Genomic DNA, 98,947 nt, shown 5'->3' on the forward strand with positions numbered 1-98,947 from the left:
ATGACGTACATAAAACCCTCCATTTGCAATGACTTGCAGGCCGAGTGAAAACACCCCTTGCAAATGGCGGTGGACGCGCGTAGAAATACGAATGGCGTTTGCTTCTTCGCAAGAGGGGCGACACCTTCCGGGCTTATCGAAGTTCGCGCTTCGGTAGGCCCTTTAACTTTTTGCTACTTACCCTTTCAACGAAATAAACTTTTCTCGGCCCTCCAAACGAATATTGAAAATATCAGCATGTGTCCGAAGCGCTGATTCAATCGCCTGCTTCGTGATCTTACGGACTCCGGCGTGTGCCAAGAATTGCTGAATGTCCGGTACACGGGCTTCGGTAGTCGCCTCGAGATAATAAGCAAGTACTTCCCAAAGGTTCAATTCTTGCCGTAGCTTCATCTCAGCCACATCACCCCAATCAGCATGATTCTTAAATATGGCATTGAGTGCTTCATCATGCCTTCGATAGTTCGTTAGTAGAGCGCCAATGTTCCTAAACTCCCTGCGGTATCGTTCCACCCGTCGCCGTGCGTCTAGATACTCCAAGTATGCAGTACGATTTGTGTCCAACTGTTTCCGCAATTTCGTTAGCTGTTCGGATCGGTGTTTGGCAACGGATGCAAGACCGTCAACAGCATCGTTAACACTTGGCACGTCTTGAAAAGTAGCACAAGGCGGATTGTGAGTCAAGCAACGTGTTGACTCGTTGTTCGACAATGACGACTTCGTAACGAGGGGGACGCGTCTAGACATCACGCACCCCCTTTTCCACAGCCTGTTTTGTGGGATTTGAGATTAGGACAGTACCGCCGTTCTTGCTCCCTTGCTTTTCTCTTTCCTTCCCTATAAAAGGGTATCCCGACCTCGACTTACGTAATGAGAAGCTTGCGGCCTCTCCTGTTGCCCACAGTGTTGATTTTGGTGGCTCTGCCTGCATTTGGGCAGCGCCGGAAATCCGCGCGCCCGCAGCCTCCCGCTCCCATCGCTTCCATTCAAGCCCAGGGACTCACGGTCACCGCCTTCCGGGACGGCTCCTATTCGCTTTCCGCCCGCGGAATTGCCAGTCCCGTGTTGCGTGCCCAGTCTGCAGCGCAGATTGATTTTCGTTGGCTGCCCTCGAGCGCCTATGCCCAGCATCAAGCGGTTGAGTCCGCATTCCAGGACGATCTCGGATCAGGGCGCGCGCTCACAGTTACCCATTCCGGCCTGCCGGACCAGCCCGATTTGGTCTGCATTTTTCATTTGTATCAGTCGCAAGCGTGGGGCGACCTGGAGGTTCGCCTGCGGAATAACGCAGGCAAGGCGATCACCGTGCAAGCCATCCGCAGCCTGGAGACTTCCGCCGAGCCGGTCATAAATCTGGGTGGCCCAGCATCCTCCGACCGCATACTGTCTGATAGCTACAGCGAAGACCGTCCCGCACTGAAGATCATGGATTTAAGTGAGCCCACAAACGGCATGCATCGTGCCGTAGGCAGCCAGCTCATCTATAACCGCCAGAGTGGGCAAAGTCTTTTTCTCGGGGCACTGACTTCGAACCGTTTGCTTACAATTCTTCATCTGAAGTTCCAGGCAGGTGAGGCGCGACTCGCTTCCTACGACGTCACCGCTACTGGCACCACGGAAATTTTGAAAGGCGAATCACTGAAGGAATCGCCGCCCGAAGATCAGATCGCTCTCAGCGTGCCCGTCAATTCCGGCGAGAGCCTTTCGGGAGAGCGCCTGATGTTCGCCATTGGTCCTGACTACCACGCCCAGCTCGAGGCCTATGGCCGGGCTATCCGCCAGCTCCATAAAGCCCGTGTTAGCGCTCCCACTCCTATGGGCTGGTGGAGTTGGACCGCCTATTATTTTGGCCTCAGCCAGGGCACCGCGCTCACGAATGCGGGCTGGCTGGCTGAACATCTCAAAGAACTCGGCTACGACTACTTCCACATGGATGAGGGCTATCAATACGCGCGCGGTGAATACGCCACGCCCGATGCCAGCCATTTCCCTCGCGGCGTAGGATATGTCGGCGACCAGGTACGCCGGCTCGGCCTGACCTTCGGGGTTTGGACGGCGCCTTTCGAAGTCTCTGAGCGGTCTTCGGTGTTTCAGAATCACAAAGACTGGCTGGTGCACAATGCTGCCGGTCAGCCCATTCATCTGGGGCACGTTAACAAGGATAAAGATCAGCTCTACGCACTCGATCCGACCAACCCAGCCGCCCAGGACTATCTGCGCCAGACCTACCGCACGTTGGTCCACGATTGGGGCGTCCGTTACATCAAACTCGATTTCATGGACGACTCTACCGTCGAAGGCTTTTATTCTCGACCGCACACCACTGCCCTCGAAGCCCAGCGCATTGGCCTGCAGGTGATTCGCGATACCGTCGGGGACGAAGTCCTGCTCGATAAAGACGGCAGCCCTATGCTCAACCCAGTTGGCCTGGTGGACACCGGCCGCACCTCGGTTGATACCGGCCACACTTTCGCTGCCAGCCGCGAAGCGCTTCCCGGCATCGCCGCGCGCTACTACATGAACCGGAACTTTTTCATTGACGACCCTGACGCGTTCACCGTTTCGCGCCAGACCATTCCCGAGCACGGATGGCACAACAGCGATCAGCCCCTGACGCTTGACGAAGCGAAAGTTTCTATTGCGCTCTCTGCGGTTTCTGGCGGCATGTATGAAATTGGTGACGATCTGCCTACGCTTGGCCTCGATGCCGATCGCCTGGCGCTGGTGCAGAATAAAGACTTGCTCGATATGGCGCGCCTCGGCCACGCAGCGGTGCCCCTCGATCTGATGACTTACGCCACCGAGGACCAGATGCCCAGTATCTTTCTTCTACGCGAAGACAAGCGACAAGCGATCCTCGCAGTGTTCAATTGGACCGAGCAGCCACGCTCCCATACGGTGTCACTTGCCGATTTGAAACTGCCTTCCAGCGGAAAATACCAGGCATCTGATGCTCTGAATCAGGATTCAGCCATTCCATTAACCAATGGCGCTCTTTCACTGGAAAATCAGCCACCACACTCGGTACGTGTGCTCAAACTTATTGACACATCAATTTCCGCGGCTGCCCCAACAATTACTGCCGACGTTCCCTCCAGCGCGAAAGCCGGCGAAGTGATTACGCTCTCCGCGCACGGCGATCCCGCAGCCGTTCCGGCCTTGCGCTATCGCTGGGATTTCGGCGATGGTACCCACGCGGATGGTCCGATTGCGCATCACGCGTATACCATAACCGGCAGCCGCACTGTGAAGCTCACGGTGGATGGAATAGATGGAGTGCCCGCCGAGAAGACTTTTACTGTGGAAGTCACCGGCGCCATTGACACGATTTTCAAGCCAGCCGAGAAGCGCCGCTGGCAGCCGTAGTCGCTCAGCTCGACCGCAGGGCTCCAGCTCTCTGGCGTGGAAGCGGGTGGAGCAGGGCTTTAGCCTGTATAGAAAGGCAAAACATTGCGGGGTTTTTACCCCTGAGGTCAACATGAAACGTGGCGCCATTTTCTTTGTGCTTTTTTCATCGTCCTTCGTGCTGTACGCACAAGACCAACAAACTTCTCAGCCTGGCATCACCTACAAGTCCGCGCCCGACGCCGAGCAGCGCAAAACTCTTCTGCTGCGCGATTTCCATCCCCAATCCATGATGCACGCACGAGTGCACAAGGTTGAGCGCGCTCGTTTTCCGGTGATTGATGTGCACAACCACATCAACGACGCGGAGGGCATTGACGAGCACGTCCCGCCCCAGAAAGTGATCGAGGCTATGGACGCTACTAACGTTCGCACCCTCGTTATCCTCACCGGCCGTTGGGGGGAGCAATTGCAACGCGTCATTGATGAAATGGTCAAACCTTATCCCGGCCGGTTCATGGTGTTTACGCAGGTTGATTGGAGCAAAATTAACGATCCTGACTTCAGTCAGGAGATGGTGCGGCAGCTTGACGACGCCGTTCGCCGCGGAGCACGTGGACTTAAAGTTTTAAAAGACTTCGGGCTGCAGGTGCGGGACAAATCATCCGGCAAACTGGTCGCGGTTGACGATCCCCGGCTCGATCCGGTGTGGGAAGAGTGTGGCCGCCTGGGCATCCCGGTCGCCATCCACGTAACCGACCCCGAAGCATTCTTCCATCCCACGGATGCTACCAACGAGCGTTATGAGGAACTAAGCGAGCACCCCGACTGGAGCTTCTACGATCATGATTTTCCCAGCAAAGAATCCATCCTCGCAGCGCGCGACCGTATGTTTGCCAAGCATCCGCACACGACGTTTATTGCTCTGCACGTCGCCAACTGGCCAGAGAATCTCGATTACGTTTCCGCGCTGCTCGACCGACTTCCCAACGTGATGACCGAATTCGGCGCGCGCCAGGCGGAACTCGGACGCCAGCCGCGCCGTGCCCGCGAATTTTTCGTCAAGTATCAGGACCGAATCATGTTCGGGACCGACTCCCCGCCCAACGTGGACACCTACCAGAATCATTTCCGCTGGCTGGAAACTGGCGATGAGTATTTCCACTACGCTGGTTATCCTGGCCAGGGCCGCTGGGAGATCTACGGAATGGAACTGCCGCCAGAGGTTTTAGAGAAGATTTACCATCTCAATGCCGAGCGCATTTTCGCACAGTTTAAGGGGACCTCGGCCGCCGCAATGGGAGCTCACAGATGATAAAGCGAATGATCTGTTCTGTTCTGTTGATCACGTTGCTGGGCGTGAACATCGCCTGCTCTCATTCGCCCAACCTACCCAAAGCTGACGCCGCACCCTCTCCCGTTTCTGTGCTGGTGAATCCCAATGGTCCGGTTGTCATTCGCACCACCGGCGCCGAGTTCGACATCCTGCCGACCGGCTACCTTCAGGCCTCTCTATTAAAAGAAGGAGGCCAAAAGCTTAGCCTTGATGACCCGCCCGCTAATACGTCTGCGGATTACGCTATCGTTGCCGGCAAGCCCACACGCTTTACTCTGGATTTTTCGCAGACCCGCATTGTTCCCGCGAGCGGCAAGCTGGGCCGCGGGAAGCGCGTAGAGATTCCCGCCAGCAGTGCTGTGTCTGGCCTCCAGAGCACCCTGGCCGTCGAGGTTTATGACGATTTTCCTACTCTTGCGCTTAGCACGGTGAATTACAAGAATTCAGGCAGCGCAGACGTCAGACTTGACGGCGCCGTTGCCCAGCAGCACCGATTCAACGCCGCGCTCGCCGATAGCAAGGCTGCGCCCTACGATATGTGGTCATTCCAAGGCTCAAGCTATGAGTGGGGCAAGGACGATGTGATTCATCTGCCCAAGAAATTTTCTCAGCCTAATCTCATGGGCGTGCAACTAAAGAACGGCACGGGTGGCGGTATTCCCGTGGTTGCTTTCTGGACCGCCAACGTCGGCGAAGCCATTGGTCATGTCGAAACTTTGCCCCTGGTTCTCTCGTTGCCGGTGAAGACAGCGGCCGACGGAGTCTCCACGCAAATGCAATTGCAACCCAACCTCACACTCAAGCCGGGAGACAGCTACTCCACCCCCCGCAGTTTCGTGGCGGTTTACTCCGGCGACTTTTATGAACCGTTGCACCTTTACTCCACCACTCTTTCGCGCGAGGGCTGGAACCTGCCTAAGCCTTCCAACGAGTCTTACAACATTTCCTGGTGTGGCTGGGGATACGAATTCAACGTCACGCCCGCACAAATGCTGGGCACCATTCCCAAGCTGAAAGAGTTCAACATCAAGTGGGCCACCCTCGACGACCGTTGGTTCAACAATTATGGCGACTGGGAGCCCCGCGCGGACACTTTTCCCGGCGACTCCATGAAGAAAATGGTGGATGGGTTTCACAAGCAAGGCATCTTCGCGCAAATCTGGTGGCTGCCGCTCGGGGTGGAAGACGGCCAAGGCAAATGGGAGTCGCACCGCTATGCGGTCTCTAACGTCGTGAAAGAGCATCCTGACTGGCTCATCCTCAACCAGGAAGGAAAGCACGCGCGCATGATCCGCAATCTGGCCACACTCTGCCCGGCAGTTCCCGAAGTGCAGGCCTACTACAAAAAATTGACGGAGAAATTCATCCGCGATTGGGACTTCGACGGGCACAAGCTCGACAACATCTATACCGTGCCCGCCTGCTACAACCCCAAGCATCACCACAAGTCGCCGCAGGATTCCATTAACGCCATGGCTGAGGTGTACAAGCAGATTTTCCAGACCACGCGCGCCTTGAAACCTGAGAGTGTCACCCAGAGCTGTCCCTGCGGGACCCCGCCCAGCCTGGCTTGGCTGCCATACATGGACCAGGCAGTCACCGCCGATCCGGTCGGCTCAGTGCAAGTACGCCGCCGCATCAAGATGTACAAAGCATTGCTCGGACCCGAAGCTGCGGTTTATGGCGACCACGTTGAGCTCACCAAGATTAACTTCAAAAAGAATAACGAAGCAGATATCGGGCGCGATTTCGCTTCCACGGTCGGCACCGGCGGAGTGGTCGGCACGAAGTTCACCTGGGCTGATGCCAATCCACGTTTCAAGACCGTCGCGCTCACCGCGGACAAAGAGAACTGGTGGAAGAAGTGGATTGATATCTACAACCAGAAAATGCTTTCGCGCGGCCAGTTTCGTAACCTCTATACCTATGGTTACGACGTCCCTGAAGGCTACGCGATTGAGAAGAACGGGAAGATGTATTACGCCTTCTTCACTCCCGACGGCGAAAAGAAATGGAAGGGAGAGATCGAACTTCGTGGCCTGACCCCAGGCAAGTACCACGTGTCTGATTACGTGAACAACAAAGATCTGGGCACGGTTGAGGTGACCGCGAACCACGCTCCCAAGCTGCCAGCCTCATTCGCTGAGCAATTGCTCCTCGAAGTCAGCAAACAATAGTGCAGACAGACTAACCACAGAGGAACACCACAAAGCACACGAAGGCACGCAAAGGTTTTTAACCACGGAGAGCACAGAGGACCACAGAGTTAATCGAGAAACCAAAGTGTCGACCTGAATTAGAGCGAATTCTCCCAGCCTTAAAACCCTTCGTGCGCCTTCGTGTCCTTTGTGGTGAAAGATTTTGCCTTTGCTCTGTGCTCCTCTGTGGTTCATACGGTCAAGCGCGATTACCCCTTCGTGTCCTTTGTGGTGAAAGCTTTTGACTTCCGAAGAATTCCTTCATCGCCTTCCCATCCCGGAAAGCCTCCGTCCCCCCCGGTTTGGTGGTTGAAAACGCCCCCGCCAGGTTTCCGTATCTCAAGCAGGTTTCAATATCCTCCCCTCGCACATACTGATAAATGAACCCGGCATCGAAGCTGTCCCCCGCTCCCACCGGATCAATGGCGTTCACCGCCACGCCGCGTCTCACAAATTCTTTGCCCGCCTGCCGCGCGATGGCTCCTCGCTTGCCTCGCTTCACTACGAGCGTCGGCACCAGGTCGGCTAATAGCTTCACCGCCTTTTCAACATCGTCCGTGCGCGTGATCTTGCACGCCTCGCGCTCATTCGGCAGGAAAACATCCACGTACTTCAGCACTTTGCTCACACCTTTCCAGTGGTCGTCCGGATCATCGTTGGTATCCAGGGACGTGCTTAACCCTGCGGCTTTCATCTCGCGGAATAGCTCTGCGACACGAGGCCGAAGTCCGCGTTGCAAAAACATCGAGCACAAATGGAAATGCCTGGCTGAGGCAAGATACTCCAGGTCCAAATCCTCAAATCGCAGCTCAAAGATCGTCCCCGGATATGTGAGGATGTTGCGCCACTTCGCGTGTGGCAGGATTACAGTGAGACCCGAGCTTGCGCCGCGCGACTTTCGCACTCGCGAAACGTCCACCCCGGCGGCGCGCAGACGCTCTAGCGCGATCTTTCCGAGGGCATCGTCGCCAATGCGCGAGCTGAAGCCTACCTTCGCGCCCAAGGCTGCCAGGTTGTGCGCGACAATGCCCGATGAACTCCCCAGCGTCAGCATCATGCCCTCGGCCAGCAGTTCGCGTTCGGGCACCAGTTGTTCCGGGAGACCGTAAAGAATTAAGTCGAGGTTCAATTCCCCGGCAATGCTCACGTCAATGCGCGGCATGTTCAGGTTTCTCGCGTTCTTCGCCCAGTACTACTGCTCGAGATAAATATCGCGGTTTATCGGGATCCAACCCCTTCTTCAATCCTGTCAAAAGGCCGAGCAAGTGTCCCGTGAACATGTAAGCTGCCAAGCGTGCATATTCCGGGATATCGATTGCCAACTCGACCAGCAGATCCGACGCCGCTCGCGCTCGCGCATCCGCAGCATTGGTCACCACCAGCGTCTTCGCGCCCAGCTGTTTGAGCTCCTCCAGGACCTCGACCTCGGCCTCGTACCCGGCTTCAGAAAGCAGAAACGTCACCAGCACTTCCGGAGTGATAATGGCCTTCGGTCCGTGACGGAATTCCAGTGTGTGAAACACCTGGGCGTAGGAGCACGACATTTCCTTCACCTTCAGCATGCTCTCAGACGCCAAACCATAAAACGGCCCCTGCCCCAGAAACACGTAGTCGGCAAAAGTATTTGCTGACAGGAACTCGCCGATCCTTCCCTTCAACGGCGCAAGCATCGCTGCCGTCAGGCTGGGAAGTTGGTGCAGCGCCTTGTTGAATGCGTGCTTGTTGGCGACGCTGGCTGCGAGCAATTGCAACGCGAGCAGCATGGAGCTGAATGATCGCGTCATGACTGTGCTTTTTTCGTCGGCATCGGGCAGACACAGGCAGCCGCTCGCCACCTTGGCCAAAGGCCGACCGGGCGCGCAGCTCACGGCAAGTGTGCGCAGGTTGCGCGTGTGCTCCAGGTATTCAGCCGCGCGCAAGGTCTCCGAAGTCTGCCCCGAGCGTGAAATCAAAACCGGAACAGTTGTCGGCCCGGTTGGCACCAGCTCAGGAAACAACAGCACTTCGGAAGCCGGTACGGCGCTCGCCCGCAAGCCAGCTACTGCTGTCCATGTGGCAGCCGCAGCCATCCCCAGGTAATAACTCGAGCCGCAGCCGATGAACAGCCACTCCGAGCCGTGCCCAAATTGTTCCCGGATTTTTGTGAGTTGCCCTTTTTCAATGTTCCGTAGGCAGTCGGTCCAGCACTGCGGTTGCGACAGTATCTCCGCCAGTGTGTATTTCCCCGCCTCCTGCTTGTCCTGGCCCATGGCCTCTCCAATTGCAAAGATTTAAGGGGTTCATGCTACCAAGAGAAGGGCAAGTACTCTAGGAGGACAATTCCACTGGGCGATCAACACTGCTGCCACGCAGGCCGGCGACAGCTCTCCGCTTTGAGGCCGCTGACGCCCACACCACCAGGCGATACCCCAGCAAGATGGTGAGTATTGATCCGTAAAACAGGGGATCGCGAATGTCTTTTTTAACCAGCCACAAATAATGAATCACGCCCAGGGTCGCGCTGACGTAAATCAATCGGTGTAGCATTTGCCAGCGGTGTCCACCCAGACGCCGGATCATGCCCGCGGTCGAAGTTGCCGCCAGTGGGATAAGCAGTACAAGAGCGGTAAAACCGACGGTGATGAAAGGCCGTTTGCCAATGTCTTTCACCATCTCGTGCCAATCAAAGAATTTGTCCAGCCAGATGTAGGTCGTAAAGTGCAGGGTCCCATAGAAGAAAGCGAACAACCCCAGCATTCGCCGAAACCGGATCAGCGAAGGGGCGCGCAAGAGTTTTCGGAGCGGGGTAATGCTGAGCGTGATCAGCAGAAATCTAAGTGTCCAATCCCCGGTCGCATGAGTGATTACTTCAATGGGGTTCGCGCCCAGCCCGACAGTGAAGCCTTTCCAAGCTAGGCGAGCCAGCGGCGCCAGGCACGCCACGAACACCACAACCTTGATGCCGCGAATCCTCTTCATGGGCTAGAAATTTTTCCTCAGGTCCATGCCATTGTAGAGGTGCGCCACCTGATCGCCATAGCCGTTGAACTTCAGCGTCGCACGTTTAGAAAAAAAGTCCTCGCCGATGCGGCGCTCTTTCGCCTGGCTCCAACGCGGGTGGTCAACCTCCGGATTCACGTTTGAATAGAATCCATATTCATTGGGCGCGGCTTTGGTCCAGGCGCTCACCGGTTGCTCGTCTGTGAAGCGGATCTTCACGATCGCCTTCGCGCTCTTAAAGCCGTACTTCCAGGGAACGATGATGCGCAGGGGCGCCCCATCCTGATTGGGCAGCACTTCGCCATACAAGCCGAAGCACAAGATGGCCAGCGGGTGCATGGCTTCGTCCATACGCAGCCCTTCGACATACGGCCAATCCAGTACTCCGCGGCGCTGACCCGGCATCTGCTTGGGATCGAGTAGTGTAGTGAACTCCACGTATTTTGCTTTCCCGAGCGGCTCAATCTTGTTGATCAATGTGCTTAGCGAAAATCCCACCCACGGCATCACCATGGACCAGCCTTCAACGCAGCGGTGCCGGTAAACGCGCTCCTCCGGCGCGCTCATCTTGATGATCGAATCTACGTCATATTCTTTCGGCTTCTTGACCAAGCCTTCCACTTTCACCGTCCACGGCCGCGTTTTGAAGTCTTTCGACAGACCGGAGGGCTCGTACTTGTCGGTCGAGAACTCATAGTAGTTGTTGTAGTTAGTGATCTTGTCGAGAGCAGTAAGCTTCTCGCCCGTGGTGCTCAGCGGGCTTTTCTGAATTCCATCAATCTTAGTATTTGCGAAGGCAACTTGTGTCGGAAAAGCCATCTCCCGGCCCACGCCTCCAATGGCCGCCGCTCCGGCCATCGCCGAGACTCCCATCAGGAACTTCCGACGGTTCAGGTAGACGTCTTTGGGCGTAATCTCGGATGAAGCAATCTTCTTCGCCTTCTTAATCAACAAGTTGGACCTCCGGGCGCGCTCTTCTTGTGAGTTCTTCGAATACAGCGGTCGAGCTTCCACACTGCAGCCTATCTTATGTGACGCGATAGGCCTGCAAAAGTTTCTAAGTTTAGGAGGACTTTCACGCACGTTCTTCTGGCAAGGGAGCGTGTGGGAGCCTTTGCCCCGTCGGTGTCTAAGTTTGCAAAAGGCTAAAGGGACGGCAAATCGAATCAATAAATCCCGAAGTTGGCTACAGAGCGTACCCCAGTAACTTATGGCTAAACTCGGCGGCGCAGCGGCAAGCAGACCGATGACGGGTGGGCAAGAAGCTTTTCGTGCCAAGAATGTTTCGTGCAAAGATGCGTCCGACGGCGATGCGCTAAGATGAACAGCCTCCATGGCGCCCACTTCCCCTCAGATACTCTTCCGCTTCGGAGCGTACGAAGCTGACGCCAATACCGGCGAGCTGCGCAAGTCCGGAGTGCGCTTGCGCCTGCAGGAGCAGCCCTTCCAGGTTCTGCTCATGCTGCTGGAGCGCCCGGGAGATCTGGTCACCCGCGAAGAAATCCGCCAGCGGCTGTAGCCACAGCCAGCGCGAGTATCGAAGAGATGTCCTTCCTCATGTTTTTTGCTCACCTCGGGGTACACACCTCAGATTGGCGCGAGGCGTGCCTACCGTTCAAGACTCTCAACGAAATGGTCGAAACAACAACTGGCCATGTGTCAATCGCTACGATGCACCTGGCAAAAGGCTTGGAATTTCGCGCCGTAGCTGTAATGGCCTGCGATGACGAGATCGTGCCATTGCAGAATCGGATCGAAGCCGTAGGAGAGGAAAGCGATCTGAAAGAGATTTATGAGACAGAACGCCACCTGCTTTACGTTGCATGTACACGGGCAAGAGACGATTTGCTTATCACAAGCGTTGAACCAGCCTCAGAGCTTCTCAATGATCTGCAGGTATGACTTGTCAATGTGCCATGCAACTGGCGAATCGGACTTTTGGGGGATGCTAACCGCCTCCTGCTTAATCGATCAATCACCTCTAAGCGGAGCCTGGACGCAACCAGATTTACCTTCGGCCCGTCCCCGCATGACGCCTCGCAACATTTTCGAATATTGCTGAAGGAAAGTGGTGCGCCAATAATACAAGTTCAAGATGTCCCAGATTAAGCAAAGTGACCAGTCTTTGAGCCGCACTTGCCTCCCGAGATTCTGAAAGGTGTTCGAAATCTCGCAGGAATCTTTCTCGCAATGCAGGAAAATCCCAATGCACGTGCGAATCAAAGCTCCAGCTGTCTCTCCCTGTATTAATAGTCACGCATTGGTAAGCGAGGGCAAAGAGCTCGTCAACACCAGACCTGATTGTACCCGTGATATAGTCAATCTCCTTCGCCGAAGGGTTCTCGCCATACCGTTTGAGAAAATCATAAACATCTCTCGCAATACGTACAGTGACGTGCAGATCCTCTCTCGTATTGGGTTCGTCAAAAAAACCTTCCGAACCTCCTAAGATCAGCTCTTCAATGCGGCTAACTGAATCCACTCTTTTCCCCTCCTGATTGCGATTGCCACATCATGGTACAACGGGCAGCACGGGCGCCGGTAAAGGGCGGATATTTCGTTTCGAAAAAAAACGTCCCACTCGACTGGGAGGTTGGATTAAGTAGGCAGGTATTCTCAGGCGGCTCTCTCCCTCAGCTCATCAATCATTCCGTGCAGGTGGGCCGCAGCGCGTTCAACATCAAAGTGCTTGTACTGCCCGGCTCTGCTCTCGGCAGAGAGCACGGCGCAGCGGTGGACCTTTTCAAAATCGCCGTAGGGAAATTCGTACGTTCTCTTGCTGTCCTCGGGTCGCGAGTCATCCGTGCCCAAATGCCACTTTGCGTACTCGCCAAACCCGTGCTGGCGGATGAACTCATTCTCCTGCTGGGTGGAGGGCTGATGTTCGCTCCAGGCGTCCCTGTCGTCTATAACAACTTTGCCCTCACGAACTAGTTCTTTGGCAAATTCGAACGCCCTTCTATTCAGTTTTACCGCCATGATGTTTGCACCGTGCTTTCGTTTGCTGTCGCAGTCATCATTGGAGACCAGCCTAACCTTATTCTCCACGTCATTGGACGCAAACTTGCGACACTGGCAGCCGCTGGTCGAGCCACCTCGCCGTTTCACCCAATCCCGCTTGACAAATACCTTCCATTTCCTTCACTCTCAGTTTGTGCTCCGATTTCGGAACACTAACGGCACTCTGCTGTCGCTCTTTGATAACCTAAGTCTCACGCCCGCAGGATTTTGCGAGTAACTGCCGCGGACCCAAAGATTTGCAGTGTCAACCTACTCCAAATCTTTGATTCCACAACGGGGCAGGGGGTGGGGGTACCCCAGTAACTTATTGCCAAACTCGGCGGCGCAGCGGCAAGCAGGTGGGTGGGCAAGAATCTGTTGTGCGAAGATGCGCCTGACGGCGATGCGCTAAGATGAACATCCTCCATGGCGCCCACTTCCCCTCAGATCTTCCGCTTCGGAGCGTACGAAGCCGACGCCAATACCGGCGAGCTGCGCAAGTCCGGAGTGCGCTTGCGCCTGCAGGAGCAGCCCTTCCAGGTTCTGCTCATGCTGCTGGAGCGCCCGGGAGATCTGGTCACCCGCGAAGAAATCCGCCAGCGGCTGTGGCCGGCCGATACTTTTGTTGACTTCGACCACAGCCTCAACACCATCGTCAACAAACTGCGCGAGACCCTGGGCGACTCCCCGTCTAATCCGCGTTTTGTCGAGACCCTCGCCCGCCGTGGCTACCGCTTTCTGGCCCCGGTGGAAAGAATCCCGGCAGGCGCTGTGCCCGCGACAATGCCTGCGGGAAAAGCCCACCCACGAGCGGTCTCCGACTCAGAGATGACGCAAGTCGAACCCCGACGCGTCGAAAAGACGACCGCCGCCCCAGCTGCCATTCCGCAAAATACCGCCGCGACTTCGCTTCTGACTCAGGCCGACGAAGTCCCGGCGGTGGCACGCCGCTACGTTCGCGTGCTGTTTTTTCTGATTCAGCTTATGTATCTGTGCTTTTATATTGCCGCGCTGGCCAGACTTGCCCAGATACAGGATTTACTTCAGCGCGCGCTCCAGCACCACGAGTGGATCATTGTGGTCCTGATCGCCTCCGCCGCCATCGGCATTCCCGTCCGCCTGTACCTGATCGCGGCGGTCGCCTTCGATGTGCGCGGCCTCACCGGAAAATTCAGGACCCTATTCCCGGTGCTGTTCCCATTGGACGAGCTCTGGGCGTTGTCGCCATTTCTGTTAACGCCGCAGATCGGGTTGGGATTGGCACTCGCCGCCAGCGCGGCGCTGATCTATGTACCGTTTTCAGAGAGAACGCTGCTGCTGATGGGAGAACGCCACGCGACTGAATCGAGAATGTGAATGCTAGGCTTCCACCTGCTCGGCAGCGGCCGCGGTGTCCACGTCTTGCGACCACGACGGCAGAAACACCATGCGATCGCTCACCAGGAAGTTTGCCAGCGAGCAGCAGGCAATGGTCGCAATATTGCCGACGATAACTGGCAGGCCCGCCAGGCCCACCAGCAAGCCCATGAGCGCCAGGTTTCCTCCAATAGAAATCGCGCCTGTGGTCAGGTTAAATCGCGCCAGGCGGTTGAAGATGCGCGAAAATCCGCTGGCGCTGCGGTCGCCCCAGGTGAAGTTCTGGTGCCAAATGAAATTGTGCAGCACCGCCGTCTCCACCGCCAGCGCGGTGGCTACAAGGTAATGAAGGCCAAAAGAGGTCAGCGTGGCCAGCACTCCCAACTGCACACCCACGCCCATGACACCCACCATGCTGAATTTCAACCAGCGTTTTAAACTGGGACGCCGGGGCGCGGGCAAACGCTCGCTCATGAAAGCCTCTCCTCTATATAGAGTTTTTTGGTGTGTAGGATGGATGAGACTACCAGCATCGTCCCCATCCCCGCAATGGCAATCACGCCCCCAATATCAAATAGCCGATACCTCTCGCCGAAAACCGTTACCACCGGACGATACAGCAGAGCCACGTTGCCGATGGCGAGCAGAATACGTACCTCAGTCGGCCCAAATTTCGCATACGACAGCCGAAAGCTCTGCAGCGTATAGCTTGCCAGGTACACCTCGACGGACAGCATGAGATACGCCACCAGCATTCCTATGGCGACCGCGGGATGCACATATCCGGAAAGCGCCAGGCCGCCCATCAGGAAGAGAGCTGAAAACGTATCAATCACGTGGTCCACATAAAAGCCGTAACGCGGCCGCTGCCGATTGCGCACCCGCGCGAGTGTGCCATCCAGGCTGTCCCCCAACCAATTTATTGCGAGCGCGCCCACCGCAAGCAGCAGCCCATAACGATGCCAACGCGCCCAGGCGTAAGAAAGCCCACCCAGCAGCATGCCGAGCAAGCCGAGAATTGTGAGGTGATCGGAATTGATCCAGTCTGGTGTACGCTCTGCCAGCCACACCAGTATTTTTCTCTCTCCGGAGGCGACAAAGCTCTCCTGAATGCGTGTCGCCGGCGCGAAAGACGGCTCTCGGCCCGCGGAAACTGAAGAAATGGGTAAGAGTTGTTGGGTCGTCATGTTGTGCTCCTCATGTGGACACTGTGAAGGAGAGATGTTGTACGCGCAATGCAGCGCGGATAAAGACCAGCACAAACGAATGTCAATACGTAAGCGTCTGCTGGGCAAGGAGTTCGCGCCGGATATAAGTGCAGAGTGTCTCGTTAAATCGATATCATTTAGTCTTTGGCTGGCGTTTCAGGCATCGAATACCGCTCGGAGGACGCATGGAGCACGAGAATCCGCTGCAGAATTTCCGCTCTTATCCTGGGATTAACGAAGCTTGGGAGCTGCAAAAAACTGGTTTGGTTGTAATGGACGAGGTGCTCTACAAACTGGAACTGTGGCACTCCATTTCCAACCCTGATGTGCCCTACTACGTGGCGGTGTACGTTAAAGAGAATGGCGTCTGGCACCAGATGCAGGATGCGCCCTTTGCAACCGGCCCGACCGGGGACGACGCGCTCGGCGCGGCTATGGCCTCTTTGTCCGAGCGAGCGGCTTAGGTCGGCTAGCGGCGCGCGGAGAGCATACCCAGTATCTCGCGTAAGCCCTGCCGGACACGTTTTAATTCGCTGGTCTGGCGGCGAGGAAATGGAAGCGGAGCCTGAACTTTACTGGTCGCCTTGGCCTCCACACGAATCTGCTGGCGTGCTCCCGAGATGGTGAATCCGTCTTCATAGAGCAGCTTGCGGATTCGCAACACGTTTTCTACGTCGCGACGGCGGTACATGCGCTGTCCGGTACCGCTCTTGCCAGGTTTGAGCTGAGGGAACTCGGTTTCCCAGAAGCGCAGAACATACGTGGGCAGCTTGCAAATGTCTGCCACCTCACCGATCCGGAAATAAAGTTTGTCGGGGATTATGGGGTCGAGGGACTTCACCTTGTCGCTCTTCTTCTTTATGGCAACGCTCATGCCGCTTCTCCGGGCCAGAGACCGCGCACTGCAGGAATTTGGTTACCGCGTTTCTAGCACGACTGGCGGCTGGGAACAACCCCGAATTTGTATTTTCTTTTACTTAGGCGTCCCGGATTGGATTTGCTCGCCTGGCGAGGGGCAGAAAGAAAGGCCTCCACTTTGTAGTGAAGGCCTTTGGAGGAACTCGTACGGCCCAGGCGAGGTTGGCCTCGCTCTGGATTAATGCTTCTTTTTCTTCTTGGCCTTTTTCTTCATTGGCATCGAGGCTTCCCTCCCTTGAGCTATTTTCCCTTGCTTCTTTACAGGGGCCTGGACCGCAACTGCTCTTCTCAGAGCAGCACAACTCCCGCGATATTGCGGTCGAATGGGTTGAGTGTCAATAGGAATTCTGATTCCGGGTGCATGCTCGATTCTTTTCGGCCGGAGCTTTAGCGTAAACTTCTGCAGCCATGAAGCGCAGCGATCCAGTCGAGCTCGAAGTTTTCAAAAATATTTTTCACTCCATCGCCGAGGAAATGGGCGCCGCGTTGCGCCGTACCGCTTTTTCGCCAAATATAAAAGAGCGGCGTGACTACTCCTGCGCAGTATTCGAAGCTGACGGGCAGGTGGTCGCAATGGGAGATCACATGCCCGTGCATTTGGGATCGATGCCGATGTCAGTACGAGCTGCGATTGATAGCCTGCAGCTCGGGCCAGGCGATGTGGCGATGCTCAATGATCCTTTTCGCGGCGGCACACATCTGCCTGACATCACCCTGGTCGCAGCGTTCTACTTCGACCCGAAGCGGCGGGTTCCCGGGCGCGTCGGCCAAAGCCCTGCAACGGCAAGCAAGCCGTCCTTCTACGTGGCTTCACGCGCGCATCACGCGGATATTGGAGGCGCTTATGCGGGCTCCATGGGACTCTGCCGCGAGATTTATCAGGAAGGATTGCGCATTCCGCCGGTGCGGTTGGTGCGCAGCGGGAATGTCGATCCGGACGTGCTTGCGATGGTGCTCAGCAACGTCCGCACGCCAGGCGAGCGCGAAGGTGACTTGTCGGCGCAGATTGCTGCATGCCATACCGGTCTCGAACGGCTCAAAGAAATCTGCGGGCGTTATGGACGGGATCGGGTGCGCGACGCAGCAAGTGGTCTGCTGGAGTATTCCGAACGCATGATGCGCGCTTTTCTCGCGGAAGTGCCCAGTGGGACCTACCGTGCAGAGGACTTTCTCGATGATGATGGGGTGAGCGGCAAGCCGGTGCGCATTGCCGCGACGATAAACGTTCACGGCGGCCGAGGACGCCACTGGGTAACAGTAGATTTCACCGGAACTGATCAGCAAGTGGAAGGCAGCATCAATGCAGTCGAGGCGATCACCTGGTCAGCGTGCTTTTATGTATTTCGTTGTCTGCTGTCCGAAGACGTGCCGGCGACCGCCGGTTTGATGCGGCCAATCAAGGTCGTTGCTCCACTCGGCAGCGTGGTGAATGCGAAACCGCCAGCCGCAGTCGCGGGCGGAAACGTAGAAACTTCTCAGCGCATCGTGGACGTGCTACTCCGAGCGCTGGCGCAGGCCATCCCCGGGCGCATACCAGCCGCCTCGTCAGGAACGATGAATAATCTCACTATCGGCGGCATAAACCCGCGCACGAGAACACCATTCGCGTACTACGAAACCATTGCTGGTGGGATGGGCGCGCGACCTACGAAGCCGGGGGTTTCCGGTGTGCACACCCACATGACCAATTCGCTTAACACGCCCGCGGAAGCGCTGGAGTACGCGTACCCGTTGCGCGTGACCCGCTACAGTTTGAGAAAGAACTCTGGAGGAAATGGCAAGCAGCGAGGCGGTGATGGCATTGTGCGCGAGATCGAGGTGCTGGGCCAGGCAGACGTAACCTTGCTCGCTGATCGCCGGAGGTTTTCGCCGTACGGTCTGGACGGAGGCGGCCCAGGAGCCGCTGGAGCGGGAGAAATTATTCGCAAGGATGGCGGGCGCGAGCCACTGCCCGGCAAGGCCAGTGCTCGACTGCAACCTGGTGACCGCGTTCGCATCGAATCGCCCGGCGGAGGAGGATTCGGTGCGGCCCGAAGAGTGGGTGATTGAGTGCGGTTATGAGGTATCGCCGAGGCGAATCAGTAAACGTCATTGCAGTCTCAAACGGCGGTCTCTAAGCAAGGCACACAAGCATTGACCAATTTTGCGATTGGTACTGCTTTCTCCACACCACCTTTCAGCAGGGCGTCCCGGTTAGCTTGCCGATGCTAGAATCAGGAGTTTCCTGCTGAGATTTCACGCCAGCAGGTAGAAGGTGAGCCGCCGGATGCCCGAAACCATGCTGGCCGTGGTGAAGCCCGAGCCCAAGCCGGGAGCGGAAATCCGCGATGTTGCAATTCCGAAGATCGGGCCCACGGACGTGCTGGTCAAAGTAAAGGTTGCGTCGGTATGCGGCACCGACCTTCACATCTACAACTGGGATCCCTGGGCACAACGTCGCATTCACCCTCCGCTCATTCCCGGGCACGAGTTTTGCGGAGTCGTAGCGGCCGTTGGCAACGAAGTCACTACGGTCAAGGAAGGTGATTTCGTCTCGGCGGAGATGCACGTGGCCTGCGGCAAGTGCTTGCAGTGCCGCACCGGCGATGCCCACATTTGTCAGTTCGTGAAGATCATCGGCGTGGATGCCGATGGCGCCTTCGCAGAGTATGTGCGCATTCCGGAGTCGAATATCTGGAAGCTCGATCCGGCGATTCCGCAGGAGTATGCATCAATACTCGACCCGCTCGGCAATGCCGTGCACGCCGTGCTCGCGGGAGAGATCGCAGCAAAGACGGTCGCCATCACGGGCTGCGGGCCGATCGGACTGTTTTCGATCGCTGTGGCGCGTGCGGTGGGTGCGACCACGATTTTCGCTATTGAGGTGAACGAGCATCGGCGCCAACTGGCGCGGGCCATGAAGGCCGACTCCGTGCTCGATCCGAACTCCGATGACGTCCGAACATCGGTGATGGACGCCACCGGCGGCCTCGGCGTTGACGTGGTGCTGGAGATGGCCGGCCATCCCGACGCCATCCGAACAGCGTTCAACATCGTGCGACGCGGCGGGCGCATCTCCCTCCTCGGCCTGACCTCTAAGCCCATCTCGCTGAACTTTTCCGAAGACATCATTTTTAAAGGCATCACGGTGCAGGGCATCAATGGCCGCCGCATGTACCAGACTTGGTATCAAATGCAGGCGCTGCTCAAGGCCGGCAAATTGGATTTGCATCCCGTGATCACCGACCGCATTTCCATGCGCGATTTCAGCAAAGGCATGGAGCGGCTGAAAACCGGCGAGGCATCAAAGATTTTGTTGTACCCGAACGGAGTGAAGTGACCGCTCCCCAGCGCTTACGCGCTGGGCTAACGAATATCGTCCCTGCGGGACTGACCCGGCTTCGAAGATTTTCTCCGTGCCTCTGTGGTGAAATATACGATATATGCCGACTCAAACTTCGACGCGTCCCCAACTCGCGTATCTCACCGATCAGCTCGATGAGCTGAAGCGCAAGGGCACCTACTTCCGCCTGCGCGTCCTCGAAGACGAGCAGGCGCCGGTGTGCACGTTTGATGGCAAGCGGGTGATCAACCTCGCTTCCAACAACTACCTGGGGCTGACTACCCATCCCAAGTTGCGGGAGGCGGCGCTCGCGGCGACGCGCAAGTACGGCGCAGGCTCCGGCGCGGTGCGCACGATTGCGGGAACGATGCGTATCCACATGGAGCTCGAGGAGAAGATCGCACGGTTCAAAAACGTGGAAGCTTGTGTGGTGTTCCAGTCCGGATTCGCGGCGAATGCTGGCACGGTCTCGGCGATTCTGGGAAAAGAAGACTTCATCATCTCCGATGAGCTGAATCATGCAAGCATCATCGACGGCGCACGGCTCTCACGCGCCACCATCAAGGTATTCCGCCATAAAGATGCGACGCATGCCGAGGAACTACTGAAGGAAGTTGCGCACAAACCCGGCCACAAGCTGCTGATTACTGACGGCGTGTTCTCCATGGACGGCGATATCGGGCCGCTGCCCGCGTTGTGTGAGCTGGCCGAGAAATACGGTGCCATCATGATGGTGGACGACGCTCATGCCTCCGGGGTTCTCGGCCGCAATGGGCGCGGGACTATCGATCACTTCAACGTGCATGGACGCGTGGATGTGCAGGTGGGGACGCTCTCGAAAGCGATCGGCGCCTTGGGCGGTTACGTTTGCGGATCGCGCGACCTCATTGAATTTCTGTACCATCGGGCGCGGCCGTTTTTGTTCTCGACCTCGCATCCGCCATCGGTCGCGGCCACGTGCATCGCGGCCTTTGATGTTCTGGAGCAGGAGCCGGAGCGCATCGAGAAACTTTGGGAGAACACTGGCTTCTGGAAAAAAGAGCTGGGTGGTTTGGGTTTCAACATCGGTGGCGTGAATACGCCTGCCAGTGAAACTCCGATCACCCCCATCATTATTGGCGACGGCAAGCTCACCATGGATTTCTCGCGCGAGCTGTTCAACGAAGGCGTGCTGGGGACGGGAATCGCGTTCCCTACCGTTCCTGAGGGCAAGTCACGAATTCGTACCATCATGACCGCAACTCACACCAGAGAGCAGTTAGCGCAAGCTCTGGATGTGTTGAAACGGGTGGGAAAAAAGATGGGAATTATCTCGTGATGCGCGGTCTTGGTCGAAAATAGACCTAGGTCTCTCGTCGAGCCTCTTTGTTAGGTCGGCTCTCCTCGGGATGACAGAATAAATCAATCTGCGCGATAAACAATCTTACCTTCCACGATCGTCGCCAGCACTTTCCCAGTAAATTGCCGCTGGTTGAATGGCGTGTTGCGAGCCAGCGAGCGCGACTTCGAAACATCGTAGCTCCAGCGTTTCTTCGGATCGAGAATAGTGACGTCGGCGGGAAAGCCGCGCTGCAGACTGCCACGGCGCAAGCCCAGCACTCGCGCCGGCCCGGCCGAGAACAGGTCCACTATTCGCGTGAGTGGCACACCTCGATCCCGGTGCAGGCGGGTGAGGGCCAAGCCGACTGCAGTTTCGAGGCCAATTACCCCGAAGGCGGCGCGCTCGAACTCCACCTCCTTTTCGTGCGCGGCGTGCGGCGCGTGGTCTGTTGCTATGGCGTCAACCGTGCCATCGGCGAGCGCGACCAGCAATGCTTCGCGATCTGCGGCAGAGCGCAGCGGGGGATTCATTTTGCAATTCGTGTCGTACTCGCCAACATCTTCATCAATCAACGTAAAGTGGTGCGGCGTGACTTCGCACGTCACCTGCGCCCGGTTGCGTTTGCCGCGGCGCACCGCCTTCAATGCTTCCGCGGTAGACAGGTGGGCAACGTGATAACGCCCCCCCGTCGCCTGCGCCAGCTGGACGTCACGTTCCACGATGCCAGCCTCGGCGTCGGCAGTCATTCCGCGCAGGCCCAAACGGAATGCCGTTGGCCCTTCATGCATTGAGCAACCCGCCGTCAGGCGAGTGTCTTCGGCATGCTGGATGACTACAGAGTGAATTTCCGCCGAGAGCCGCAGCGCCTCGCGCATGAGAGCGTCATCGAGAATCGGCCTGCCATCGTCGGTGAATGCGATGGCGCCCGCTTGCTGCAGCGCGCGGAAGTCCGTCAGGCGTTCGCCACGGCTGCCCAGGGTGGCGGCAGCTATGGGAAAAACGTTTACCACGGCGCCACGCTCCGGCTGCCTCATCCAAGTAGTGATTTCCGGCGAATCGTTCACCGGAACCGTGTTTGGCATGGCACAAACTGAGGTGAATCCACCGGCAGCCGCGGCTGCCGTACCGCTGGCGATGGTTTCCTTATACGCCTGGCCGGGTTCGCGCAGGTGCACGTGCAGGTCAATGAACCCCGGCGCGACGATCAGACCGCGAGCGTCAAACTTTTCCTCGGCAGAGCCGCGCAATTTCTTCGCTGGCGCGATTTCAGCCACGCGACCGTCGCGCAGCAGCAGATCCATTTCGGTGTCCACCCGTGCGGCGGGATCGACCACCCGACCACCGTAGATCAGCAGCGATGGCTCATTGCGGCGCGAGCTTTCGCGGGACGGTGCTGATTTAGGCTTTGGCATTCGATTGTTTGTCGCCTATTTTGCTTTTCCCATGGCCCGGGCCAGTACCGCCATGCGCACCGCTACCCCGTTGTGGACTTCCTCACGAATGAGCGATTGTGGGGAGTCTGCCACATCGCTGCTTATTTCCATCCCACGGATGATCGGCCCCGGATGCATCACTACCGCATCGCGTTTGGCCAGTCGCAAGCGTGCAGCATTCAACTGGTAGCGCGCAATATATTCGCCAACATCAAACGACATCTCCGCCAAACGTTCTTTCTGCACGCGCAGCAGCATGATCGCATCCGCGCCACGGATGGCTTCCTCCAGGTGCCGGGTGATGCGCAGCCCGCGCGCGAGCGTGACAGCCACTTCGGGCACAAACTCCGGTGGCCCGCACAGCGTGAGCTGCACTCCAAACTTGCTCAAGAGATGGATGTTCGAGCGCGCGACGCGGCTGTGGTAGATGTCTCCAATGATGGCTAGGCGCTTGCCGCGCAGGTCTTTCAGGTGGCGCATCAGGGTGTACGCATCGAGCAACGCCTGCGTAGGATGCTCGTGCATACCATCGCCGGCATTGATCACCGGAATATCAAGGTGAGCAGCAACCAAGTGAGGCGCGCCGGCGTTAGGGTGCCGAAAAACCAGCAGATCAAGCCCGACAGCGTGCAAGGTATAGCCGGTATCGAGAAGCGATTCGCCCTTTTCGATGCTGGAGCCGCTTGAGTGCACGACGATCGTCATTGCGCCCAAGGATTTGGCAGCGACTTCGAAGGAAGTTCGGGTGCGGGTGGAAGCCTCATAAAACACCAGCCCCACGCGCTTGCCGCGCAACAGCGGCCGAGGCTGGCCACGTTGCATGCGTCGTGCCAGGCGGAGTACTTGAAGAATTTCTTCCGCTTGCAGATGTTCGATTCCGAGCAGCGATCCCCGCGCAAAAGTACTCATGCGTGGCGCCGGCACCTCCGAGACCCGACGAGTGGCAGGCGCATCAGTCAGGCTCTTTTTCCACTAATAAGACTTTTTCGGCGTTGTCGATTTCGCGCAGCTTTACTTCGATGATTTCGTTGTCCGAAGTCTGGACCATTCGCCCCACGAAACTGGCCTCAACGGGGAGCTCGCGATGGCCGCGATCGATGAGCACGCAGAGTTGCACCCGGCGCGGGCGTCCATGCACGAAGAGCGCGTCCATAGCAGCGCGGGTGGTGCGGCCGGTGTAGAGAACGTCATCCACCAGTACCACGTCCAAGTCCGTAACTGAAAATTCAAGCTTGGTAGGCTGTACCATCGGTTTCACGTCAACCGTGGAGAGGTCATCGCGATAGAAAGTGATGTCCAGTTCGCCGACTGGTATGGATTTTCGCTCAATGCGATGAATCAGCTTACCTAGCCGCTGGGCCAGGGGCACCCCCCGCCGTTTAATCCCAATCAACGCTAGCCTGTCTACGCCATTATTCTTCTCCACAATTTCATGGGCGAGGCGGATGAGGGTGCGCTCGATCTCAGAGGACGACATCAGCTGCGCCTTCTCGCGTAGCTTAGGAGCACGGGGAATGGGGTTGGCAGTCATCGAACCGGCATCATACGCGGGCGAAGCAATGACGGGCAAGATGCGGTTCGGAGATCATTAATGTCCACATCTACCCGAGATCGCGGTCTCCCAGTAGTCCCGCGGTGAGCGCGCCTCCAATGGCAGATACCAACGGGAAGGCAACCAGCAGCACTATGAGTGCAATCGAGAGCCCGTGCGGCGTCAGGAACTGTTCGATTACATGTTGAGCATCTGGGGCGCTGCGAGCGACCTGCTTCAATTGCTCTTCAAGCGCGCTGCGCAGCTCGGCATTGCCGCGCAAGGCAACGTATTCCAGGATGCAAAGGACGCCAGAAATAGCAAAGCCGAACAGCCCGGTTAATGCCCCGAGTTTGGCGCCAATTCCAGGAGTGACTCGTCCAACGCGCCTTCGGCGATAGAGCGCCACGGTGAGCGGACCGCCGGTCAGCATCCACAGCACGGCGCTGAGTTGGGGAACTCGCGCGACCACCGCGATGACAATGCTACCCAGGGCTGCCAATACAGTTGCAAACAGCGCAACCCCGACGGCGCGCTGCCAAACAACGTCGGAAAGATGAGGAATCGCAACTGGCTGCGCCGGAAATGGAAACTCTCCGGGGTCCGCAGGGGTGGGAGAGGCTGGAGTTGGCTGCTGGCTTTCCGAGACACGAATCTGCGGAGCGCCGCAGTGACCGCAGAATGGGACGCCATCCTCAACCTTGGCTCCGCAGCGATGGCAGGAATGCTCCACTGAAAATGAAGCTAACAGTTGATCTGCGCACTGCGCAACCAGCTAGTCATCAGCGGATTGCCGCTGTCGCTAAATCGGCTGGCGCTCTCCCCGAGTCTGCACGTACACCAGCGCGAACTTGGTACCTTTTCCCTGGGGCTCGATAGCGACTAGATGTTGATTATCATCGGTCCCGACCTTCAACTCGGTTCCGTGTGCACCATCAGACTTGTCGCAGGTGAGTTCCTTGGATTTGGAGGAAGACTTGGGATCATGATCAGTTTTTACGGCACCCCCACCGCCTGGGCATTGGAGGACTTTGCCGTATCTTCTCAGTTCCTTGCTGTAGTACGCCGTGATCTTGTCCGGTGGATCATCGGATTCATACTCGATCGCCACTACTTTTACTCCGAACACAGAAGTGGAAATATCCACGTTGGCACGATTCTTGTCTTTTCCATCGTCTTCAATCCTGGGCTTCGCGCCAGGATAAACGGAGAGACCGGTCTGGCTGGGGTCCACCTCGGTATGCACGTGGAGGCCGCCGAGTGGAGTATTGATGTCAACTTTCTCTTCGCCCTTTTTGTCTTTCACACTCATATTGCAGGCGACAAGCAGGATGAGTAATCCCAGTGCCGAAGCGGCGAACAATGACGACGCAAATACCTTACCTAAGTTGCCCCTGGATGGCATGTTGGCCCTCCCCTGCAGCCCGCACCGGACGGTCAATCCCGGTACCACGCTGGGCAATTCCGGGAATGCTTACGGGCAGGCGACCAGAAATTGGTATTTCTCCGAATAGCGCTTTGACGGCGCTGAGCTCTGAAACCGTAGCATTGGAAAAGGTACACAGATAATTCTCGATTCTAGGGAAGTCTGCCGCGAGATAAGGGTTCCCCATGGCGAGAACGGCTGTTTTCGGCCCAGCATGAGTCAGTATTCGTGCCAGCAGACTCCCGGTGGAGTCTGGCAACTCTACCGAGTTCTTGACTGCTCCTGCTGCTGATATGGCTTTACCTGCTGTGGGCACAACATAGAGCGGCAGGACCACGGCATCGGCTTGGTCCACGGCGGTGATGATCTCATCGGTCATAGGTCCAGCTGTGCGCGAATCAACATAGAAGATGTGGGCTTCCGGTACGCGCGCGCGGAATTCACGCTCAAACAGCCGCCCCGACTCGCTGCGCATGTCATCCGAAAAGATCACGACCACTACCCGGTTAGTCACCTCTACTGTTGGTTGATACGGAAGTTTGGCGCCGGTGGTTCCCAGATTCGGCGCAACCGTCGCTTTCATCGGGAGTACTTGCCCGTTGTCCCTGACCAGGGTCACGGCCCGGTCAGCGATCTGTTGACCCAGGGCCAGGTTTTCAGGTTTTCCAATAACCGTGGTCAGATGGTTGATGTCCACCAGCCGAGCCTTGTCTAAGCCAACTGAGGCTTTGGCTTGGAGCAGTTTCAATACAGAGGCGTCAATTCGCGCTTCTGGAATTTCGCCACTGCGTACTGCCTTCAGGACGGCGTTGTAAGAGGCATCGAGATCAACCGGAATAAGTATCAGGTCGTTACCGGCCTTCAGAGCATCCACCGCGCCTCTCCCGATATCGTTAGCATAAAGCCGGGTGAGAGCGCCCATGTCCATGGCATCGGTGACCACGATGCCTTTGAATCCGAGTTGCTTCTGAAGCAAGTCCGATACCACGGCTGGAGAGGTGGTGGCTACGCGGTTGGGGTCTGGCTCAAGCGCCGGCGCGGATACGTGCGCCACCATAATGGAATCCACTCCCGAGGCAATTGCCCTGCGGAAAGGAGGCAGTTCCACCGACTGCAATCGGTTGAGATCTCCGCCTACGCGTGCAAGCCCGAGATGAGAGTCAGTATCCGTATCTCCGTGCCCGGGGAAGTGCTTGGCCGTGGTCATCATGCCGTCTTCTCGCGCGCCGTGAATGTACGCAGCTAGAAGGTCGCCGACCTGCTTGGGATCTTCGCCGAAAGACCGTGTATTGATGATCGGATTGGCCGGGTTGGAATTAACGTCGGCGTCGGGGAAAAAATTCCACTGCACTCCGACGGCACGTGCTTCATCGGCCGTGATTCGCCCGAAGGCTTCAGCATCTTCGGGCCGGCGGTCTGCTCCGAATGCCATAGCATGAGGGAATACGGTTGTGCCGTACAGGCGCATGGAGAGCCCACGTTCAAAATCTGCGGCGAAGATCAGCGGCAATTTGGAGTCCTGCTGTAGTTGGTTCAACAGGACGGCAGCTTCGTACGGCTCGTTTTTGTAAACAAAGCCGCCCTCAGCGGGGACGCTCACGGCAAATCCGCCGACGTGGTACTTGTTTATCTGTTCGCGAAGCTGAAGATAGTCGGGACTGGCAACGTTCATAAAGCGAACGCGTGCCCACACCATAAAGAGCTGCCCGACCTTTTCCTCGAGCGGCATTTTCTTCAAGGCTTTTTGCGCCCACTTTTCGCCATCGTGGTCGAGGCGGACCGGCCTTGGTTGCTGGTACTTTTCTTTTGCCGTCGCCGAAGACACGAATAGCGACAGAATCAGAATGTTCATGCCGAATATGCGGAACATATGCAGACGATAGCAGATAATGAAATGACCGGCGAAAGTGGATGCTGTGAAAAAAGACTCTAGGAGCAGCCAGCCGTGCGGATGAAGGTTGTCAACCTGGAACAAGGAATGCCAACCGTAGAGCAAGCTCGCGCTCGCCTCACTGACGAGATGCGCGCCGCACGCCGCGAGGGCATACGGCTTCTGAAGCTGATTCACGGCTACGGTTCAAGTGGCACAGGCGGGGCGTTGCGCGACGGTATTCTGGGATCTCTGGGACGGATGAAAATGCAGCGCGAAATCCAGGATTTCGTCGCTGGCGAAGACTGGCGCATTGCTAATGAAATCACCTGGGCCTTGATCAAAGTTCATCCTGAACTCAGGAACGATCCAGACTTGAGCCGTGGAAACAGGGGGATCAGTGTTGTCGTGCTGTGAGTTCTTGTTGCATTAGTTGGATTGCCTGCTCTTGCAGGGTTGGGTCGTCTCCAAAGCCTTCCAACCAGTGAACCTCGGGCTCTCGCCGGAACCAGGTCATCTGACGTTTGGCGTAGTTGCGGTGGGCCTGCTGCGTGGCCGTGATGGCTGCTTCCAAGTTAATTTCGCCGCGAATGAGCTGCACCGCCTGGCGGTATCCGGTGGAGGCGAGCGGCCAGGCAGTATCGCCATACCTTTCCAGAAGACGCTTGGTTTCTTCCATCAAACCAGCGTCAAACATCCTCTTCGCCCGCCCATTGAGCCGCTCATAAAGCGCAGTTCGCTCGGGATTGAGGCCAATCCGCAACACGGCAAAATTCTCTAACGGAGCGCGGCCTTCCTTCCAAAGCTCGGTCATCGGTACCCGCGAGGCGAGGCACACTTCGATGGCACGAATTAATTTTGGCGCGTCATTGGGATGGATGTTGGCTGCCGCCGCGGTGTCCAGACGGCTGAGGAGACGATGCAGGTATGCCGAACCTCGTTTCTGAGAGCGAGCTCGTAGCCGCCGTCGCAACTCTTCTGAGCGCCGAGGGCCAGGAAATAATCCTTGCAGCAACGCGCGCAAATAAAGTCCGGTGCCGCCCACGACAATCGGCAGCTTGTGTCTTGACTCGATCTCTGCGAGAACGCCGCGTGCCATGCGCGCGTATTCTCCGGCGGTGACTTGCTGGGTGGGAGACGCAACATCGAAGAGATGATGTGGGACCCGGATCCGTTCTTCCGGCGCGGGTTTAGCAGTGCCGATATCGAAATCGCGATAAAGAGCCACCGAATCGCAACTAACGATCTCGCCTCCGAAGCTCTCCGCCACTGCCAGGGAGAGGGCAGTCTTGCCGCTGCCGGTGGGGCCGAGAATGACTACGAGCAGCGGAAGCTTCTTCTCGACCGAGTTCGCGGTGATTGAAATTGCGCGCTGCGGGCACACTTCAGTGCGCGCCCCAGGGAATGTTGTGGCGATAACGAATGATTGCAACGATAAGAATCACTATGGTTAAGAGAACGAGTCCGATTGTTTCAGCGCCAAGAGCTCGGCGGCGTTCAGTCGGTAAACGGTCAGGCTGCTGCTCGCGTTTGGAAGAGGGAGGTTGGCGTTCGGTGGGCACAGGCCAATTTTAGATCGCCGAGGCTAGCGCAGATCGTTTTTGTCAGGGTTATAGAAAAAATGGAAACGCAGGGCGAGATACGGCCCGGCGAACTCGCCTGGCAACGGGGGGAAAGGGTTAGAGCCGGTTATACCGCCCAGCGCGGCGCGGTCAAGAGAGATGTCTCCGGAGGGAGCGATTAATTTCAGCCCCTGAATACGGCCATCTTTCATGATGGCAAACTCAATGGAGACTTTCCCCTTCTTCATCAGGGGTGCGCGGGCTACCTCGGGGATGAGGTTATACCAGTTGATGCGAACGTCGTGCAGCACCCGCGACAGGTAAGGGCCGAAGTCAACCCCCATAGTATCGCTGACCACATCAACGTTGCTCGAAATGTTACTGCGAGGATTTCCCAAGCCCAAGCCATAATCGCCGCCTGAGCCCCCAAATCCAGCCTGGCGGTTGGCGGCCGCCGCACGTGCCGCCTGCTCAATAGCGGAGCCCGCCGACATCGAGCCTGAGAACGGTTGGGGCGCCTTAGCAACTGGGGGCGGCTCCAGCCTGGCCGTCTGATTGTTATTCACAGGAGGTGGCTGCGGTTGCGCATTCTGCTGGGCGCTCTCACTGCCTTGCACTGCCGCAGGGCTGGGCGGAGGAGATGCTGGAGTGGGTGCTCCGCTGCGTCCAGGGGCGCCCGCGCGCCCGCTATCCAGAATTTTCTTCAGTTCCTTTCGATCGAGAGCGGGCTGCCGCGACTTCGCAATGCGATTTTTGTCAGAGATGATATCGGTATTCGGCTTCGCAATATTCTTCTCCGCGTCGGGAGGCATTTCCAAATAAGTGAGCTCGCGTTGTTTCATCAGGTCGCCGGGAGTGACCAATGCGAAGCTGCGTTGAGGAAACAGGCGCGGAGCATTCACGACTCCAATCACCAGCAGCAGGTGCACGATCAAGGAAATCCAAAAAGCTTCGCGCAGCCGCGAGCGCGACAAATCATCCTGGAGCTGAATCAGCAGGACGGGAGCGTCTACGGTTCTGCGCCGGGAGTCGCGGTCATAGGCGCTCCCATTATTCCCTGAGGTGGGAGCTGAGCGGACGGGATTTTTCGGCGGGATTTCCGTTATCGGCATAACTGCGCTGGGCTCAAGTCGGTTAGACGCCGGCAGCCTTCCTTCGACGCGTAAAGAATCGTAACCCCGCCTCTGAGGCTGAGTTTCTAGCTATTTTCGCATCATTTACCGCATTGTGCTAAAGCACAAGAGTATGTGGGCGCGGCTCGCATCCAGATAGCTAATGGCCTTTATCATCAAGAGTTTCGGCGGTTGGCTCAGGGACGCATGGCGTGCAGCGCGTCCAGCTTCGTCCGCTGGTTGTGCTCGCGAATGGTGGCGAGAACGTCGAGAGCGGCAGCCAGAGCACGACGGCCGTCTTCGAGCGGAATCACGGGCTTTGTCCGGCTGCGGACGGCGTGCAGGAAGGAGCGCAATTCTGCTTTCAATGGTTCCTCACCCGTAATTGGCGGCTTGGTAATCTGGATTTGCGACCCATAAATGGGTGATTGGCCCGAGGGGCCGGTCCCGGGGGTGTCTTGTTGTATTGCCCTCATCGCAGCCATCGCGTCGGGCTCCCCTGGAACGGTGAACACCACAACGTCCTGCCGGGTGTAATCAATGGAAATGTATTGCTTCGGCTGGAAGAAACGCAGTTTACGGACCCGCTCTGTGCTCACCCGGCTGGCCGTGAAGTTAGCCACGCAACCAGACTCGAATTCCATACGCACGTTGGCGATGTCCACCTTGCCGGAAATAACCGGGAGGCCGACGGCCCGTATTTCTTTTATGGGCGAATTCGCGAAAGAGAGCACAACATCAAGATCGTGAATCATGAGGTCCAGGACCACATCCACATCCAGGGACCGCGGGCTGAAGACGCTCAGGCGATGCACTTCGAAAAACATAGGCCGAGTCAGCAAGGGAATCGTGGCCCGAATCGCCGGATTGAAACGCTCAAGGTGTCCGACCTGGGCAATGCGTCTCGTGCGCTGAGCTACCTGAATGAGTTCGTCTGCTTCACCAAGAGTGGAAGCGAGAGGTTTTTCAATCAAGACGTCAACCCCGGCCTCCAGCAAAGCCGTGGCGACTTTGACGTGCTCGACCGTGGGCACAGCCACAGAAGCGGCCTGAAACCCGCCGCGCCGCAACAGTTCCTGCAAGGAGCTGACCGCCTCCGCTCCGGGATAGAGCTTGGCGAGAGCGGAGCCGCGTGCGGCGTCGGTATCAACAATTGCCGTTAGCCGGACGGGCGCGCCCGATTGCTGAAGCTCGTGGTACACGCGGGCGTGGTTGCGTCCGAAAGCTCCAGCCCCGATAACGGCGACGTTGATCGAATCAGTGCTCAAGTAAGGGAGAACCCAAAGGTATCATTTCTAGGGGCCAGAACTTACAACCAGGGGAGTGGGAGTCTCAAGCCGCGCGCGGCGAATAAGGTTCTTGGGTGCGATCTCGGCGACTGCATCCGCGTGCACGATGTATGTTCCCTGCGGGAGGCTGCTGTCAAATGGTATTTCCTGGCCCTTATTTTGCGCCAACGTAAAGTGTTGATAGCCAAGTGCGAACGCTTTTCCGATTTCATTCACGGCCAGAATAATCACGGTCAGGTCGTAGACATCCTTGCTGGCATTCGCCACTTTGACGGCGCCTGAAATTGTGTTTCCCCCCAGTGCGGGCATCCGGACCCACTCAAGCAGAAAAGGTGGAGCGACTTGAACAGAAAAATCACGCGTGTGCGATTGCGCTGGCGTGCCGGAATCGCTCACCCGCAACGTAAAACTGAATTCGCCTTGGCTGGTGGGCATTCCGGCGATGACACCGGTATCTGCCTCCAGTTCCAGGCCCGGTGGCAAAGTGCCTTTCGCTACCTTCCAAGTCAGGGGTGGCGTACCTCCTGCCGCAGAGAATTGGAAGTAGTAGGCCTGCTGAAGAACGGGCTCGGGCAAGGACTCGGAAGTGATTCGCAACGCCGCAGCAGGCTTGTCGAGTGGTTCGTCCTGGGGGACGGCCTGCCCCATCGCAAAGTTAGAGAGCAAAATTACACCGAAACAAAACAGCCCGATGCGACCACTGAGCCGCGGAATGAGGGTTTGCGCCATTGTTTCAAGAACGGCTGGATACCAACTACTTCCGAATCTTTTTCAGCAGGGCAATTTGTCCAGCGTGATAAAGCTCATGCTGCACGGTTCCATGCAGCATATGGTAGTAGTCGTGGTCCCGTCCCGGGGCAGCCGCCAATAGCTTGTAATCTGGCAATGCGGCCACTGCTTGTACCAATGCATCGTGGCGTTTCCTGAGCGTTTCGACCGTCTTTTTCCACTCCGCAGCACTGCTGTCTTTCACCGGAGGCCAGTCCTGTTCCCCTTCGAGTTCTTTAGGTTCCCCCAGAACTCTGTGGCGAAGGGCTTCTTCCCATGCACTAACGTGATTCACAATCTCCCAAATGCTGTGTGCGCCGGGAATCGGTCTTGCCGCAGCGGTCTTGGCATCCACATCGGCCAGAATTTCCATTACTGAGTCTCCGTGCCAGGCTTCGCCGTCAAAGGCGCGTTTGAGTTGGTCTGTTATTCGGGCGATTTCGTCGAGTTGAGGAAATGGCTGGGCAATCATTCGCTCTTCTCCTCCGGTTGTTCGTCCAAGGTGCTGGCGACGATGCTAATGCCGGCCTGGTCAGCGGCGGAAATAATCTGATCTCCCTCGAGCAGCAGGCATTTGCCGGCATTAATTCCGAGACAGGTCGCCCCGGCCTCTCGCATCACGTCAATAGTCTTGATGCCGACGACGGGGACGTCGAAGCGCATATCCTGATTCGGCTTGGCGACCTTCACAACGGTAAGGTCGCGGCGTAAAGTTGAGCCGCTGCCGTCAAGCGTGGCCATGATTCGGCCAGCGCGCTCAATCGCCGCATCGGTGCCTTCCATGGCCTCTACTGCCACGCATGCCGCTTCGGCAATGACCACCGTCTGGCCGATATCAAATTGCGATAGCTGGCGTGCTATCTCGCGGCCGTAATTGATGTCCTGGAGTTCTGCCGGCGTCGGGCTGCGGCGGCTGAGCACTCCGGGCCGGGCGAGAAGTGGCGCGAGGAACTGAGTGGAATCTTCGAGCGTGATGCCTTCGTCGGCGAGCACTTTGGCTACCGCTCCCAGAAGAGCATCCGTGTTCCGCGTCCGTAAGGAGAGCAAAAGCTTGGCGAGGCGCCAGTCGGGGCGAATGCTGGAAAAGATTTGACGGTGCTTGACCTGCCCCGCCATGATCGCGCGCTGTATCCCTTCACGTTTAAAAGTATCAATAAGCCGGGAGAGTTCGCCCAGGGACATCCAATGCACAGCCGAAGCGCCGTGGGATTCAATTTCCGGAAAGGTCTCTTCTTTGATCGCGGCGACGACTACTTCGGCACCGCGGGCACGGGCCGCGTCGAGCACCAGGAGGGGGAAACGTCCGTTACCCGCGATAAGGCCGATTTTTTCCATACCGTGGCCACTATTTAATAATCCCGCGCTCCGAGCTCTCGATAAAACGAATCAACATGCGAATGTCTTCGTTGGAGTCTTTTTCTGCCTTAAGTTTTTGCAGTGCTTGTGAGGTATTGAGCTTAGAGGCGAGCAGGAGTTTGAAGGCGTGGTGGATCTTGCGAATACGTTCGCGGCTGAAACCGCGGCGTTCCAAACCGACGGCATTCACCCCGTAGGCATGGGCGTCGCGCGCGGCGACCGTCTTGGAGAACGGAAGTACGTCTTTGGTCACAATCGTGCCGCCACCTATATAAGCATGCGGCCCAACCGAAGTGAACTGATGTACGGCAGAAAAAGCTCCAACCGTGGCCCACTCCGCAATGTTGACATGCCCGGCGAGCGTGGCAGCGTTTGCCATGATTACATGGTCGCCAACAAAGCAGTCATGCGCCACATGGGCATACGCCATGATCAGGATGTGATTGCCAATGCGCGTTACCCCACCACCCGCGGCCGTGCCCCGATGCAGAGTGACGAACTCGCGAATCACATTGTGATCCCCGATCTCGAGCCGGGTTCTTTCACCGGCATACTTCAGGTCTTGTGGAGGCAGTCCGATAGAAGCAAACGGAAAAATTCGATTATTGTCCCCAAGAGTGGTGGGGCCTTCAAGCACGACGTGCGACATCAACTCGCAGTCCTGGCCCATCTCTACGTCCGCTCCAATGACGCAGTAGGGGCCAATCCGGCAAGAGGCGGCGATTCTTGCCTCGGGATCAACAATGGCAGTGGAATGAATCTGCGGGCCAACAGATAACCGCGCAGGACGAGAGGTTTCTTCAGTAGTAGTCCGGAATCTAGACACGGCTCTTATTCATCCTGTTCCGACTCCTGCACGCCGTCGTTCGATGGAGAGTTACCCCCGCCAACAGCCTCGGCGCGCGACCGATCCATAAGCTGGCAGCTAATGGTCGCCTCCGCGGCCAGAGTGTCGGCCACGTAAGCTTTGCCCCCCATGCGCACGGCTGTCCGCCGCCACGCCAGCACTTCCACTTCGATCCGCAACTCGTCGCCGGGCACCACCGGACGTCGAAAGCGGGCACGCTCGATCCCAGTAAACACCATGAGCTTCTCCTGGCGATCGGCAACTTCGGTGAGCAGCAATGCTCCGCCAGCCTGGGCCATAGCTTCTACGATGAGCACGCCCGGCATAATGGGCAGTCCCGGAAAGTGCCCGGCAAAATACGGTTCGTTGGCACTCACGTTCTTAATGGCCACAATGCGCTGCTTGCGTGTGAGGTCCACGACACGATCAATCAGCAAAAAGGGATACCGATGCGGCAGAATGCGCTGGATCTCATTAATGTCCAGTGTGGTCTTCTGCTCGAAGCCCTTTGTTGCCGGGGCGACCGGATGGCCGGTTTGCATCATGCTCTCTCTGATGGAGGTCACGATTATACTTCACTGTCGGTTCAGGCCCGTAGCCGGCTGAGCCGCCGACCAACTGATACGAAGCAGTTTAGAGAGACCCATGCCACGAAAATCAGCCAGAATCAGCACCGCTCGTGATCCCCAAAATGGTCAGGCTATCGCTCGGCTAGAGCGAATGACAGAAGGTCGAGCCGCGATCATTGAGACTACTTGCCGGCTCGTTGAGCACGAATCGCCAAGCGACAATAAGCCCGCCGTTGATCATCTGGGCGAATATCTGGCCGGTGAATTCGAAGGGCTTGGAGCGCGAGTCATCGTCCACCGGCAGCACGAGTTTGGTAACCATATTCAAGCTGATTTTGCGGGCCGCAGCTCACGGCAGCCGCTGCTCCTGCTCGGACATTACGACACCGTCTGGCCGCTGGGCACTCTGGCCAAAATGCCGTGCCGCGTGGCTGATGGCCGCATCTGGGGCCCGGGCTCGCTCGATATGAAAGCCGGTATCGCTCTCATCATGCACTCCATTGCGGCGCTACGGGAGAGCGGCGGCCTGCCACGGCCAGTGTCTGTGTTGGTGACCACGGATGAAGAAGTGGGCAGCGAATCATCGCGTGCCATTATCGAGCGCCTGGCGCTCCAGTCTGCGGGGGTGCTGGTATTGGAGCCTGCCCAGGGATTGAAGGGCGCGGTCAAGACAGCGCGCAAAGGCGTGGGAGATTATCGGCTGAATGTCCGCGGCCGGGCCGCGCACGCGGGTGTGGATTTTGAAAAGGGACATAGCGCCATCGTCGAACTTGCCCGGCAAATAGCCGTGATCCACGCCTTAAATGGCCTGAAACCGGGTCTCACGCTGAATGTCGGGGTCGTCCAGGGAGGAACCCGCACCAACGTGATCGCGGCCGAAGCTTCTGCTGAAATTGATGTGCGCATTGCCCGCAAGGCGGATGCTGGCTTTGTTGATCGCAAATTGCGTTCCCTTCGTCCGGTGGATCGAGAATGCAACCTCGAAATCACCGGCGGGATCAATCGTCCGCCCATGGAGCGAACCAAGGGAGTGGCCTCCCTCTACCAGACCGCATCTGGCCTGGCCAAGCGGCTTGACTGGAAGTTACAAGAGGCTTCCACCGGCGGCGGCTCTGACGGGAACTTCACCGCAGGCTTGGGAGTGCCTACGCTGGATGGCCTGGGAGCGGTGGGCGAAGGCGCGCACGCTGTGAACGAGTCGGTGGTTATTGCCGAACTTCCCCGGCGCGCTGCTCTGCTGGCGATGTTAATTGAAGCTATTTAAGTGGACGCCGTCTTTGACTACGCCATGCCGCTGCCCTAGAATCCAGGCAGGACATCAGCTTCATTCGGTCGCGGTTGTAGCGTCCTGGTTTTGCCGCGGCGGAGGTAAACATGCCTGGTAAATTAGGTATCCCCGAACTCCTCATCATTGCGGCCATTGCGCTGATCATCTTTGGTCCCAGTAAGCTGGCCGACCTTGGCAAAGGCCTAGGCGAAGGTATCCGCAATTTCAAGTCTTCGATGAAAGATGGCGAGACGCCGCCTGCAGATAAGAAGTAACGCGGGCGACCCGTCCAGCCTCACCTCCAGACCTAAAGCAGGTCGTTCGCCAAGCAGGTCGTTGGCCGCGCTCAGGATGAAAGTTAAGAGCATCCCTGTTCCCGCATCATGCGATGGACCAGCGGCACCGGCAAACCAACCACATTGAAGTAGCAGCCCTCAATGCGTGAAATCCAGCGCGAGGCGACTCCCTGGATTGCGTAAGCTCCAGCTTTGTCCATGGGTTCGCCGCTGGCGACGTAATCGCGAATTTCTTCGGCACTCAGCGGATCCATGTGTACGAGGGTGGTCTCGGAGCGCACATCTTCAGCAACTTCGCCATTGCGCGAACCTACCAGGCACACGCCGGTGATGACCTTGTGGGTACGGCCGGAAAGAAGTCGCAACATGCGGGCGGCATCAGCCTCGTCGGCGGGTTTGCCGAGGATTGCGTGATCAACGATTACTACCGTATCTGCGCCCAGCACCCAAGCCGCAGGTCCTCGTTGGCGGCCAAACACCGCGCGTGCCTTTTCGCGCGCCAGGCGCTCGGCAAACTTGCGAGGTGCCTCTCCCGGCCGGGGCTCCTCCGGCAGGTTGGCGGCTTCCACCGCGAACTCTATGCCAGCAGCGCGGAGGAGTTCCCGCCGGCGTGGTGAGGCCGATGCCAGGATCAGGGCCATACGCCGATTGTAATGAATCGAACGAATAGCCTATTGCGGGGTGCATCCAATACGCTAAACCCTTCGTCTGAGATGAAAATGCCAATTACCGCAGAGAGCGTGAGCTACGGCGCCCAGATCGTCGGCAACTGTGCTGAGTTTCGCGTGTGGGCTCCGCGAGCACGGACGCTGACGCTTCGGCTCTTGAGCGCGGCTTCTGCCGACCTGCCCATGCGGCGGGCCGAGGACGGGGTGTTTTCGCTGACTGCGCCCGGTCAGGCGGGCGACCGCTACTTTTACGTCGTGGACGAAAATCGTCCGGTTCCCGATCCAGTTTCCCGGTTGTTACCTGAGGGAGTGCATGGTCCTACGGAGATCGTGGCGCCGGATGCTTTCCTCTGGAACGACCGTGACTGGCATGGGCTGGAGCTCCGCGATTACATCATCTACGAGCTGCACGTAGGGACCTTCACCCCGCAGGGGACATTTGCCGGAATCATCGAGCGCCTGGACTATCTGAAATCGGCGGGCGTCAGCGTCATCGAGTTGATGCCGGTGGCGGCATTTCCCGGACGGCGAAACTGGGGATACGACGGCGTCTCCCCGTATGCGGTGCAGGCCAGCTATGGCGGTCCGGAGGGCCTCAAGCGGTTGGTGAACGCCGCTCACGCGGCCGGGCTGGGCGTGGTGCTCGACGTGGTTTACAACCACTTCGGACCCGAAGGAAATTACTTGCCGCTACTCGGACCATACCTGACGGCCCGCCACCAAACCCCCTGGGGAGAAGCGGTCAATTACGACGGGCCGGATTGCGATCATGTACGGCGCTATGTAGTCGAAAACGCGCTCTACTGGATCCGTGAATATCACCTCGATGGTTTGCGTCTCGATGCCGTGCAGACGATCAAAGACGATTCACCAACCCACATCTTGACCGAAATCCAGGCCAACGTGCAGCGATTAGGGCAGGAGCTCGAACGCAAAGTCTGCGTGATTGGTGAAACTGATGAAAACGACATTCGTTACGTGCTGCCACAATCACGCTGCGGGCTGGGTCTGAATGCGGTTTGGAGCGACGACTTTCACCATTCTGTCCACGCGGCGCTTACGGGTGAGCGCCAGGGCTACTACCAGGACTTTGGGCGCAAAGAACAGATTGTCCGCGCGCTCAACCAGGGTTTTGTCTTCCAGGGTGAGATCTTTCAATTCTGGAAACGTCCTCGAGGTACTCCAGTTGACAGCGTCCCGCTGCTCGCCCATGTGATTTGTACGCAGAATCATGATCAGGTAGGAAATCGGGCCGTGGGCGAGCGGCTGGATGTGCTGGTTCCGCGCGGTGCATCCAAGCTGGCAGCCGCGCTGCTACTGCTAGCGCCGCACACGCCACTGCTGTTCATGGGACAGGAGTACGGCGAGATCGCGCCGTTCCAATATTTCACAGATTTTAGCGACCCCCAGCTGCAGAAGGCTGTGAGCGAAGGCCGTCGCAATGAGTTCAAGGAATTCGGCTGGTCCGCGGAGAAGGTCCCCGATCCGCAAGACCCGGCTACGTTCGAGAGCTCGAAGCTGCGGTGGCCTCTCAGTGGGCAGTTGTCAGTGAGCAGCGATCAGTCTCAGCCAGCAGCCGAGATGCTGGATTGGTATCGCAAGCTCATTCACTTGCGGCGCGAGTCCGTCATTCAGGGAGAGCGTACCTGCCGCGCCGAACTAATTGATGGCGCCATTGTGATGCAGGTTCCCGCGGAAAAACCGAAAATCATGCTCATTGCCGAATTTCCCGACAGCCGCCCCCATCCGGTTCCGGAGAACTGGCAACTTACATTGTCATCTGATGAGGATGCGTACCGCGTCCGAGTGTTCTGTAAGCATGCGGCACAGTAAGCCCTTGATCTCTGCCCCCTCCTGCTAGAATCGAATTGTCCCGCCCACAGCAATGGATCGCGCTTTCATCCGCAATTTCGCCATCATCGCGCATATTGATCACGGCAAATCTACGCTGGCTGACCGTCTGCTGGAGCTTACCGGATCGCTCTCGGCGCGAGAGATGCAGGCTCAGGTGCTTGATGCAATGGATCTGGAGCGCGAGCGTGGCATCACGATCAAGGCCCATGCTGTCCGCATGATGTACCAGGCCAACGACGGCAATACTTATCAACTAAACCTTATAGACACACCTGGCCACGTGGATTTTTCTTACGAAGTTTCGCGTTCACTGGCAGCCTGCGAAGGAGCGCTGCTGGTGGTGGACGCCGCCCAGGGCGTCGAGGCACAAACCTTGGCCAACGCATACCTGGCGATTAATCATCGGCTGGAGATCATTCCGGTCATCAACAAAATTGATCTGCCCAGCGCGGACGTCGCTCGCACCAAAGAGATGATCGAAGGCGCCGTCGGCCTGGATGCTTCCAACTCGCTGCAGATCAGCGCTAAAACCGGACAGGGTGTGCCCGAGGTGTTGGAAGCGGTGGTTCATCGTGTGCCGCCGCCCAAAGGAACGCCTGCAACAGCGCTGCAGGCGCTGCTGTTCGATTCCTGGTTCGATACTTATCGCGGGGTGGTGGTGCTGGCCCGCGTGTTCCAAGGCACGCTGCGCAAAGGGCAAAAAATCCGCTTGTTTTCGAATGGACGCGTGTTCCAGGTCGAAACTCTGGGCGTGCTGACGCCCAAACCGGTGGAGATAGAGAGCTTGGAAGCAGGCGAAGTGGGATTCATTGTTGCGAATATCAAGAACGTTGCGGACACCAAAATCGGCGACACCATCACCGACGACGATCATCCCGCGATTGAACCGCTGCCCGGCTTCCAAGAGATCAAGCCCATGGTGTTCGCCGGCCTATATACGGTGGACGCGCATGAGCACACGCAACTCCGGGAAGCTCTGGAGAAACTTCGGCTGAATGACTCGTCATTCTTCTTCGAACCGGAAAGTTCAGCCGCCCTGGGCTTCGGCTTCCGTTGCGGATTTCTCGGTCTGTTACACATGGATATTATCCAGGAGCGGCTGGAGCGCGAATTCAATCTCGACCTGATTACTACCGCTCCCAGCGTGCGCTATAAGGTGCACCTGACGGATGGCGCAATCATCGAGGTTGACAATCCGTCGCGGTGGCCAGGCCAGAGCGAGATCAAGACCGTGGAGGAACCTGTAATTCTTGCCACCATTCTTACCAACGAAGAATTTGTGGGCGGGATCCTGAAGCTGGTGGAAGAAAAACGCGGCAAGCAGAAAGGCTTCGAGTACGTGACCGCGACGCGGCTGATGCTGAGTTACGAATTACCGCTCAACGAAATCGTCCTCGACTTCTATGACCGGCTTAAGTCCGTATCTCGTGGGTACGCCTCACTCGACTATCACCTGGCGGGCTATTGGGAGTCGCCGATGGTGAAGCTGGACATCCTGGTCGCTGGCGATCCGGTGGATGCCCTCTCCACAATCGTGCACCGCGACTTCGCCTACGAACGGGGACGTGCCCTGGCTGCCAAAATGAAAGAGCTGATTCCACGGCAGATGTTTGAGGTGGCAATCCAGGCGGCGATCGGAGGCAAGATCATCGCCCGTGAATCCGTGGCCGCGATTCGCAAGAACGTGCTCGCCAAATGTTACGGTGGCGATATTACCCGTAAGCGCAAGCTGCTGGAAAAGCAAAAAGAAGGCAAGAAGCGGATGAAGCGGATCGGGCGAGTAGATATTCCCCAGGAAGCCTTTCTGGCTGTCCTAAAAGTCAACGAGAGTTAGTCGCGTTTTTCGCTCCTTTTGGCGCACTTATGAAGGCAGAAAAGAGACCGCCGAGCCAAGGGTCCTATACGGGAAAATGTGCAAAACTTTACCGTTGCACAAAAATACGGGCAGGCGAACGATCGGTCCGGCAACTCCTACAGTTCCGGCTAAGATATTGCTTCTATACAACTTAAAGCTGCAACAAGAGAGTTGCAGTCAGTGTAAGTGCATGAATTCAGGAACTCTGGTTGGGCCGTCGCCACCAATTCCACAAGCTTTTCCACAATTCTTTGGAAATCCTGATAACCAGATAGCCTTACCACAAAGGACCACCAAGGGACGCAAAGTCTTGACTAGGTTCGATTAGCACTTGTGATAGCGCCGATGTCTGGGGACGACGTTCGTCAAGACGCTACTGGCGAGCATTACTCCGTTGCCCGAGACTCAAACCGAGTGGACCGTTTAATAAAGGCCAAATCGACCTTACCGGTGGGGCCATTGCGTTGCTTGGCAATGATGAGTTCGGCTACGCCGTCGAGATCGGGATCGTCGGGCTTATAGACTTCTTCCCGAAAGATAAAAGCGACCAGATCCGCGTCCTGTTCGATCGAACCCGATTCGCGCAAATGAGAAAGCTGGGGACGATGGTCGGCGCCGTGACTCTCAGGAGCGCGGCTCAACTGTGAAAGCGCCACCACAGGGACGCGCATTTCTTTGGCCAGACCTTTCAATCCGCGGGAAATCGCAGAAACTTCCTGAGTACGATTTTCGAATCTTCGTCCGCCGCTTCCGCTTGCAGACATGAGCTGCAGATAGTCCACGACAATCAGGTCGAGCCTTCCTTGAGACTGTTGCAGGCGCCGCGCTTTAGCCCGCATTTCGGAAAGCGAGATACCGGGAGTGTCGTCGATGAATATTGGCGACTCGCTGAGCGCCCCCAGTGCCGACACCAGCTTGTTGTAGTCCTCGCGGCCCAGGAACCCGGTGCGCATCTTGTGCGAGTCCACACGTGCGTGCGAACACAAAAGTCGCAAGAGTAACGCTTCGCGAGACATTTCCAGCGAGAAAATGGCGACCACTTTGCTGTCCATCACCGCCGCATTCTCGGCGATGTTCATAGCGAACGCGGTTTTGCCCATGGAAGGCCGCGCCGCGATGATGATCAAATCTGAGGGCTGGAAGCCACTGGTCATATTGTCGAGATCCGAGTAGTGCGTTTCGAGGCCGGTGATGCGCTGCCCGCGCTCATACAGCGCATCCAAAGAACCGAAGGACTCTTTGACGATCTCCTTAATGTCGAGGAAGCCACGTCCAATACGGCTTTCCGATAGCTGGAAAATTGCGGACTCAGCCGCGTCCAGAATTTCTTCTGCCGGATCAGCTTGCTCTGCTGCACGAGCAATTGCGCTATTGGCGGCGTGAATCAGGCCCCGAAGAAGCGCCTTGTCGCGCACGATCCTGACGTATTGCTCAATGTTTGGGCGGCGTGGCAATCCATCGGTGAGCGAGGTGAGATAAGCGACACCTCCTACCGCTTCTACTTCGCGGCGGCGCGCCAGTTCTTCGCTCAGAGTGATGATGTCTATGGGCCGCGAGGATTCGGCCAGGTCCACCATGCGCGTATAAATGCGGCGATGCGCGTCGAGCGCAAAATCGTCGGCCCGCAACGATTCCGCCGCCTGGTTGTATGCGAAATTGTCGAGCAGTATGGCGCCTAGAATTGAGCGCTCCGCGTCCACGCTCGCTGGAAGACTGCTCTCGATACTGTATTCAGTGGTTGCCATCAGTGGGGATAGATTGTTTTTCTTGAAAGTGTGTCGAGAATGTAGCGCGCAAGTTCAGTTTCGTCATCTGTGAATCTCGTGTGAGTTTCGGAAATCGCGGATTGAAATCGAAAAAACGCATCTCGATTTTTCGCGCCCGTCTCCTCCGTAAAATTATCGGGCGAACAAAAAGCGAAGTCAAGAGTTAAAAGCTTTTAACCACAGAGGACACAGAGCTCACAGAGGAAGTCTGACTAAATAAGCGAAGCCTGGCCGAGAGGCGCGCGCTTCTTACGCCGACCCCACGCCGAAATTCTCTGTGACCCTCTGTGCCCTCTGTGGTTAAAAGTTCTCCGGGAACTCCGCCCCAGTTTTCCGCTGTCTTCCACAACAAATCAGAAAATCGCACAGCTTCTGCACAAAGCAGCCGCGCTTTGTTATTGCCTGTGAGTCGGGGCTCGGGCAAAGTGCCAGCAATGCAGACGTGAGATGTCCTAGAGTTTGCTGGCGCGTCGCAGATGGGTCAACGGTTCCCGGCAGTTCTCGAGGGTTGAAATTGCCGGAGGGTCCACTCGATGGACCCGGGCGTTGCGGCTCCTGAAAAGTCCTGTTTCACCAGGACTGAACCGTGGGTTCATCGGACCTGTGGGCTGGTACCCCGCAGACAGACTTTGTGCCTTGCGCTCGCGCGCACCGGTAGAAGGACGTGGCTCCTGATCGCTCACGCAATCAGGAGAAAGCCGGCAAATTTTAAGCAAGCAATCGGCGCGGTGACGGCCCCGCTGAAGCTGCGAAGGACATCCACCAAAACAATATGGCCCGGGTGGCTGGCCCGGGCCATATTTGTTTTTAAGCAATCGGATAATTAGAGAATCGGGTAAACAGGACCCAAAGTCGGCCAGTGGGGCATCAGTTCTGGCTTTTAGCTAGGTTAAAACTTAGTCCCGCACTCCATCCATGAACGCCCGCAACTTGCGGGAACGCGATGGATGCCGCAGCTTCCTCAGCGCTTTTGCCTCGATTTGCCGGATGCGCTCGCGAGTCACCGCAAACGACTGTCCGACTTCCTCCAGCGTGTGCTCGCTGCCGTCTTCCAGGCCGAAGCGCATTTTGATGACCTTCTCTTCGCGAGCCGTCAACGTGCGGAGTACCTGTGCGGTCTGCTCTTTGAGGTTGACGTTGATCACCGCATCAGAGGGTGAGACTACGGCGCGGTCTTCGATGAAGTCGCCCAGATGGGAATCTTCTTCTTCGCCAATCGGCGTCTCCAAGGAGATCGGTTCCTGTGCGATTTTCAAGACTTTGCGGACCTTGGCGACCGGAATATCCATCCGCTTGGCGATTTCTTCGGACGTCGGTTCGCGGCCAAGCTCCTGCACCAGCTGACGTGAGGTGCGGATCAGCTTGTTGATGGTCTCGATCATGTGCACCGGAATACGGATGGTGCGTGCCTGGTCCGCAATGGCGCGGGTAATGGCCTGCCGGATCCACCACGTTGCGTAGGTCGAGAATTTGTATCCGCGGCGGTATTCGAATTTGTCCACTGCCTTCATCAGGCCGATATTGCCTTCCTGAATGAGGTCAAGGAACTGCAGGCCGCGGTTGGTGTACTTCTTGGCGATTGAAACCACCAGCCGGAGGTTAGCTTCGATCAGCTCGCGCTTGGCTGCCTCGGCGTCTATGTCGCCCTGGATGATCTCGCGCTGTGTGCGCTTGAGCTCCTGGAAACTGGCACCCGCTTCGACTTCTAATTTTTCCAGGTCTGACCGGAGCTGCCGGGCCTGGCGGCGATATTCCTTTTTCTGCTCATCGCTGCGAGTGGCCTCGGCCTTTCTTTCCAGGTTCTGCACCTGGCGATCGAGCATGCGCAGCGATTCGACGGTCTTGTTGACCCGGTCTATGAGCCGCTTGCGTTCCTGGTTGGTGACGCCCAGGTTGCGCATGGCCAAAGACATGCGCACCATTTCGCGCGCCAGATTCCATCGGCAGCGCCGATAGTCGCGAGGGCGCTTCTTGTTGGAAATGTCCTGCAGCTTTTCCGCCAGCTGGTTGACTTTCTTGTAGTGCTTGGCCACTTCATCAATGCGGCCAATCATGTCCTTCAGCCGGTTCTGCAATACCTCGTCGGTAATTTCCTCTTCATCGAAGGTGACGATTTCCTTGATCGAGCGCACGCCACGGCGGAGGTCTTCGCCCAGGCCAAGAATTTCTCGGATAACGATGGGAGAGCGGGAAAGAGCCTTCAACACCCGGTTCTGTCCACGCTCAATGCGCTTGGCGATTTCAACCTCGCCCTCGCGAGTGAGCAGCGGAACCGTCCCCATCTCGCGCAAGTACATGCGGACGGGGTCGTTGGTTTTTTCGAGAGCGCCCGGGGTGAGGTCGAGTTCAACGTCCTCACCAGCCTCCAGGTCCTCCGGCTTTTCCAAACCGCCAGAAGGCAGTTTTGCAGGGCCCTCCAGGACGTCAATACCCTGGGTGCCGATGGTGGTCAGCAGGTCATCAAGGTCCTCAGGCGAATGGACATCGTGAGGAATGAGGTCGTTGACCTCACTGTAAGTGAGGTAACCCTTTTCTTTGCCTGCATCAATCAGCTTTTTAATATCGTCGAACTTGTCTTCAAGAGCCAAACGGCATACCCCTTCTCGGCGTCCTTAAGGACGGGTGGCGCTACTTCCAACAAAGGTGGGATTTTAGTGTCAAGGATTGCACGCCGGCCAAAACCCTCAAATTTTAGCACGACCGGCAGGAGCCAACAATCCCAAACCGCCTATCCCGTTATTTTCTCTGGGGGAAGTCAATAAACTTCAATTAGTTAGATGACTCACCCGCTGATCTGGTTTCTGGCCTCCGAAGCAAATTTCAGCAACCTCCGGCCATGTACTTACTGCCTGCGTTTACTGATCAGACGTACACACGTCAGTTTGGCCACCAGGCGGCGAGGAACCAGCAGCCAGGGCCCGATCCAAGGCTAGCTTCTCCCGGACCAAGCGGCCGAGTTCATTGCCATCCTGCCGGCGTTCAGCTTCTGCTATCTGCCCTTGAACCTGGCGTTGGCGCCGCTGCAGATGTCGCCGGCGCATCGCCTCGAGGGCTCCCTCCACCAGTTCCGGGGTCAACTCCTCCTCGTCGCTCATCAGGGTGGCGGCCAGGAGCCGGCGATCGGAATCAGAAAGCGGCAGCGACATAGGATCTGCTATCTCCATATCGGCAGCTAATAGCGCTTGCAGCAGCGATTCCGCTGCTAGCCCTTCGTGCAGCTGTTCGCTGCCACATGCGAAGCGTGCCTGACGCGCGGGATCGAATTCCTCTTCCGCGCCGTCGCGGGCGGAGACGTGCAGGTCAATGCCGGAGTGAACGCGTCCCGCCGAGGCCAAGGCCCGGATCAATATCCGCTCTGCTTCGGTGATCTGGTTTTGGGGTGGCGCCTTCAAGGAAGCTGCAGCCCGATTGCCGGCGGCGTGACGAAGCTCCTGGCGAAGCACGGCGGAATCGATTGCCAGTTTCTGGGCAATTTCCCGCGCAATTTCATCGCGCACGATTCGGCTTGGCACCCGCTGCACGTGAGGCAAGAGGAAATTCACCGCTTTCACCTTGGCTTCCGGGCTACGGGGCGGGTGCAACGTCTGCGCGCGCTCAATCAGATAATCAAAATACTTTTGGGAATGTCGCAGCGCCTCTTCATAGGCATTCTTTCCCTTCTGGCGGATGAACAGATCAGGATCGAAGCCGCGCTCCAGGCTCAACACTTTCACCTGGAATTCCTCAGCCACCAACAGCGCAAGCGTGCGCTCCGTCGCTGCGGCGCCGGCGGTGTCAGGGTCGAAGTTCACCACCGCATTTTTGCTGAAACGCGCCAGCAGCTTGGCCTGTAGCTCGGTGAACGCGGTGCCCGAGCTGGCAATCACATTGTGAAAGCCCGCGGCATAGACGGAAATGCAATCCATCTGGCCTTCCACCAGGATGGCATAGTCGAGCTTGCGGATAGCTTCCTTCGCATGATCCAGGTTGAACAGCACACGGGATTTCGAGTAGATCGCAGTTTCCGGCGAGTTGAGGTACTTGGGGCCGGCCTTTTCGTCCGCCGCGAGAGTCCGGCCGGTGAACGCAATCACCCGCCCTGCCTCATTGGCGATGGGAAACATGATCCGGTTGCGAAACTTCGAATAGAGCGCGGCTCGGTTGGGTTGTGCTTTGGGTGCCGCTTCGCGGCCGGCAGGCAGCGGTTCGCCCTCCTTCCAGGAGAACAGCCCCGACGCTTTCAGTATTTCTTCGTCAAACTGGCCTCGCAGCTTATCGCGGAGCAGGAAACCGGACTCGGGCGCGTAGCCGATGTGAAAGCTGTTGATGATCTCTTCGCTTAGGCCGCGCCCGGTGAGGTATTCACGAGCGTGGGCGGCCTCGGAACGTTGTAGCTGCTCCTGGAAGAATGCCGTTGCCAACTCGTGCACCTGCAACAGCGCAGTACGCATCTTGGCTTCCTGCGCCTCTGCCGGGCTGCTGTAAGAGACTTTGGGAAGCGGCACTCCGACTTTTTGCGCCACGGCGCGAACCGCTTCAGGGAAAGTAATGTTCTCGAGCCTTTGGACGAAGCTGAAGACGTCACCGGAAACGCCACATCCGAAACAGTGGTAAAACTGCCGCGTGGCGTGCACCGAGAAAGAGGGCGTTTTCTCCTGGTGAAATGGGCACAGCCCGGAATAATTCTGCGCTCCCGCCTTTCGTAGCTTCACGTACTCGCCAACAACGCGGACGATGTCCGCCTGTTGCTTGACGGTGTAGGCAAAGTCGCCGGGATTCGCCATGGGAGCAAATGTTCGCCGCTAAAAGGCTAATCCAAAAGCGAATAAAAGGCGAATCTGTGTGGATAACCTGTGGAGAACGCGCCTTTCCGTAGGACGGGGGCGCAAAAGCGGTCTCCCCAGATAAGGAGTGCTGTAAATGGAGCTTCTATAGCATTGCCTTCGCCTGATTTTCGTCTTACTATCCGGCCAGAGTGTCCCTTACAGCAAGCAATCCTGAAGTAAGGCAGCGGCTGGTCTCCGCGGTGCCGGTAGAAGACGACGCCTCCTTTGAACTGAAACTTCGTCCGCGCCGTCTGCAGGAATTCATCGGACAGCCCAAGGTGAAGGAAAACCTCGCGGTCGCCATTGAGGCAGCCCGTTCCCGGGGTGAGGCCCTCGATCATGTGCTGCTCTACGGTCCTCCCGGATTGGGAAAAACGACACTAGCAAGCATCATTGCGAACGAATTGGGCGCGCAATTCCAGCAGACATCCGGGCCGGCGCTGCAGATCAAAGGCGACCTGACCGCGGTCCTCACAAACCTGCGTGAAAAACAGGTGCTGTTTATTGACGAAGTTCACCGCCTGCAGCCCCAATTGGAAGAACTGCTCTACTCCGCGCTCGAAGATTACAAGCTGGACATCATCATCGGCCAAGGGCCGGCCGCGCGGACCCACACCATGGAGGTGAAGCCGTTCACCTTCGTGGGAGCGACGACGCGCGCCGGGTTGTTGTCATCGCCATTGCGCTCGCGTTTTGGAATTGTACTGCGGCTGGAATTTTATGCCGATCAGGAACTGATCGTGATCGTGAAACGCTCGGCAGAGATTTTGGGTGTAGAGATTGACCACGCCGGCGCCCTGGAAATAGCGAGCCGCGCCCGGGGCACGCCGCGCATTGCCAATCGCCTATTGCGGCGGGTGCGTGATTACGCCCAGGTTCGTGGAGCCGGCCGCATAGACTTGGCAACCGCACAAGCGGCGTTGCACATGCTGGAAGTGGACAAGCATGGCTTCGACGAAATTGACCGCAAGCTGCTGCTAACGATCATTGAGAAGTACCAGGGCGGTCCGGTCGGCGTGAATACTTTGGCCGCCGCACTGGCCGAGGAGCCCGACGCAATCGAGGAAATTTACGAACCGTTCCTAATTCAAATCGGGTTTCTGAATCGCACCCCGCGCGGACGTACTGCCACTCGCCTGGCCTACGATCACTTCGGCATTACCCCGAGCCGACGCCAAAGCTCGCTCTTCTAAACAATCTATAGAGTGAGTGCAAGTTTCCTGTTATTAAGCTGCTGTTGAGTCGAGCAGAGTAGAATCTCTGCTCCATGCCGACCACCGTCCGCTCATTTGGCAAAATCAATCTGGGTCTATGCATTGGAGTGCGGCGGAAGGACGGCTATCACGAGCTGCGCACGATCTACCAAACGGTCGGGCTGCACGACCGCGTCCGCGTGCAAGTTGAACGCGGCAGCGGAATCAGAATTCGCTGCGAAGTTGCAGGAGTTCCGCAAGACGATTCCAACACCTGCTATCAAGCGGCAGAACGTTTGCTGGCGGCCCTGGGAATCAAGCGACGAGTCACCATTGAGATCGAAAAGCGTTTGCCGGTACAGGGCGGACTGGGCGGCGCCTCTTCGAATGCGGTGGCTACAATGCAGGCGCTACAGCATGAACTGAAGCGCGAGCTGCCATTGCCCGAACGGATGCGAATCGCCGCCGAGATTGGCTCTGACCTGCCGCTGTTTTTGATTGGCGGTACCGTGCTCGGGGTCAGCCGAGGTGAAGAGGTGTATCCCCTCGATGATGGCCCGTCATTTCAGTGTGTAATCGCCACACCGCGCATCGGAATTTCGACTCCCAAAGCCTTTGCGGACTGGGACCGCACGCAGAGACAACGGAAATTGACCGCTGGGGAAGCCTCCGATAGAATCAATTGGTTCAGTTCTGCGGCTCTATTGTGGCTGAACGGCTATTTACCCCGGCGGTTAGGTTTGACCGGGAGATCGTCCTCCGGTGTCCCTGTGGATTTTGACGGGGGCCGAGCCGAGAATCCGCTTCTCGAACTCGTCCGTACCGGGATCGCAAACGACTTCGAACAAGTCGTGTTTCCGCAGCATCCCGAATTACGAGAACTGAAGCGGACCTTGCAGAGGGAAGGCGCGAACTACGCGTCGCTCTCCGGATCTGGCTCTGCTGTATATGGATTATTCGGCTCGCGGCCGGCGGCAGTGCGAGCAGCCAGAAGGTTGGCGGCAGAGGGCACATTAGCCGAGGCGACAAGGACGGTTACGCGCCGTGAATATTGGAAGCATTTGTAATTTCCTGACTTGTAATTTGTAATTGAGGCGGTAGGTTCGACGGCAGAGTTGGGCGGTCGACTAATGGTAGGTCAAGTGCCTTTGGAGCACTTTGTCTAGGTTCGAATCCTAGCCGCCCAGCCAGAAATGAATTGAATAAATGCCAGTGCCGCGTAAAAACTGGGACCTGCAGCGCAACTTGACTCCGGAGACGAGACAAGCCATGGCCACTATTCTGGCACCCGCAGCGGAGAAAAAACCGCAGCAAACGACAGATAGCAAAACTGAGCGCAAGCCCCAACGGGGTCGTGTGGACGACAAGTTTAAAGTCTTTTGCGGAACGGCGAATATCAGCTTGTGCGACGAAGTGTGCGCCTTCCTTGGACTCTCGCGAGGCGCGGCTTTGGTCACTCGTTTCAAAGACGGAGAAGCATATGTGCAGATTCAGGAGAACGTCCGTGGCGCGGACGTTTTTCTGATGCAGCCGACCTGCGATCCGGTGGATATGCATTTGATGGAACTGCTGCTGATGATTGACGCGCTCAAACGCGCTTCGGCGCGACGCATCACAGCCGTGATCCCATACTTCGGCTACGCCCGGCAGGACCGCAAGGACAAACCGCGGGTGCCAATCTCCGCCAAGCTAGTGGCTGATCTGTTGACCACCGCTGGAGCCGATCGCGCCTTAGTGGTGGACCTGCACGCTCCGCAGATCCAGGGATTTTTCAATATTCCGGTGGACCACCTGTTCGCTTCGCCGGTGCTGGTGGATTACTTCAAGAAGATGAATCTGCCCAACCTCACCGTGGTGTCTCCTGACGCCGGCGGTGTAGAGAGGGCCCGGTTCTTCGCGAAGAAGATGGACGTACCTTTGGCCATCGTGGATAAACGGCGAGTCGAAATGGATGTCACGGAAGTGATGCACGTGATCGGTGATGTGCAGGGCCGCAGCTGCTTGCTCATTGACGATTTGATTGACACAGCCGGGACATTGGTGAAAACGGCCCGGGCGCTAATCGAGAGTGGCGCGACGCGAGTCTATGCCTGTGCTTCGCACCCCGTGCTCTCCGGCCCGGCATTGGAGAACCTGGCTGATTCGCCCATCGAAGAGGTAGTGGTGACTAACACCATTCCGCTGAGCGAAGCTGCCCGTAACCAACCAAAGATCAAAGTGCGCTCAATCGCAGGATTGATTGCGCGAGCGATACAGTCGATTCACGAAGAAACTTCGGTCAGCAAATTATTCGTATAGGCAGGAACAAAAATTATGGCAGCAGCAAACGACATTCTGGAAGCAAAACCCCGCGAGTCCAGCGGCAAGAACGTGGCCCGTCGGCTGCGCAAAAGCGGCCAGGTGCCTGGCGTGGTCTATGGCGCGAAACGCGATCCCATGACCGTGAGCGTGGATCCCAAGCAGGTTTCGCGCATCCTTCATTCGGCCTCTGGGCACAACACGATTTTTGAACTGGCGCTGGACGGCGAGCGCACCAAGGCGATGATTGTTGATTGGCAGTATGAGCCCATCAAAGGCAGCCTGCTGCACGTTGACCTGAAGCGCATTGCCATGGATGAGAAGCTCCATGTGAATGTGCCGATCGTGCTTCGCGGCGAAGCCGCGGGCGTGAAGCAGCAGGGCGGCATTCTGGAACAAGTGCTGCGCGAAGTGGAAATTGAGTGTTTGCCTCAAGACATCCCCAGCTCCATCGAAGCCGATGTCACCGAGTTGGTTTTCGGCAAGGTTATTCGTGTGGCCGATCTTCCGCACAATGAAAAGCTGAAGTTTCTTACAGATCCCAACCAGCCGGTGGCGCACGTCATCACGGTGAAGGAGGAAGTGGCTCCGACTCCGGAAGCGGTGGCTGCAGAGGCTGCCGCGGCGCCTGCCGAACCTGAAGTTATCAAGAAGGGCAAGCAGGAGACTGAGGAAGACGTTGCCGCCGAAGGGGCGACGGAGAAGGCTGAAAAGAAGCCGGAAAAGGCCGAGAAGAAAGAAAAGAAATGACGCAAGCTGGTGGCTAGGGCGTGAAGCTGATCGTCGGGCTCGGCAATCCGGGCATCGAGTACCAGTTCACGCCGCACAACCTGGGTTTTTTGGCGGTGGACCGTATCGCCGAGCGCTACCAGGTGCAGGTGAACAATCGCCACTGTCGGGCGCTCACTGGCAAAGTTGTAATTGGACCGGAAACGGTGCTGTTGGCCAAGCCAGAAACTTACATGAACCTGAGTGGCTTGGCGGTCCGGGAGCTGATTGCCGAATATGAGCTTCAGAGCGAGCGCGACCTGATTGTGATTTGGGATGAACTGGATCTGCCGTTTGGCGCTATTCGCATCCGGCAGCGGGGCAGTTCAGCCGGCCACCAGGGGGTGGAGTCAATCATCGGGGCGTTGGGTACGCAGGAGTTCTTACGGCTGCGGCTGGGCGTTGCACCCGAGCGCAAGGTGCCCGACGGAGCGCGCTACGTGTTATCGCAGTTTCGTAAGTCACAGTTGGCAGCGGTGGACAAGTTATTGGATACCGCCGCGGACGCGGTGGAAGTGGTCCTGAAAGAAGGCGCGGCAGCGGCCATGAATCGCTTCAACCGCAAAGACGAGTCGGCCGAAGATTAGAGATTTGGAGAAAACGTCAATGGATCGCATTTACGAAGTGATGTTTATTATCCGGCCTGATATGGCGGAAGAAGAAGTTGACCGTCTGATTTCAAACCTGGAAAGCCAGGTCGCGGCATCGGGCGGGAAGATGAACCACGTGGAGCGTATGGGCAAGCGACGCCTGGCTTACATGGTCGGCCGCTTTCAGGATGGCAACTATATCTTGCTGACGGTTGAGGGCGGAGGGCCAGCGATTCACGAACTGGAACGGCGCCTGCGGGTGACTGAGCCGGTGATCAAATTCCTCACCGTGAGAGTGGACCAGGAACAGGCACGACTGGCCAAAATCAAAGCTAAACGTGCGGCTAAAGCTCCCCCGCCGGCGGAGACCGGCGGCGAGCCCGCCGAAGTCACTGCATAGAAGGCAGCGCGATGCGCACCACCGACAATTGTGAAGGAGAATTATGGCTGAAGAAATTAGAACACAGGGTGCGGCAGATGGCGCATCCACCTCTGCGCCTCCGGCTCCAGTGCCGACATCCAGTGGTCCCAGTGGACATGGCGGGCCACGCTCAGAACGGCGCCCCGGCGGCGGGGGAGGTCGCGAGGGCGGTCGAAAGTATTTTCGCCGGAAGAAGGTCTGCAAATTCTGCGTGGAGAAGATCCAGTCTATTGACTACAAAGACTATCGCCTTCTCTCCCAGTTTGTGGCAGAGAGCGGGAAAATTGTGCCGCGCCGCTTGACGGGAGTGTGCACGCCGCACCAGCGCCGGCTGTCGGTCGCCATCAAGCAGGCCCGCAACATCGCCCTGCTGCCGTTTGGCCGCACCTAGAGGAATTCGGTGCAAGCAGCTCGGTAAGTGGAGCTATAGATTCGAAATGGAGTCATTCAATATGGAAGTTATTCTCAAGGAAGATGTAGGGAAGCTGGGCTCACGTGGTGACGTGGTGAAGGTAGCCGAAGGCTACGGACGGAACTACCTCCTGCCCAGAAAATTAGCTATCGAGGCAAGCACCGCCAATAAGGCAGTGATCGAACAGATGAAGGCGGCCGCGCTGCGCCGGTCAGCGCGCGAGAAAGGAGAGGCGGAAGCTCTCTCCAAGCAGTTTGACGATCTCAGCGTAACCTTCCGCCGCCGCTCGGGTGAACACGAGCAGTTGTTCGGCTCCGTGACCTCGGCCGACATTGCTGCCGAGCTTGAAAAGCGGGGCTTCAACCTGGATCGCCGCAAAATCCAGCTTCATGAGCCGCTTAAAGCGATAGGGGAGTTTTCCATCCCGGTGAAGCTCCACAAAGAGGTTACGGCTCACTTAAAAGTTGTCGTGGAAAAGGAAGCGACTCCCGAGTAATTCCGCAAAATGGAGGCGGGCACTCTCGCCCGCGTCCATCCCCCCATTGGCCCTCGCCTATGGCGGTAAAGCCCTATAATTCTGCTCACGGAATGCCTACTGACCCGTCCAAGTCTATGCAAACCGGCACAAAAGCTTTAAAGCAAGCTGTGCCGGAAACAGGTCCAGAGGTAACTATGCCGGCCGATGCTCTGGCAGTTCCGTGGACGGTTGGCGAAGGTTCCTACCCCCGCAGTGGGCAGGAACAGGGCGGCGTATCCGAAAACCCCTCGGCTCGGGGGAGCATGGGACAGAGTTTCAGCCGCGTCGACGACACCGTCTTAGTCCGTGAGGCCCAGCGTGGCAACCACGCCGCCTTCGAAGAGTTGGTGCGCCACTACGACCATGCTGTGCTCCGGCTGGCGCTGCACCTGACCGGCTCCGAAGCCGACGCCCAGGATATTTACCAGGACGCGTTTTTGAAGGCCTACAGAAACGTGGGCAGCTTCCGGTTTGAGTGCTCTTTCTACACTTGGATTTACCGCATCGTCACGAACCTGTGTCTTGACCACCTGCGCAAGCGGCAGGTGCGCAAAGAAGATCCACCTGTGGCCACTGACGCCAGCGGCGAGCAGTACGATGTGCTGGACCAAGTGCCTGACGGACGTGCGGTCAGCAACCCGGAGCGTGATCTGATGAGGCGTGAAGTGGGCGGCCGAATCACGCAGGCACTGGAGAAGCTGACACCGCGCGAGCGCATGGTGTTTGAGTTGAAGCACTATCACGGAATGAAGTTGAGGACCGTGGGAGAGATCCTGAATACCACCGAGGAAACGGCAAAGAACACGCTGTTCCGCGCCACCCAGAAGCTGCGAGTGGTTTTGGCGGACATACGTTGAATAGGGCCCCGGGAAGGGGAGGCAAGCGATGAAGTGCGAATGGGTAAAGAACAATATTGTTTTGTACATCTACGATGAGCTTCTGGACGACGCGCGTTTCGAGCTGGAGCAGCATGTTCGCCGCTGCGCAGGTTGCGCTGCTGAGCTGGACGCCGCGGGAAGCTTTAAGCAAGGACTTTCAGTCCTGCCGGTGCAGGAACCGAGCCCCAATATGCTGGCCGCCTCCCGAATGCGTCTTCAGGAAGCGTTAGAGACGGTTGAGCGTCCCGGCTGGCTGCATCGCTGGACCTTTGATCTCTCCAGTTGGTTCACGCCTGGACGATTTTCACCAGCACTGGCCAGCGTTATTTTCATCGTGGGGTTTGCGGCAGGAATCGGCGCCACGTACAAGATGGTTTCTGGTGTCCGTCCCAACAACTCTGCCGTTACCACCAACCAGCAACAACCTGTGGAATCTTCAATCGCGGGCATTCGCGACATCACTCAAAGGCCGGGCAGCAACAAGATTGACATCAAGTATGACACGGTGACTACACAATCGGCGCAAGGGTCGCTGAATGATTCGCGGATCCAGCAGCTATTGCTCTACGCCGCGCGCAACAATTACAACTCCGGCGTGCGCTTGGATTCCGTGGACTTGCTGGCGCAAAATCCGCAGGATCCGCAATCCCGCGAGACCCTCATATATGCGCTCCGCTACGATACAAACCCGGGTTGCCGGCTGAAGGCGCTTGGAGCGTTGGGCCCATACGTAAAGGGCGATACGCGGGTGCGCAATGTGGTACTGGAAGCGCTGCTGAATGATGGCAATCTGGGAGTGCGGGCGCAAGCTATTCACTTCCTGGAGCCGGTGCGGGTTGATAGCAGCGTACGCGCCGCTCTCGTCCGGCTGGCGCGGCAAGATAAGAATCAGTACATCCGCCAGCAGTCGCGTTCGGTGCTGGCTGAATTACCTGAGGTTGATTAAGCGGTGAGAAGAGCGTTGGCCAAATTCGTGATTTTTGTGGCGCTTGCAGCCTTGCCCGCAGTAGCGCAGCAGTCGCGGGTTTTCCGCCAGGGCGACAGCTGGGTAGAAGAGATTACGGGCTCGCTTCCTGCGGTTCGTAATCTGCGCCTCAGCACAGATGCAGGCGCGGTTCGGGTCCAGGGCGGCAACCAAAACAGTATCAATTACGTGATCCGTAAACGCATCAATGCATCGTCAGAGCAAGCCGCGCGGCGGCGGTTCGAGACATTTAAAGTTTCTGTCGGTACGGAGGGCGATACTGCCTCGATCGAGGGTGAAGCGCCCGAAGGCGGAGTCCACCGGCTATCAGTTGATTTTTCTTTGGATGTTCCTCGCAATCTGGATTGGGCGAAGCTGGAGACCCAGGGTGGAAGTATGGTTGTGGCTAGCATCGCTGGCCGGGTGGACGCTTCCACCGGCGGAGGAAGCATGAAGCTGGAGCAAATCGCCGGGAACATCACAGGTGAAACCGGCGGAGGCAGCATTGCTGTGGACGCGGCGGGCGCAGACCTCAAATTGGAGACCGGCGGTGGGAGCATTCATATAGGCTCGGTCAAAGGCAAGATTGAGGCGCAAACTGGCGGCGGCAGCGTAGAGGTCGGGGACGGAATGCAAGGCGCATTACTGGAGACCGGCGGTGGCAGCATTGCGGTGAGACGCTGCCTGGGAAAAGTGAAGGCCTCGACCGGGGGTGGGAGCATTGAACTGGGACAAATTGACGGTCCAGCGGAATTAGAGACGGGTGGCGGCAGTATTCGCGTGGCCGGCGCCAAGAGAGCGGTGAAAGCGGAAAGCGGTGGTGGCAGCATCGAGCTTTTCAAGCTGGGAAGCGGAGCGCGTGTCGAAACTGGCGGGGGCGCGATCATCGCGGAGTTTATCGCCAGCCGTGGAAATTTCACCGAGTCGTCACTAGAGACACCCTCCGGCGATATTACGGTTTATTTATTGCCGGAAATCGCACTTACTTTGCACGCGGCTATCGAAATGGCAAGCGGCCACAATATTCGTTCGGATTTTCCGCAGTTTAAGGTGACCATAGAAGGCGAAGAATATGGACCCAAGCGGGTCATGGCGGATGGCAGTCTGAACGGCGGGGGGCCAGTGCTCAAGGTCGAAACCAATTCAGGTGATATCTCGCTCTTGCGTGCCGGCCGCTAGCTGAGCGCGCACCAAGCGGGCAGGAGTCGAATATGCGCAAAGCACAGTTGATAGTTCTGATGATATTGGTGCTGACGGGAGTTCAGTCCGGCTTGGCAGAACCACCGGCAAGAGTTGCTCCCGGCCCCGGCACGTTTGGAGAAGAGCAAGCCGTTTCCTATCTCGGGGTGGACACTCGCGACGTCAGTTCGGATCGTTTGGCCGAATTGAAGTTGAAGGAAGAGCGCGGCGTGGAAGTCACCATGGTGGACCAGGACGCTCCCGCAGGCAAGTTCGGCCTGAAAGAGCACGACGTAATTCTGAGCATCAACAACTCACCGGTGGAGAGCGTGGCGCAATTTCGGCGGATGATCCGGGAAGTACCCCCAGGGCGGACGGCGATCTTGGGCATCAGTCGAGACGGCCAGCCCGTGACTGTGAAGGTTGAACTAGGAAAACGCCCGCAGAGCTTTCCTTCGGGGCCCGCTTCAGGGGAGTGGGGAATGAATCACTTTCCGGCCATGCCTGCTATGCCTGCCATGCCAGCCATGCCGGCGATGCCGGCAATGCCGCGTATTGAGATGATGCCGGAGATGGACGTTCCGTCATTCGATGTGGTGGTGCATTCGTCCGTTCGCGGGGGCCTGATGGTGGAGAATTTGACCCCCCAATTGGGTGAGTATTTTGGTGTAAAGAACGGGCAGGGAGTGCTGGTGCGCTCGGTTGAGAAGGGCAGCGCAGCGGAGCGGGCTGGGTTTCGTGCAGGGGATGTTGTGATCAAGGTGGGAGGCCAGCCAATCGCTGACAGCAATGACTGGCGACGGGCTTTGCGAGCCAACGGAAGCAAGACGGTTGCTATCTCAATTGTGCGCGAACGTAAACAGCAGACACTCTCGTTTGCCGCGCCTCGCAAAGCTGGTAAAAATTCGGGGTTGCGCTTTGACCCATTGGAGGTCAGCGCCAGCGTGGACCTCCACGGTTTGAATGCCGAACTGGAGCACATTCGGCCACAACTGGAGAAAATGCAACAGAATGCAAAACACATGGCCGAAGAAATCCGGCGGCAGGTGAATCCAGACGAGATTCGGAAATCCATTGAAGAGCAGCTGCATCAGCTGCAACAGGAATGGGAGGAAATCTAACCTCTAAGGCACGCTCCCATCGCCTTCGCAATGACACGAAGGCGATATGTCTCGGCGCTCGCAGACCACACCTGATACCGCTTTCCTCAGCAGTCATCCCACCCTTGCCACTTTCATCAGCATTCTCGCTCTAAGGTACCCGAGAGCTTTCATCTCCTAGGGGAGCGAAGAAATCATGCTGATGCTCAGGTCTAGTCTGTTGCTGCTCTGCGTGGCATTGTCTGCCGTGGCGGTCCCAAGTTCTGGGGAAGATCAACGCGGGGATGTGGCAGCAGCAGAGTCCGTATATCAGGCGAAAGACTGGGCAAAGGCGACAAGACTTTACGAGCAGCTCGCAAACTCACATCCGAAAAGCGGCATTTATTGGTATCGCCTGGGCGTCTCTCTTGAAGCCACAGGTAAACATCAGGCTGCCCTGGAAGCACTTGCAAAGTCCCAAGCGGCCGGAACGCCATCTTTCATGGTTGGCTTCAGTCGCGCAAGTGTATATGCCTCAATGGGCGAGTTGGAGAAGGCCATTCAGGAATTATCCGAGGCCGTGAAGCAAGGATTCAATGACCCCGACAAAATGCTTACCGATACCAACTTGCAACCGTTACGGAGCGATGCGCGTTTCCCCGCATTGCTCGAGCAGGTTAAACGTAACCAGAAGCCGTGTTTCTACAGTGCAGAAAATCGTCAATTCGACTTTTGGGTTGGCGACTGGGACGTGGTGGCTACGGCGGACAGCGTGCCTCGAGGTTCCAGTCACATTGCAAGAGAACTGGCAGACTGCGTCATCTGGGAAAATTGGACAAGTTTGACTACCGGGTATGCCGGAAAGAGCTACAACGTTTACAACCCGGACCGGAAGCGCTGGGAACAATTCTGGGTAGATAACAATGGGGGCATGATTCATTTCTACGGCGGACTAAAGGACGGAAACATGGATTATTGGACCGACGAAATTCCCCAACCTGACGGGACGCGCCTGAAGCGGCATCTCCAATTTTTTAATCTCGGACCAGACAGAGTGCGGCAATTCAGTCAGGGATCCACGGATGGCGGAAAGAGCTGGCAAGTGGAGTACGACTTCACCTATCTGCGAAAAAAGGGACCGTAGCCCTTCGTACGGTTTAGGCAGTTGCCGGCGCCAGCCCGGCCGCGCGAACACAGTTTCTTCCCGCCTGTTTGGCAGCATAGAGGGCGGCGTCTGCGGCTTTAACGATGTCGTCCCGGGTCTGACCATGCAGCGGGAAGGCTGCCGTTCCAGCGCTGATGGTTACGGAACGAGGTACGCCGGGGAAATGCCATCCGGCGACTTCCCGGCGCAACTTCTCAGCCACGCTCAATGCCTGTTCGGCCGTGATCTGCGGCAGCACGATTGCAAATTCCTCGCCTCCATAGCGGCAAACCACATCACTTTTGCGTAACTGCAGCGAAAACACGGAAGAAATCTGACGCAGCACTTCATCACCAAGCAAATGGCCGAATTCATCGTTGAGCCGCTTAAAGTGGTCAATATCCATCATGATGACGGCCAAGGTGCCGTTGTGACGCTGGGCTCGCTCCATCTCTTCAGCGATACGGATCTCAAAAAAGCGGCGATTGAACATCCCGGTTAAACCGTCTATGTAGGCCAGCTGGCGAACGCGCTGAACGTAATGCGTGTTCTGGATTGCAGTCGCGCATATGTCCGCCACCGATTCAAGGGTCTGAGCATCGGCCAGCGTGAAGGCGCCCTCCTGGGCGCTGTCCAGCATCAGCACTCCCAAGGTCTGGCCAAAAGAAATCAGGGGGATGCACATCCGGGACCGGGTCTCCCGGAAAATTGGTAGATAATGCCCCGCCTTGCGAATATCACTTTCAATAATGGTTTTGTTGGTTCCGATAGCGCGCCAGGCGATGCTGTCACCAGCCGGGATGCGCTCCTGCTCAGAAATCAACAGCGTCAACTTGCCTTCGTGAGAACGCAATACAAGCGCATTTTCATCCTTTAGAAGCACGCAAACGTGGTCTGCTGGAAAAGACTGCCGGACCAAAAAGCATAGTTTTGTCAGCAATTCCTCGAGCTCGAGCACTGCGGTGGTCTGCTTGGCTATAGCGTTGATCGCCTCCAGCTGCGCGGAGCGGCGCTGCTCCAGCGAGTACAGCCGCGCATTCTGCAACGCCATGGATGCTTGCGTGGAAAACAACGTGAGGAGGTCAATGGTTTCAGAATCAAAGAAGTTGATGCGATCGCTCTGGCAGTCAAGCACGCCCACGACCTCATCGCGGACCATAAGTGGCACAGCGAGCTCGGAACGAGTGCTCTGGGCCGATTTCAGGTAACGCGCATCCTTGCTCACGTCGGGGACGTAGACGGGTCGCTTGAGGCGGGCGGCAGTGCCGGTAATTCCTTGCCCCACCAGTACTTTTATCTTGTCCTGGCCTTCGTCCCATCCCACCTGGCTGCGGACACACAACTCCTTGGTGTCAGAATCGAGCAGGAGGATGGCGACGTTGTGCAAGTGAAAATAGTCGCGCGCGATCCCCAGGATCTGATTCAACACCTCATCCAGGTCGAAGGTGGACAGCACCGCCTGGCTCGCATCGTACAGGACGGCAATTTTTTGCATGTTTGGGCGAATTGTACCGGGAGGGTGAGGCTCGCGACATGTTACTGAGGTTACTTGGGGGTGGGATGGCGGTGACCGGCTCGCCAGCGCTTGGCAATCTCCAGAAAACCGTAGATGACCAGGCACATCCAGAAGTCCACCACCAGGCCCCAGTCAAGGCGCTTCATGTGGTGCTGGGCGAGCACCGGCAGATGAGGCATAAGGGCAAAGTACAGCCCATTTCCCACCAGAACCGCGACCAAGGATTGGAGGAAGTTGCCAGGCACGCTGTCTTGTTGGACACCGCCGACCGGCTTTTTGCTGCCTGAAATCGTCCGGTGGGTGTGGTCGACCGAAGCAAGGCGAGGTTTCGCCCTGTCCTGCTAACATCAATGCATCCTTCGCCATGCTGGAACTCAACACCCCGGTTCAGTACGTCAAAGGAATTGGTCCGCGAGTTGCCGAGGTGTTGGCGGCCAAGGGCATTGCCACAGTTGAGGACCTGCTTTATTACCTTCCATTCCGGTATGAAGACCGCCTGAACCCGCGAACCATCGCCGAGTTGCGGCCGGGTGAGATGGCCACGGTGATTGCCGAGGTACGGACGTCGGGCCTGTTCCGTACACGGTCTCGCCTGGATATCTTTCACATGACCGCTGGGCAGGGTCGAACCACATTGAAGTGTCTCTGGTTTCATGGCCGTTATCTGGAGGGCAAGTTTCGTCCCGGGCAGATGGTGGCGCTGTATGGCAAGGTGGAAGAAGCCACCAAGGGTAGAGGTGGGCTGGAGATCATACAGCCGCAATTCGAGATCCTGAGCGACGGCGCCGGAAGTAACGGCTCAGAAGATCCCGCTGAATTGGCCGCGCAGTCGCTTGAGACCGGGCGCATTGTTCCCATTTACGAATCCGCAGGGGAGCGCAAGCTCACCAGTCGCTGGTTTCGGCAGGTCATTCATTCCGTGCTTCAGAACCTGGAAGAAATTCCCGAGACCATCCCGAAAGCCATCCGGGAGCGCATTGGGCTAATCCCCCGCAAAGAGGCGTTCTGGCGAACCCACTGGCCGGAAGCGGGCGAGAGCTTTACCGACCTGCAATCCGCCCGTACTCCAGCCCAGCGGCGGCTGATTTTTGAGGAACTCTTCTTCCTGGAGTTGGGCCTGGAGCTCAAGCGCAAAAAGCAGCGAGCGCAGATCGGAATTTCCTTCAAACTGGACGAGCGTTCGCGCGAGGCCATTAAGCGGGTACTGCCCTTCCATCCCACAGCCGCCCAGAAGCGGGTCCTGAAGGAGATTGCCGCAGACATGCAGCAACCAGTCCCCATGCGGCGACTGCTGCAGGGTGATGTTGGGTCGGGCAAGACGATTGTGGCCTTCGAGGCGGCAATCATTGCCATAGAGAACGGGTACCAGGTTGCGCTGATGGCGCCGACGGAAATTCTGGCTACCCAACATTATCTTTCTGCGCGGCGAATCCTTGAAAAAGCGGGCTACAGGATTGTTTTACTTACGGGTTCGTTGGAACAAGACCACAAACGCGATCTGCGGCGGCATATCTCAAGGGGCGACGCCCAATTGGTGATTGGCACACATGCGCTCATTGAAGAAAGTGTGGAATTCGCCAATCTCGGCTTGGTGATCGTTGACGAGCAGCACCGCTTCGGTGTCATGCAGCGTTTCAAGCTGATGCGAAAAGCAGGGAGCTCGCAGCCCGTGGAGCCAGACACGCTGGTGATGACTGCAACTCCCATCCCACGAACGCTCGCACTCACACTCTATGGCGAACTCGACAGCAGTGTGCTGGACGAGATGCCGCCAGGACGGACGCCGATCACCACCAAACGAGTTTCTGACCAAGTCGCTGATGAGGTCTGGGAATTCGTGCGCCGGCAGGCCAAGGCAGGTCACCAGGCATACGTCGTTTATCCGGTGATTGAAGAAAACGAAGAACGGGAAGTCAAAGCCGCTATCCAGATGTACGAGAAATTACGACGTGAGATCTTGCCAGACCTGAAGATCGGATTGCTGCACGGACGGCTTGAGGCAGAGGAAAAAGACAGAATTATGCGCCGCTTTCAAAAAGGTGAACTGGATGTCCTGGTTTCAACCACGGTGATTGAGGTCGGCGTGGATGTCCCGAATGCCAACGTCATGCTGGTGGAGCACGCTGAGCGCTTCGGGCTCGCTCAGTTACACCAACTGCGAGGACGAATTGGCCGGGGCAGCGCGAAATCTCACTGCATCCTGATGACGGGCGGCAAAGTGTCCGAAGACGCAGATCGCCGCCTCAATGAGTTGGTGCGGACCAGCAATGGCTTTGAAATCGCCGAACTCGATTTGGAATTGCGAGGCCCCGGAGAATTCTTCGGCACCAGGCAAAAAGGCATGCCCAGCCTCAAAGTAGCCAATCTTGTGCGTGATCGTGAACTCCTGGAGATGGCCAAGCGCGAAGCTGCGGCGGTTATGGCGGGCCCGAACAGCGACATTTCTCAGGAGGAGATCACGCGCGCCATCCAGGACTTGCGCACACACTGGAACCGCCACTACGGCCTGGCGGCAGTGGGTTGAACATCGTGCAGTGCCCGAAAAATTTCTGCGTCCAGGGCCTGCCGTAGTGCGCCAAACTCGGGCGAGGCGGCGAAGCGCAAAGTCAGATCAGGAGTGCTGGCTGCAACTGCGGTCACGGTGGAGTTTGCGCTCAGCAAAGTGGTGCGCAACTTCTGAGCCGTATCCTGATCAAAGCCCTCCGTCGCCAGAACCAGATTCTTCCAGCGCTCCACCACGACCGGTCCTTCTTCGGTATTGAACTGCAATGATGCGCAAGCACCCGAGCAGGAAGAAGACAAGTTGCTGACCGTGGCATAACGGTGCGCTACTGACGCAGCATACAAGTTGGCAAACCTTTGCGCCGCTTGTGCGGACTTCCATTTGGAGACGTAAACCAGCGCCACATCTTTGGTGGTAAGTGGTCCGGAGCCTGCCGACTTTCGTTTCATGGCAACGTACGAACCGCCGTCCCATGATGGTGAAAGCTGGGTTGCTGTCAGCTTTCCCTCGAATTGCTGTATGAGCGTGCGGAGATCCATTTCGCCGATGGTGCCGGAGTCGAGTGGCTCGTAAGAATTACCGGTTAGAGCTTGCAGGCTCGGAATTGCGGGATTGCTCGTCTTCTCTCCCGCTAAATAAGCCTCTGGGTGTAACACTTCATGTGTGCTTACAGGCGGGCGCGCGAAAGGCCGGGTAAAGGCCGATTCCTTGCCGCCATGTACCAGCAGCTCGGCTTCAAAAGCGAACCCTTCACGGTATGGAAAAATCAGGCCGTTGCGCAGGACCAGGGGCGCCTGATGAAGGCTCGGGGTCTCGGCCAGGGATTCCATTCGGTTTTTCATGGACTCGATCAATTGCGGCATACGTTGCAAGCTGGCGCCGTACTCAGAGAGGTTGTAGTCAACCAACACAATCATGGCCTGGCCCTCTATCACTGCCATGCGCCCGGAACTCTGCTCCCCAGGATCCATCTCGGTTGCGACGTTGTCTCGTGGATCATCATTGGGCTTTCGGTCAGTTTCGCTCAGCCCTGGAGTCCACTTCAGCAAGTTGAAATTTTGGTCCTGCAACGCGTGCGTCAGTTCATGGGCCAGCACCGGGCGCTGCTGCTCGGCGGGCATCCAGTTCATCAGATAGATTGTCTTGGTCTTAGGATCATAGAACGCAGCAATGTTTTCGCCCGCGATAGAAGCGGCGACGGCACGCATCTGGAAGTCGCGAGGAAGCAGGCCAAACTTCTTCAGCGTTAGTTCCGTCCGTTCCAAGCGCTGGGCTGATTTGTCATCTCCCATCCGCTGCTGCACTCGCTGCTCTACGTCCGCCTGACCCAGGAGTAGACGGCCCACGCTGGCGTGCCTGGTTAGACCCGTGTCTTGGCTGGCAAAGGCCAGAATCTTATCCACCGAGCTAAATATCTCTTGCTTGTCCCGTTCGGTCATCTTCACTTCGGAGCGTTTCTTCTCGCGGTATTGGCGTGCGATATCGCCGATGGTCGAACCCGAGGACGGGAGAGTGTTGCCGCCGGTCGCGCTAGTAAATTGCTGGGCATGAGCCGGAGCGCACATGCTGAGCGCCAGAAGAAAGCCAAAAGTGCTTGAGAACACGGGTGATCTGAACATGGGTGATCTGAACATGGACCCTTACCTTCCGCGCGCTGGGGGAAAACAGGCAGACCAAATAATATGCAGGAGTGTGAACCCTGTCGTGTGACCGAGGAGATGTGCCGGAGGTAATGCTCTGTTTTGAGTGCGAAACTATATGCCGCCGCCCAAAGTCACGTCCACAATCCCGAGATGGGCATGCAGCCGGTATCTGGTGGGGTAAGATTCCGTGGCAAGTTCACAGAATTTCATCACCGATTGTGTTCAAATAGGCCAAATGCCGGACAAGACTGCATCGCAAACGGAAGCTATTCGGGCGCAGTTATTTCGGAAACTGCCGGCGCTCGATGAAGTGCTTCACACACATAAAGTTATAGAGCTAATCGCAGATAACGGCCATGTTGCTGTGGCGGAAGCCGGACGCGCAGTCCTGCTGCGTTTACGGGAGGAGATCGCTGCTGGCCGGCTGGATGCCGCGGGGGTGGGATTAGCAATTTCAGGTTTGGGAGATGCCATAGAGAGGCAATTACGCCAGACAACGCAATATTCTCTTCGCACGGTTATCAATGCCACCGGCGTGGTGCTGCACACGAACCTGGGCCGCGCGCCGCTGTCGGCGAGGGCACTTGAGCACGTTTATAAAATCGCTTCGGAGTACTCCAATCTCGAGTTTGACATTGTTACCGGTGAGCGCGGCAAGCGCGATGTGCATATAGAGCGGCTATTCGCCAAGTTGTTGGACTCAGCTCATGATGGCCATCTGGCGACAGTTGTGGTCAACAATAACGCCGCTGCGGTTCTGCTCGCACTGAACACACTTGCCGAAGGAGGCGAGGTCATCGTCTCACGCGGGGAACTGGTGGAGATTGGCGGATCATTTCGTATTCCAGAAGTAATGTCGAAGTCGGGGGCTATCTTACGTGAGGTGGGCACCACGAACCGCACGCGGGTCGCCGATTACGAGCGCGCGATCACTGAGAGGACCAGGCTTCTGTTGCGCGTGCATCGCTCAAACTTCCAGATCACCGGATTTACCGAACAACCTGTCCTGGAAGAGCTGGTTGAATTGGGTCACCGGAGAAATGTTCCAGTGGTGGAGGACTTGGGCAGTGGCGCGCTCTTCGACTTACGATCCATCGGAATCAATGACGAACCTAACGTGGGCGATAGTTTGCGTGCCGGTGTGGACGTGGTGACTTATAGCGGAGATAAACTGCTGGGTGGCCCGCAGGCGGGGCTGCTAAGTGGCAGACGTGAGCTCATAACACGTGTCCGTGCCAACCCGCTCTTCCGGGCGCTGCGAGTGGACAAGCTCACCTATGCGGCACTGGAAGCCACCCTGCTGGAGTACGTCCGGCAGAACCACGACGCCATTCCGGCTCTGCGGTTGATGCGCTTGCCGCTAACAGAAATCGCTCGTCGAGCAGACGAACTGAAGCACAACCTTGACGCCTCACCACGTGCGGCGCGCTTGAGTGCGGAAATTCGTGATGGGGAATCGGTGATTGGTGGCGGCGCCGCGCCGGCAGCCAAACTGCCCACAAGTGTCCTGGCCTTGAGCTGTGAAGGCCTGAGCGCGGACGAGTTAGCAGCCCGTTTGCGACGAAACGATCCGCCGGTAGTTGCCCGTGTGGAAGAAGAGCGTGTGCTGCTCGACTTGCGCACCATATTTCCAGAACAGGATGCCGCTGTCCTGCAGGCTCTGCTGAGTTCCACGCCCTCGTAGATGGCGACCGTCTACACCATTGGCCACTCCACCCGCACGTTAGAGGAGCTGATTAAAAGCTTGCAGGCGCACGGTATTCGCATGCTGGTAGATATCCGCGCATTTCCGGCGTCCCGGCGGCTGCCACACTTCAATCGCGAATCGCTGGAAGAAGCTCTTCCAAACGCTGGGATCGAGTACCGCTGGATGAAGGAACTTGGCGGCCGCCGAAAGAAGCTGCGCGACGACTCTCCCAACATTGCATTGCGCAATGATTCGTTTCGTAACTATGCTGATTACATGCTTACCGAGGCGTTCAACAACGCGATCGAAGAACTGGAGCGCCTGGCGGAGGAGCAGCCGACTGCAATCATGTGCGCCGAGCGGGTGTACTTCCGCTGCCATCGCATGTTGATCTCGGACTATCTGGTCGCGCACGGCCACGAGGTCCTGCATATTGACGATGCGGCGCCGGTTCGGCCGCACAAAATGATGCAGGAGGCACGAGTAATAGATGGTCACTTGATTTATCGAGGAGACAGACTGCTGTAAAGACTGGAGTTCTTTCCACTGTGTTACCTTATCTAAATTCCTGGCGTGAAAAGTAGTTTCAGGCGTGAGTGGCACTGGTGATGATTGTGGGTACCGGAATCGACATTGTGGAAGTCCCGCGCGTGGCTGCGGCGATTGATCGCTTTGGACAGCGCTTTTTGCAGCGCATTTTTACGGCGACGGAAATCCGATATTGTGAGTCCAAGGCAAACCGGGTGGAGCGTTATGCCGCTCGTTTCGCAGCTAAGGAAGCGGGGATGAAGGCAATTGGGACCGGCTGGCGGCAGGGCGTACGATGGCAAGATTTTGAAGTGAAACGCCAGCCAGGAGGCCGGCCTGCGCTGGCATTTTCCGGCAAGGCCGCTGAATTCGCTGAGCGGTTGGGCACAAAACGCACATCGCTTTCACTCTCGCATACGGCCTCGGAAGCCATAGCACAAGTGATCCTGGAAGACTGAGTATGTCGCCCCAAAGCGCGTTTTAATCGACAACATTGAATGAGTGAACCCGCAGTTCTCCCCCGCCAACCCAGTGCTCAGGAGTTCCCGGCAAGTGAGGCTACGCCTTGGGCGGGTGTAGCTTTGGCGAGCTTTGCCTCGCTCCTGCTGGAACTAGCCCTCACCCGCTTATTTTCGGTGATCCTCTTTTACCACTTCGCATTTTTGGCAATCTCAATTGCGCTGCTGGGATTAGGCGCTGGAGGAGTGTTTGCTTACCTTGGGCGAGGCCGGCTGTCGCGGTTCGACACTAGAAAAATTGGGACCGCCGTTTGCGCCATCAATGCCGTCTCCATATTTGTGGCGCTTGAGGTTGTACTGCACGTACCCGTGTCACTACTGCTGACGAGTCATAACTTCACCCGCCTGACGGCGTTGTATTTGTGTTCGGCGGTGCCCTTTTTCTTTGTAGGAATGCTTTTCTCGGTCGTGTTTGCACGCGAGAATCAGCGGATACCGCAGCTTTACGGGGCAGATTTGCTCGGCGGAGCACTAGCTTGCCTCGCCATTGTGCCGCTGCTGAACTGGATCGGAGCTCCGAACACAATTCTATTCGCCGGCTTGGCCATGGCCACGGCTTCAGTTCTATGGGCCACCACTAGAGGCGGCCAGGTGGTGGGAATTGTGCTGACCGCTATTCTGGCGGTCCTCATCGCCGCCAACTACTCTGGCAGGCTTATTGACATCGTTTATGCAAAGGGTGTGCTCATCTCGAAGTGGGAGAACATTGAGTACGTGCGCTGGAATGCAATCTCGCGGCTTCAGGTGAACCGGAAAGCAGATGGCTCTAAGTGGGTGGTAATTGACGAAGACGCCAACAGCGCCATCATGAACTCTGAGCCGCATGGCCCTTTTGGCAAAGAGTGGGAGCGATTGATGATGGCGTCGGCCCCATCGGCGGCGAACGTTCTTCGGCCTCACGGTGATTTCGCCATTATTGGGCCGGGAGGCGGCGTGGATGTCCTGCGAGCTGTGGTAAGCGGCAGCCCAAGTGTCACCGGTATCGAGATCAACCCCATCATTGTGGACGACATCATGCGTGGCCGCTATGCCGACTACGCACATCATCTTTATGAATTGCCGGAAGTGCATATCCATGTCGGGGATGGTCGCTCTTTTATTCGCAGCAGCAAGCAGCAATTCGACGTGCTGCAAATGACGCTGGTTGATACCTGGGCTTCAACCGCGGCGGGAGCCTTCGCGCTCAGTGAAAACAGCTTGTATACGGTTGAGGCGTTCCGCGAATATTTCGATCACCTGAAGCCTGATGGAATGATCGCCATCACGCGCTGGGAGTTCAAGCGGCCTCGGGAGGCCCTGCGCGTGGTGTCGGTGGCGATGCAAGCGCTTCACGAATCGGGCGTCTCCAATCCGGCTGGCAACCTGATCGTGCTTTCCGACGGGCCACTGACTTCTGATGGCCGGCCTGTGGTTGTGCTGGCCAAGAAGATTCCGTTCACCGCGCAAGAGGAAGCCGCGATCCGCAATCACCTGCCAGGGACTCATTTGGTGGCGCAATACCTGCCTTCACAGCCGATTGACAATGCTTTCGGACGGCTGATTGCCAGCAACGATCCCTATGGATTTGGCCGCAACTACGAATTCGATGTAACCCCGGTCACCGACAATGCCCCATTCTTCTTTTTCACTCTGAAGAGCGCGCAGATCTTGAAAAAAGACGTGCTGCACTCCGCCATGGATTGGAAGGTAAACCTGGGAGTCGTCGTACTTGGTGTGGTTTTGCTGATTTCAATCGCGGCGGTGGCGTTGTTTTTATTCCTTCCCCTGGCGCTGCACGGGGGTGGGCGCGAAGTGACGCTGCAATTGTTGTACTTTGTGGCCGTCGGCCTGGGCTATATTTTCGTAGAAATTGCATTTATCCAGCGTTTTGTTCTGTTCCTGGGGCACCCGACCTACGCGCTGACGGTGGTCATCTTCTTGATGTTGCTTTCAAGCGGCGCAGGTAGTCTCGCCTCCCGGAAATGGCTATCTGATCCTGCTCGCATCCGCGTTCCGTTACTGCTCATTGCTGCCATGGCTCTGGTCTATGTAGTGTTCCTTCCGAAGCTTCTGATTGCTCTGGTAGGACTGCCGTTCATCGCTAAGCTCGCGATCAGTGGTTTACTACTCGGTCCGCTGGGATTTGTTATGGGCATGCCATTTCCCACGGGCCTGCGCTGGTTGTCCAGTAGGTCCTTGGAAGAAGATGCGGCCCCGCTTCCCCCACAAAGCTACAATGCGGTTGAATGGGCATGGGCGATGAACGCGGGTTCAAGCGTCCTGGGATCGGTGCTGGCGATGGTCGTAGCCATTCATTTCGGGTTGAACTTTACGATGGCGCAAGGTGCTATTGCTTATCTTCTGGCCTTGGCGTTGACGCTGACATTCCGGCCCCTGGGAATCGCCGCGCGTGGAGAGTGACTTCGGCTCTGTTATCATCCCTGCTTTGAGTACGCTACCAATTAGACAATTCCGTGGCGAGCCATTTGCCTGCACAATTATGGCAAGCGTGGAGTGGTACCGCGGCGTGTTAGCCTTTAAAGGAGAAGGTGCCTAGCCAGCAACAACTGAAGTGGTCGCAACTACGTGTTGGGCTGACGGTGATCTTCGCCAGCATAGTGCTGGTCGTCCTGATTTTCCTCATGACCGGCTCCACCGGTCTCTTCACCAAGAAAATCACCCTTTACGCTTACTTTGATAATGCGGGTGGATTGCGTGTGGGCGCCCCGGTTCGGCTTGAAGGGGTAGATATAGGAAATGTCAAACGGGTGCGCGTGGTGGCCAGCCACGCTTTGACTCCCGTGCAAGTCACAATGCAGGTCACATCCAAATATGTGGATGCGATCCACAAAGACTCCAGGGCGACGCTGAGTACCGCGGGTGTGTTGGGCGAAGTGTTTGTGGATATTTCCAGCCGCGAGGCCAAAGGCCCGCCGGTGCAGAACGGCGATGTGCTGGCAATCGAGCAACATCCTGAGCTGATGGACGTGGTTCGCGCCAGCCAGAGCACTCTGCAGAATGTGCAGGCCCTGGTGAATCGCGCCGACCACATCATGGCGCAGATCGAAAGCGGAGAAGGCTCGGTTGGCAAACTTATTTATGATCCCACTTTATTCAATCGTCTGAACTCCACGCTCGCAGAGTTTCAGAAAGTCGCCAATGCACTCAGCCAAGGCAAAGGTAGTCTGGGCAAGCTAATCGTGGACGACGAACTGTATCGCAAAGCGAACGATACTCTGGATAAAGTAAGCAGCATGATTGATCAGATCAATGAGGGGCAGGGAACGGTGGGCAAGCTCATCAAAGATCCGTCTCTGTATAACAACGCCAACCAGACTATTTCCGAAGCCAAACAGTTGATGGCGGAGGTGAATGCCGGTAAAGGCACATTGGGGTTGATTGCCCGCGATCAGGCTTTTGCGCAGAAAGTGAACGACACGGTCAGCAAACTGAGCGATTTGGCCACGAAACTCAACTCGGGGCAGGGTACCGTGGGCAAGCTCTTGCACGACACATCCGTGCACGACAACACAAATAAGCTGCTGGTCGAAACCCGCGACCTGGTTGCGGCCGTGCGCAAAGATCCCAAGAAATACCTCACGATCCATCTAAAAGTATTCTAGGGGCGCTCAATTGTTGACATGGTTTGCCCCGCCTCGTCTAACCAGGTTGGAGCCCCACGCAGATAGATTGTTGTAGACTCGTACGTTCATTCCACTCACAGCGAGGTTTCATGCACGGTTTGCGCGTCCTGGTAGCCTTCCTTATGCTCGCCGTCAGTTTAGTAACTTTCCAACGCCTCCAGGCCCAAGCACCAGCTGCCCAGCAGGAGGTAGCGCCCAAGCCGGCGACGTTTGATATCAATGCTCTTGACCGCAAGGTTGATCCCTGCACGGATTTTTACCAATTCGCCTGCGGCGGCTGGATGGCCCGCAATCCTATCCCTCCCGACCAGTCCACCTGGGGCCGGTTCAACCAACTGTTCGAGTACAACCAGGCGATTCTCCATCAGATATTGGAGAAATACGCGCCCAACGATCCCACCAGAACACCGGTCCAGCAGAAGATTGGGGATTTTTACGCATCATGTATGGACGAAAGCACGGTTGAGTCGAAGGGACTGCAGCCCTTGCAGCCCGAACTGGACCGCATTGCCGCACTGAAAAACAAATCTGAGTTGGCCAACGAGATCGCCCGGCTGCACCAGATCGGTGTGAACGGATTGTTCCAGTTCACTTCAGGACAGGACGCCAAGGACGCTACCCAGGAGATCGCACAAGCCGACCAGGGCGGGTTGGGGCTGCCCGACCGCGACTATTACTTGAAAGACGATCCGAAGTCACAGGAGACGCGACAAAAATACACGGAGCACGTGCAAAACATGTTCAGACTGCTCGGCGAACCCCAGCCCCAGGCAACGGGGGACGCGAAAACTGTGATGGAAATTGAAACCGCATTGGCAAAGGTCTCAATGACTCGTGTGGATCGGCGCGTGCCTGAGAATGTGTATCACAAGCTGCCTATCCAGCAGTTGGCTTCGATGACCCCAGCCTTCTCCTGGGACCAGTACCTGAGCGCGGTGAACGCGCCTCCCATCTCCGGCCTAAACGTGAGGGTGCCCGACTTCTTTAAGGGAATTAATGGGCTACTCGACTCCACATCGCTGGACAACTGGAAAACATACTTGCGTTGGCATCTGGTGCACGCTGCGGCGCCTTTGCTCGCGAAGGGTTTTGTTGATGAGAATTTCAGCTTCTACGGCAAAACGCTCACCGGAGCGGAACAAATCCGGCCACGTTGGAAGCGCTGCGTCAGTATGACCGATGATGATTTGGGGGAGGCCTTGGGTCAGCCCTATGTGCAGCAAACCTTTGGCGGGGAAGGTAAAGAACGAACCCTGAAGATGGTCCACGAACTGGAAAAGTCATTGGGCGAGGACATCACTCAACTGCCATGGATGACGGAGGCCACGAAGAAGGCGGCGCTGGTCAAGCTGCACAATATCGCCAATAAAATCGGGTATCCCGACCACTGGCGCGATTACAGCAAGGTGCAGATTGTGCGCGGCGACGCTCTGGGCAACGACATGCGGGCAACTGACTTCGAATTTCATCGCCAGCTGAATAAAATCGGCAAGCCAGTTGATCGCGGCGAATGGCAGATGAGTCCGCCTACCGTCAACGCTTACTACGACTCTCAGATGAACGACATAAACTTTCCTGCCGGCATTCTGCAGCCGCCCTTCTACGACAATCACATTGACGATGCCGTGAACTATGGCGGCATTGGGATGGTGATTGGGCACGAACTTACCCATGGCTTCGATGACCGCGGACGTAAATATGACGCTCACGGCAACCTGAACGACTGGTGGACCCAGGAAGACGCCAAAGAATTTGAGAAGCGTGCCGAGTGCATCGTCAACGAGTACGCCGGTTTCACCGCAGTCGACGATGTAAAGCTGAACGGCAAGCTCACCTTGGGTGAGAACACCGCCGACAACGGCGGCCTGCGCATCGCCCGCATGGCCTTGCACGATGACCTGGCGGGAAAGAAAGTTGGCGCCATCGACGGCTTCACACCCGACCAGCGCTTATTTCTCGGCTACGCGCAGATCTGGTGCCAGAATCAGCGGCCCGAGGCGCGGCGCCTGCGGGCGACGGTTGATCCTCATTCGCCGGGCCGTTGGCGCGTAAACGGCGTTATCCAGAACATGCCGGAATTTGGGCAAGCTTTCGGCTGCAAGGCCGGCGCGCCCATGGTCCGTCCGAACGCCTGCCGAGTCTGGTAGGCCTCAGCCGGCAGGCTCTTGACCGTCCAGACCAGCGGTACTAACATGCGCCGCGCAAGAGGTGGAGGATGGTCATGCTCACTGGGAAAAGTGCACTGATCACAGGCAGTTCACGAGGCATCGGCAGGGGCATCGCCCTCAAGCTTGCCGAGCAGGGCGCACGAATCGCGGTTCACTACTATCAGAACGAGAGCGCAGCCAAAGCGACTCTCGCTAAAGTACGAGAACTCGGGTCCGACGGATTTATCGTTCAGGCGGATGTCTGCGATCCGGAACAGGTAAGCCGGATATTCAAGCAGGTGGAAAAAGAGTTCGCTGCACTGGATATCTTTGTCAGCAATGCGCGCACCGAAGCGGCTACTTTCTATCAACCTCCAATGGAGATCACTCTGGAGAAGTGGGACACCGCGATGGACTCGCAGGCCAAGGCCTTTCTGGTCGGCGCTCGCGAAGCGGCCCCGTTTATGCGGGACGGTGGCCGCATTATTGCGATCAGCTATACGCCCGGGGGAATTTTTGGAAGCTGGCAGCCTTGGGTAGCTATGGGAGCTGCCAAAGCCGCGATGGAGGTGTTGTGCCGGTATTTTGGGGTAGCGTTAGCCCATCGAGAAATAACGGTGAACGTCGTCAGTCCTGGTTGGACTGAGGACAGCGTCCTGGAGAGCCTGCCCGATGCTGTTCAGCAGGGAATCCGGGCCTGGCAAGATCAAGGTTGGACCCCAATGCGACGGTTGGGAACTCCAGCTGACATCGGCAATGCGGTGGCACTGCTTTGTTCGCAAGAAGCTGCTTGGATTACCGGTCAGACAATTGCAGTAGATGGAGGTGCGTCACTTATGGGTGCGCATATCCCTCTGGACATCCAACAGGCAGTGCCCAAAACTGCGAAAGCAGCCTAGACGAAAGTGGGACTAGCTCGCCGGCAATCGCCTCCGAGTCTCAGCCCTGAAAGAACATTTTGACCGCAGTCGCGGCCAGCACCACTGCAAAGACCTTTCGCAGCGCGGGAGCGGGGATGGTTTGTGCCCATGCGCCGCCGAAATAACCGCCGACAAAAACTCCCAGTGCAATGATCAATCCCAGTTTCCAGTCAACGTGGCCAGCCTTGTAATACTCCATGAAAGCGAGAATGCCGGTTGGCGGCAGCAGCATGGCCAACGATGTTCCTTGCGCTGTGTGCTGGTCCATCTTGAACAGGTAAACGAGTGCAGGAATGAGCACAATGCCGCCACCGACGCCAATCAAGCCGGATGCAATTCCTACCGCAACTCCCAGGACCAATGCCCCAATGAACGCCCAGTTCATAGTTTTTCTCACCGAGGTGTAGTGGACTGCGCCACGATTCTACGCTTCCGAGTCGTCGGGAACCGGGGGGCGGCATATCACTGGGCTATTTGCAGTCTGAAGTGGCTTGCGCCTGCTCCTGAGCATGGTAGCTGGAGCGCACCAGGGGACCCGATTCAACATGCTTGAAACCAAATCGTAGCGCTTCTTCTTTCAGGAAGCGGAACTCCTCAGGAGTGTAGAAGCGTGCGATCGGAAGATGATCGCGGGAAGGGCGCAAGTACTGGCCTACGGTGAGAAGATCTACATCGCGCACGCCAAGATCGCGGAAAACCTCTACTAACTCCGAAATAGTCTCTCCGAGTCCAACCATCACCCCGGATTTGGTGACCATACCTGGCGAAAATTTCTTGACATTTTCCAGCAACTGGAGCGTGCGCTGGTAACGCGCTCCTGAGCGGACGACACGGTAGAGACGGGGTACGGTCTCGGTATTGTGATTCAGCACATCAGGATGGGCCTTGAGCACGATACGCAACGCTTCGTCGCTACCTTGGAAGTCAGGAATCAGCACTTCCACACGGCACTGCGGAGAAACGCGCCGGATTTCTTCAATGGTGCGAGCGAAAATCCGGGCGCCACCCAGATTGTCGTCATCGCGGTTAACGCTGGTCACTACGGCGTGCCTGAGCCCGAGAGTAGCAACCGCTTCGGCGACCCGGCGGGGTTCGTCTTGATCAAGGGGCTGGGGGTGGCCTTTGGGCACAGCGCAGAAACCGCAACGGCGTGTGCACAGCTCACCAAGAAGCATGAACGTTGCGGTGCCATGGTTCCAACATTCGCCGATATTGGGGCATTGCGCAGATTCGCAAACCGTGTGCAGGCCGAGGTCGCGAGCCAGCTTCTTGAGTTGGTGATAGTTTTCGCCCACCGGAGCGCGGGCCTTCAGCCACTCCGGCTTGGCGCGCGGGCGGGGCGGCGCCAGTTCAATCTGAACGAGATCGGCGAATGCTTCCATTCCTAGTTCTATTGTACGATGCGTCTCAATCTTCCAGCCACGAAGGCGTTGCCGGCTAGAGGGTATGCAGGTAGGCGAGCAGGTCTTTGATCTCCTGATCGGAGAGCACCTGGCCGAATCCGGGCATCTTGCTCTTGCCGAAGCGAATCACGTCGGTGGCTCGCTCGTCGTTTGCCGGTGTTCCACTGGGCATTTCCGGCTTTTTGAAGATGCCGTGCATGCTGGGTCCCTGAAGCGACCGGGAAGAATAAGCATAGTGGCAGCGGGCGCAGCGGTTGTCGTACACGCGCCGGCCAGCTGCCTGCTGGGGGTTAAGGCCGAGTTCGGCGTCAGATTTATGCGGCTCCACATCGCATCCCATGAGGGCGGCTGACACCAGAAAGGCACAGAAGAGGCTGAGAATTGTCCAGATTTTTACCATCTCGGGCAGAGCACAACCATGAGACCAGACGTAAAATACCAAGCAGAATAACAGAGCTAAAACGATGTCGGTTGCCACCAAACGCGTGTATGAGAAGCCTGTTCGCTCCGATGGCGCACGGGTCTTGGTGGACCGTTTATGGCCTCGTGGCCTGCGCAAGGAAGCGGCCCTGGTGCACGCCTGGCTAAAGGGACTGGCGCCCTCGGATGTTTTGTGTCGCTGGTTGCGTGGACAGCCAGAGCGCTGGCAGGATTTCCGCAAACGTTACCTCAAGGAGCTGGCGCACCCCGATGCCTCCAGTGAACTGGAAGCGCTCTACCAGTTAGTCCATACACGGAAGAGAGTCACCTTAGTTTTTGCCTCCAAAGACAAAGACCACAACAACGCAGTCGTTTTGAAGGAATTGCTAGACGGGATGCGGAAACCGCCCAGCAGTTCCGGATCCGGCGCCGCTCTAAGCATGCGCCGGCGGCAGCGAGCGCGCTCACCCCAATGAGATCTCACGGGATGAGATCCTACGGAGGAGGGCTCGCGTAATAAGTGGTCCTCTATCCGATCAACCCGCACCAGGAGCCGGTACAGCGCAGCAAAGTCATTTCTGCCTGGGCAGCAGTTCTTGAACGACAAACGCTGCGTGCCGATAGCTATTGGCTCATTGCCCAGCCCGACCATGCAGCGTTGGCGGGCGATCTCGCCGTTAATTTCTCATCTCCAGATTTCCCTCGGCTTGATGACGAGGTGGTACGCGCTGTCGCGCTACACGATGCCGGTTGGGCTGAATTCGACGGCGGCAGCGAATGCGGCTCCGGGACGCAAGTTGGCCATCGACCACCGCCCACGCCTATGCGCGACGGAAGCGGCAGGCCACTCTCATTCCTGCAAGTCTTGCCGCGGGATTTTGTCCGGGCGTGGGAGAACTCTATTGAGTGTGCAAGCAGGGGTTCACCTCTGGGCGGGCTGTTGGTCAGCGGACATTTTTGCCGATTAGCAGAACATCGCATGGACTCCGCCAATGACACATGCGAAGATACGGACCTGATTCGTTCCTTCTTGAAAGCGGAAAAACAGCGGCAAGGGGAATTGATGGGCCGCCAGGAGCGCGCGCAAAAGGAAATCAACCAACTCATTGATATCCTGCAGTTCTGCGATCTTCTCTCGCTCTATCTGTGCTGCCGCGCCCGAGCTGAAGCCACATTTCCGCAGAACATCGCATCGAGTCCGGTGACGGTCCGGCGAGAGGGAGAGGTTTGCGTGCTCGATCCCTCACCTTTTGCAAAAGGCTTAAGTCTGGGCGTAGCAGCCCGACGGGATCCCACTTCCAAGACGGAAGCCAACGCAGTCACTCTGCCACTGCTGATTAAATAGCTGATTAGTGAACTGGCAACTGCGCTCTCGCTGTTACTTGCCTTCTACAATCGCCAAGACAATTTGATCAATGGCGTCGAGAGCTCGGCGAATTGGAAGTTGGTGATTGTTGCACATGATGGAGAATGCGAGATGCTCACCGGTTTGGGTGGTGACGTAGCCGGAGAGCGTGTTCACGTGGCTGAGAGCGCCGGTCTTGGCCTGCACCCGACCGGCGGCCGGTGTGTTCTTGAAGCGATCGGCCAGCGAGCCGTCCAAACCAGCCACGGGTAACGTGTCCCTGTAGGTTGCCGCCCAGGGTTGCTTGGCAGCGTATTGCAGCAGTTTTACTATCGCATGCGGAGTCACCAGATTTTGTCTGGAGAGCCCGGATCCGTCATAGAAGACATATTCCTCACTGCTGATTCCTGCCTGCGTCAGAAATCCACGCAGCACCTCTTCGCCACCTTCGATGGTGCCAGCAGTGCCTTTTTCACGTCCCAAAAGGCGCAACAGCAACTCGGCATGCAGGTTCTGGCTTACCTTGTTGATGACTCGCAAATCCTCAGCGAGCGGCTGGGATTGGTAACTGGCCAGCACCAGCGGCTGGTTGGCTTGCGAGCTGCTTTGTCCTCCTCCCCGATCGGTGGCCAAACTGGTGACTGTGAAAGTGGACAGATTTGCCAGTTCGGTGTGGTGGCTGCGGGAACGTCCATAAATCACAATTCCACGCTTTTGCAGCAGGTTACGAAACAGCTGGGCGCTGAAGTCGGCGGGGTCCTCAATCGCAAGCGCTTCATTGGCGCCAGGGTCGTCCACCGGAATATTTCCCCAAAACGTTAGTAGCCGTGAGCCAGGCTCGCGGTTGATGAAAATCTTTCGCGGACTGGTGCCGGGAGGCGTGGTGATGATGCGATTATCCAGCTGATAGTAATCGGTGGGTGGCGTGATACTGACAAAGGCGCGATCTCCCGCCCGATCGGCGGGCAAGATGTTTACAAAAACTACATTGTCATTGAGGGTCAAAGCCGAGACCGGAGCGCCATCTCCCCATACCAGATCGTCCTGGCTCCAGCCCTCGCCGTAACGCTCGAAGGCGAAATATGAGTCGTCGGCAACCACATCACCATCAACGAACTTCAGGCCTTTGCGCAGCAGTTCATCCGCCAGGTCTTCGAGCACTTTCACCGGATCTTGCATGCGTTCGGTCCGCAGCGTGTAGGGCAGGGTGCGACCGGAAAGGTTGGGATCGCCTCGCCCAACCAGGACCAGATCACCGGTCAGCCGGCCATACTTGTCAAACTGTCCGCTAGACTCGACGGTGGTGCGAAAACGGTAGTCAGGGCCGACCAGGGCCAGCGCCGCTGCGGTGGTGAACAGCTTCGTGTTGGAAGCCGGAGTGAACAGCTTGTCCTGATTGCGCGCGTATAAAAGTCTGCCGGTAGAGAGGTCAACTATCTCAACCCCCCAAAAGCTGCGGGTGACATCGGGAGCAGAAAGGAGATTATCCAGGCGAGCGGATAAGGACTTGTGATCTGCCGCAGAAAGCTGTGCGACCCACACCAACGAGGCAAAGGCCAGAATGCACGCACGCCGGCGCACCATATAAGTGGATGGATTGTACACCGTTTCGGGTTCGAATCATCAGACAGGATAGAATCGCGCCTTATGCGGCCGAATTTTGAGTGGCGGCTTGGGACACGTTCGCTGCACCTGGGTAGGCGCACCCAGATCATGGGCGTGCTTAATGTAACGCCGGATTCATTCTCAGATGGTGGACGCTACTTTCAGACTGATCGCGCGGTGGAGCAGGCGCTGCAAATGCTGGCCGATGGCGCCGACATTATCGATGTCGGGGGGGAGTCCACACGGCCAGGGGCGGCAGTTACTACCGCCGAGGACAAGGCCCGGGGTGGCGAGACAGGACAGTCAAAAACACCCGTTTCCGAAGCGGAGGAGCTTCGCCGAGTGCTGCCAGTCATTGAGGCGATCAAACGCGCGCGTCCCGAAGCTATCCTTTCCATTGACACCTACAAGGCTGGCGTTGCCCGCGCTGCGGTAGAGCTGGGCGCAGAAATCGTCAATGATGTGAGCGCGTTTCGGTGGGACCCAAACATGGCGAACACCGTGGCGAAATTGGATTGTGGAGCGGTTCTGATGCACATGAGGGGGCGGCCTGATCAATGGCGACACCTGGAACCGGTCGAAGACATCGTCGGCTTGGTGTGCACAGATTTGCGGCAGTGGACGGAGGCGGCACTTCAAGCCGGTGTGCCACAGAACAAAATTGTGCTCGACCCCGGATTTGGGTTCGGCAAGAACTTTGAAGAAAACTATCCACTAATTGCTCGTTTCGACGAGCTGCATAAATTGGGGTATCCGCTGCTTGGGGGCGCTTCCAGAAAATCATTCGTGGGGAGAATGCTGCGTCAGAATGGACGCGATGCGCCGGTTGAGGAGCGGCTCTCCGGGACACTGGCAACCGAAGTGTTGCTGATTACGAAAGGAGCCCACATTATCCGCACCCACGAGGTGAAGGCAAGTCGCGATGCTGCCCGCGCAGCAGATGCGGTTCTCGCGGCCAGTTTTTTATCCGCCCCTACATCTTCGTCCTGAAGCTCAAAACAATTTCTGCGAATCGAGCAGAATGGTGACCGGCCCATCGTTCACTAACTCCACTTGCATCTGCTCCTGGAATCGGCCGGTTTCGCAGCGCAGGCCGGCAGCGCGGATTCTCGCGACGAAAAGCTCATACAGTTCGCGCGCCAATTCGGGCCGCGCGGCGGCATCGAATGACGGCCGCTTTCCTCGCCGTACGTCTCCGTACAGCGTGAACTGCGAAATCGCAAGCACCGCCCCTCCGCTCTCGGCCACAGAGCGATTCATCTTGCCCTCATCGTCTTCAAGAATACGGAGTCCAGCGATTTTCTCTGCCAGGTACTCGGCATCAGCTGTGGTGTCCGCCTGGGCAACTGCGAGCAAAACCAGCAGTCCGGGCCCAATCTCGCCAACCAGTTCGCCTTCCACCGTAACCCGCGCTCGAATCACCCGCTGTATGACCGCCCGCATGACCAGGAATTTACAATTTTGGCACTAGCCTGTCGAATGGACCGAATTTGCCCCCGGGGCTGCTTTACACAATTCTCAAGCACCCGTTACACTAATCGTTTTAACGCCGGGAGGGGCAGCAACATGGCATCGGTTGATGAGAAGGTAAAGCAAATCATCGTGGAGCAACTCGGGGTGGAAGAGTCCGAGGTCACGCAGAGCGCTTCGTTTGTAGACGATCTAGGCGCGGACTCTCTCGACACGGTCGAACTGGTCATGGCGTTTGAGGAAGCGTTTGACATCGAAATTCCTGACGAAGACGCGGAAAAGATCCGCACCGTGCAGGACGCCATAGACTACATCGGCAAACATGCCAAGGCGGCAAAGTAGCGGCGCAATTGCCAGCACGAGAAACCGGAAATTGGCCGTGCGCCGGGCATTCAGCCTCTCCGCGGTCATCCAAGACAGCGAAGGATCCTAGACATTGGCAAGACGGGTAGTAGTCACCGGTATTGGGCTGATCTGTGGCGTGGGCAATACCAGCGAGGAAGCATGGAGTAATCTCCTGGCTGGCAAGAGTGGCGTCGCCCGCGTGACCCAGTTTGATGCTTCAAATTTTGCCTGCCAGATTGCGGCCGAAGTTAAGAACTTCGATCCGTTAAAATTCATCGAAAAAAAAGAGCTCAAGAAGATGGGCCGCTTCATTCACCTGGCGCTTGCGGCCTCTGATGAAGCGGTACGCATGTCCGGCCTGCAAGTTACGCCGGAACTGGGGCCGCGTGTGGGGGTGCACATCGGATCCGGCATTGGCGGGTTCGACGTGATCGAGCGTGAGCACTCCAATCTGCTCAACGGTGGCCCACGAAAAATATCCCCTTTCTTTATTCCTGCCGCTATCGTCAACCTCGCAGCAGGACACGTCAGCATCCGCTACGGGGCCAAAGGGCCCAATGAAGCCACCTGCACGGCCTGCACCTCGAGTGCACATTCGGTAGGCGACGCCTTCAAAATCATCGCGCGCTGTGATGCGGATGTGATGATCGCGGGCGGCACGGAGGCGGCAATTACGCCCATGGGTCTGGGTGGTTTTGCCGCCATGAGGGCGCTTTCAACTCGCAATGATGAACCGGAGAAGGCAAGCCGCCCCTGGGACTCCGCTCGCGATGGTTTTGTAATTGGTGAGGGTGCCGGAGTCCTCATTCTGGAGGAATTGGAATTTGCGCGACGGCGAGGTGCAAACATCCTGGCTGAGATCGTGGGCTACGGCATGAGTGCCGATGCCAACCACATCACCCAACCCGCGCCGGAAGGGGAAGGGGCGTATCGGGTGATGATGACTACGCTGGCGGACGCCAAGATTCCGCCCAGTGAAGTGAATTACATTAACGCCCATGGCACTTCCACCGATTTGGGTGACAAGCTGGAGACCGTAGCCATTAAGCGCGCTTTCGGCGACCAGGCATATAAAATTCCGGTCAGCTCAACAAAATCGATGACAGGGCACCTGCTGGGTGGCGCCGGCGGCTTGGAAGCGGGGATTACAGTGCTCGCTTTGCGGGACCAGATCATTCCGCCTACCATCAATCTGGAAAACCCCGATCCCGAATGTGACCTCGATTACGTGCCTAATCGTGCGCGCAAGGCCGAGTTGAATTTCGCCATGTCAAATTCCTTCGGCTTTGGGGGAACGAACGGGGCACTGCTATTTCGCCGCTGGGAAACCTAAGACTCTTTGTAGATAGCCATCTGGTTCTTAAAAAAAAGGGCGCGGCGACGAAGCCGCACCCTGTGTCCGGAGCCTGGGCCAATTATTGGCTCGGAGGTTTCTCCATGCTGTCAGCGGCTTTTGATTTCTTGCTTTTTTTGCCGGCTGAGGCGGTTGCGGTGCAGTGATCGGACACCATGTCAATTTTGCTTACCTTAAAGTGCCGCTCCTTGGATTCTTTCTTCTCGCCTTTTTCCATCTTCGCACTTTCGTTCTTCTCGGCAGATTCGTTTTCGCCGATATCAGATGCCGAACTCCAGGTTCCCGTCACTTTCACTTCGTGGCCAACGTGATTCTTGAGTTCATCGTTGCCGCCGACCTCAAGTCCCTTCTTATACCGCCCATTGGTTAGAACGTAAGCCCCCTCAGAGTTAGGGCCGCTCAAGCAGCCCGTCATGGAGTGCTCTTTGCCTTCGCGACGGGCCTTTTTGCCACTGGACTTCATGGTTGCCTTGCTGTTGGTGTCGGTGGTGGTCTGGCCAGAGGCTGTGCTGTTCGCGCCCTGGTCAGCGGGGCTCGCCTCCTGGGCCAACATGGTCAAGGTGAAAGCCAAACAGACAGCCATAAGCATTCCCAGTTTCTTCATCGTTTCCTCTCCTTGCGGCGTCTTTCTTCGATCTCAATTCACGTCCGCGCCGACTACGGTTTATAAGTTTAACGCGAAAGGGAATTCCCGGTCTTTGTGATGCCATGCCCCGAGAACAAAGATGGCCGAGTTCATCCTGCCAGGCGGGCGCCTGCCGAGAGCTAAAATACGTAAGTGACCACAGCAGCACCGCGCCTGCCTGAAAAGAAAACGCTCAATCGAGAGCCACTGCCAAGGCGCTTCTCGTGGGGTCGCCGCATTCTCTTGCGGCTGATTCCGTCGGTCGGCTCGATTCTCGTCCGGCTCCTCTGCTGCACCCTGCGTTACCGTCGCACTGAGGAGCCCGGGGCTCCATTGGACGATAGGGCCCGTCCCATGATCTGGGTGTTTTGGCACAATTGCATTCTTCCGGCAACGTACCGCTTCCGAAATCACGAGTTAGCGGTGCTCGCCAGCCGCAGCTTCGATGGTGAGTGCATAGCTCGCCTTATTGAGAGGTTCGGCTACAAGGCGCTACGAGGATCGAGTTCACACGGCGGCGTGGGTGCGATGCTTGCCGCACGCAGGGAAATCGAGCTTGGCCGGGCAGTTGCTTTTACTATTGATGGTCCACGAGGACCACGGCACGTTGCGAAGCCGGGCCCCCTTCTTCTGGCGCGGGTCACGGGCATCCCGGTTGTGGCATTTCACGTAGCGGTGGAGCGCGCTTGGACTCTGCCGACCTGGGACAGGATGATTATTCCCAAGCCATTCAGCCGAGCACTGGTTCGCGTGAGCGCGCCAATTCTGGTAGCGCGCGATGAGAATGATGAGCAAATGGAGAGGCTTCACGCCGAGCTTCAGGCAGCCCTTCAAAGAGTTGAGCAAGACGCCCGAAGCGAAGTAGCCCGCTCAAGGTAGTGCGCCCTGCAAGTCTGTTTTGACATTTGAGCGGCCTTCCAGTTACCCTTCTTCCCGAAGTTGCAGGACCATTGTCCTGCATTGCTCTTTGCCAACTTTGGTTCGCGTGTCCTGAGCGCCTGCTCAGGACTGGGAAGCGGGTGAGAATCCCGCGCTGCCGCGCAACTGTAAGCGAGGACCGTTTCGCCGGTCACTGGGAGATCCCGGGAAGGCCGACGATTGATCGCGGATGTCGCCCACAAGCTGTGATGCTTGTGAGCTGAACATCCTGACTCGCAAAGCCAGGAGACCGGCGCGAATCGCCACCGCAACCCCTTTCGCGTGCAAAGGAGGAGTCTCGTGCGAGTCCTGCTTTACGTTCTCTTTATCATGATTTGCGGTCCGGTCGCGCTGGGGAGCGGTCCCAGCGCCAACAATCTGACAGTCACAGTTGTTGATTCCCAGGACGCCCTCGTCCCCAATGCGCGGGTGCTGTTGTCTCAGGCCGATCAGCCCGCTTCCCTCGTGATGCAAACCACCTCTGCTGAAGGTAAGACCACTTTCACTGCACTGCGTGCGGGCGAATACCGCGTTCGAGTATTGGCGCCGGGATTCGCGGAAGAGGAAGCTCGTGTTGGCGCGCCCGGAGAACATACCCTGAAGCTGCACGTGGCCGCCGCATCTGAAAACGTTACCGTTTCCGCCACGCGAACCCCGGTTCCTACAGAGGAGAGCGGCGCGGCGGTTGCAAGCCTCAACGCCGACGAACTCAAGAATATGCAGCCGGTGGATGAAGCAGAAGCTTTGCGCTTCCTGCCCGGTGCGATCATCGGGATTGCCGGTCGCCAAGGAGGCCTTTCTTCGCTTTTTGTGCGAGGAGGCGATTCCCGCTACAACAAAGTCATAGTTGACGACGTGACCGTGGATGAACCCGGAGGCACATTCGATTTCGGCGTGGTTCCGATGGTCGAAATCGATCGGCTGGAGATGGTGCGTGGGGCAGCGAGCGACCTTTACGGCTCTGACGCCATGACCAGCGTGGTGCAAACCTGGAGCCGCGAAGGCAGCACCCGCGTTCCTGAGCTTCGCTTCGGTGCGGACGGGGGCAGCTTCCAGGCCGCTCACGGCTACGCTTCGGTTGCAGGCGCGCGGGGCCGCTTCGATTACAACGTGTTCGGCGATCAATTCAACACCAGCGGCCAGGGCATTAACGACGACTACTCAAATTCTTCGCAGGGGGGCAATGTCGGAATAAAACTCAGCCGACAGATATCGTTCCGCCTGCGTGCCCGCCATTCGAATAACCGTACAGGGATCCAATCCGCCTGGAACTTTAACGGTCTCCCGCTACTGGCGCCTGATCGCGATCAGCGGGCTCGCCAGAATAATTTCCTCTCCAGCGGCGAAATCACGGCCAGTACATCGCGCTCTATCCACCGATTTACCGGGTTCGAATACCGGCATGTGCGCCTCAACGAGGATGACGTGGTGGATCCTGGCATCGTTTCGCCGCTATACGGCAATGTCGATTTCCCATTTCGTTTGCTCAACGACTTCAATCGTGCCGGATTTGAATATCAAGGCGAATACTGGGAGCGAAGCTGGGCGCGGACTACATTCGGCTACCGCTTTGAAGATGAGAACGGCTTCGTCAACATACCAGTGGTGCACGCAGTGCGCCTCAACCACGATGTTTACGGCCAACAGCTATTGACCTGGGGACGTGCGTCTTTGCAGGCGGGATTGCGCTTCGTGCAGAACGGCACCTTCGGCAACAAAGTCGTGCCACGGATTGCAGGCAGCGTGCTGATGCTGCGCGGTGGGCAAACCTTTTCAGGAACGCGTCTGCGCGGATCCTATGCGACAGGGATTAAGGAGCCGCGTCTGGAAGAAGCTTTTGCCAACGGGCCGTTCGCGATTCCTAATCCGAATCTGAAGCCGGAAGAGAACCGCTCGTTTGACGCGGGCATTGAGCAGAAGCTGGGGGGAGGGAAATATGTCTTGTCCGCCACTTACTATCACAATATTTTTCGCAACCAGGTTGAGTTTGCCAGCAGTCCAGTCACTTTCGTCGGCCAATACGTAAACGTAAATAAAACTTTGGCCCATGGCGCGGAGTTCGAGTTCCACGCCCGATTAACCACGCGGATGTCGCTTGATTCCGCTTATACGTACACTTCCACTCAGGTACTCGCAGCTCCCCTCTGCACCCCGCAAAACTTTTGCGACCCCCTGTTAGGGACTGGGGCGGAACTGGTGCGCCGGCCCAGGCATTCAGGAAATGCTCTGTTGAACTATGCCAGCCGTCGCTGGGGCGGGCAGATTGGTGCTACCGCTCTGGGCAGGCGAGTTGATTCAGACTTTCTCGGGCTGATACCGCACATTGACCATACTGCCGGCTACGTGCGAGTTGACCTAGGCAGCTGGTATGCCATCAATTCCCATGTGAGCGTATATGCGAGCGTAGGCAATGCCTTCAATCGACGCTACGAAGAAGCTTCGGGATATCCGGCACTCCGGGCCAACTTCAGAGCAGGACTGCGGTTTCGCGTGGGTGGAGAGTGATTCTTAGCGGCGGCGGCTGTGACTGTTTCCAGCACGGCCGTTGCCGCTCTTCTGTGCATCGTTGATGGCACAGACATACTTTTCGCGCGTGATCGCCAGCTTTTCGAGTTCCTCTTGGCTCAATAGTTGCTGCTTTCCCAACATGTGAGTCACTAAGGCAATCTTGGCGAAGTGCTCGACCGTCTCCATACGCATATAGGCAACAAACAAATCCTCGCCGTAGGTGACCACGCCGTGGTTGGACATCAATATGGCGTTGTGGTGCGGTACCAGCGGGGCGAGTGTCTGGGAGAGCTGGGGCGTACCCGGCGTGGCATATTCGGCCAGGGGTATGGTGCCGAGGGCGATCACCACCTCAGAAACCAAGGGTTGGTTTAGAGGCATGCCCGCTGCGGCGTATCCAGTGGCGGTAGGTGGGTGAGCATGAACGACCGCCCGCACGTCAGGGCGGAGGTTGTAAATCAGCAGGTGCATGGCCACTTCACTAGTTACCTCGCGACGCCCGCTGAGCTTGTGTCCCTGCAGATCTACGACCACCAAATCCGACCTGCCGAGCATCCCCTTGCACATGGCGGTCGGCGTCACCAGGATCCGATCTTTGGGGAGCCGCACGGAAATGTTGCCATCGGTAGCCGCAATGTAGCCGCGCTGGTGGATCATGCCCCCGATGCGGACAATCTCTTCCCGGTGCTGACGCTCACTTTTCATTCGGAAGCCGAGCAGGTGGGTCCCCGCAACTTGTCGAATGGTACCGCAGGAGCGAGAATCCGGCAATGCGCTTTCGCCGGCGATTCAAGTTTCAAATACGTCTGCTCCTATAATTGGCCAGTGCTGGTTTCGGAGTTCGACTACTACCTTCCCCAAGAGCTGATCGCCAAAGAGCCGCTGCCAGATCGGAGCGCCTCGCGTATGCTGCACCTGCAAATGGGAGGGGCTGCCGACGATGCAGCGCTGCGCGACCGGGTCTTCCGTGATCTGCCTGATCTTCTTCGCGCCGACGACTTGCTGGTATTGAACAATACGCGCGTCTTTCCGGCACGTCTCTATGGGAGGCGAGTCGGGGTTCGCGCCCAGCTGGTTAGTCCTAACAATCCGGCCGCTGCAGAGTTCCTCCAAGGCCGAATTGAAGTGCTGCTTACCCGGCAGCTATCGCAGGAGCCAAATGAATGGGAGTGCCTGGTGCATCCGGGGCGCAAAATTGGACTCGGCGAGCGGCTGTTTTTCGGAGAGGGGGCAGAGTTGCAGGCAGAAGTCATCGGTCGGGGCGGACTGGATGGCCGTAGTTTTGGAGAGCGACGGATTCGATTCGTCCCGCACCCCGATTTTGTTGACGCCATTGAGCGCATTGGGCACGTGCCGCTGCCGCCCTATATTGACCGCCTCGATCGGCCTGCCGATCGCGATCGCTATCAGACGGTTTATGCCCGCGAGAGTGGCTCGGTGGCAGCGCCGACTGCGGGACTGCATTTCACACCAGAGATATTTGGGCGCCTCCGCGAGAAAGGCATTGAAACGGCCGAGATTACGTTGCATGTGGGACTGGGAACGTTCCAGCCGGTGCGCAGTGAACGGGTTGAGGACCATCGTTTGCACCGCGAGTGGTATCGCATTTCGCCGGAGGCGGCGGAGCGGATCAGCCGGGCAATGGCCTCCGGACGGAGGATCGTAGCGGTTGGCACAACCACCGTCCGTACCTTGGAGTACGCCGCCCTGCAAAGCGGCAGAATAGGCATCGAGCCCGCCAGCGGCGAGGCCGAGCTTTTCATTTATCCGGGATTCCGGTTCCAGGTAGTCGGAGCTCTAGTGACGAATTTTCACCTGCCGAAGTCAACGCTGTTGATGCTGGTCTCCGCGTTCGCCGGGCGCGACCGCGTTCTTGCCGCTTATCGTCATGCCATCAAAAACCGCTATCGCTTTTACTCGTACGGCGATTGCATGTTCATCGAGTAGTCAAAGTCCGGGGATTTCTCTGCGCTCCGAACGAAAGAACCACGGTTGGGAGCTCTCAGCTTGCGTGGGCACAGGCGCCTCGCCTGTGCATGGCGAGCGGAGCTCGTTCGGACAGCCGAGGGTGGCTGTCCCCGCCGCGATTTATTTGCCTGCTGACTGCTAAACTAAATTGTTGCCTGCCCGAAAGAAAAACTCGATGGCCCAGGCTGAAGCTGTCCCCGAGGCCGAAAGCCAGGTTCCGCCGAAACCGGTAACCGTACCGGCGATTGCAACATCCAAGCCGCGCCTGCCCGAGGGTGCTCCCGGGAAAGGGCGCATCTTCTTGATTGATGCCATGTCTTTTATTTTCCGCGCCTATCACGCGATGGCGCGGCAGCGGCCCATGTCCACCCGCACCGGCATCCCAACGGCGGCGACGTACGTATTCGTCAACATGCTTCGCAAGCTGCGCGAAGACTTTCACCCGGAGTATTTGGCGGCGGTTTATGACGTGGCGGCCCCCACATTTCGCGATCAGCAGGCCGCGGCGATCACCTCGATCCGCAAATTCGATATAAAAACACAGACCTTTCAGGAGCACGCGTACGATGGTTACAAGGCGACCCGGGCGGAGATGCCGGGAGACCTCGCGCAGCAGCTGCCCTACATTCGGCGCGCCCTGGAGGCATACCGAATTCCGATCCTGGAAATGCCGGGCTACGAGGCCGACGACGTCATTGGAACTTTGGCCCGCAAAGCGGCGGAGCAGTCTTATCCGGTGTACGTGGTTTCCAGTGATAAAGACATGCTCCAGTTGGTGAGCGACGGGATTTGTGTGCTCAATCCCCCGAAGGACAATTTGATTTGCGATCGCGCCAAAGTGGAAGAGATTCTCGGCGTTCCTCCCGAGCGGGTGGTTGATGTGATGGCCCTGCGCGGCGACAGCATTGACAACATTCCTGGCGCTCCCGGAATTGGCGACAAAGGATCGGTGGAGCTTATCCGCCGATTTGGCTCAGTCGAGGGAGCTCTGGATCATGCCGCCGAAGTCGAAAAGAAAAGCTACCGCGAGTCTTTGCTGAACAATCGGGACAACATCCTGCTGAGCAAGCAACTCGTTACTCTCGATCGCAACGTTGGCCTGGAGCTCGACGTAGAAGCAATGCGGGCCGGGGAGCCGGATGCGGAGGCCTGTCGCAAACTTTTCACAGAGCTGGAATTCACCACCCTGCTGAAGGACTTTATTTCGGGAATCGAAGTCAGTGAGTCGCGGTACAGCGAAGCCAAGTCTGCCGCGGATGTCCAGGCGGTTTTGAAAGCGGTAAGAAAAGGCAGCGCACTGGCCTTGGCAGTTGCGGCCCCATTAGTTCAGGAGGCCACATCGCCCGACTCCGACGAAGAAGCGGACGATGTTGAATCCGGCGAACTGCCGCTGACCACATCAGCGCCCGCACAGCCCGAACCCGTACACAAGATTGCGATCTCCGCCGGGCCGGGCTCAGCATTGGAAATTTCTCTCGATGAGGGCACAGCCGCGGCAAAGCTCCTGTCAGCGCTCGATGATGCCGCTTTGCCCAAAGCTGTCCACAACTACAAGGCCTCGATTCACACATTTGAAGGGCTTGGACACGAGCTGACCGGCGTTCGCGATGATTCATTGTTGTACTCATACTTGCTCGACCCAACTTACAGTTCGCACCGCCTGCCTGATGTTGCGCTGCGGCGCTTTAACCTCAAGCTCTCTGGTTCTCTTGCCGAAGCCGCGGATGCCACCGGAAGGTTAGCGCGAGCTCTTCGTAACGAAGTGGAAGAAAGCGGTCTGACCAAGGTTTACGAGGAAATAGACCTGCCGCTGGTACCAGTATTGGCGCGGATGGAAGCGGCCGGCGTGAAAATTGATTGCGATGTCCTGGCGGAAATGTCCGCACGCCTGGAGCGCGAGTGCGGTGCCAAGGCCAAGGAAATTCACGAGCTGGCCGGCGTTGATTTTAATATCAACTCGCCGCGTCAACTCGGAGACGTGTTGTTCAACAAGCTCAACCTGCCCAAACCGGTGAAATATGGCAAGGGAAAGACCATCTCTACAGCTGTGGATGTGCTCGAGACTTTGGCGCTCACTCACGAAGTGCCTCGGCTGGTGCTGGAGTATCGCCAGCTCTCGAAGCTCAAGTCCACTTATGTGGATGCTCTCCCTGCGTTGCTGAACTCGTGTACCCAGCGGCTGCACACGACCTTTAGCCAAACCGGAACAGCCACAGGACGACTCTCGTCCGCCAATCCGAACCTGCAAAATATTCCCATTCGCACCGAACTGGGCCGCGAGATCAGGGCGGCTTTCATTGCGGAACCCGGCCACATGCTCCTGGCTGCCGATTACTCACAGATTGAGCTGCGGCTGCTAGCGCACTTTTCCATGGATCCGCTCCTGGTGGAGGCCTTTCGCCGGGGCGACGACATTCACACCCTGACCGCCTCCCAGGTCTTCGGAGTTCCGCCCCTGATGGTCAACGCTGAGCACCGCCGGCGGGCGAAAGTGGTGAACTTCGGCATCGTCTATGGGCTTTCGGCGTTCGGCCTGGCGCAAAACCTGCAAATTGAAAAGAGTGAGGCCAGGCAATTCATAGATGCCTATTTTGAAAAATATCAGGGCGTACGCAGATTCATCGATCGCACCCTGGAAGAAGCGCGCCGCGAGCTGCGAGTGAAAACCCTCTTCGGACGCATCCGGCCTATTGCTGACATCAACAGCAAGAACTTCAATATGCGGGGTTTCGCCGAGCGCACAGCGGTCAACACGCCGTTACAAGGCACCGCTGCCGACTTGATCAAGCTGGCCATGATCCGCATAGATGAAGAACTGCGGACGCAAAAATTGAAGTCACGCATGCTGCTCCAGGTCCATGACGAGCTGGTATTCGAAGTCCCGGAAGCCGAGGTGGACGCCGTTCGCTCGCTGGTTCGGGAGAAGATGGAAAAAGTCCATCCCCTGAAAGTTCCACTGGTGGTTGATATCGGAGTAGGGCCGAACTGGAGAGATTTAGACTAAGTCCTCTGCCCGAGTGTTCTCTGGATAGCGTCGGCGATTGAATCGGTAAGCCGCTGCATCTTCTCTTCGGTTTCTGCTTCCACCATTACGCGCGCTAAAGCCTCGGTTCCGGAGTAGCGCACTACCACACGACCGTTTCCGTCCAGTTCCTTTTCGGCTGCGGTGATGCTGCGGGCCACGTCAGGAACTTCCATCAGCGGCTTCTTCTCTCGTACGCGGATGTTTTTGATGACTTGTGGGAAGACGCGCAAGTCGGCGATCAATTCTGCCAACGGTTTACCAGAGCGGGCCACGATCTGGAGTACACGCAACGCGGTAAGCAGGCCATCTCCAGTAGTCGCGTCCGTGTCGCGAAAGATAATGTGTCCGGACTGCTCGCCACCAAGAGTGGCACCAGTCTTCTGCATCTCTTCCAAAACGTATTTGTCCCCAACGGGAGCGCGCAACATACGGATTCCCGACTTGCGGAGCGCAATCTCCAGTCCCATATTCGACATCGTAGTGGCAACCACGGTAGAGCCAGCGAGAGCGCCGCGCTGCTGCATCTCTCTCGCGGCCAGCAGCAGTACAGCATCGCCGTTTACCACGCGCCCTGCCGCATCGCTGAACAAGGCGCGGTCCGCGTCCCCATCGAACGTGATTCCAAGGTCATAGCTCCCAGGATGAGCAGCAATGGCTCTCGCGACGGCTTCCGGATACAGCGCACCACAACGATCATTAATATTGCGTCCATCCGGCGAAGTGCAGATAAAAGTGGCCTGCGCCCCGCAGGCACGAAAGACGTCCGCGGCTACCGCTGAAGCCGCCCCGTTTGCACAATCCACCAGTACTTTCAGGCGCCCCAAGTGCGTGTCCGTAACCTTGCTGGCCAGCCAGTTCACGTAGTTCGCATGCAGTTTGGAGTTGTCAGTCAGTTTGCGAGGCGTCGTCTCAGGAATCGATTTATCCAGCAGCGAAAAAATCTCAGCTTCGATCTGGTGCTCGACCGCATCCGGCAATTTGTATCCATCTGCCGAGAAAACCTTGATCCCATTGTCCTGCCAGGGGTTGTGTGACGCGGAGATCACCACTCCCGCAGCAAACCCGTTGCTGCGCGCCAGGTACGCCACGCCAGGGGTGGTTATAACACCCGCACTCTCCGCTTCCACTCCCCCGGACAGCAGACCCGACGCCAGCAATTCCGCGATCCAGGTGCTCGAGTCACGAGTGTCCTGCCCAATCACAACCCGCTTGCCACCAGCCGACAAGAGCCGGTGTCCGAGCGCCTGCCCAATGGCGAAGATGGTGCGCCGATCCAAGGGGTACTCGCCCGCGACCCCGCGAATTCCATCAGTGCCGAAAAGTTGTCGTTCTGGTTTGCTCATTTTAGGGGCTGTGTGGCGTGTGCTCTTCAGTACCGAAACGACTTATTTTCCCACTATTACGGTGACCCGAACAGGTTCCGGGCGTAACACCTGCACCAGAGGATCGGAGACGTAGGCGCGGGTGGTGAAGGTTTGACGACCAGAAATGCCAGTTGCATCCACCGGATCGGTAGTGGCGGCATCCACTGCCTCAACCCGCTTTTGAGGCCCGGCGATGGTAATTTCTTGCGGATCAGCTAAGACATTCGCGATGTGCATTCCCGTATCCCGCGAAAAAGTACCCACCACTCGCGGACGAACCTGCACGGTACGCGTCTTGCGCCAGTCAAAATCCAAAGACATCTTGGCCGGCACTACTTGGGCGACCGTCAATCCGCGAGGCAGGTGAACATTCCCGGGGCCCAATTGAAAGGTGCGGGAGCCCGGTTGCAAACCTGCCAGCTCGACGATGAGATGAACATCCCACGGACGCAGTCCCTGGACTTGACGAGCTGGTCCACGAAGTCGCACCTGAGCCGGCGGAACTGAGTCGGAACTGATCTGCAGATTTTCTGGCATGCCATGGAATTCAACCGGCACGTTGAGCGCAACTTCGGTCACAAAGTCGCGGGTGACCGTGGCCCACAGCAATATCGCCATCAGCAACGAAAAAAGCTTGAGGCCAAAGTCGTGAAAAACGTAACGCCGAAAGAAATTCAGCATAGCTAGGACCCAATCCTTTAGCTTATTCCCGCATCACTCGAACGCACCGAGGGCCGCGACGTGGGAGCGCCGTTGGTCTCTACTTCAGAGCCATTGCTGATCGGTGTCGGCAAGGTGGTAGCCGGTACATACCGGCGCAACAGCTGGCTCAGGCGCTCGCGTAACTCTTCCACGGAGAGGCCCCTTTGAATCTGGCCGGCGACCGCCAGGCTGATCGCTCCCGTCTCCTCGGAGACGATTACCGCGATGGCGTCGGTTTCCTCAGTAATGCCGATGCCGGCGCGATGCCGTGTGCCGAGTTGCGTGGAGAGCACGGGGTTCATGGAAAGGGGCAAAAAGCAGGCAGCCGCGGCAATGCGGTCCTTTTGTACGATGACCGCGCCATCGTGCAAGGGTGCGCTCGGCCGAAAAATGGTCGCCAGCAGGTCGTATGAGAGCCTTGCGTCGAGCGGGACACCGCTTTCGATATGGGTGCGTAACCCGATCTCGCGTTCAATCACCACCAGTGCGCCAGTTTGATTTTGCGAAAACAGATTCGCTGCCAACACGATGTCGTCATACGCTTCCGCCGCCGAGGCCTGCGCCGACCGGGAAAGTGTGAGCGCTCTTCCCAGCTTGGCCAAAAGGTGGCGAATCTCCGCCTGAAAAACCACAATCAAGGCAAAAATTGCGTAGGGAAGAAGTGTACTTAGGATCCAATTGATGGTCTTTAGTTCGCCGATTCGACCCAGCCAAAAGACCAGCGCCAGCATGCCCACGCCGATCAGCATGGGTGCGGCGCGGGTGCCGCGAATCAACACCAGAAATTGATAAATGAGCACTGCCACCACGAGCACGTCCAACACGGACAGCAGTGTCCCGTGTGGCCAGCGGTCCAGAATTTCTGTCAAGACAAAACCTCGGCTGGAACTCGGACAGAGCCCAGCCCGTATTCTAATCCAGTATTTAATCCCTTCTGACCGGCAACCTGCCTCACGGCTGTATCTTTTTTACGGTGGCGCTTAGTTCCCCGCGCGCCAGGCGAGCTGAAATCTCCTCTCCCGGCTTAACCTGGGACGAGTCCTTCACTAGTTTCCCTTGCGGATCGAACACCAGGGCGTAGCCGCGTTCCAGGATGTTTAGTGGGGAAAGGCTTTGTAGCCGGCCTTCGCTGCTTTCCAATCGTGAGCGGTTGTGTAATAAGCGATTGCGGACTGCCGCAGCAAGCGCGGCCGTCCCCGCGTGCAATTCGCGCCGTATGCCCAGCAGCAAGCGGCGCAGATCGTGGTGGCGCACCGCGGCTGTTGCCAACTCCAGGCGGCGGCGGTCTTTTCCCAGAAGTTCGCGTTGGGCAGTCAGCAACCGATAGCTGAGGTCATCAACCTTCTGCTGTCGGCGGGAAATCACGTCGGTTATCCGAGCGAAAGCCCCGTGCTGTGCCAGTTCGGTGAGCGCTTGCCTTCGCATAAGCAATTGGTAGCGCAAAGCACGAGCGAGTCTCCGCCGTAGGTTCTCCTCATGTTCCTCAATTTCCTGCTGAGAACGGATCACCAATTCGGCAGCCGCTGAGGGAGTGGGCGCGCGGAGGTCGGCCACAAAATCAATGATCGTGAAATCGGTTTCGTGGCCAATAGCCGAAATCACCGGAATTTCCGAAGTGGCAACCGCGCGCGCCAGGCCTTCGTTGTTGAACGCGGCCAGATCTTCCACGGAACCGCCTCCGCGCGCCACGATGATGACCTCCACGTTCCTCGAGCGGTTAAAGTAGCGGACCGCGGCGGTCACTTCACTGGCCGCGGCCTCGCCCTGAACCTGCGCGGGATAGATGAGCACATGGGCGTTCTGGTGACGGCGGCGCAATATATTCAAAATATCGCGTATGGCGGCTCCCCGAGGCGACGTGACCAGGCCGATGCGTCGGGGCAGTGACGGTATTGGCTTCTTACGTGCCGTCTCGAATAATCCCTCTGCCTCCAGACGTGCCTTAAGCTGCTCAAAAGCGATTTGGAGCGCGCCAGCGCCTTTGGGCTCCAGGTATTCGGCGGAGATTTGCAGTTCGCCGCGCGCATCGTAAATCGTTACCCGCCCGCGCGCGATCACCTGCATTCCGTTCTGTGGGCGGAAACGCAACAGCTTCGCCTGGGAGCGGAACATAACTACTCGGGCCTGCGAACTGTCGTCTTTTAGTGTGAAGTAGAGGTGGCCGGAATCGGAAGGACGGTAGTTCGAAATCTCCCCTTCCACCCATAAATCGCTGTATTCGCGCTCCAGATGGGTCCGAACAGCGCTTACCAGGTCGCAGACTTTCCAAACTCTTTGGCGCGCCGGTTGAAACAGCAATCCCAATTGGTCGCCGCTGCTGGCCATTAGACTTGCAGTTTACAGGCGCCGCTCGCAGGTTCGCCAGCTTTTAGCGCCCGCCACCAAAGCGGCCGAAGAGGTAAAAAAGCAAAGAGAGCACGACGCTCAAAATGATGGAAGTAGCCAGGGGGAAATAGAAGATGGTGTGTTTACCGCGCCAGACGATGTCACCCGGAAGGCGTCCAATGGGAATGTGCGTACGGCCAGCAACGACCAGGATTACACCGAAGAGGAGTACCAGCGCGCCAAAGAAGACCAGCAGCTTCCCAATATCGGCCACCGGAAAAGTCTAGCGCAAGCGCGTTCATCGCGCTCTCAAATCAAGCCGCGTCCTGCTCCAGTTCGCTCAGGAACTTTCCGCCGATAGCAGAATCTTCCGGCTTGTACTCGATGAACTGTATGTTGATTTTCCATGCCACTGCGGAACGCACAAGCAGGCGGGCGATCCAGCTCTTGCGCTCCAATTCCAATAAGCGGATCAAAAGAGGCGTCACTGTTTCAACGAAGTTTTTTTTCTTTTCCGCTGTCAGCAGCCGATCGGTGACTTCCAGTAAGTAATCGGGATCTGGAGCGTCAATCATCAGTTTGCCGCCGATGGCCATGTCTTCCATCCGAAATGGCACAAAGTGCACGGTGCAGCGATCGCGGTCTTCAGCAGACAATTGAAACGAACGCATCGTCGCTCTGGTTAGTTCCTTTGCAATTCTGCGCTTCTTGGAAACTGATAACTCAGGACTGTAGAACTTAAGGTACGGCATGGCGCCTCACGGTGTGAGATGCTCCTGAAACCCTGGCGTGCTGGCCGGGTTACGAATCTCGCGCGTTTGCTGTTCGAACAAACCAGAGCTGCTGAATTTTCTGAAGGTGATGGGCGCGCCAACCTGCTGCAGCTCGCGCGCGTCCTAATCTGTGAGGAAGGAATTGTGTGATTTCCGTTCTAGCCAACTTTCTAGCGGTGCTGGGCCTCGTCTTTTACGGATACACGCTCTTTGCCGAGTACCACTCCCGCGGGCGCTGGGCCAAGAATGTAACCGGACTCCTGGCTGGCCTGGGAATGTTGGTGTTGGCCATCGCTCTGCTATTGACCCCGCGGAATGTCAACATAATCCTGCAGATCGCGGAGAGTGGGGTATCTCGAGTGCTGGTGTGGGTAAGCACGGGGCTGTTGCTGGCGGCGATTACCGCCTTCGGTGCTATCACTTACTGGCGGCCTCTCCGCCTCTGGCACGAGCGGAAAATCCAGAGTGATCTGAACCGCGAGCTCCCCAACATCCACTAGTCTGGCAACTGGTCCGCCGCTGCAAGGGCATGATATGCAAGCTACAATCCCTGTATGCTCAAGCGGGCTCTCGCAACCCTAAGCATCCTGTTAACATCCTTGCTGGTCATGTCGCAAACACAAATACAGTCTGTAGATATAACGTCCGAACCCCACCACAAGCTGGTCCTTGAAAACCAATACACCAGGGTCTTTGTGGTTTATGTGGCGCCCCACGAGTCCACGCTGATGCACAGCCATGCCAAAGATTACGTGTATGTCGCGATTGGGCCAGCAGAATTAGAAAACCAGATCCCTGGCGAGAAGCTGGCCAAGGTCAAGCTTGAGGATGGGCAGGCGAGCCTGCTGAAGGGTGGTTTCGCGCACGAGGTCCAAAACCTCGCAGACACCCCCTTCCGCAACGTCACGGTTGAGATACTCAAGCCCGGCGCGACCCAGGCCAGTGAACCTAGCAGACGCGGCGTCGAGGTGGGCGACGGAAATGTGACTGACACAATTTACGACACCGCAGCAGTGCGGGTATCAGAGATCAAGCTCATGCCAGGGGCGACCCTCCCCTCACACCATCACGAGTTGCCTCACCTAGTAATCGCGCTTGCGGACTGCGAACTGCGAAATGAAGTGGAGGGCAAGCCTGCGGCGGTATTACCACAGAGAATGGGCAATGTTGCATGGGTGAACGGCGGATTCACACACAGCCTGACGAATATCAGCAAACAGCCCGCCCGCTGGCTGGCGGTGGAATTCAAGTAGGGATGCGGTCGGGAGCCAGTTGCAGAATCGCTCCACCGGTGGTATAAAAGATGAACCGAGTTAACCTGTTGGATGCGGCAATCGGTTGAATCCTTTTGATTGCAAGGACATCTAATTTGTTAGCCCGCAAATTGGCTCCGGCCACGGAGTCTATATTCGGGGACAGAGCTCCTCGAAGGGTTTAAGCGTACTTCGCAAGAACCTCCAAACGGTCTTTTATTGATTCTTTTTGCTCCTGCACGGGCCTGTGCCCAGTGGCACGGTCCTATGTCGCGGGAGCGCGTGTTTGCGCGCATAGCTCCGCCGTTCTGATTTGAATAAGCGTTTGAGCCACCGAAGAAGCTGGGTTGCTTTTCCTGGTGCTTCGGGTTGACAGTGCGCTGCAGCTCGCGATAGTGTTTAAAGGTTTTCCTCTCGAAGCTGATCTAATCAGCTTAGGGGGGAAGTTGCGAGGACGGACGTCCTGCTTTTGCAGTTCGTCCGGCCGAAGCGCGCCGCTCAGGCGGATTGCGGTTCGGTCTTTGACAACTAGGTTGAACGTGCCAGTCGTGAGTAAGGCCCTGACTGCGTCCGCAAGGACGTGGATCAGGAGCCCCGAAATTGCTTGAGTAAAGTTCGAGCGATCTCACAAGATAGTGCCGTCTTCGCTTGCGAAGGCGGCGTCTTCCCGGTGCAAGCCGGGAAGAAATCAGGTTTCAAACGAGAGTTTGATCCTGGCTCAGAATCAACGCTGGCGGCGTGCCTAACACATGCAAGTCGCACGAGAAAGCGGGGGCAACCCCGCGAGTAAAGTGGCGAACGGGTGAGTAACACGTGACTAACCTGCCTTCGAGCGGGGGATAACTCCGGGAAACCGGGGCTAATACCGCATAACATCGCGAGGTGAAATTCCTTGTGATCAAAGCAGCAATGGGCTTGAAGAGGGGGTCGCGGCTGATTAGCTAGTTGGTGAGGTAACGGCTCACCAAGGCGATGATCAGTAGCCGGCCTGAGAGGGCGCACGGCCACACTGGAACTGAAACACGGTCCAGACTCCTACGGGAGGCAGCAGTGGGGAATTTTGCACAATGGGCGAAAGCCTGATGCAGCAACGCCGCGTGTGTGATGAAGGTCTTCGGATTGTAAAGCACTTTCGACCGGGACGAAAACCCGCTGGCTAACATCCAGCGGTTTGACTGTACCGGGAGAAGAAGCACCGGCTAACTCTGTGCCAGCAGCCGCGGTAATACAGAGGGTGCAAGCGTTGTTCGGAATTATTGGGCGTAAAGCGCGTGTAGGCGGCTTTGCAAGTCGGGTGTGAAAGCCCTCGGCTCAACCGAGGAAGTGCACCCGAAACTGCTGAGCTTGAGTGCCGGAGAGGATGGCGGAATTCCCCAAGTAGAGGTGAAATTCGTAGATATCGGGAGGAACACCGGTGGCGAAGGCGGCCATCTGGACGGATACTGACGCTGAGACGCGAAAGCGTGGGGAGCAAACAGGATTAGATACCCTGGTAGTCCACGCCGTAAACGATGAGAACTAGATGTCGCGGGTGTTGACCCCTGCGGTGTCGAAGCTAACGCATTAAGTTCTCCGCCTGGGAAGTACGGTCGCAAGATTAAAACTCAAAGGAATTGACGGGGGCCCGCACAAGCGGTGGAGCATGTGGTTTAATTCGACGCAACGCGAAGAACCTTACCTGGGTTCGAACGGCACTAGACCGGTGCAGAGATGCACTTTCCCTTCGGGGCTGGTGTCGAGGTGCTGCATGGCTGTCGTC

General features: G+C 57.3%; 91 protein-coding genes, 1 tRNA gene, 1 rRNA gene and 1 riboswitch. Of the genes, 49 read left to right on the forward strand and 44 right to left on the reverse strand.

The window, feature by feature from the left end; genetic code table 11:
- Positions 1-177: 177 nt before the first annotated feature.
- Positions 178-393, reverse strand: coding sequence for a hypothetical protein (locus VFA76_03735; GenBank protein HZR30950.1), 216 nt, complete (start codon positions 391-393; stop codon positions 178-180).
- A gap of 477 nt (positions 394-870) precedes the next feature.
- On the opposite strand from VFA76_03735, the gene VFA76_03740 reads away from it, so the two are divergent.
- From VFA76_03740 to VFA76_03750, 3 genes are all read left to right on the forward strand, one after another.
- Entirely contained in the window at positions 871-3,366 is a 2,496-nt protein-coding gene (locus VFA76_03740) for an alpha-galactosidase (GenBank protein ID HZR30951.1), read from the forward strand.
- 112 nt (positions 3,367-3,478) lie between these two features.
- The gene (locus tag VFA76_03745) at positions 3,479-4,660 is read left to right on the forward strand and encodes an amidohydrolase family protein (protein ID HZR30952.1); all 1,182 of its coding nucleotides are present in this window, start codon (positions 3,479-3,481) and stop codon (positions 4,658-4,660) included.
- Positions 4,661-4,668: 8 nt separating this feature from the next.
- Positions 4,669-6,858 (forward strand): alpha-galactosidase, encoded by a 2,190-nt coding sequence (locus tag VFA76_03750; protein HZR30953.1) that lies wholly within the window; start codon positions 4,669-4,671, stop codon positions 6,856-6,858.
- Positions 6,859-7,078: 220 nt separating this feature from the next.
- On the opposite strand, the gene VFA76_03755 is transcribed toward VFA76_03750, so the two are convergent.
- The 4 genes from VFA76_03755 to msrP are packed head-to-tail and all read right to left on the reverse strand — an operon-like array spanning position 7,079 to position 10,812.
- Positions 7,079-8,041 (reverse strand): carbohydrate kinase family protein, encoded by a 963-nt coding sequence (locus tag VFA76_03755; GenBank protein HZR30954.1) that lies wholly within the window; start codon positions 8,039-8,041, stop codon positions 7,079-7,081.
- On the reverse strand, positions 8,028-9,128 hold the full coding sequence (locus VFA76_03760) for an SIS domain-containing protein (GenBank protein HZR30955.1): 1,101 nt from the start codon (positions 9,126-9,128) through the stop codon (positions 8,028-8,030). Before VFA76_03760 ends, VFA76_03755 begins: the two co-directional genes overlap by 14 nt.
- A 58-nt stretch (positions 9,129-9,186) precedes the next feature.
- Positions 9,187-9,837 carry a protein-methionine-sulfoxide reductase heme-binding subunit MsrQ gene (locus VFA76_03765; protein HZR30956.1) on the reverse strand — a complete coding sequence of 217 codons (651 nt, stop codon included), beginning with the start codon at positions 9,835-9,837 and terminating at the stop codon, positions 9,187-9,189.
- A gap of 3 nt (positions 9,838-9,840) precedes the next feature.
- A complete protein-coding gene (gene msrP, locus VFA76_03770; protein HZR30957.1) occupies positions 9,841-10,812 on the reverse strand; it encodes a protein-methionine-sulfoxide reductase catalytic subunit MsrP in 972 nt (323 codons plus the stop codon).
- A gap of 379 nt (positions 10,813-11,191) precedes the next feature.
- Between msrP and VFA76_03775 the strand changes: the two genes are divergently transcribed.
- The gene (locus VFA76_03775; GenBank protein ID HZR30958.1) at positions 11,192-11,377 is read left to right on the forward strand and encodes a hypothetical protein; all 186 of its coding nucleotides are present in this window, start codon (positions 11,192-11,194) and stop codon (positions 11,375-11,377) included.
- 26 nt (positions 11,378-11,403) lie between these two features.
- Positions 11,404-11,760, forward strand: coding sequence for a 3'-5' exonuclease (locus tag VFA76_03780; protein HZR30959.1), 357 nt, complete (start codon positions 11,404-11,406; stop codon positions 11,758-11,760).
- Positions 11,761-11,866: 106 nt separating this feature from the next.
- On the opposite strand, the gene VFA76_03785 is transcribed toward VFA76_03780, so the two are convergent.
- The gene (locus tag VFA76_03785) at positions 11,867-12,340 is read right to left on the reverse strand and encodes a hypothetical protein (protein HZR30960.1); all 474 of its coding nucleotides are present in this window, start codon (positions 12,338-12,340) and stop codon (positions 11,867-11,869) included.
- Positions 12,341-12,474: 134 nt separating this feature from the next.
- Positions 12,475-12,837: a hypothetical protein gene (locus VFA76_03790; protein HZR30961.1), complete on the reverse strand. Its 363-nt coding sequence runs from the start codon at positions 12,835-12,837 to the stop codon at positions 12,475-12,477.
- Positions 12,838-13,284: 447 nt separating this feature from the next.
- Here VFA76_03790 and VFA76_03795 point away from each other — a divergent pair, with 447 nt between their 5' ends.
- Entirely contained in the window at positions 13,285-14,214 is a 930-nt protein-coding gene (locus tag VFA76_03795) for a winged helix-turn-helix domain-containing protein (protein ID HZR30962.1), read from the forward strand.
- A gap of 3 nt (positions 14,215-14,217) precedes the next feature.
- On the opposite strand, the gene VFA76_03800 is transcribed toward VFA76_03795, so the two are convergent.
- Positions 14,218-14,688 (reverse strand): GtrA family protein, encoded by a 471-nt coding sequence (locus tag VFA76_03800; GenBank protein HZR30963.1) that lies wholly within the window; start codon positions 14,686-14,688, stop codon positions 14,218-14,220.
- Entirely contained in the window at positions 14,685-15,401 is a 717-nt protein-coding gene (locus VFA76_03805; GenBank protein ID HZR30964.1) for a CDP-alcohol phosphatidyltransferase family protein, read from the reverse strand. The genes VFA76_03800 and VFA76_03805 overlap by 4 nt, the downstream gene beginning before the upstream one ends.
- Positions 15,402-15,607: 206 nt before the next feature.
- On the opposite strand from VFA76_03805, the gene VFA76_03810 reads away from it, so the two are divergent.
- Positions 15,608-15,886 carry a hypothetical protein gene (locus VFA76_03810; GenBank protein ID HZR30965.1) on the forward strand — a complete coding sequence of 93 codons (279 nt, stop codon included), beginning with the start codon at positions 15,608-15,610 and terminating at the stop codon, positions 15,884-15,886.
- Positions 15,887-15,891: 5 nt separating this feature from the next.
- Here VFA76_03810 and VFA76_03815 read toward each other — a convergent pair whose 3' ends face one another.
- Positions 15,892-16,296 carry a MerR family transcriptional regulator gene (locus VFA76_03815; protein ID HZR30966.1) on the reverse strand — a complete coding sequence of 135 codons (405 nt, stop codon included), beginning with the start codon at positions 16,294-16,296 and terminating at the stop codon, positions 15,892-15,894.
- Positions 16,297-16,748: 452 nt separating this feature from the next.
- On the opposite strand from VFA76_03815, the gene VFA76_03820 reads away from it, so the two are divergent.
- The 3 genes from VFA76_03820 to VFA76_03830 all read left to right on the forward strand — a co-directional run bounded on the left by VFA76_03820 (position 16,749) and on the right by VFA76_03830 (position 20,980).
- Entirely contained in the window at positions 16,749-18,389 is a 1,641-nt protein-coding gene (locus VFA76_03820) for a hydantoinase B/oxoprolinase family protein (protein ID HZR30967.1), read from the forward strand.
- 217 nt (positions 18,390-18,606) lie between these two features.
- Entirely contained in the window at positions 18,607-19,659 is a 1,053-nt protein-coding gene (gene tdh / locus VFA76_03825) for an L-threonine 3-dehydrogenase (GenBank protein HZR30968.1), read from the forward strand.
- 103 nt (positions 19,660-19,762) lie between these two features.
- A complete protein-coding gene (locus VFA76_03830; protein ID HZR30969.1) occupies positions 19,763-20,980 on the forward strand; it encodes a glycine C-acetyltransferase in 1,218 nt (405 codons plus the stop codon).
- An 83-nt stretch (positions 20,981-21,063) separates the two neighbouring features.
- Here the strand turns inward: VFA76_03830 and VFA76_03835 are convergent, their stop codons facing one another.
- From VFA76_03835 to VFA76_03860, 6 genes are all read right to left on the reverse strand, one after another.
- Positions 21,064-22,395, reverse strand: coding sequence for a dihydroorotase (locus VFA76_03835; protein HZR30970.1), 1,332 nt, complete (start codon positions 22,393-22,395; stop codon positions 21,064-21,066).
- 15 nt (positions 22,396-22,410) lie between these two features.
- The gene (locus VFA76_03840) at positions 22,411-23,325 is read right to left on the reverse strand and encodes an aspartate carbamoyltransferase catalytic subunit (GenBank protein HZR30971.1); all 915 of its coding nucleotides are present in this window, start codon (positions 23,323-23,325) and stop codon (positions 22,411-22,413) included.
- Positions 23,326-23,368: 43 nt separating this feature from the next.
- On the reverse strand, positions 23,369-23,986 hold the full coding sequence (gene pyrR, locus VFA76_03845; GenBank protein ID HZR30972.1) for a bifunctional pyr operon transcriptional regulator/uracil phosphoribosyltransferase PyrR: 618 nt from the start codon (positions 23,984-23,986) through the stop codon (positions 23,369-23,371).
- Positions 23,987-24,017: 31 nt separating this feature from the next.
- A complete protein-coding gene (locus tag VFA76_03850; GenBank protein HZR30973.1) occupies positions 24,018-24,680 on the reverse strand; it encodes a zinc ribbon domain-containing protein in 663 nt (220 codons plus the stop codon).
- Between the two features lie 69 nt (positions 24,681-24,749).
- Positions 24,750-25,352, reverse strand: coding sequence for a hypothetical protein (locus VFA76_03855; GenBank protein HZR30974.1), 603 nt, complete (start codon positions 25,350-25,352; stop codon positions 24,750-24,752).
- Positions 25,327-27,225, reverse strand: a complete 1,899-nt coding sequence (locus tag VFA76_03860; protein HZR30975.1) for a glycoside hydrolase family 3 protein — start codon at positions 27,223-27,225, stop codon at positions 25,327-25,329. The genes VFA76_03855 and VFA76_03860 overlap by 26 nt, the downstream gene beginning before the upstream one ends.
- Positions 27,226-27,324: 99 nt before the next feature.
- Here VFA76_03860 and VFA76_03865 point away from each other — a divergent pair, with 99 nt between their 5' ends.
- Complete coding sequence (locus VFA76_03865; GenBank protein ID HZR30976.1) at positions 27,325-27,660, forward strand: Smr/MutS family protein; 336 nt, start codon at positions 27,325-27,327, stop codon at positions 27,658-27,660.
- Here the strand turns inward: VFA76_03865 and miaA are convergent.
- The 8 genes from miaA to fabZ all read right to left on the reverse strand — a co-directional run bounded on the left by miaA (position 27,641) and on the right by fabZ (position 34,719).
- A complete protein-coding gene (gene miaA / locus VFA76_03870) occupies positions 27,641-28,675 on the reverse strand; it encodes a tRNA (adenosine(37)-N6)-dimethylallyltransferase MiaA (protein HZR30977.1) in 1,035 nt (344 codons plus the stop codon). The genes VFA76_03865 and miaA overlap by 20 nt on opposite strands.
- A gap of 153 nt (positions 28,676-28,828) precedes the next feature.
- Positions 28,829-29,917: a TonB family protein gene (locus VFA76_03875; GenBank protein HZR30978.1), complete on the reverse strand. Its 1,089-nt coding sequence runs from the start codon at positions 29,915-29,917 to the stop codon at positions 28,829-28,831.
- Positions 29,918-30,114: 197 nt separating this feature from the next.
- The gene (locus VFA76_03880; GenBank protein HZR30979.1) at positions 30,115-31,185 is read right to left on the reverse strand and encodes a Gfo/Idh/MocA family oxidoreductase; all 1,071 of its coding nucleotides are present in this window, start codon (positions 31,183-31,185) and stop codon (positions 30,115-30,117) included.
- A gap of 27 nt (positions 31,186-31,212) precedes the next feature.
- Positions 31,213-31,935: an Ig domain-containing protein gene (locus VFA76_03885; protein ID HZR30980.1), complete on the reverse strand. Its 723-nt coding sequence runs from the start codon at positions 31,933-31,935 to the stop codon at positions 31,213-31,215.
- A gap of 25 nt (positions 31,936-31,960) precedes the next feature.
- Positions 31,961-32,446 carry a DinB family protein gene (locus VFA76_03890; protein ID HZR30981.1) on the reverse strand — a complete coding sequence of 162 codons (486 nt, stop codon included), beginning with the start codon at positions 32,444-32,446 and terminating at the stop codon, positions 31,961-31,963.
- Entirely contained in the window at positions 32,443-33,309 is an 867-nt protein-coding gene (gene lpxI / locus VFA76_03895) for a UDP-2,3-diacylglucosamine diphosphatase LpxI (protein HZR30982.1), read from the reverse strand. The genes VFA76_03890 and lpxI overlap by 4 nt, the downstream gene beginning before the upstream one ends.
- A gap of 10 nt (positions 33,310-33,319) precedes the next feature.
- Positions 33,320-34,156, reverse strand: a complete 837-nt coding sequence (gene lpxA / locus VFA76_03900; GenBank protein ID HZR30983.1) for an acyl-ACP--UDP-N-acetylglucosamine O-acyltransferase — start codon at positions 34,154-34,156, stop codon at positions 33,320-33,322.
- Between the two features lie 5 nt (positions 34,157-34,161).
- On the reverse strand, positions 34,162-34,719 hold the full coding sequence (fabZ, locus tag VFA76_03905; protein HZR30984.1) for a 3-hydroxyacyl-ACP dehydratase FabZ: 558 nt from the start codon (positions 34,717-34,719) through the stop codon (positions 34,162-34,164).
- A 103-nt stretch (positions 34,720-34,822) separates the two neighbouring features.
- Here fabZ and VFA76_03910 point away from each other — a divergent pair, with 103 nt between their 5' ends.
- Together VFA76_03910 and tatA are read left to right on the forward strand one after the other, a co-directional pair.
- On the forward strand, positions 34,823-36,010 hold the full coding sequence (locus VFA76_03910; GenBank protein ID HZR30985.1) for a M20 family metallopeptidase: 1,188 nt from the start codon (positions 34,823-34,825) through the stop codon (positions 36,008-36,010).
- A 110-nt stretch (positions 36,011-36,120) separates the two neighbouring features.
- Positions 36,121-36,288: a twin-arginine translocase TatA/TatE family subunit gene (tatA, locus tag VFA76_03915; GenBank protein HZR30986.1), complete on the forward strand. Its 168-nt coding sequence runs from the start codon at positions 36,121-36,123 to the stop codon at positions 36,286-36,288.
- 83 nt (positions 36,289-36,371) lie between these two features.
- Here tatA and VFA76_03920 read toward each other — a convergent pair whose 3' ends face one another.
- Positions 36,372-36,950, reverse strand: a complete 579-nt coding sequence (locus VFA76_03920; GenBank protein ID HZR30987.1) for a Maf family protein — start codon at positions 36,948-36,950, stop codon at positions 36,372-36,374.
- 78 nt (positions 36,951-37,028) lie between these two features.
- On the opposite strand from VFA76_03920, the gene treZ reads away from it, so the two are divergent.
- The gene (treZ, locus tag VFA76_03925) at positions 37,029-38,810 is read left to right on the forward strand and encodes a malto-oligosyltrehalose trehalohydrolase (GenBank protein ID HZR30988.1); all 1,782 of its coding nucleotides are present in this window, start codon (positions 37,029-37,031) and stop codon (positions 38,808-38,810) included.
- A 52-nt stretch (positions 38,811-38,862) separates the two neighbouring features.
- Complete coding sequence (gene lepA / locus VFA76_03930) at positions 38,863-40,665, forward strand: translation elongation factor 4 (GenBank protein ID HZR30989.1); 1,803 nt, start codon at positions 38,863-38,865, stop codon at positions 40,663-40,665.
- Positions 40,666-41,072: 407 nt separating this feature from the next.
- Here lepA and dnaB read toward each other — a convergent pair whose 3' ends face one another.
- From dnaB to dnaG, 3 genes are all read right to left on the reverse strand, one after another.
- Complete coding sequence (dnaB, locus tag VFA76_03935; protein ID HZR30990.1) at positions 41,073-42,431, reverse strand: replicative DNA helicase; 1,359 nt, start codon at positions 42,429-42,431, stop codon at positions 41,073-41,075.
- A 917-nt stretch (positions 42,432-43,348) separates the two neighbouring features.
- A complete protein-coding gene (gene rpoD / locus VFA76_03940; GenBank protein HZR30991.1) occupies positions 43,349-45,040 on the reverse strand; it encodes an RNA polymerase sigma factor RpoD in 1,692 nt (563 codons plus the stop codon).
- A 267-nt stretch (positions 45,041-45,307) separates the two neighbouring features.
- Entirely contained in the window at positions 45,308-47,215 is a 1,908-nt protein-coding gene (gene dnaG, locus VFA76_03945; GenBank protein HZR30992.1) for a DNA primase, read from the reverse strand.
- A gap of 191 nt (positions 47,216-47,406) precedes the next feature.
- Between dnaG and ruvB the strand changes: the two genes are divergently transcribed.
- The 14 genes from ruvB to VFA76_04015 all read left to right on the forward strand — a co-directional run bounded on the left by ruvB (position 47,407) and on the right by VFA76_04015 (position 58,700).
- A complete protein-coding gene (ruvB, locus tag VFA76_03950) occupies positions 47,407-48,450 on the forward strand; it encodes a Holliday junction branch migration DNA helicase RuvB (protein ID HZR30993.1) in 1,044 nt (347 codons plus the stop codon).
- Positions 48,451-48,524: 74 nt separating this feature from the next.
- Positions 48,525-49,517 (forward strand): 4-(cytidine 5'-diphospho)-2-C-methyl-D-erythritol kinase, encoded by a 993-nt coding sequence (gene ispE / locus VFA76_03955; protein ID HZR30994.1) that lies wholly within the window; start codon positions 48,525-48,527, stop codon positions 49,515-49,517.
- 49 nt (positions 49,518-49,566) lie between these two features.
- Positions 49,567-49,640: transfer RNA gene (locus tag VFA76_03960), tRNA-Gln, on the forward strand.
- 16 nt (positions 49,641-49,656) lie between these two features.
- Positions 49,657-50,748: a ribose-phosphate pyrophosphokinase gene (locus tag VFA76_03965; protein HZR30995.1), complete on the forward strand. Its 1,092-nt coding sequence runs from the start codon at positions 49,657-49,659 to the stop codon at positions 50,746-50,748.
- Positions 50,749-50,763: 15 nt separating this feature from the next.
- Positions 50,764-51,498, forward strand: coding sequence for a 50S ribosomal protein L25 (locus tag VFA76_03970; protein HZR30996.1), 735 nt, complete (start codon positions 50,764-50,766; stop codon positions 51,496-51,498).
- Between the two features lie 20 nt (positions 51,499-51,518).
- On the forward strand, positions 51,519-52,103 hold the full coding sequence (gene pth / locus VFA76_03975; protein HZR30997.1) for an aminoacyl-tRNA hydrolase: 585 nt from the start codon (positions 51,519-51,521) through the stop codon (positions 52,101-52,103).
- A 19-nt stretch (positions 52,104-52,122) separates the two neighbouring features.
- Complete coding sequence (rpsF, locus tag VFA76_03980) at positions 52,123-52,506, forward strand: 30S ribosomal protein S6 (GenBank protein ID HZR30998.1); 384 nt, start codon at positions 52,123-52,125, stop codon at positions 52,504-52,506.
- Between the two features lie 43 nt (positions 52,507-52,549).
- Entirely contained in the window at positions 52,550-52,918 is a 369-nt protein-coding gene (gene rpsR / locus VFA76_03985) for a 30S ribosomal protein S18 (GenBank protein ID HZR30999.1), read from the forward strand.
- Between the two features lie 61 nt (positions 52,919-52,979).
- The gene (gene rplI / locus VFA76_03990; GenBank protein ID HZR31000.1) at positions 52,980-53,435 is read left to right on the forward strand and encodes a 50S ribosomal protein L9; all 456 of its coding nucleotides are present in this window, start codon (positions 52,980-52,982) and stop codon (positions 53,433-53,435) included.
- Positions 53,436-53,719: 284 nt separating this feature from the next.
- Positions 53,720-54,313: a sigma-70 family RNA polymerase sigma factor gene (locus VFA76_03995; GenBank protein ID HZR31001.1), complete on the forward strand. Its 594-nt coding sequence runs from the start codon at positions 53,720-53,722 to the stop codon at positions 54,311-54,313.
- 28 nt (positions 54,314-54,341) lie between these two features.
- Positions 54,342-55,280 carry a HEAT repeat domain-containing protein gene (locus tag VFA76_04000; protein ID HZR31002.1) on the forward strand — a complete coding sequence of 313 codons (939 nt, stop codon included), beginning with the start codon at positions 54,342-54,344 and terminating at the stop codon, positions 55,278-55,280.
- Between the two features lie 15 nt (positions 55,281-55,295).
- The gene (locus tag VFA76_04005; protein HZR31003.1) at positions 55,296-56,477 is read left to right on the forward strand and encodes a hypothetical protein; all 1,182 of its coding nucleotides are present in this window, start codon (positions 55,296-55,298) and stop codon (positions 56,475-56,477) included.
- A gap of 32 nt (positions 56,478-56,509) precedes the next feature.
- Positions 56,510-57,598, forward strand: a complete 1,089-nt coding sequence (locus VFA76_04010) for a PDZ domain-containing protein (protein HZR31004.1) — start codon at positions 56,510-56,512, stop codon at positions 57,596-57,598.
- Between the two features lie 175 nt (positions 57,599-57,773).
- On the forward strand, positions 57,774-58,700 hold the full coding sequence (locus VFA76_04015; GenBank protein ID HZR31005.1) for a tetratricopeptide repeat protein: 927 nt from the start codon (positions 57,774-57,776) through the stop codon (positions 58,698-58,700).
- 13 nt (positions 58,701-58,713) lie between these two features.
- On the opposite strand, the gene VFA76_04020 is transcribed toward VFA76_04015, so the two are convergent.
- The gene (locus VFA76_04020; GenBank protein HZR31006.1) at positions 58,714-60,195 is read right to left on the reverse strand and encodes a sensor domain-containing diguanylate cyclase; all 1,482 of its coding nucleotides are present in this window, start codon (positions 60,193-60,195) and stop codon (positions 58,714-58,716) included.
- Between the two features lie 50 nt (positions 60,196-60,245).
- Positions 60,246-60,461, reverse strand: a complete 216-nt coding sequence (locus VFA76_04025) for a hypothetical protein (protein ID HZR31007.1) — start codon at positions 60,459-60,461, stop codon at positions 60,246-60,248.
- 119 nt (positions 60,462-60,580) lie between these two features.
- Between VFA76_04025 and recG the strand changes: the two genes are divergently transcribed.
- On the forward strand, positions 60,581-62,740 hold the full coding sequence (gene recG / locus VFA76_04030; GenBank protein HZR31008.1) for an ATP-dependent DNA helicase RecG: 2,160 nt from the start codon (positions 60,581-60,583) through the stop codon (positions 62,738-62,740).
- On the opposite strand, the gene VFA76_04035 is transcribed toward recG, so the two are convergent.
- Positions 62,716-64,338 carry an ImmA/IrrE family metallo-endopeptidase gene (locus tag VFA76_04035; GenBank protein HZR31009.1) on the reverse strand — a complete coding sequence of 541 codons (1,623 nt, stop codon included), beginning with the start codon at positions 64,336-64,338 and terminating at the stop codon, positions 62,716-62,718. The two genes, recG and VFA76_04035, sit on opposite strands and share 25 nt — an antisense overlap.
- Positions 64,339-64,549: 211 nt before the next feature.
- Here VFA76_04035 and selA point away from each other — a divergent pair, with 211 nt between their 5' ends.
- The 7 genes from selA to VFA76_04070 all read left to right on the forward strand — a co-directional run bounded on the left by selA (position 64,550) and on the right by VFA76_04070 (position 73,764).
- A complete protein-coding gene (gene selA / locus VFA76_04040; GenBank protein ID HZR31010.1) occupies positions 64,550-66,046 on the forward strand; it encodes an L-seryl-tRNA(Sec) selenium transferase in 1,497 nt (498 codons plus the stop codon).
- Entirely contained in the window at positions 66,047-66,577 is a 531-nt protein-coding gene (locus VFA76_04045) for a DUF488 domain-containing protein (GenBank protein ID HZR31011.1), read from the forward strand.
- A gap of 68 nt (positions 66,578-66,645) precedes the next feature.
- A complete protein-coding gene (locus VFA76_04050) occupies positions 66,646-67,035 on the forward strand; it encodes a holo-[acyl-carrier-protein] synthase (protein ID HZR31012.1) in 390 nt (129 codons plus the stop codon).
- Positions 67,036-67,074: 39 nt separating this feature from the next.
- The gene (locus VFA76_04055; GenBank protein HZR31013.1) at positions 67,075-69,495 is read left to right on the forward strand and encodes a hypothetical protein; all 2,421 of its coding nucleotides are present in this window, start codon (positions 67,075-67,077) and stop codon (positions 69,493-69,495) included.
- A 128-nt stretch (positions 69,496-69,623) separates the two neighbouring features.
- The gene (locus tag VFA76_04060) at positions 69,624-70,697 is read left to right on the forward strand and encodes an MlaD family protein (GenBank protein HZR31014.1); all 1,074 of its coding nucleotides are present in this window, start codon (positions 69,624-69,626) and stop codon (positions 70,695-70,697) included.
- Between the two features lie 110 nt (positions 70,698-70,807).
- Complete coding sequence (locus VFA76_04065; GenBank protein ID HZR31015.1) at positions 70,808-72,865, forward strand: M13 family metallopeptidase; 2,058 nt, start codon at positions 70,808-70,810, stop codon at positions 72,863-72,865.
- Positions 72,866-72,939: 74 nt separating this feature from the next.
- Positions 72,940-73,764: an SDR family oxidoreductase gene (locus VFA76_04070; GenBank protein ID HZR31016.1), complete on the forward strand. Its 825-nt coding sequence runs from the start codon at positions 72,940-72,942 to the stop codon at positions 73,762-73,764.
- A gap of 40 nt (positions 73,765-73,804) precedes the next feature.
- Here the strand turns inward: VFA76_04070 and VFA76_04075 are convergent, their stop codons facing one another.
- The 3 genes from VFA76_04075 to VFA76_04085 all read right to left on the reverse strand — a co-directional run bounded on the left by VFA76_04075 (position 73,805) and on the right by VFA76_04085 (position 75,588).
- Positions 73,805-74,170 (reverse strand): TSUP family transporter, encoded by a 366-nt coding sequence (locus VFA76_04075; protein HZR31017.1) that lies wholly within the window; start codon positions 74,168-74,170, stop codon positions 73,805-73,807.
- An 85-nt stretch (positions 74,171-74,255) separates the two neighbouring features.
- Positions 74,256-75,167: a lipoyl synthase gene (gene lipA / locus VFA76_04080; GenBank protein ID HZR31018.1), complete on the reverse strand. Its 912-nt coding sequence runs from the start codon at positions 75,165-75,167 to the stop codon at positions 74,256-74,258.
- A 55-nt stretch (positions 75,168-75,222) separates the two neighbouring features.
- Complete coding sequence (locus VFA76_04085; protein ID HZR31019.1) at positions 75,223-75,588, reverse strand: cytochrome c; 366 nt, start codon at positions 75,586-75,588, stop codon at positions 75,223-75,225.
- A gap of 64 nt (positions 75,589-75,652) precedes the next feature.
- Here VFA76_04085 and VFA76_04090 point away from each other — a divergent pair, with 64 nt between their 5' ends.
- Both VFA76_04090 and VFA76_04095 read left to right on the forward strand, forming a co-directional pair.
- Positions 75,653-76,084: a DUF488 family protein gene (locus tag VFA76_04090; protein HZR31020.1), complete on the forward strand. Its 432-nt coding sequence runs from the start codon at positions 75,653-75,655 to the stop codon at positions 76,082-76,084.
- A gap of 44 nt (positions 76,085-76,128) precedes the next feature.
- A complete protein-coding gene (locus tag VFA76_04095; protein ID HZR31021.1) occupies positions 76,129-76,953 on the forward strand; it encodes a DUF3891 family protein in 825 nt (274 codons plus the stop codon).
- Between the two features lie 33 nt (positions 76,954-76,986).
- Here the strand turns inward: VFA76_04095 and dacB are convergent, their stop codons facing one another.
- On the reverse strand, positions 76,987-78,558 hold the full coding sequence (dacB, locus tag VFA76_04100; protein HZR31022.1) for a D-alanyl-D-alanine carboxypeptidase/D-alanyl-D-alanine-endopeptidase: 1,572 nt from the start codon (positions 78,556-78,558) through the stop codon (positions 76,987-76,989).
- Between the two features lie 42 nt (positions 78,559-78,600).
- Here dacB and folP point away from each other — a divergent pair, with 42 nt between their 5' ends.
- Positions 78,601-79,548: a dihydropteroate synthase gene (gene folP, locus VFA76_04105; GenBank protein ID HZR31023.1), complete on the forward strand. Its 948-nt coding sequence runs from the start codon at positions 78,601-78,603 to the stop codon at positions 79,546-79,548.
- A 3-nt stretch (positions 79,549-79,551) separates the two neighbouring features.
- Here the strand turns inward: folP and dtd are convergent, their stop codons facing one another.
- Positions 79,552-80,001, reverse strand: coding sequence for a D-aminoacyl-tRNA deacylase (gene dtd / locus VFA76_04110; protein ID HZR31024.1), 450 nt, complete (start codon positions 79,999-80,001; stop codon positions 79,552-79,554).
- Between the two features lie 123 nt (positions 80,002-80,124).
- Here dtd and acpP point away from each other — a divergent pair, with 123 nt between their 5' ends.
- Together acpP and fabF are read left to right on the forward strand one after the other, a co-directional pair.
- Positions 80,125-80,370: an acyl carrier protein gene (gene acpP / locus VFA76_04115; protein ID HZR31025.1), complete on the forward strand. Its 246-nt coding sequence runs from the start codon at positions 80,125-80,127 to the stop codon at positions 80,368-80,370.
- Between the two features lie 94 nt (positions 80,371-80,464).
- Positions 80,465-81,706 carry a beta-ketoacyl-ACP synthase II gene (gene fabF, locus VFA76_04120; protein ID HZR31026.1) on the forward strand — a complete coding sequence of 414 codons (1,242 nt, stop codon included), beginning with the start codon at positions 80,465-80,467 and terminating at the stop codon, positions 81,704-81,706.
- An 82-nt stretch (positions 81,707-81,788) separates the two neighbouring features.
- Here fabF and VFA76_04125 read toward each other — a convergent pair whose 3' ends face one another.
- Positions 81,789-82,331, reverse strand: coding sequence for a hypothetical protein (locus VFA76_04125; GenBank protein ID HZR31027.1), 543 nt, complete (start codon positions 82,329-82,331; stop codon positions 81,789-81,791).
- A 354-nt stretch (positions 82,332-82,685) separates the two neighbouring features.
- On the opposite strand from VFA76_04125, the gene VFA76_04130 reads away from it, so the two are divergent.
- Together VFA76_04130 and VFA76_04135 are read left to right on the forward strand one after the other, a co-directional pair.
- Entirely contained in the window at positions 82,686-83,231 is a 546-nt protein-coding gene (locus VFA76_04130) for a lysophospholipid acyltransferase family protein (GenBank protein ID HZR31028.1), read from the forward strand.
- A gap of 87 nt (positions 83,232-83,318) precedes the next feature.
- A riboswitch (cobalamin riboswitch) is annotated at positions 83,319-83,544 on the forward strand.
- Positions 83,545-83,570: 26 nt separating this feature from the next.
- Positions 83,571-85,775: a TonB-dependent receptor gene (locus VFA76_04135; protein ID HZR31029.1), complete on the forward strand. Its 2,205-nt coding sequence runs from the start codon at positions 83,571-83,573 to the stop codon at positions 85,773-85,775.
- 3 nt (positions 85,776-85,778) lie between these two features.
- Here the strand turns inward: VFA76_04135 and VFA76_04140 are convergent, their stop codons facing one another.
- Positions 85,779-86,483 carry a class II aldolase/adducin family protein gene (locus VFA76_04140; protein ID HZR31030.1) on the reverse strand — a complete coding sequence of 235 codons (705 nt, stop codon included), beginning with the start codon at positions 86,481-86,483 and terminating at the stop codon, positions 85,779-85,781.
- 15 nt (positions 86,484-86,498) lie between these two features.
- Between VFA76_04140 and queA the strand changes: the two genes are divergently transcribed.
- Together queA and polA are read left to right on the forward strand one after the other, a co-directional pair.
- Positions 86,499-87,725 (forward strand): tRNA preQ1(34) S-adenosylmethionine ribosyltransferase-isomerase QueA, encoded by a 1,227-nt coding sequence (gene queA, locus VFA76_04145; GenBank protein HZR31031.1) that lies wholly within the window; start codon positions 86,499-86,501, stop codon positions 87,723-87,725.
- A 196-nt stretch (positions 87,726-87,921) separates the two neighbouring features.
- Positions 87,922-90,750: a DNA polymerase I gene (gene polA / locus VFA76_04150; GenBank protein ID HZR31032.1), complete on the forward strand. Its 2,829-nt coding sequence runs from the start codon at positions 87,922-87,924 to the stop codon at positions 90,748-90,750.
- Here polA and glmM read toward each other — a convergent pair.
- The 6 genes from glmM to VFA76_04180 form a co-directional block, all read right to left on the reverse strand.
- Positions 90,747-92,114: a phosphoglucosamine mutase gene (gene glmM, locus VFA76_04155; protein ID HZR31033.1), complete on the reverse strand. Its 1,368-nt coding sequence runs from the start codon at positions 92,112-92,114 to the stop codon at positions 90,747-90,749. The genes polA and glmM overlap by 4 nt on opposite strands.
- Before the next feature lie 42 nt (positions 92,115-92,156).
- Entirely contained in the window at positions 92,157-92,816 is a 660-nt protein-coding gene (locus VFA76_04160; protein HZR31034.1) for a CdaR family protein, read from the reverse strand.
- A gap of 17 nt (positions 92,817-92,833) precedes the next feature.
- Positions 92,834-93,706 (reverse strand): diadenylate cyclase CdaA, encoded by an 873-nt coding sequence (gene cdaA / locus VFA76_04165; GenBank protein ID HZR31035.1) that lies wholly within the window; start codon positions 93,704-93,706, stop codon positions 92,834-92,836.
- An 82-nt stretch (positions 93,707-93,788) separates the two neighbouring features.
- Positions 93,789-95,162, reverse strand: a complete 1,374-nt coding sequence (gene xseA, locus VFA76_04170) for an exodeoxyribonuclease VII large subunit (protein HZR31036.1) — start codon at positions 95,160-95,162, stop codon at positions 93,789-93,791.
- 43 nt (positions 95,163-95,205) lie between these two features.
- Complete coding sequence (locus VFA76_04175) at positions 95,206-95,436, reverse strand: DUF2905 domain-containing protein (protein HZR31037.1); 231 nt, start codon at positions 95,434-95,436, stop codon at positions 95,206-95,208.
- Between the two features lie 40 nt (positions 95,437-95,476).
- Complete coding sequence (locus VFA76_04180) at positions 95,477-95,914, reverse strand: hypothetical protein (GenBank protein ID HZR31038.1); 438 nt, start codon at positions 95,912-95,914, stop codon at positions 95,477-95,479.
- A 167-nt stretch (positions 95,915-96,081) separates the two neighbouring features.
- On the opposite strand from VFA76_04180, the gene VFA76_04185 reads away from it, so the two are divergent.
- The 3 genes from VFA76_04185 to VFA76_04195 form a co-directional block, all read left to right on the forward strand.
- A complete protein-coding gene (locus tag VFA76_04185; protein HZR31039.1) occupies positions 96,082-96,435 on the forward strand; it encodes a hypothetical protein in 354 nt (117 codons plus the stop codon).
- Between the two features lie 108 nt (positions 96,436-96,543).
- A complete protein-coding gene (locus VFA76_04190; GenBank protein ID HZR31040.1) occupies positions 96,544-97,188 on the forward strand; it encodes a hypothetical protein in 645 nt (214 codons plus the stop codon).
- Between the two features lie 695 nt (positions 97,189-97,883).
- Positions 97,884-98,947 (forward strand): 16S ribosomal RNA (locus VFA76_04195); the annotation flags it as partial.

The sequence above is a fragment of the Terriglobales bacterium genome (assembly GCA_035651655.1).
Taxonomy (GTDB): Bacteria; Acidobacteriota; Terriglobia; order Terriglobales; family Acidobacteriaceae; genus DASRFG01.

Bases quoted from the DNA above. Each gene is read 5' to 3' on its own strand.
- VFA76_04000 (HZR31002.1), top strand. From the start codon at position 54,342: ATGAAGTGCGAATGGGTAAAGAACAATATTGTTTTGTACATCTACGAT.
- VFA76_04125 (HZR31027.1), bottom strand. From the start codon at position 82,331: ATGAAGAAACTGGGAATGCTTATGGCTGTCTGTTTGGCTTTCACCTTG.
- VFA76_03995 (HZR31001.1), top strand. From the start codon at position 53,720: ATGGGACAGAGTTTCAGCCGCGTCGACGACACCGTCTTAGTCCGTGAG.
- lepA (HZR30989.1), top strand. From the start codon at position 38,863: ATGGATCGCGCTTTCATCCGCAATTTCGCCATCATCGCGCATATTGAT.
- VFA76_03800 (HZR30963.1), bottom strand. From the start codon at position 14,688: ATGAGCGAGCGTTTGCCCGCGCCCCGGCGTCCCAGTTTAAAACGCTGG.
- VFA76_03780 (HZR30959.1), top strand. From the start codon at position 11,404: ATGTCCTTCCTCATGTTTTTTGCTCACCTCGGGGTACACACCTCAGAT.
- dnaG (HZR30992.1), bottom strand. From the start codon at position 47,215: ATGGCGAATCCCGGCGACTTTGCCTACACCGTCAAGCAACAGGCGGAC.
- dnaB (HZR30990.1), bottom strand. From the start codon at position 42,431: ATGGCAACCACTGAATACAGTATCGAGAGCAGTCTTCCAGCGAGCGTG.
- VFA76_04090 (HZR31020.1), top strand. From the start codon at position 75,653: ATGTCGGTTGCCACCAAACGCGTGTATGAGAAGCCTGTTCGCTCCGAT.
- dtd (HZR31024.1), bottom strand. From the start codon at position 80,001: ATGCGGGCGGTCATACAGCGGGTGATTCGAGCGCGGGTTACGGTGGAA.
- VFA76_03740 (HZR30951.1), top strand. From the start codon at position 871: ATGAGAAGCTTGCGGCCTCTCCTGTTGCCCACAGTGTTGATTTTGGTG.
- lpxI (HZR30982.1), bottom strand. From the start codon at position 33,309: ATGGAAAAAATCGGCCTTATCGCGGGTAACGGACGTTTCCCCCTCCTG.
- VFA76_03865 (HZR30976.1), top strand. From the start codon at position 27,325: ATGAAGGTTGTCAACCTGGAACAAGGAATGCCAACCGTAGAGCAAGCT.
- polA (HZR31032.1), top strand. From the start codon at position 87,922: ATGGCCCAGGCTGAAGCTGTCCCCGAGGCCGAAAGCCAGGTTCCGCCG.
- VFA76_03840 (HZR30971.1), bottom strand. From the start codon at position 23,325: ATGAGTACTTTTGCGCGGGGATCGCTGCTCGGAATCGAACATCTGCAA.
- VFA76_03815 (HZR30966.1), bottom strand. From the start codon at position 16,296: ATGAGCGTTGCCATAAAGAAGAAGAGCGACAAGGTGAAGTCCCTCGAC.
- VFA76_04180 (HZR31038.1), bottom strand. From the start codon at position 95,914: ATGCCGTACCTTAAGTTCTACAGTCCTGAGTTATCAGTTTCCAAGAAG.
- VFA76_04010 (HZR31004.1), top strand. From the start codon at position 56,510: ATGCGCAAAGCACAGTTGATAGTTCTGATGATATTGGTGCTGACGGGA.
- rpsF (HZR30998.1), top strand. From the start codon at position 52,123: ATGGATCGCATTTACGAAGTGATGTTTATTATCCGGCCTGATATGGCG.
- VFA76_03745 (HZR30952.1), top strand. From the start codon at position 3,479: ATGAAACGTGGCGCCATTTTCTTTGTGCTTTTTTCATCGTCCTTCGTG.
- VFA76_03875 (HZR30978.1), bottom strand. From the start codon at position 29,917: ATGCCGATAACGGAAATCCCGCCGAAAAATCCCGTCCGCTCAGCTCCC.
- acpP (HZR31025.1), top strand. From the start codon at position 80,125: ATGGCATCGGTTGATGAGAAGGTAAAGCAAATCATCGTGGAGCAACTC.
- VFA76_03805 (HZR30964.1), bottom strand. From the start codon at position 15,401: ATGACGACCCAACAACTCTTACCCATTTCTTCAGTTTCCGCGGGCCGA.
- VFA76_04070 (HZR31016.1), top strand. From the start codon at position 72,940: ATGCTCACTGGGAAAAGTGCACTGATCACAGGCAGTTCACGAGGCATC.
- VFA76_03860 (HZR30975.1), bottom strand. From the start codon at position 27,225: ATGAACATTCTGATTCTGTCGCTATTCGTGTCTTCGGCGACGGCAAAA.
- VFA76_03795 (HZR30962.1), top strand. From the start codon at position 13,285: ATGGCGCCCACTTCCCCTCAGATCTTCCGCTTCGGAGCGTACGAAGCC.
- VFA76_03735 (HZR30950.1), bottom strand. From the start codon at position 393: ATGAAGCTACGGCAAGAATTGAACCTTTGGGAAGTACTTGCTTATTAT.
- treZ (HZR30988.1), top strand. From the start codon at position 37,029: ATGCCAATTACCGCAGAGAGCGTGAGCTACGGCGCCCAGATCGTCGGC.
- rpsR (HZR30999.1), top strand. From the start codon at position 52,550: ATGGCTGAAGAAATTAGAACACAGGGTGCGGCAGATGGCGCATCCACC.
- VFA76_03970 (HZR30996.1), top strand. From the start codon at position 50,764: ATGGCAGCAGCAAACGACATTCTGGAAGCAAAACCCCGCGAGTCCAGC.
- VFA76_03885 (HZR30980.1), bottom strand. From the start codon at position 31,935: ATGGCGCAAACCCTCATTCCGCGGCTCAGTGGTCGCATCGGGCTGTTT.
- VFA76_03910 (HZR30985.1), top strand. From the start codon at position 34,823: ATGCCACGAAAATCAGCCAGAATCAGCACCGCTCGTGATCCCCAAAAT.
- VFA76_04015 (HZR31005.1), top strand. From the start codon at position 57,774: ATGCTGATGCTCAGGTCTAGTCTGTTGCTGCTCTGCGTGGCATTGTCT.
- VFA76_03790 (HZR30961.1), bottom strand. From the start codon at position 12,837: ATGGCGGTAAAACTGAATAGAAGGGCGTTCGAATTTGCCAAAGAACTA.
- VFA76_04160 (HZR31034.1), bottom strand. From the start codon at position 92,816: ATGCTGAATTTCTTTCGGCGTTACGTTTTTCACGACTTTGGCCTCAAG.
- ispE (HZR30994.1), top strand. From the start codon at position 48,525: ATGCCGACCACCGTCCGCTCATTTGGCAAAATCAATCTGGGTCTATGC.
- VFA76_04045 (HZR31011.1), top strand. From the start codon at position 66,047: ATGGCGACCGTCTACACCATTGGCCACTCCACCCGCACGTTAGAGGAG.
- VFA76_04020 (HZR31006.1), bottom strand. From the start codon at position 60,195: ATGCAAAAAATTGCCGTCCTGTACGATGCGAGCCAGGCGGTGCTGTCC.
- VFA76_03835 (HZR30970.1), bottom strand. From the start codon at position 22,395: ATGCCAAAGCCTAAATCAGCACCGTCCCGCGAAAGCTCGCGCCGCAAT.
- VFA76_03775 (HZR30958.1), top strand. From the start codon at position 11,192: ATGGCGCCCACTTCCCCTCAGATACTCTTCCGCTTCGGAGCGTACGAA.
- VFA76_04055 (HZR31013.1), top strand. From the start codon at position 67,075: ATGAGTGAACCCGCAGTTCTCCCCCGCCAACCCAGTGCTCAGGAGTTC.
- VFA76_03855 (HZR30974.1), bottom strand. From the start codon at position 25,352: ATGCCATCCAGGGGCAACTTAGGTAAGGTATTTGCGTCGTCATTGTTC.
- VFA76_03920 (HZR30987.1), bottom strand. From the start codon at position 36,950: ATGGCCCTGATCCTGGCATCGGCCTCACCACGCCGGCGGGAACTCCTC.
- tatA (HZR30986.1), top strand. From the start codon at position 36,121: ATGCCTGGTAAATTAGGTATCCCCGAACTCCTCATCATTGCGGCCATT.
- lipA (HZR31018.1), bottom strand. From the start codon at position 75,167: ATGGAAGCATTCGCCGATCTCGTTCAGATTGAACTGGCGCCGCCCCGC.
- VFA76_03755 (HZR30954.1), bottom strand. From the start codon at position 8,041: ATGCCGCGCATTGACGTGAGCATTGCCGGGGAATTGAACCTCGACTTA.
- VFA76_03810 (HZR30965.1), top strand. From the start codon at position 15,608: ATGGAGCACGAGAATCCGCTGCAGAATTTCCGCTCTTATCCTGGGATT.
- VFA76_04085 (HZR31019.1), bottom strand. From the start codon at position 75,588: ATGGTAAAAATCTGGACAATTCTCAGCCTCTTCTGTGCCTTTCTGGTG.
- VFA76_04140 (HZR31030.1), bottom strand. From the start codon at position 86,483: ATGAAAAGTGAGCGTCAGCACCGGGAAGAGATTGTCCGCATCGGGGGC.
- VFA76_04075 (HZR31017.1), bottom strand. From the start codon at position 74,170: ATGAACTGGGCGTTCATTGGGGCATTGGTCCTGGGAGTTGCGGTAGGA.
- VFA76_04065 (HZR31015.1), top strand. From the start codon at position 70,808: ATGCACGGTTTGCGCGTCCTGGTAGCCTTCCTTATGCTCGCCGTCAGT.
- VFA76_03965 (HZR30995.1), top strand. From the start codon at position 49,657: ATGCCAGTGCCGCGTAAAAACTGGGACCTGCAGCGCAACTTGACTCCG.
- VFA76_03750 (HZR30953.1), top strand. From the start codon at position 4,669: ATGATCTGTTCTGTTCTGTTGATCACGTTGCTGGGCGTGAACATCGCC.
- VFA76_04190 (HZR31040.1), top strand. From the start codon at position 96,544: ATGTCGCAAACACAAATACAGTCTGTAGATATAACGTCCGAACCCCAC.
- VFA76_03890 (HZR30981.1), bottom strand. From the start codon at position 32,446: ATGATTGCCCAGCCATTTCCTCAACTCGACGAAATCGCCCGAATAACA.
- fabZ (HZR30984.1), bottom strand. From the start codon at position 34,719: ATGCAAACCGGCCATCCGGTCGCCCCGGCAACAAAGGGCTTCGAGCAG.
- VFA76_03830 (HZR30969.1), top strand. From the start codon at position 19,763: ATGCCGACTCAAACTTCGACGCGTCCCCAACTCGCGTATCTCACCGAT.
- folP (HZR31023.1), top strand. From the start codon at position 78,601: ATGCGGCCGAATTTTGAGTGGCGGCTTGGGACACGTTCGCTGCACCTG.
- rplI (HZR31000.1), top strand. From the start codon at position 52,980: ATGGAAGTTATTCTCAAGGAAGATGTAGGGAAGCTGGGCTCACGTGGT.
- VFA76_03760 (HZR30955.1), bottom strand. From the start codon at position 9,128: ATGGGCCAGGACAAGCAGGAGGCGGGGAAATACACACTGGCGGAGATA.
- recG (HZR31008.1), top strand. From the start codon at position 60,581: ATGCTGGAACTCAACACCCCGGTTCAGTACGTCAAAGGAATTGGTCCG.
- xseA (HZR31036.1), bottom strand. From the start codon at position 95,162: ATGGCCAGCAGCGGCGACCAATTGGGATTGCTGTTTCAACCGGCGCGC.
- VFA76_03820 (HZR30967.1), top strand. From the start codon at position 16,749: ATGAAGCGCAGCGATCCAGTCGAGCTCGAAGTTTTCAAAAATATTTTT.
- tdh (HZR30968.1), top strand. From the start codon at position 18,607: ATGCCCGAAACCATGCTGGCCGTGGTGAAGCCCGAGCCCAAGCCGGGA.
- glmM (HZR31033.1), bottom strand. From the start codon at position 92,114: ATGAGCAAACCAGAACGACAACTTTTCGGCACTGATGGAATTCGCGGG.
- VFA76_04035 (HZR31009.1), bottom strand. From the start codon at position 64,338: ATGTTCAGATCACCCGTGTTCTCAAGCACTTTTGGCTTTCTTCTGGCG.
- VFA76_03765 (HZR30956.1), bottom strand. From the start codon at position 9,837: ATGAAGAGGATTCGCGGCATCAAGGTTGTGGTGTTCGTGGCGTGCCTG.